96 protein-coding genes and 2 pseudogenes (1 of these 98 cut by a window edge) are annotated in these 115,343 nt (G+C 57.9%); 47 read left to right on the forward strand and 51 right to left on the reverse strand.

Translation table 11 applies throughout. The features are described 5' to 3' along the window. The 3 genes from P8A25_RS01895 to P8A25_RS01905 all read left to right on the forward strand — a co-directional run. A protein-coding gene (locus P8A25_RS01895) for a PEP-CTERM sorting domain-containing protein (RefSeq protein ID WP_215443535.1) crosses the window boundary here: on the forward strand, positions 1-232 show its 3' portion. 563 nt of this gene lie to the left of the window's left edge; 232 of the gene's 795 nt are visible here — the last part of the coding sequence; its start codon lies off the left edge, out of view; the stop codon is at positions 230-232. Positions 233-311: 79 nt separating this feature from the next. Beyond that, complete coding sequence (locus P8A25_RS01900) at positions 312-3,179, forward strand: sulfatase-like hydrolase/transferase (protein ID WP_215443537.1); 2,868 nt, start codon at positions 312-314, stop codon at positions 3,177-3,179. 25 nt (positions 3,180-3,204) lie between these two features. Continuing rightward, a complete protein-coding gene (locus tag P8A25_RS01905; protein ID WP_180971098.1) occupies positions 3,205-4,782 on the forward strand; it encodes a hypothetical protein in 1,578 nt (525 codons plus the stop codon). Positions 4,783-5,084: 302 nt separating this feature from the next. Here the strand turns inward: P8A25_RS01905 and tkt are convergent, their stop codons facing one another. Then, a complete protein-coding gene (tkt, locus tag P8A25_RS01910) occupies positions 5,085-7,088 on the reverse strand; it encodes a transketolase (protein ID WP_240454352.1) in 2,004 nt (667 codons plus the stop codon). 201 nt (positions 7,089-7,289) lie between these two features. Further along, the gene (locus tag P8A25_RS01915; protein WP_215443539.1) at positions 7,290-8,033 is read right to left on the reverse strand and encodes an acyltransferase; all 744 of its coding nucleotides are present in this window, start codon (positions 8,031-8,033) and stop codon (positions 7,290-7,292) included. Positions 8,034-8,297: 264 nt separating this feature from the next. Here P8A25_RS01915 and P8A25_RS01920 point away from each other — a divergent pair, with 264 nt between their 5' ends. The 4 genes from P8A25_RS01920 to P8A25_RS01935 all read left to right on the forward strand — a co-directional run bounded on the left by P8A25_RS01920 (position 8,298) and on the right by P8A25_RS01935 (position 12,671). Further along, positions 8,298-9,746 carry a catalase gene (locus P8A25_RS01920; protein ID WP_022397569.1) on the forward strand — a complete coding sequence of 483 codons (1,449 nt, stop codon included), beginning with the start codon at positions 8,298-8,300 and terminating at the stop codon, positions 9,744-9,746. A 168-nt stretch (positions 9,747-9,914) separates the two neighbouring features. Beyond that, positions 9,915-10,502 (forward strand): DJ-1/PfpI family protein, encoded by a 588-nt coding sequence (locus P8A25_RS01925; protein ID WP_022397568.1) that lies wholly within the window; start codon positions 9,915-9,917, stop codon positions 10,500-10,502. Between the two features lie 116 nt (positions 10,503-10,618). After that, complete coding sequence (gene proB / locus P8A25_RS01930) at positions 10,619-11,377, forward strand: glutamate 5-kinase (RefSeq protein ID WP_022397567.1); 759 nt, start codon at positions 10,619-10,621, stop codon at positions 11,375-11,377. A 10-nt stretch (positions 11,378-11,387) separates the two neighbouring features. Next, on the forward strand, positions 11,388-12,671 hold the full coding sequence (locus tag P8A25_RS01935) for a glutamate-5-semialdehyde dehydrogenase (RefSeq protein ID WP_251828056.1): 1,284 nt from the start codon (positions 11,388-11,390) through the stop codon (positions 12,669-12,671). A gap of 83 nt (positions 12,672-12,754) precedes the next feature. On the opposite strand, the gene P8A25_RS01940 is transcribed toward P8A25_RS01935, so the two are convergent. From P8A25_RS01940 to P8A25_RS01980, 9 genes are all read right to left on the reverse strand, one after another. Next, positions 12,755-18,580 carry an autotransporter domain-containing protein gene (locus P8A25_RS01940; protein ID WP_404838744.1) on the reverse strand — a complete coding sequence of 1,942 codons (5,826 nt, stop codon included), beginning with the start codon at positions 18,578-18,580 and terminating at the stop codon, positions 12,755-12,757. Between the two features lie 202 nt (positions 18,581-18,782). Next, positions 18,783-19,610, reverse strand: coding sequence for a serine O-acetyltransferase (gene cysE, locus P8A25_RS01945; protein WP_022397562.1), 828 nt, complete (start codon positions 19,608-19,610; stop codon positions 18,783-18,785). Positions 19,611-19,745: 135 nt separating this feature from the next. Next, positions 19,746-20,210 carry a DoxX family protein gene (locus tag P8A25_RS01950; RefSeq protein ID WP_022397561.1) on the reverse strand — a complete coding sequence of 155 codons (465 nt, stop codon included), beginning with the start codon at positions 20,208-20,210 and terminating at the stop codon, positions 19,746-19,748. Positions 20,211-20,336: 126 nt separating this feature from the next. After that, the gene (locus tag P8A25_RS01955) at positions 20,337-21,515 is read right to left on the reverse strand and encodes a prenyltransferase/squalene oxidase repeat-containing protein (protein ID WP_102736844.1); all 1,179 of its coding nucleotides are present in this window, start codon (positions 21,513-21,515) and stop codon (positions 20,337-20,339) included. A gap of 6 nt (positions 21,516-21,521) precedes the next feature. Continuing rightward, complete coding sequence (locus tag P8A25_RS01960; RefSeq protein ID WP_022397559.1) at positions 21,522-22,307, reverse strand: YdjY domain-containing protein; 786 nt, start codon at positions 22,305-22,307, stop codon at positions 21,522-21,524. Between the two features lie 112 nt (positions 22,308-22,419). Further along, positions 22,420-23,391 (reverse strand): KpsF/GutQ family sugar-phosphate isomerase, encoded by a 972-nt coding sequence (locus P8A25_RS01965; protein WP_215443545.1) that lies wholly within the window; start codon positions 23,389-23,391, stop codon positions 22,420-22,422. A 36-nt stretch (positions 23,392-23,427) separates the two neighbouring features. Beyond that, a complete protein-coding gene (locus tag P8A25_RS01970) occupies positions 23,428-24,207 on the reverse strand; it encodes a HesA/MoeB/ThiF family protein (RefSeq protein ID WP_022397557.1) in 780 nt (259 codons plus the stop codon). 14 nt (positions 24,208-24,221) lie between these two features. After that, on the reverse strand, positions 24,222-24,770 hold the full coding sequence (locus P8A25_RS01975; protein WP_102722689.1) for an HdeD family acid-resistance protein: 549 nt from the start codon (positions 24,768-24,770) through the stop codon (positions 24,222-24,224). 48 nt (positions 24,771-24,818) lie between these two features. Further along, positions 24,819-25,751: a hypothetical protein gene (locus P8A25_RS01980; RefSeq protein WP_215443547.1), complete on the reverse strand. Its 933-nt coding sequence runs from the start codon at positions 25,749-25,751 to the stop codon at positions 24,819-24,821. 65 nt (positions 25,752-25,816) lie between these two features. Here P8A25_RS01980 and P8A25_RS01985 point away from each other — a divergent pair, with 65 nt between their 5' ends. Beyond that, complete coding sequence (locus P8A25_RS01985) at positions 25,817-26,692, forward strand: alpha/beta hydrolase (RefSeq protein WP_102736846.1); 876 nt, start codon at positions 25,817-25,819, stop codon at positions 26,690-26,692. 121 nt (positions 26,693-26,813) lie between these two features. Here the strand turns inward: P8A25_RS01985 and P8A25_RS01990 are convergent, their stop codons facing one another. The 3 genes from P8A25_RS01990 to P8A25_RS02000 form a co-directional block, all read right to left on the reverse strand. Continuing rightward, entirely contained in the window at positions 26,814-27,155 is a 342-nt protein-coding gene (locus tag P8A25_RS01990; RefSeq protein ID WP_102729996.1) for a hypothetical protein, read from the reverse strand. Positions 27,156-27,222: 67 nt separating this feature from the next. Beyond that, positions 27,223-28,146, reverse strand: a complete 924-nt coding sequence (locus P8A25_RS01995; protein ID WP_215443549.1) for a hypothetical protein — start codon at positions 28,144-28,146, stop codon at positions 27,223-27,225. Positions 28,147-28,184: 38 nt separating this feature from the next. Then, positions 28,185-30,212: a Sip1-related alpha-galactosidase gene (locus P8A25_RS02000; RefSeq protein ID WP_215443550.1), complete on the reverse strand. Its 2,028-nt coding sequence runs from the start codon at positions 30,210-30,212 to the stop codon at positions 28,185-28,187. On the opposite strand from P8A25_RS02000, the gene P8A25_RS02005 reads away from it, so the two are divergent. Continuing rightward, a complete protein-coding gene (locus P8A25_RS02005; protein WP_215443552.1) occupies positions 30,211-30,396 on the forward strand; it encodes a hypothetical protein in 186 nt (61 codons plus the stop codon). The genes P8A25_RS02000 and P8A25_RS02005 overlap by 2 nt on opposite strands. Before the next feature lie 401 nt (positions 30,397-30,797). After that, positions 30,798-31,631: a hypothetical protein gene (locus P8A25_RS02010; RefSeq protein ID WP_215443554.1), complete on the forward strand. Its 834-nt coding sequence runs from the start codon at positions 30,798-30,800 to the stop codon at positions 31,629-31,631. A 181-nt stretch (positions 31,632-31,812) separates the two neighbouring features. Here the strand turns inward: P8A25_RS02010 and P8A25_RS02015 are convergent, their stop codons facing one another. Next, on the reverse strand, positions 31,813-32,931 hold the full coding sequence (locus P8A25_RS02015; protein WP_215443556.1) for a DUF5009 domain-containing protein: 1,119 nt from the start codon (positions 32,929-32,931) through the stop codon (positions 31,813-31,815). A 130-nt stretch (positions 32,932-33,061) separates the two neighbouring features. Between P8A25_RS02015 and P8A25_RS02020 the strand changes: the two genes are divergently transcribed. The 18 genes and pseudogenes from P8A25_RS02020 (at position 33,062) to P8A25_RS02105 (ending at position 58,853) form a co-directional block, all read left to right on the forward strand. Beyond that, positions 33,062-33,691 (forward strand): L,D-transpeptidase, encoded by a 630-nt coding sequence (locus P8A25_RS02020; protein ID WP_215443557.1) that lies wholly within the window; start codon positions 33,062-33,064, stop codon positions 33,689-33,691. Positions 33,692-33,750: 59 nt separating this feature from the next. Beyond that, positions 33,751-36,219: a penicillin-binding transpeptidase domain-containing protein gene (locus P8A25_RS02025; RefSeq protein WP_215443559.1), complete on the forward strand. Its 2,469-nt coding sequence runs from the start codon at positions 33,751-33,753 to the stop codon at positions 36,217-36,219. Positions 36,220-36,437: 218 nt separating this feature from the next. After that, positions 36,438-38,639, forward strand: a complete 2,202-nt coding sequence (locus tag P8A25_RS02030) for a hypothetical protein (protein ID WP_404838745.1) — start codon at positions 36,438-36,440, stop codon at positions 38,637-38,639. 326 nt (positions 38,640-38,965) lie between these two features. Next, complete coding sequence (gene atpB / locus P8A25_RS02035) at positions 38,966-39,904, forward strand: F0F1 ATP synthase subunit A (protein ID WP_215443563.1); 939 nt, start codon at positions 38,966-38,968, stop codon at positions 39,902-39,904. Between the two features lie 82 nt (positions 39,905-39,986). Next, entirely contained in the window at positions 39,987-40,208 is a 222-nt protein-coding gene (locus tag P8A25_RS02040; RefSeq protein WP_022397545.1) for a h+transporting two-sector ATPase C subunit, read from the forward strand. A 102-nt stretch (positions 40,209-40,310) separates the two neighbouring features. Beyond that, complete coding sequence (locus P8A25_RS02045; protein WP_022397544.1) at positions 40,311-40,838, forward strand: ATP synthase F0 subunit B; 528 nt, start codon at positions 40,311-40,313, stop codon at positions 40,836-40,838. Positions 40,839-40,846: 8 nt separating this feature from the next. Then, a complete protein-coding gene (locus P8A25_RS02050; RefSeq protein ID WP_102728746.1) occupies positions 40,847-41,254 on the forward strand; it encodes a F0F1 ATP synthase subunit delta in 408 nt (135 codons plus the stop codon). 18 nt (positions 41,255-41,272) lie between these two features. Beyond that, complete coding sequence (atpA, locus tag P8A25_RS02055) at positions 41,273-42,805, forward strand: F0F1 ATP synthase subunit alpha (protein WP_215443565.1); 1,533 nt, start codon at positions 41,273-41,275, stop codon at positions 42,803-42,805. A 21-nt stretch (positions 42,806-42,826) separates the two neighbouring features. Next, positions 42,827-43,699 carry an ATP synthase F1 subunit gamma gene (atpG, locus tag P8A25_RS02060; RefSeq protein WP_215443567.1) on the forward strand — a complete coding sequence of 291 codons (873 nt, stop codon included), beginning with the start codon at positions 42,827-42,829 and terminating at the stop codon, positions 43,697-43,699. Between the two features lie 77 nt (positions 43,700-43,776). Beyond that, the gene (gene atpD, locus P8A25_RS02065) at positions 43,777-45,195 is read left to right on the forward strand and encodes a F0F1 ATP synthase subunit beta (RefSeq protein WP_102730141.1); all 1,419 of its coding nucleotides are present in this window, start codon (positions 43,777-43,779) and stop codon (positions 45,193-45,195) included. Between the two features lie 23 nt (positions 45,196-45,218). After that, positions 45,219-45,641 (forward strand): ATP synthase F1 subunit epsilon, encoded by a 423-nt coding sequence (atpC, locus tag P8A25_RS02070; protein WP_102726670.1) that lies wholly within the window; start codon positions 45,219-45,221, stop codon positions 45,639-45,641. Next, positions 45,638-46,195: a DUF5069 domain-containing protein gene (locus tag P8A25_RS02075; protein ID WP_102722701.1), complete on the forward strand. Its 558-nt coding sequence runs from the start codon at positions 45,638-45,640 to the stop codon at positions 46,193-46,195. Before atpC ends, P8A25_RS02075 begins: the two co-directional genes overlap by 4 nt. 374 nt (positions 46,196-46,569) lie before the next feature. After that, positions 46,570-52,578: an RHS repeat-associated core domain-containing protein gene (locus P8A25_RS02080; RefSeq protein ID WP_404838746.1), complete on the forward strand. Its 6,009-nt coding sequence runs from the start codon at positions 46,570-46,572 to the stop codon at positions 52,576-52,578. 318 nt (positions 52,579-52,896) lie between these two features. Beyond that, positions 52,897-53,214, forward strand: coding sequence for a hypothetical protein (locus P8A25_RS02085; protein WP_180976150.1), 318 nt, complete (start codon positions 52,897-52,899; stop codon positions 53,212-53,214). A gap of 1,207 nt (positions 53,215-54,421) precedes the next feature. Next, a pseudogene (locus tag P8A25_RS02090) lies at positions 54,422-54,784 on the forward strand (F0F1 ATP synthase subunit beta); the annotation flags it as partial. Between the two features lie 985 nt (positions 54,785-55,769). Then, positions 55,770-56,816, forward strand: a complete 1,047-nt coding sequence (locus P8A25_RS02095; protein WP_404838747.1) for an RHS repeat domain-containing protein — start codon at positions 55,770-55,772, stop codon at positions 56,814-56,816. A 380-nt stretch (positions 56,817-57,196) separates the two neighbouring features. Further along, positions 57,197-57,454, forward strand: coding sequence for a hypothetical protein (locus P8A25_RS02100; RefSeq protein ID WP_404838748.1), 258 nt, complete (start codon positions 57,197-57,199; stop codon positions 57,452-57,454). Between the two features lie 394 nt (positions 57,455-57,848). Next, entirely contained in the window at positions 57,849-58,853 is a 1,005-nt protein-coding gene (locus P8A25_RS02105) for a hypothetical protein (RefSeq protein WP_404838749.1), read from the forward strand. 252 nt (positions 58,854-59,105) lie between these two features. Here P8A25_RS02105 and P8A25_RS02110 read toward each other — a convergent pair whose 3' ends face one another. Further along, a complete protein-coding gene (locus P8A25_RS02110; protein WP_215442420.1) occupies positions 59,106-59,636 on the reverse strand; it encodes a SprT-like domain-containing protein in 531 nt (176 codons plus the stop codon). A gap of 179 nt (positions 59,637-59,815) precedes the next feature. On the opposite strand from P8A25_RS02110, the gene P8A25_RS02115 reads away from it, so the two are divergent. The 7 genes from P8A25_RS02115 to P8A25_RS02145 all read left to right on the forward strand — a co-directional run bounded on the left by P8A25_RS02115 (position 59,816) and on the right by P8A25_RS02145 (position 66,247). Further along, positions 59,816-60,937, forward strand: coding sequence for a DUF5009 domain-containing protein (locus P8A25_RS02115; protein WP_215442421.1), 1,122 nt, complete (start codon positions 59,816-59,818; stop codon positions 60,935-60,937). A gap of 129 nt (positions 60,938-61,066) precedes the next feature. Continuing rightward, positions 61,067-62,206, forward strand: a complete 1,140-nt coding sequence (gene rffA, locus P8A25_RS02120) for a dTDP-4-amino-4,6-dideoxygalactose transaminase (protein WP_102722629.1) — start codon at positions 61,067-61,069, stop codon at positions 62,204-62,206. Next, entirely contained in the window at positions 62,203-62,703 is a 501-nt protein-coding gene (locus P8A25_RS02125; RefSeq protein WP_215442422.1) for a GNAT family N-acetyltransferase, read from the forward strand. Before rffA ends, P8A25_RS02125 begins: the two co-directional genes overlap by 4 nt. Continuing rightward, positions 62,700-63,638 carry a glycosyltransferase family 2 protein gene (locus P8A25_RS02130; RefSeq protein WP_022396446.1) on the forward strand — a complete coding sequence of 313 codons (939 nt, stop codon included), beginning with the start codon at positions 62,700-62,702 and terminating at the stop codon, positions 63,636-63,638. Before P8A25_RS02125 ends, P8A25_RS02130 begins: the two co-directional genes overlap by 4 nt. A gap of 23 nt (positions 63,639-63,661) precedes the next feature. Then, positions 63,662-64,003 (forward strand): EamA family transporter, encoded by a 342-nt coding sequence (locus tag P8A25_RS02135; protein WP_022396447.1) that lies wholly within the window; start codon positions 63,662-63,664, stop codon positions 64,001-64,003. Beyond that, on the forward strand, positions 63,996-64,340 hold the full coding sequence (locus P8A25_RS02140) for a hypothetical protein (protein WP_022396448.1): 345 nt from the start codon (positions 63,996-63,998) through the stop codon (positions 64,338-64,340). Before P8A25_RS02135 ends, P8A25_RS02140 begins: the two co-directional genes overlap by 8 nt. A gap of 128 nt (positions 64,341-64,468) precedes the next feature. Beyond that, positions 64,469-66,247 carry a hypothetical protein gene (locus P8A25_RS02145; protein WP_404838750.1) on the forward strand — a complete coding sequence of 593 codons (1,779 nt, stop codon included), beginning with the start codon at positions 64,469-64,471 and terminating at the stop codon, positions 66,245-66,247. Positions 66,248-66,328: 81 nt separating this feature from the next. Here the strand turns inward: P8A25_RS02145 and P8A25_RS02150 are convergent, their stop codons facing one another. The 6 genes and pseudogenes from P8A25_RS02150 to P8A25_RS02175 form a co-directional block, all read right to left on the reverse strand. Then, positions 66,329-67,414 (reverse strand): hypothetical protein, encoded by a 1,086-nt coding sequence (locus P8A25_RS02150; protein WP_022396450.1) that lies wholly within the window; start codon positions 67,412-67,414, stop codon positions 66,329-66,331. A 105-nt stretch (positions 67,415-67,519) separates the two neighbouring features. After that, positions 67,520-68,869 carry an adenosylmethionine--8-amino-7-oxononanoate transaminase gene (gene bioA / locus P8A25_RS02155; protein ID WP_102726659.1) on the reverse strand — a complete coding sequence of 450 codons (1,350 nt, stop codon included), beginning with the start codon at positions 68,867-68,869 and terminating at the stop codon, positions 67,520-67,522. A gap of 30 nt (positions 68,870-68,899) precedes the next feature. Then, on the reverse strand, positions 68,900-69,865 hold the full coding sequence (gene bioB, locus P8A25_RS02160) for a biotin synthase BioB (protein ID WP_102726658.1): 966 nt from the start codon (positions 69,863-69,865) through the stop codon (positions 68,900-68,902). A gap of 84 nt (positions 69,866-69,949) precedes the next feature. Further along, a complete protein-coding gene (locus P8A25_RS02165) occupies positions 69,950-70,930 on the reverse strand; it encodes a sulfatase-like hydrolase/transferase (protein ID WP_215442424.1) in 981 nt (326 codons plus the stop codon). Positions 70,931-71,009: 79 nt separating this feature from the next. After that, positions 71,010-71,372 (reverse strand): annotated as a pseudogene (locus tag P8A25_RS02170) (sulfatase-like hydrolase/transferase); the annotation flags it as partial. Further along, the gene (locus P8A25_RS02175; RefSeq protein WP_180971598.1) at positions 71,305-71,451 is read right to left on the reverse strand and encodes a hypothetical protein; all 147 of its coding nucleotides are present in this window, start codon (positions 71,449-71,451) and stop codon (positions 71,305-71,307) included. The pseudogene P8A25_RS02170 and the gene P8A25_RS02175, both read right to left, overlap by 68 nt. 804 nt (positions 71,452-72,255) lie before the next feature. Between P8A25_RS02175 and P8A25_RS02180 the strand changes: the two genes are divergently transcribed. Next, positions 72,256-74,514 (forward strand): hypothetical protein, encoded by a 2,259-nt coding sequence (locus P8A25_RS02180; RefSeq protein WP_404838751.1) that lies wholly within the window; start codon positions 72,256-72,258, stop codon positions 74,512-74,514. 44 nt (positions 74,515-74,558) lie between these two features. On the opposite strand, the gene P8A25_RS02185 is transcribed toward P8A25_RS02180, so the two are convergent. The 6 genes from P8A25_RS02185 to rplU form a co-directional block, all read right to left on the reverse strand. Continuing rightward, positions 74,559-75,815, reverse strand: a complete 1,257-nt coding sequence (locus P8A25_RS02185) for a SufD family Fe-S cluster assembly protein (RefSeq protein ID WP_215442425.1) — start codon at positions 75,813-75,815, stop codon at positions 74,559-74,561. An 8-nt stretch (positions 75,816-75,823) separates the two neighbouring features. Beyond that, positions 75,824-77,260, reverse strand: a complete 1,437-nt coding sequence (gene sufB, locus P8A25_RS02190) for a Fe-S cluster assembly protein SufB (RefSeq protein ID WP_022396457.1) — start codon at positions 77,258-77,260, stop codon at positions 75,824-75,826. 23 nt (positions 77,261-77,283) lie between these two features. Further along, positions 77,284-78,042, reverse strand: coding sequence for a Fe-S cluster assembly ATPase SufC (gene sufC, locus P8A25_RS02195; protein ID WP_022396458.1), 759 nt, complete (start codon positions 78,040-78,042; stop codon positions 77,284-77,286). A 15-nt stretch (positions 78,043-78,057) separates the two neighbouring features. Further along, complete coding sequence (locus P8A25_RS02200) at positions 78,058-78,498, reverse strand: transcriptional repressor (RefSeq protein WP_215442426.1); 441 nt, start codon at positions 78,496-78,498, stop codon at positions 78,058-78,060. A 154-nt stretch (positions 78,499-78,652) separates the two neighbouring features. Then, complete coding sequence (rpmA, locus tag P8A25_RS02205; protein ID WP_022396460.1) at positions 78,653-78,916, reverse strand: 50S ribosomal protein L27; 264 nt, start codon at positions 78,914-78,916, stop codon at positions 78,653-78,655. Between the two features lie 28 nt (positions 78,917-78,944). Further along, on the reverse strand, positions 78,945-79,262 hold the full coding sequence (rplU, locus tag P8A25_RS02210) for a 50S ribosomal protein L21 (protein WP_022396461.1): 318 nt from the start codon (positions 79,260-79,262) through the stop codon (positions 78,945-78,947). Between the two features lie 88 nt (positions 79,263-79,350). Between rplU and tsaE the strand changes: the two genes are divergently transcribed. Continuing rightward, positions 79,351-79,800 (forward strand): tRNA (adenosine(37)-N6)-threonylcarbamoyltransferase complex ATPase subunit type 1 TsaE, encoded by a 450-nt coding sequence (tsaE, locus tag P8A25_RS02215; protein ID WP_022396462.1) that lies wholly within the window; start codon positions 79,351-79,353, stop codon positions 79,798-79,800. 6 nt (positions 79,801-79,806) lie between these two features. On the opposite strand, the gene P8A25_RS02220 is transcribed toward tsaE, so the two are convergent. After that, positions 79,807-80,622, reverse strand: a complete 816-nt coding sequence (locus tag P8A25_RS02220) for an alpha/beta hydrolase (protein ID WP_022396463.1) — start codon at positions 80,620-80,622, stop codon at positions 79,807-79,809. Next, on the reverse strand, positions 80,619-81,086 hold the full coding sequence (locus tag P8A25_RS02225) for a hypothetical protein (RefSeq protein ID WP_180971046.1): 468 nt from the start codon (positions 81,084-81,086) through the stop codon (positions 80,619-80,621). The genes P8A25_RS02220 and P8A25_RS02225 overlap by 4 nt, the downstream gene beginning before the upstream one ends. A 232-nt stretch (positions 81,087-81,318) precedes the next feature. On the opposite strand from P8A25_RS02225, the gene P8A25_RS02230 reads away from it, so the two are divergent. Both P8A25_RS02230 and P8A25_RS02235 read left to right on the forward strand, forming a co-directional pair. After that, positions 81,319-83,505 (forward strand): NPCBM/NEW2 domain-containing protein, encoded by a 2,187-nt coding sequence (locus P8A25_RS02230; protein WP_180973678.1) that lies wholly within the window; start codon positions 81,319-81,321, stop codon positions 83,503-83,505. Positions 83,506-83,652: 147 nt separating this feature from the next. Then, positions 83,653-84,579, forward strand: coding sequence for a polyphosphate kinase 2 family protein (locus tag P8A25_RS02235; protein WP_022396466.1), 927 nt, complete (start codon positions 83,653-83,655; stop codon positions 84,577-84,579). A 139-nt stretch (positions 84,580-84,718) separates the two neighbouring features. Here P8A25_RS02235 and P8A25_RS02240 read toward each other — a convergent pair whose 3' ends face one another. Then, positions 84,719-85,162 carry a hypothetical protein gene (locus P8A25_RS02240; protein ID WP_146017859.1) on the reverse strand — a complete coding sequence of 148 codons (444 nt, stop codon included), beginning with the start codon at positions 85,160-85,162 and terminating at the stop codon, positions 84,719-84,721. Between the two features lie 73 nt (positions 85,163-85,235). On the opposite strand from P8A25_RS02240, the gene P8A25_RS02245 reads away from it, so the two are divergent. The 3 genes from P8A25_RS02245 to P8A25_RS02255 are packed head-to-tail and all read left to right on the forward strand — an operon-like array spanning position 85,236 to position 87,896. Next, entirely contained in the window at positions 85,236-85,997 is a 762-nt protein-coding gene (locus P8A25_RS02245) for a hypothetical protein (RefSeq protein WP_146017860.1), read from the forward strand. Between the two features lie 35 nt (positions 85,998-86,032). Further along, complete coding sequence (gene rsmD, locus P8A25_RS02250; RefSeq protein ID WP_022396469.1) at positions 86,033-86,608, forward strand: 16S rRNA (guanine(966)-N(2))-methyltransferase RsmD; 576 nt, start codon at positions 86,033-86,035, stop codon at positions 86,606-86,608. Position 86,609: 1 nt separating this feature from the next. Continuing rightward, positions 86,610-87,896 carry a 3-deoxy-D-manno-octulosonic acid transferase gene (locus P8A25_RS02255; RefSeq protein ID WP_022396470.1) on the forward strand — a complete coding sequence of 429 codons (1,287 nt, stop codon included), beginning with the start codon at positions 86,610-86,612 and terminating at the stop codon, positions 87,894-87,896. Here P8A25_RS02255 and P8A25_RS02260 read toward each other — a convergent pair. The 3 genes from P8A25_RS02260 to P8A25_RS02270 form a co-directional block, all read right to left on the reverse strand. Then, positions 87,880-88,851, reverse strand: a complete 972-nt coding sequence (locus tag P8A25_RS02260; RefSeq protein WP_102728729.1) for a retropepsin-like aspartic protease — start codon at positions 88,849-88,851, stop codon at positions 87,880-87,882. The genes P8A25_RS02255 and P8A25_RS02260 overlap by 17 nt on opposite strands. Before the next feature lie 52 nt (positions 88,852-88,903). Further along, on the reverse strand, positions 88,904-90,025 hold the full coding sequence (rsgA, locus tag P8A25_RS02265) for a ribosome small subunit-dependent GTPase A (protein ID WP_102728839.1): 1,122 nt from the start codon (positions 90,023-90,025) through the stop codon (positions 88,904-88,906). 84 nt (positions 90,026-90,109) lie between these two features. Then, positions 90,110-90,784, reverse strand: coding sequence for a phosphopantothenoylcysteine decarboxylase (locus P8A25_RS02270; RefSeq protein WP_404838752.1), 675 nt, complete (start codon positions 90,782-90,784; stop codon positions 90,110-90,112). 70 nt (positions 90,785-90,854) lie between these two features. On the opposite strand from P8A25_RS02270, the gene P8A25_RS02275 reads away from it, so the two are divergent. Both P8A25_RS02275 and P8A25_RS02280 read left to right on the forward strand, forming a co-directional pair. Beyond that, entirely contained in the window at positions 90,855-92,045 is a 1,191-nt protein-coding gene (locus P8A25_RS02275; protein ID WP_180973679.1) for a cysteine desulfurase family protein, read from the forward strand. 270 nt (positions 92,046-92,315) lie between these two features. After that, a complete protein-coding gene (locus P8A25_RS02280; RefSeq protein ID WP_102730030.1) occupies positions 92,316-92,759 on the forward strand; it encodes a GNAT family N-acetyltransferase in 444 nt (147 codons plus the stop codon). A 58-nt stretch (positions 92,760-92,817) separates the two neighbouring features. Here the strand turns inward: P8A25_RS02280 and P8A25_RS02285 are convergent, their stop codons facing one another. The 16 genes from P8A25_RS02285 to P8A25_RS02360 form a co-directional block, all read right to left on the reverse strand. Next, a complete protein-coding gene (locus tag P8A25_RS02285; RefSeq protein ID WP_102730031.1) occupies positions 92,818-93,567 on the reverse strand; it encodes a DeoR/GlpR family DNA-binding transcription regulator in 750 nt (249 codons plus the stop codon). Positions 93,568-93,782: 215 nt separating this feature from the next. Next, a complete protein-coding gene (locus tag P8A25_RS02290; RefSeq protein ID WP_180971043.1) occupies positions 93,783-95,126 on the reverse strand; it encodes a PPK2 family polyphosphate kinase in 1,344 nt (447 codons plus the stop codon). 16 nt (positions 95,127-95,142) lie between these two features. Then, positions 95,143-97,806, reverse strand: a complete 2,664-nt coding sequence (locus P8A25_RS02295) for a tetratricopeptide repeat protein (protein ID WP_215442428.1) — start codon at positions 97,804-97,806, stop codon at positions 95,143-95,145. Positions 97,807-97,813: 7 nt separating this feature from the next. After that, complete coding sequence (locus P8A25_RS02300; protein ID WP_215442429.1) at positions 97,814-98,857, reverse strand: M23 family metallopeptidase; 1,044 nt, start codon at positions 98,855-98,857, stop codon at positions 97,814-97,816. 21 nt (positions 98,858-98,878) lie between these two features. Then, complete coding sequence (locus P8A25_RS02305) at positions 98,879-99,463, reverse strand: hypothetical protein (protein WP_215442430.1); 585 nt, start codon at positions 99,461-99,463, stop codon at positions 98,879-98,881. A 64-nt stretch (positions 99,464-99,527) separates the two neighbouring features. Further along, positions 99,528-100,067 carry a flavoprotein gene (locus P8A25_RS02310; RefSeq protein ID WP_022396482.1) on the reverse strand — a complete coding sequence of 180 codons (540 nt, stop codon included), beginning with the start codon at positions 100,065-100,067 and terminating at the stop codon, positions 99,528-99,530. 13 nt (positions 100,068-100,080) lie between these two features. After that, positions 100,081-100,449, reverse strand: coding sequence for a hypothetical protein (locus P8A25_RS02315; protein WP_022396483.1), 369 nt, complete (start codon positions 100,447-100,449; stop codon positions 100,081-100,083). Positions 100,450-100,561: 112 nt separating this feature from the next. Beyond that, positions 100,562-101,371, reverse strand: coding sequence for a PDZ domain-containing protein (locus tag P8A25_RS02320; RefSeq protein WP_146019197.1), 810 nt, complete (start codon positions 101,369-101,371; stop codon positions 100,562-100,564). A 72-nt stretch (positions 101,372-101,443) separates the two neighbouring features. Beyond that, positions 101,444-101,965, reverse strand: a complete 522-nt coding sequence (locus P8A25_RS02325) for a hypothetical protein (RefSeq protein WP_102722652.1) — start codon at positions 101,963-101,965, stop codon at positions 101,444-101,446. Between the two features lie 106 nt (positions 101,966-102,071). Then, on the reverse strand, positions 102,072-102,644 hold the full coding sequence (locus P8A25_RS02330; protein ID WP_179218865.1) for an RNA polymerase sigma factor: 573 nt from the start codon (positions 102,642-102,644) through the stop codon (positions 102,072-102,074). A 60-nt stretch (positions 102,645-102,704) separates the two neighbouring features. Then, a complete protein-coding gene (locus tag P8A25_RS02335) occupies positions 102,705-104,624 on the reverse strand; it encodes an amidophosphoribosyltransferase (protein ID WP_215442431.1) in 1,920 nt (639 codons plus the stop codon). 65 nt (positions 104,625-104,689) lie between these two features. Further along, on the reverse strand, positions 104,690-105,691 hold the full coding sequence (gene purM, locus P8A25_RS02340; protein WP_022396488.1) for a phosphoribosylformylglycinamidine cyclo-ligase: 1,002 nt from the start codon (positions 105,689-105,691) through the stop codon (positions 104,690-104,692). Between the two features lie 103 nt (positions 105,692-105,794). Then, positions 105,795-106,256, reverse strand: coding sequence for a DoxX family protein (locus P8A25_RS02345; protein WP_404838753.1), 462 nt, complete (start codon positions 106,254-106,256; stop codon positions 105,795-105,797). A 235-nt stretch (positions 106,257-106,491) separates the two neighbouring features. After that, positions 106,492-107,469 carry a GDSL-type esterase/lipase family protein gene (locus tag P8A25_RS02350; protein ID WP_215442432.1) on the reverse strand — a complete coding sequence of 326 codons (978 nt, stop codon included), beginning with the start codon at positions 107,467-107,469 and terminating at the stop codon, positions 106,492-106,494. 21 nt (positions 107,470-107,490) lie between these two features. After that, a complete protein-coding gene (locus P8A25_RS02355; RefSeq protein ID WP_215442433.1) occupies positions 107,491-109,029 on the reverse strand; it encodes a sialate O-acetylesterase in 1,539 nt (512 codons plus the stop codon). 11 nt (positions 109,030-109,040) lie between these two features. Then, the gene (locus tag P8A25_RS02360; RefSeq protein ID WP_022396492.1) at positions 109,041-109,817 is read right to left on the reverse strand and encodes a VC0807 family protein; all 777 of its coding nucleotides are present in this window, start codon (positions 109,815-109,817) and stop codon (positions 109,041-109,043) included. A gap of 221 nt (positions 109,818-110,038) precedes the next feature. Between P8A25_RS02360 and P8A25_RS02365 the strand changes: the two genes are divergently transcribed. Beyond that, a complete protein-coding gene (locus P8A25_RS02365) occupies positions 110,039-111,853 on the forward strand; it encodes a DEAD/DEAH box helicase (protein WP_102722656.1) in 1,815 nt (604 codons plus the stop codon). Positions 111,854-111,922: 69 nt separating this feature from the next. Here P8A25_RS02365 and P8A25_RS02370 read toward each other — a convergent pair whose 3' ends face one another. After that, the gene (locus P8A25_RS02370; RefSeq protein ID WP_102722657.1) at positions 111,923-112,129 is read right to left on the reverse strand and encodes a hypothetical protein; all 207 of its coding nucleotides are present in this window, start codon (positions 112,127-112,129) and stop codon (positions 111,923-111,925) included. 385 nt (positions 112,130-112,514) lie between these two features. On the opposite strand from P8A25_RS02370, the gene P8A25_RS02375 reads away from it, so the two are divergent. Together P8A25_RS02375 and P8A25_RS02380 are read left to right on the forward strand one after the other, a co-directional pair. Further along, positions 112,515-114,674 (forward strand): sulfatase-like hydrolase/transferase, encoded by a 2,160-nt coding sequence (locus P8A25_RS02375; RefSeq protein ID WP_215442434.1) that lies wholly within the window; start codon positions 112,515-112,517, stop codon positions 114,672-114,674. A gap of 9 nt (positions 114,675-114,683) precedes the next feature. Next, a complete protein-coding gene (locus P8A25_RS02380) occupies positions 114,684-115,313 on the forward strand; it encodes a DUF805 domain-containing protein (protein WP_215442435.1) in 630 nt (209 codons plus the stop codon). Positions 115,314-115,343 lie beyond the last annotated feature (30 nt).

Raw genomic sequence — 115,343 nt, forward strand, 5'->3', positions numbered from 1 at the left:
CGGCGCTACGCTGAACGGCGCCACCGTCACGGGCAACACGCATACCGGAGACTGGATGCTGATTACTTACACGTTTGACGTGGCGGCGGATGGCACCCGGCTTGATATCCAGTCCCAGGGAGGTACCGGCAACATCAATGCCCTGGCGCTGACCTCCGTTCCGGAACCGGCCACGGCCAGCCTCGGCCTGCTGGGCCTGGGCGTTCTGCTGATGCGCCGCAGGCGCGCGTAACGTTTGTTCTTCATGCAGGCGCCGGCCGTTCGCGAATGGAACAGTCGGCGCCTTCCTGTTTACGGAAGAGGAAATCACCATGAGAAAGCTGAATTGGTGCGGATGGGTTCCGGCTGTGCTGGCCGCCTGCTCCCTGGCGCATGCGGAAGAAATAGGGATAGGAGTGCTGAACGGAACTGCGGCCACGGAGGCGGCGTTCCGGCAGGCGGAGCCCGGAACCCTGGCGGAGGAAGGAAAAACATGGAATTTCATCAAGCCTGCGGCGAATGCCGCTACGACCGTTTCCTCCTTGAAAACTGCGGCGGGAGTGTCCACGGAAGCCTCCTGCGCCATCAATCCGGGTTATTGCGCCAGCAACGGCATTTTTGCGTCGGGCAGGAACCGTGATTATTTGCTCATGGATTCCTGGGCCGGTATCCGGGGAACGGAAAACGTCGTGATTTCCCGGCTTCCCGATTCCATGGCGGAATACTGCCATGTGGAAATTTACGGGGATTGCAATGACTCGGACCGGGACATGCTTTATACGGTTAACGGCCTCACCGGCACCATCCAGGACCGCGGCACGTTTTCCGGCGCGTTTCAGGAAGGAGGCAACAAGCTGACGCTGAAGTATGTGCCGGTCACCGGAGGAACGATTACCATTACGGGCAACGGGGCCTCCCAAACGCGTTCCGCCATCAATGCGGTCCGCCTGACGGCTCCTTCTCCCGGCATCGTGACTTTTACGGCGACTCCTTCAGAGGTCATGGAAGATTCAACCTCCGGAGCCGTCCTGAGCTGGAAAACCTGGAAGTGCGGAGCGGTCACGCTGAGCACCAGGGACGGCCGGGATATTCCGGCCACTACGGAAGACGGCACGGGTTCCGTCACGGTAAAGCCTGACGCCACCACGACCTACATTCTCAGCGCCGCCTGTGAGGACGGAACCGTTTCCAAGGAAGAAGTGACGGTGACCGTCAGGAAGCAGGAACCGGAAATCCTTCTCTTTGAATCCGACAAAAAGAGGGTTGCTCCCGGCAGTGATGAGAAAGCCACTCTGACATGGAGCACGGTGAAAGCGGAAAGCCTCGCCCTGACCGCCAATGGCGCGGAGATTCCCATCACCAGCACGGCGGGAGCCGGCAGTGTTCAGGTGTCTCCCGCGGAGACGACGCAGTACACGCTGACGCTGACCGCGGCGGACGGCACGGAGAAGAGCAAGTCCCTGATTATTTCCGTTCTGGCGGAGAACACGCCCAACGTCCTGGTGTTCCTGGTGGACGACATGGGCTGGCAGGATACGTCCGTGCCATTTTATTACAAGGACGGCCAGCCCGTCGTTACGGAGCTGAACGCCTTTTATAAAACGCCCTCCATGGAAAGGCTGGCGGCGCAGGGGATGAAGTTCACGAATGCCTATTCGTGCCCTTTGTGTTCTCCGGGCCGCACGTCCCTGATGACGGGCAAGACCTCCGCCCGTCACCGGGTCACCAACTGGACGGCCGTGAATGCCCCCACGCTGAATGAATACAGCGGCGGTCTTCCCCACATCCGTGCTCCCCAGTGGAACATGGCAGGGATGAGCCAGCAGGAAATTCCTCTCCCCCGCGTGCTGAAGGATGCCGGCTACCGGACCATCACGGTGGGAAAGGCCCACTTCGCCCCGTCCAACCAGCTTTATTCCAATCCAGCCAACCTGGGATTTGACGTCAACATAGCCGGCTGCTCCGCCGGACAGCCCGCCTCCTACCGGGGAGAGGATCAGTTCGGCTCCGGGAACACCCATGTTCCTGACCTGGAGGAATATTACGGAACCACTGCGGCGGAAGACAGGAAGAGGAATTTCCTGACAAATGCCCTGACGCTGGAGATGAAGAAGCAGATCAAGGCCGCCGTGGATGAGAATGCGCCTTTCTTCGCGTACATGACCCATTACGCCGTCCACCAGCGGCACGACCAGCCGGACCCCAACGGGGACTACGATACTTATCCCTCGGGCACGTCCTTTGAACCGGGAGTTTCCATCGGCGGCAATCTCCGCAATTTCGGCACCCTGATCGGCGGCATGGACAAATCCCTGGGGGATCTGATGGATTACCTCAAGGAACTGGGCGTGGCCAACAGGACGCTGGTCATTTTCATGTCCGACAACGGCGGAGACGCTCCCATCCAGCAGAGCTATAGCGGAGATATTCCATGGCTTGAGAAAATCAGCGCCGTAGCTCCTCTGAGAGGGCGCAAAGGCAGCCGTTACGAAGGGGGAACGCGCATCCCGATGATCGTGGGCTGGGCGGAGGTCGATTCCTCCAGCCCCATCCAGCAGGAATATCCCATTCCGCAGAATTCCGTGAACCATGACATCGTGGCGATTTGGGACATTTATCCCACCATTCTGAATATGCTGAAGCTGAAGGTTCCGGTGGGCCATCAGGTGGACGGGGAGGACATCAGTCCCTATTTCCGGGGGGATTCTTCCTTCCACCGCACCCAGAAGATATTCCAGCATTTCCCGCACCACCATTCCTACGCCAATTTCTATTCCACCTGCCGGGAAGGAGACTGGAAGGTCATTTACAATTATATGGACCAGTACGCCCATACGGATTTGTATTCCGGCAACGGCTACAGGACCGCGGGCCGCTTCCCGTGGCAGCTTTTCAATCTGAAAGACGACATCGGAGAGAGCAATGACCTGGCCCAGGACCCGGCGCAGCAGGAACGCCTGATGCGCATGGCGCGCTCCCTGATCCGGGAACTCCGTCAGGCGGATGCGCAATATCCCGTCCTCACCAGGAACGGCCAGGCGGTGGGGACGGCCTACATCCGCATGCCTGATTTCCCGGACGTGGATTCCGACGGCGACGGCGTTCCCGACCTTGTGGAGGACGCCAACGGCAACGGCGTCATCGATCCCGGTGAAACGGACCCGGATGATGCTTCCTCCTTCGTTCCCATCCGGCAATAAACTTTTCACCAACTGGACAAGACTCATGAAGAAAACACGTTGTTTTTCCGTTCTTCCCGGTCGTCTGCGTCTTCTCAGGATTGGCCTTGGGTCCGCCGCCTTCCTCTCCGGGGCCCTTCTGCTGGCGGATGTGCTGGTCAATGCCGGCGGCGGCTCCAGCAATGCGGACAAGACGGGCAACGGCGGCGGCATATTGGATTACGGGCAGGTCACTTTTTCCGGCTCCGCCTCCTATGAAAATAACACGGTGCGCGGCTTCTCCCAGGGCGGAGCGGTTTACGCAGGTTCCGTAGTCCAGCAGGCCGCCGTTTCCTTTACCGGCAACAGGGCGGAGGGCGGCAGCGGCGGCGCGCTCTACAGCCGCGGGAACGTGCAGGTAGCGGCGGGTTCCTCCTTTTCCGGCAACGCGGCGGCCCACAACGGGGGCGCCCTGTGCCTGGATGCCAATGACGGGGAGGAGGAGCGCACCGTGAACGTGGAAGGCGGCTGTTCCTTTACCGGAAACAGCGCCGGAAACCTGGGGGGCGCCGTTTACGTTTCCGGCGGCAGCGCGGAGGCTCCCACCGTGCTCAACCTCCGGTCCACGGATTCCACCCGCCCCGTTTCCTTCAGCGGCAATTTCCGGGGGCGTTCCGCGGGAGCCTCCACGGGCGGCGTGCCCAATTCCATCACGGTCATGGGCCATGTGCGCCTGGTGATGCATGCGGACCCGGATTGCCTGGTCAGCATGGAAGACCCTCTTTATTCCTTCGCCGGGTATTCCTCCACCTCCAGCTTGAGAAAGACGGGGGAAGGAACGCTGGGCTTAGGCGGCATTTCCTTGTGCCATTTTCCGGTGAGCGTGGAAGGCGGAACGGTGCGGCTCGGCACGAACGCCGGCGTGCGCGGAATGACGCGGCTGGACGTGGCCGCAGGGGCATGCCTGTCCTTCTCTCTCCCCCGGAACCCTAGCCAGGAGGCCAAGTGGAGCGCGGAGGGGCCAGTGTCTCTGGATAGCACGGCGGAAATCCGCGTGGCTCTCCCTGTCATGGCCGGGAAGGAACAGGAACAGAGCTGGAAGCTGGTGGAAGGGACCACTCTTTCCATGGCGGCTCTTCCCTCCGTTTCCTATGACGCCGCCAGTGCGGAAGCCTGGAAGAGTGAGGGTTCTTTTTCCCTGAAACAGGAGAATACGGCGGGAAAAAGCGCCCTGGTGCTCGCTTGGACGCGTACGCCTTCCCCGTATGACCAATGGAAGAAGGACCATTTTGCCGACGGAACGCCGGAGGACCAGACTGTCCCGGACGCCTGTCCCGCGGGCGACGGCATCACCAACCTGATGAAGTATGCCGCGGGGCTGGACCCGAACAAGCCCTGCGGAAGCGTCACGAGGCTGGCGGTCAGGGAGGAAAACGGGGAATGCCGCCTGGTGCTGGAATGGCCGGTGAATACGGCGGCCACGGACGTGACGTTCAGCGTGGAAAGCACGGAAGACCTGGTTACCTGGAGGGAGGAAGCGACGGTCGAGCCATCCGGAGACCGTGCCGAATACCTTGATTCCATAGTGATTGACGGCAACGCGCCGACGCGGCGGTTCCTGAGGCTGAAGGTGTCGCGGGAATAAGGTGAAGGCTGTCCATTTTTTATCCTGAACCGCCTGGTGAGTGGATCCAGAGGATGAATGATGCCGGCCTTCCTTTCCGGGATGCCGGAGGCACAATCCCCGCGGCATGTGGAAATAGCCGGGTTTAATGGGTTGGCCAGTTCATATTCATACGGAGAAAGACGGAGCTTGCGGACAGAGGGGGTGTTGGGTGGGGTTTCATCAACCCTTTTCCGGGGGATGTTCTGGCGGGTCATGAAAAAGGGCTGTTCCGCCGGATGCGGGACAGCCCCTGAAAAGGAATGGCGGTTAAACGCCGCAGATTATTTGGAGAGCACCTTTTGGACGGCGGCAACGACGTTGTCCACGTTCATGCCGAGCTCGTCCAGAACTTGCGCTCCGGGTGCGGAGAAGCCGAAGCGGTTGATGCCCACGGCTTCGCCCTGGCAGCCCAGGTATTTCCACCAGAGGTCCGTGACGCCGGCTTCCACGGAAACCCTCTTCGCGCAGGAGGGGGGAAGCACGCTTTCCCGGTATTCGGCAGATTGCTTGTCAAAGCGGAAGAAGCTGGGCATGGAAACCACGCGGATTCCTTCTCCGGTTTTTTCCGCCGCCTTCAGGGCCAGTTCCAGTTCGGAACCGCTGGCAAGGATAATGGCCTTCAAGGTTCCCTGTTCCTTCCGGGCTACGTAGCCGCCTTTCAGCACGCCTTCCCGGCGCGTTTCCACGGGAATATTGTTCAGGGTCGCTACCTTCTGGCGGGTCAGGATGAGGGCGGTGGGGCCGTCGGCGCGCTGCATGGCGGCCATCCAGGCTCCTGCGGTTTCTTCTGGGTCCGCCGGGCGGATGACGTCCAGGTTCGGGATGACGCGGAGGCCGGAGACGGTTTCCACCGGCTGGTGGGTGGGGCCGTCTTCGCCCACGGCCACGGAATCGTGCGTCAGGATGTAGGTGACGGGCAGGCCGCTGAGGGCGGCCACGCGGATGGCGGCGCGCATGTAGTCCACAAAGACGCAGAACGTGGCGGCGCTCACGCGGAACAGGCCGTCATAGGCGATGCCGTTGCAGATGGCGGCCATGGCATGTTCACGGATGCCGAACCAGAAGTTGCGCCCTTCCGGGGTTTCCGCGGAGAAGTCCCCCGCGCCGGAAAGGTAGTTTTTATTGGAGCTGTACAGGTCCGCGCTGGTGGTCAGGAACCAGGGGTCCGCCTTGGCGATGGCGTTGATGGCGACGGCTCCGGCGGAACGCGTGGCGTCGCTGTAGTCCTGCGGGAAGGCGGGGATGGCCTTGTCCGAGTCCGCGGGATTGACGCCCCTGGCGCAGGCGCAGATGCCGGAGTCCAGTTCCGCGGCCAGTTCCGGATAAGCCCGGCGCCATTGTTCGTAGGTGGCGTTCCAGGCGTTGAAAGCTTCTTCCCGTCTGGCCTTGAGGTCCGTGAAGGCGCTGCGGACGTCTTCGGAGACGTAATAGCGTTCCCCGGCAGGAATGCCCCAGTTGGCGTGGGCTTCTTCCTGGAGCTTGGCTCCGCCTTCCCCGTGGCCCTTCGTGGTGCCTTCAATGCCGGGGATGCCTTTGCCGATTATCGTTTTGGCGATGATGAGCTGGGGCTTGCCGTTCCTGGCGTTTTTGGCGGCTTCCACCGCTTCCGCGATGGCCTTGAGGTCGTGCCCGTCGATCTGGCGCACGTCCCAGCCCAGGGCTTCATACACGGCGCGCGGGTCGGCAAGCTGGGTGCGTTCCGCGGGGGCGTCCAGCGTGATGTCGTTGGAATCGTAAATGAGAATGAGGTTGTCCAGCTTCAGGACGGCGGCCAGGGCGAGGGATTCGCGGGCCACGCCTTCCTGGAGGCAGCCGTCCCCCGTGAGGCAGAAGATGTGCTGGGTGAAGATGTCCATGCCGGGCTTGTTGAACCGAGCAGCGGCGCGCCTGGCGGAGAGAGCGAAGCCTACGGCGTTCGCAATGCCCTGTCCTAGCGGCCCCGTGGTGCATTCCACGCCTTCCGTATCCCGGAATTCCGGGTGGCCGGGCGTGATGGAGCCCTTGTGGCGGAAGCCCTTGAGGTCTTCAATGCCGATGTTGAATCCCGACAGGTGCAGCCAGCCGTAAAGGAACATGGAGCCGTGGCCGGCGGAGAGAATGAAGCGGTCACGGTTGAGCCAGCGGGGCTGCGCGGGGCAGATGTTGAGCAGATCGCCGAACAGGACGGCCCCGATTTCGGCGCACCCCAGCGGCAGGCCCAAGTGGCCGGATGCGCAGTCGTGAACGGCATCCATGGCAAGTCCCCGCGCCTGGTTGGCGGCTTTTTGGAGAAGGTCAAGATTCATGCCCGGGCAATATGAGCAGATCAGCCCCATATTGGAAGCCTAAAATGCGTCTCCGGCAACAGGGCGGAGCGGGGGAAAAGCATTGAAGATGGAAGCGCCGGGCATCTCCGGTCCGCATGCCGCGGCGCCCCCTGCGGCACATGGCCCGGCATGCGCAGGCGGTTCAGGCCATGAAGCTGCGGAGGAACGTGTTGGGCGTCCTTAGCCCATTTCTCTTTCACGGCTCCATTTGACCCCGTTTTTGATGACCTTGGCCGGGTTTCCCGCCAGAACGGTGAATTCCTCCCGGAAGGATTTGGTGACGACCGATTGCAGGCCGACAACCGTATTTGCCGGGATGATGGCATTTTTGGTGAAGGTTGCCCCCTGCCCGATCCAGCAGTGGTCGCCGATGAGGACGCCCTGCGGCTGGTCGTTGAGCAGTTCCCCCGTCTCGGCATCCATCAGGCGATGGGAGTCGTTTGCCCAGATGGTGATTCCGGAGGACAGCATGCAATCGTTGCCAATGTGGCATTTGCCGCCCACAAGCATGACCGCTAATCCTTCGATGCTCGTCGAATGGCCGATGGACAGGGCGCTTCCGGATGCAGCTGCCAGAATGCTGACATTGTTCCAGTGGCTGTGCCCGGACGACGAGGAGCCGAATTCGATTTTCGCGCCGCGGACATGTTTCCAGATGTGGATGGAGATATTGTTTAAGGAGAGCGGAGCATGGAAGATGAGCGTGTTGTGCTCTCCCTCAATGTTCAGCCGGACGGACCCCGGTATCTGGTACGGCTCGACAAGCTGTTTTTCGCCGGAAGGAAGAATGAGAAAAATGCGGTTTCCCACCGGGTTTACATAACCTTCCCCTCCCTCCTTCAAACCCAGGCGGACGCGGCGCTTCTTTCTCGTTTGCGGAGAAAGAGATAGGTTGCAATAGATTGTTGCAAGAAAACGGTTCATGAGGAAAGCCCCGATTCTTCATCGAGAAAGGCACTCTCCCGGATTCTCCATTCAGGGTCAAGCGGAAAATGGCGCAATGGCCTTGGCCCCGTTGCCTGGAGGCAGCCGCCGGGAGGGCTTGGCTTCATGGGGTACGCCATGCGCCGTTTTCCCGTCCCGCGAAGGAAGGCCGCAAGCAAGTTGTTTGCCTTTCCGGGATTTGAAAGAAACTTTGTTGACACCCTTGAAAAAATTAGTTTATAATAATTCTAACTAAAAGACGCCATGAGTGACCAAAAGAATTTAACGACCTCCGTCGGAGCGCCCGTTCCGGATAACGAAAACGTGCTCACGGCCGGCCCCCGCGGCCCCATGCTGCTCCAGGACGTCTGGTTCCTGGAAAAGCTGGCCCATTTCGACCGGGAAGTGATCCCGGAACGGCGCATGCATGCCAAGGGCTCCGGCGCCTTCGGCACGTTTACCGTGACGGGGGACATCACCCGTTACACGAAGGCTGCCATGTTTTCCGGAATTGGCAAGAAGACCGACCTGCTGGTGCGGTTTTCCACCGTGGCCGGGGAACGGGGAGCGGCGGACGCGGAGCGCGACATCCGCGGCTTTGCCATCAAGTTTTACACGGAGGAGGGAAACTGGGACCTGGTGGGCAATAATACCCCGGTTTTCTTCCTGAGGGATCCGCTCAAGTTCCCGGACCTGAACCACGCCATCAAGCGCGACCCGCGCACCAACATGAGAAGCGCGCGGAACAACTGGGATTTCTGGACTTCCCTGCCGGAGGCTTTCCACCAGGTCACCGTCGTGATGAGCGACCGCGGCATTCCTTCCTCCTACCGCCACATGCACGGGTTCGGCAGCCATGCGTTCAGCATGCTGAACGCGGACAATGAGCGGGTATGGGTGAAGTTCCACCTGAAAACCCAGCAGGGCATCAAGAACCTGACGGACGCGGAGGCGGAAGCGATTATCGCGAAGGACCGGGAGAGCCACCAGCGGGATTTGTATGAGAGCATTGAGCGGAAGGATTTCCCGCGCTGGACGATGTACATCCAGGTGATGACCCAGGAGCAGGCCAAGGCATGCCCCTTCAATCCGTTTGACCTGACCAAGGTATGGCCGCACGGGGATTACCCCCTCATGGAGGTGGGCGTGCTGGAACTCAACCGGAACCCGGACAACTATTTCGCCCAGATTGAGCAGGCGGCGTTCAACCCGGCCAACGTCGTTCCCGGCATCGGCTTTTCCCCGGACAAGATGCTCCAGGGGCGCCTGTTCTCCTACGGGGACGCCCAGCGGTACAGGCTGGGGGTGAACCATAACCAGATTCCGGTGAACGCCCCCCGCTGCCCGTTCCACAGTTACCACCGGGACGGCATGATGCGTGTGGACGACAATGCGGGAAGCACGCTGGGCTATGAGCCGAACAGTTACGGGGAGTGGCAGGAACAGCCGGAGTTCCGGGAACCGCCGCTGGAGCTGGACGGCGCGGCCTGGCACTGGGATTTCCGCGAGGATGACGACGATTATTATTCCCAGCCCCGCGCCCTGTTCCGGCTGATGAATCCGGAGCAGAGGGAGGCCCTGTACGGCAATACCGCCCGCGCCATGGGCGACGCGCCGGACTTTATCAAGCAGCGCCACATCGACCACTGCATGCAGTGCGACCCCGAATACGGGGAAGGAGTGGCCAAGGCCCTCGGCATGTTCAAGGGATAGTCAAATTTGGGTGTTCCGGGCGGAAGTTTCTCCGGAAGGGGAGGCTTCCGCCCGTTTTTTACCCGTTTGACGCAGCCAGGGGATTGATGGCCGTGAATTCCGGCAGGCAGGACACGGAATCGTGAAATATCAGGTGCGGAGGGAGGACGGATGGAGTAATGTGGCCTGGTGGATGTGAATGTGTTGCTTTTTGATGATTTTGAGACGCTGGATGCATTCGGCCCGGTGGAAGTGCTGGGCAAAGTAGAGGAATACCGGCTGCGTTATTTTTCCGAACATGGCGGAACCGTCGCAAGTGCTCAAAAGACGGTAATTGTCACTGAACCGGCCACGGAGGCGGACGGCGGCGGAATTTTAGTGGTTCCGGGAGGAAGGGGGACCCGCCGCCTGGCGGTTTTTCCGCCTTTCCTGCATTTTCTCCGGGGCATGGCGGACGATGCGGAGTATTGCCTGTCCGTCTGCACAGGGGCCGCGCTGCTGGCCGGCTGCGGCGCGCTGGACGGCAGAAGGGCGACTTCCAACAAGAAGTCTTTTGCATGGGTGAAGTCCGTCCGCGGCGCAGTCGGCTGGGAGGAACGTGCCCGGTGGGTGGCGGACGGGAAGTTTTATACTTCCTCCGGCGTTTCCGCCGGAATGGACATGGCCCTCGGGTTTGTGAGCGACCGGTTTGGCAGGTCACGGGCGGAGGGTATAGCGGAGCAGCTCGAATACGTGTGGAATGATGACTGCACCAGGGACGTGTTCGCGCGGAAATGAGGTTTTTTCATGGCTGGAATCGCTGCGCGGCCAGCGGAACCGCGGCATTGCGGGAAGAACGCGTTTTCTGCTTTCTGTGAGGAAAGAGCCTGTTATATCATGGAGGGCAGAAGTACATGAAAATCGTAGTTAAAGTAGGAACGGGCGTTCTGACCCGTGAGAACGGGACGCTGGATGGTTCTTCCATCGTGCATCTGGTCAGCGCGCTGGCGGACCTGATGCAGCAGGGCCACCAGGTGGTGCTGGTGAGCTCCGGGGCTGTGGGTTCCGGCGTGTCCGTCCTGGGGCTGCCGTCCTATCCGCAGGAGTTGTCCCTGAAGCAGGCATGCGCGGCCGTGGGGCAGACGCGGCTGATGCAGACGTATGAGAATCTTTTCAACCATTTTGACGTGGATGTGGCTCAGCTCCTGCTGACGGCAGAGGATTTGAAGCGCCGCCGCCACAACGTGCAGGCTACGGTGCTGCGCCTGTTTGAGTACGGAGGCATCATCCCGATCGTGAATGAGAACGACACCGTATCCGTGGAAGAGCTGAAGTTCGGGGATAACGACATTCTTTCCGTGCACATGGCGCGCCTGGTGGAGGCTGACGCGCTGTTTATCCTGACGAGCGTGGACGGCCTGTATCCCCCCGGAGGCAGCCGGGAAGCCATCATTCCCCGGGTGGAGGACGTGGATGCCGTGCTGGCGTTCGCAGAGGAGGACCGGGGCCGCTTTTCCATGGGCGGCATGAGCGCCAAGCTCCAGGCCATCCGGGAGGCCGTGAATGCGGGGACGGGCGTTTACATGCTGCACGGCCGCCATCCGGAACGCATCGCGCTGCTGCTGGAGGGGAAGGCGGAAGGAGCCGGAACGTATTTTGTACCGAAGGGATGAAGTTATGAAGATGGAGAATCCTCTTGAACCGGTGGGACGGGCCGCGCTGGCGGCTTCACGGGAGATGCTTGCCCTGGAGCCGCAAGAGAAGGCGCAGGCCCTGCGCCTGATGGCCGCAGGCGTTCGGAGCGCCGCGGAAAAGATTGTCCGGGAGAACGGCCTTGATATGGAAGAGGCCCGGAAGGGCGGCCGCAATGCCGCGTTTCTGGACAGGCTTCTCCTGACGCCGGAGCGCGTGGAGCACATGGCCCGCGGCATGGAGCAGGTGGCGGCCCTCCCTGATCCCGTGGGCGAATGCATCCGGGAGTGGACGCGCCCCAACGGCCTGCATATCCGCCAGGTGCGCGTTCCCCTGGGGGTCATCGGTTTTATTTACGAGAGCCGCGGCACCGTTACCTGCGATGCCGCCGCCCTGTGCCTGAAGTCCGGGAATGCCGTCATTCTGCGCGGCGGGAGCGAGTCCCTGCGGACCAACCGGGTTCTGGCGGAGGTTCTGCGCGCCGCGCTGAAGGAGTCCGCCGTCCCCGCGGACGCCGTGCAGCTTCTTGATTCCGGCAGCCGGGATGAGGTGCGGCAGTTGTGCGAGCTGGATTCTTTCCTGAACGTGGTCATTCCCAGGGGTGGAAAGGGGCTGATCCGCGCCGTGACGGAGTACGCCAGGGTTCCCGTGCTGAAGCATCTGGACGGCGTTTGCCACGTGTATGTGGACGCCGCAGCGGATTTGAAGATGGCCGTGAACGTGCTGGACGACTCCAAGACACAGCGCCCGGGCGTTTGCAATGCGGCGGAAACCCTGCTGGTGGACGCCGCCGCGGCGGAACGGTTCCTGCCGATGGCGGCGGAGCGCATGCGCCGGCGTGCCGTGGAATGCCGCGTGTGCGGGCGGAGCAGGCCGTTTTTCGGTCCGGAGGCCGTTCCTGCGGAGGAAAGGGATTGGTCTACGGAGTATGAAGACCTGATTCTCTCCGTGAAGGTGGTGGACGGCGTCCGGGATGCCGTAGAGCATATCAACCGCTACGGTTCCCATCACAGTGATTCCATCATCACGGAGGATGGAAAGGCCCGCGATTATTTCATGAGCCGGGTGGACAGCGCGTGCGTCTACCATAATTGCTCCACGCGGTTCAGCGACGGGGAGGAATTCGGCTTCGGCGCGGAGATAGGCATCGGGACGGACAAGTTTCATGCCCGCGGGCCAATGGCTCTGCGGGAGCTGACCTCCTACAAGTACGTCATTGAAGGCAGCGGGCAGATGAAGGACCCTTCCCGGATTCCGGGGGAAGACCGCGCCTGAACAGGCACGTCCGCAATCAGAAAGGGAGCACCGCAGCATGGCCGCGATGCTCCCCGCTTGTACACACCCCTGAAGAAGTCCCGTTAGAAAGTCAGCCTGTAGCCGATGCTTCCGTTGAAGCTGGTGGCGCGGCTGCGGAAGTCCGCATTGACATCCGCAAAAATGGAGCTGGTGTAACCCACCGGAATGGTGATGCCCGCGCCTGCCTGCACGCCGGTAGCTCCTTCCCTGGCTCCGTTCACGCGGAATCCTGCGCCGGGCACGCCGGCGGGCGACAGCGCCGCCGTGGTTTTCCGGTCGCCCAGGAGCTGGACAACCTGCACCCGCAGTTCACCCATGGACGCGCGGCCCGTCAGGTTGCTGGAGAGCTCTCCGCGGAGCCTCGCCCCCAGTCCCACGGTGCCGTAGGTGGAATCCATGTCGTCCACGCTCATGCCCAGGCCCCCTGATTCCGTGAAGCCGTCCATCCGGCTCTTGTACACGGAGGCGTTCACCAGGGGCTGGAACGCGGAGGTTTTGTTTTCATCCAGGTACAGGTCATACGTGCCTTCATAAAAGGCGCCGTAGCTGCTGCCGCTGGTGCTGCCGTGCATGGCGTACATGCCGGCTCCGGGGATGCCTGCGGTGCGGTCCAGGGAAGCGTCGTTCCATCCGTAGGTGAGGATGACGTTGTGCGCCCAGCGGCCCGACTGGATGCGGAAGAACAGATTGCCGTAGTAGGAGTCCAGGTCTCCGTTCGCCATGTAGGCGTCCAGGTCGCCATAGCTGGCGGAGAAGGCCGCTCCCCATACGAAGCTGTCGCTGCACGTTACGTCAAATCCGAAGGTGCCGCCCCAGGTGTTGAGCTTGTAGCCTGATTCGTCCATCCGGTCATCCAGTTTGCGGTAGCCGCCTTCCCCTTCAATCCAGGCGTTGAAGCAGGGCAGGTCATCGTTGATGTACTGCGGGGAGGCTCCCATCTGGGAGAGGCGGTTGCGCAGGTGGAGCACCTGGTCCCGGAGGGCTCCCTTCTGGGCGGAGTGCAGGGCGGTGACGCCGCTGCCCGCATAGGAGGAGAGGGCGGATTGAAGGGCGCCAGTGTCCCCCATGGCCTGGGCGGTGCCCACGGCATTGAGGAATTCCATCATGGCCGGGGTGATGCTTCCGGGGGAGGAGGTGACGGCCCACAGGCTGTCCACCGCGGCTCTCTGGTTTTCCGTGGAGGCGAAGTCCTTCAGCGGGCTGTCTCCCAGTTTGGTGAAGTGGACCTGGAACAGCTTGCCGTCGTCGGAGAGTATCTTGCTGATGTCATAGACGAGGTTGGCGAAGCCGGCATAAGTCAGGTTCACCATGTCCGCCGTCCAGGTTTCCCCGTTTGCCGTGGCCAGGCCGTTTTCCGCATAGAAGGCGTTGATGGTGAATTCCGGCAGGATGGCCCAGTCTCCCGCGGTACCCAGGCCGTAAATGTTGACGTTGATGGATGGGTCCGCCCCGTTGATGCGGATGGAGCCGTTTTCCGCCTTCACGGCGGCCCAGGCGTTGTCCGCGCTGCGGGCCAGCGTTTCCGTATTGACGGTGAGGTCCAGGGAAGCGCCGGAGTCCAGATCGGCCGCCACTCCGCCGTTGCTGCCGGTCAGCACGAGCTGGACCGCCCGCTGGTTGGGATTGCCGCCCAGGTATAGTTTGCCGTTGGAGGCGATGGAGAGCGTGTTGGCCGTGGTATTGTTCATCAGGGAGAGGTCCGCCGTGGCGTCCAGGTCGGAGGCGTCCCGGGTGTTGCTGCCGATGGAAATGTCCCTGTAGGTCATGGAGCCGTCCGCGGCCAGGTCCTTGTCTCCCAGGACGAGGTGGCCGCCCGCCCGGGTATGGCTGACGTCCACGCCGCCATTCCCGGAGGAAAGGATGATCTGCGTGCCTTCGCCCCGGTGGGTGATGGCTCCCGTGCCGGTGATATCCCCCTTGAAGGAGTAGGTTTTCCCGTCGTTGGAGGCCAGTTCCAGACGTCCGTTTGCCCCCAGGTGGAGCGCGCCGTTTTCCTGCTCCTGGTGGAGCCCTTCCAGCGCGATCGTGGAGCCGTCCTGCAGGCGCAGGCTGCCGCCCCCCAGATGGAGCAGCACGTCTTCGCCCAGATTGCTGTCCGTGCCTAGAATCAGGTTGCAATTGTCCAGTTTCAGGGTGCCGGAGCCGGTGACGCTTGCGTGGAGCGTCAGGTCTGAAAGAGTGTCTCTGGCGATGGTGAGCAGGGCGCCCCCGTTCAGGGTGATGGAGCCGGAGCCCGCCAGATCCCCGGCGGCCAGGGAGGCGGAGTTCAGCGTCAGCGCGGCATCCTGTTCCACGTTCAGGGCGCCGGAGATGATGGAACTTTCCTTCGTGTTCTGGAGCACGAGTTCTCCCTGCTGCACGTCCAGAGCGGAGGCGGTCACCCTGCCGTCAACGGTCAGCCTCTGTTCACCGTCCTTGACGAGCTGCGCCGCTCCTTCAATGGAACCCGCGTAAGCGGTGTTGCCTGGTTTGTCCGGATCTGCGGAGGTTTCATTCAGCAGCGTGATGATCACGTCGCTGTCCGTTCCCGTGTTCACGACGGCACCGGCTTCCGTGCCGGCCAGATAGCGGATGGTGGTTGTTTTGTCTTCCGGCGCAGTGGCCGCGGACAGGTCGATGTTCAGCGTTCCGTTGTTGGTGACGCTGGGGGTTGCCCCCAGGGTGCTGGCGGAGGTGACGTTTTTGGAAGCTCCCTTGTCAATGACCATGGCGTCCAGCTGGCCGAAGGAGATGATTACCTGGCCGCCTTCCGTCCGGGTAATGTCCCACGCCATGCCGTTGTATTCGCTCAGCGTGATGTGGTTGGTATCCGCGTGCAGGGCGGCGTTGGTGACGTGGAAGGCGTAGTCCCCCGGAGCGGCGAGCAGCGCCACGGCATCCGCCGTCAGCGTCAGGGTCAGGTTCCCCAGGGTCAGAGTGGAATTAGCCGCGTCATTGAACTGGATGATTCCCGTGCCGTCCGCGCCCATGTTGGCGGCGGAAAGCCTCAATTGCGTGTCGGAGCCGGACAGGTCCGCATGGCCCGTCAGGCCGGAAATGGTTCCTGTGCCGCTGCCCATGTTGATGGAGTTCAGCTTGCTTCCGTCCAGGCCGCCCAGGTTGACGTTCCCGGTGATGCCGGAGACGGAGACGCTCCCGGCGCCCAGCCCCGCCGTATTGGCGAGCGCCCCCGCGGAGATGGATATTTTCCCGGAGACGGCCTGCCCGGCCAGGTCCAGCGTTCCCCCTTCCACCCAATAGGTTCCGGTTCCGGTGTCTGCGGATTTGAGGGTCAGGTTGTGCGAGGTGCGAATCGTGCCGTTGTTGGTGATGTCCAGCGTGGCTCCCTGGTCCTGGTTGAACCGGAGGGCGGAGCCTGCATCCACGGTCAGGGAGGCGACCGTATTGCCCAGGGCCTTGTCCAGCGCAAGGTCCGAATTTCCGGTGACCTGCACCTTGTCAAAGTTCTGGAGCGTTCCGAGGAAGCCGGTAGTGTAGTGGTCGAAGACGAGCTTCTTCTCCCCGTTCACTGTTCCTCCCCCCTTGCCGTCGATGGTGCCGGCGTATTTGTCAAATTTGTGTTCGGAACCGTCTCCGGTGGTGGCGGCAATGTCCTTCAGGGTGATGGCGGTGCCTCCGTTGATGGTGCCGCTGGCCTTGTTGCCGCCGCACAGGAGCGTCCATGTCCAGTTGTCCCCGTCAGCCTTGCCCAGAATGGCGTCCGTGCCCGTGACGGTCAGGCTGGTTCCCTGGGAGATGGTGCCGTCCGTCTTGTTCCCGGCGTAGATTTCGTTCATGAACGTTCCGCCGTTGATGTAAAGGGAGGTGGAGCCGGAGATGGTTTTGTTTTCCGTGTAAAGGCCGCCGAAAATGCGGTGGGAGAATACGCCGTCATTGAACACTATGGTGATGTCCCCGTCCACGGCGGTGGCGTAGGCTCCCGCCACGGAGGTGCGGTTCGCCTCCCCGTTGGTGAAGGAGGTGTCATAGGTCCCGGTGGAGGAGGAGAATTCCAGGTAAATATCCCCGTGGACGGTGCCCCCGTTAACAGTGCCGAATACCGTGGATTTGCCAATGGCCCCTTCCGCCAGGCGCAGGTGGATGTCCCCGTACAGGTCGCCCGACGTGTGGCCTCCTATCCAGCCGTTATCGCTGCTGACGCCTTCCCCCAGCGTCACCCACAGGTCCTGGCGGCTGTCCGCGCTGCCATAGGCCCCGTTGTTGGCGTAAATGAATTTGGTGCTTCCCGTTCCCGTGATGCTGGCGATGTTGGAGTTGGTGCCGTTGCGGGCATTATACGTGGCATTGGCCCCGGCCGTAGCCACGGCGGTGGCGGCGGCGCCCGTTGTCCATTCGATCATGCCCGGCTTGAGGGCGGAGGAAGCTCCGCCGTTTGCCAGATAAAGGGCTTCCGGTCCGGTGATGCCGCTGGTGGAGGGCGCGTAGGAGAGGGAGCCGTCCAGCGCCAGATTGGACAGGATGGCGTCCAGCGTGCCGGAATAGCTGAAGGTGAGGCCGGAGGAGCTGCCCCCCGCCGCCGTCTGCGCCTCCCCGATGAGGACGTCCCCCAGCCAGATGTAGTAGCCCGCGTTCAGGCCGTGGGCGTTGTCCCCCGCCACGTAGGCCACGCGGATGGAATCCGCATTGGCGGACATGTCTTTGGAGTACAGGATGGTGCTTCCCCACTGGATGTACGCTTCATTGATGTTCAGCGTTCCGTTGCCCAGATTCAGGGAGAAGTTGTTCGTGGTGTCCCAGCCGCCCGTGGCGCCGTTGCCCAGGCGCAGGGTGAAATCCACCGTGTAGCCCTTGTCCTGCCCCTGGGAGGCTCCCCAGTTGTAAGTGAGGGTGCTGCTGCCGGATTTGTTGAAGTTGATCGTGTTGTTGGAGATGGTGACGTTATTGGCGGTAAAGCCCTTGGCCGTCAGCGTCTGCTGGGTGATGGAGGGCGTCTGGCCGAAGTTGACGCCCAGTTCGTGGGCGGCTTTCCTTTCCTGCCCGGCGGACCGGCCCGCGTACCCCATGCCCTTGGCCAGGTTGCCCGCCATCAGCAGGTCCCCCTGGGCGTTCGGGTGCAGGCCGTCCGCCGTGGGATTGTAGAACATGGAGCGCACCCCGTAGAAAGGGGTGGAGGAGGCCACGTCAATGATGCCCGCATTGATGTCAATGACTTTGACGCCGTTGGCGGCATTTTCTGCGCCCCATTCTTTCAGGGATTCGTTGTAGGTGGCTACGGCCTGGTGCGTTTCAGCCAGGTTCCCGTTGGAATGCTGCGTCCAGCAGGGGATGGTCATCACCAGAATGCTTGCGTGGCTGTTGGCGGTGCGGATGGAGGAGACGATGGAATCCATGTCGCTCAGCAGAAGGTAGGTGACCCCGTCCAGCCGCAGGTGCAGCGTACTGTTGTTGTTGTCGGAAAGGAGGTCGTTGGTGCCGGCGAGCAGGAAAAACGTGTCCGGCGTGTCGGCCCCGGTAAAGGTCTGGCCCGTGTAGGTTCCCCCCTGGGTTTTTTCCGTGCTCAGGCCCAGCCAGTTCTTGATGTTGGAGCCGTCAAACCGCCCGTAGCTGCTGCTGTTCGCCCTGCCGGCGATTTCATAGGTCCGCGCGCTGGCCGCGGAGGAATGGAGATTCTGGAAAATCCTGCCGCCGTAGGAGGTTCCCGCGGCCACTCCGCCGCTGTAGTTGCCGGTCATGATACCTTTTTCGGTATAGCTGATGCCGTTGTCTGCAAAAATTTTGTGCATGGCCCAGCGCCAGGAGCCGCTGTTGACGCCATGGGTGATGGAGTCCCCTACGTACATGACGTTGCCAAGGTTTCCGTCTGAAACAGAGGCGGAGGCCACGGTAGAGAACAGGGCGCTGCACGCAAGCAGGACGGACCTTAGAGAGAAGGGTAATCTTAAACGCATATCCTAGCAGTATGCGAATTAGGAATCCGGCCTCAACTCAAAATGTTGAAGTTTAGTGTATTATAAATTTCAATACATTGAGATTGAAATCATTGTGACACGTCTGGTCTTTTTGGAGCTTGCTTTTTCCCCTGATTTTTGCAGGGCTTGGGATTTGCCGTGTTTTTAGCAGTAACTGACGGATTCCTAATCCGTTGCAGGATTAGTCACAAAGGCACTGGTTCATGTCCAGCGCAGGGTTGTCCGGAATGGAGTCATTGACGATGACGGCGGGAACGCCCGCCACCGTGGTATGGGGAGGGACGTTTTCCAGGACGACGGAGCAGGCGGCGATTTTGGCGCAGGCGCCGATGGTGACCCTGCCCAGGATTTTGGCCCCCGCGCCGATCAGGACGCCGGATTCCACAATGGGGTGCCGGTCTCCTTCCTCCTTGCCCGTGCCGCCCAGCGTTACTTCATGCAGGATGGAGACGTTGTCGCGGATGATGGCGGTTTCCCCCACTACAAAGCTGGTGGCGTGGTCCAGCAGGATGCCGCAGCCGATGGTGGCCGCCGGGTGGATGTCCACCGCAAAGACTTCGCTGGCCAGGCTCTGGAACTGAAGGGCCATGATGGTGCGGCCGTGCTGCCACAGCCAGTGGGAGATGCGGTACGTGGTGATGGCGTGGAACCCCTTGTAGAAGAGCAGGGGTTCCAGCGGCGTGCGGCAGGCGGGGTCCCGGTCCACGATGGCGATCAGGTCGTTGGCGATCTGGCTGAGGATGTTCTGGTTTTCCGCCAGCGCCTCCCGGATGAGGGGTTCGATCAGTTCCCGCGGCATGTCCCGGCGGGAGAGCTTGCGCGCCAGCCGGGCAGAGATGGAGGTGGCCAGGGAATTGCGGGACAGGCAGACGTCGTCCAGAATGCCGCGCATGGCGGGTTCTTCCTCAGCCGCCTCGCGGGCGCATTCCACCACCCAGTCCCATACTCCGTTGATGATGCATTCGCAGTTGGTGCACTGCCGGAGTTTTGAGCGTTTCAGGCTGGTCATGGCGGAAGAAGGTGGAAAGGCAAAAGGAGCCGCCTTTCCCGAAGGGGAAGGCTGCACCCCCACAAGTACCAGAGTACGGCGGATTTGAGAACCGGAAAGTACGTCCTATGCCCAGCCGGGCATGACCTGCCTCCGTCAGCCGAAGATGACGTGCACGATGTCCATGCACCAGGCGTCCACGGACCACGGGCCGGGACCGGTCAGCAGCAGCGCCAGGGCGGAGCCGGCATAGAGCAGGTGGAATTCCACGCCTTCCCCGGCTTTTTTCCCGGACCAGTTGGCAAAGTAGCCGTTTTTAACGTGCTTGGTCATGGCGACGGCCATCATGATGATGACCGCGAGCGCAGCTATCCTGGTGAAGACGCCCAGCACCAGGCAGATGGGGGCGAAGAATTCCGTCAGCATGGCCACCTTGGCCAGGAAGGGGGGAATGCCCATTTTTTCCGTGAAGGCCTGGTACGTGCCGTCCCAGCCCGCTCCCCCGAACCAGCCCAGCACTTTCTGGGCTCCGTGCGGCCACAGGATCAGGGCCAGCGTCAGCCGAAGGACCAGCAACCCCCACGCCGCCGCAATAATGGTAATGGAATCAATGGTGTCCATGAATTTGAAATGGTTGAAGAAAAGACCCTTTTATTCCATGGGACGTTCATTTCCGGGCATGGAAAAGGCCGGAAAAGGAGGTCATTTCCTCCCTCTCCGGCCCTTGAAGTCAGGATGGCGCGTCCGTTACCGGGGAATGGAATGGTAAAGCTGTTCCAGCGCCAGCACGCAGTAGGAGGTCACCAGGACGGGGTCCGCCTCCCACCAGCGGTTGTTGGTGTTTACCCAGGAGCCGTCGCTCTTCTGGATGGAGATGAGCTTGTTGGCCAGTTCGTCACGCCAGTCCACCTTGCGGCCGTCTTCCAGCGTCAGGGTGTCTATTCCCATGGCGCTGAGAGCCTTGGACATGGCCTGGTAGTAGTAGTACAGGCCCTGAATGCCCATGCCGGGGTTTTCATCCAGGTTGTAGCTGTTTTCCAGCCATTTGAGGGCCAGCTTGACGCGGGGGTCGTTCTTGTCCACATTGGCGTAAATGAGGGATTGCATGCCCGCGTACGTCATGCTGCCGTAGGCCCTGGGCGGTTCCGCCTTGTCAAACGCGGCGCTTTTGCTGTCCCTGGCGCTGGCGACGCCCGGGCGGTACACGAAGCCGCCGAGCTGGGATTTGTCACTGGAGACCCAGGGTTCCTTGTTGACGGCTGGGTTCTGCTGGCAGCGGTTGATGAATTCCGTGGCGGCGTTCCAGTCCAGGTCCGGCTGTTCCCCGTATTTGCCGTCCTTGGCGAGCTTCTGGGAGTAGTAAATAGCTTCCAGGGCCAGGGAGGTGTTGGAAAGGTCTGCAATGGGAGGGGCCTTTTTATCCCCGTAGCCGATGCCGCCGTTGTAGGGGTTGTCCGGAGCGAAGTGGTTCTGCTGCTTGATGAGGTAGGCGCGGCCCTTGAGGATGGCGGGGGCGTATTCCTCCTTGTTGGCGGCCAGCAGGGCCATCATGCACACCGCGGTGTTGTAGGAGGACATGCCGCGGTTGAAGATGGAGCCGTCCTCCTTCTGGGATTTCAGGACGAAGTCATACCCCTTCCGGATGTATTCCGGGATGGGCTTGCCCTGGTTGGCGGGGTCGCGCATGTAGGCGGTGACCGCCAGGGCCGTCAGGGCCGGATAGGACGGCTGCGCCCAGTAGCCTTCCGGGTTCTGCTTGCTTTTCAGGTATTCGTTCCCTTTTTCAATGGCGCGCAGGATTTCCTGGCTGATGGAGGCGTATTTGGAGGCGGCCGCTTCTCCGGGAACGGCCGTCACGGTGGTCTGGCCGAAGGCGGCTGTGCCCAGCGCGGCGGCCAGCGTTAATGAAAGTGCGGATTTGAACATAATGTGCTATTGCTTGGGTTGAACCGGTTTCTGGGAGATGGTGACGGTGACGTTCGTGCCGGGGGGCAGGTTTTTCTTCGGGTTGACGATCCAGCCCGTGTCGTTGACGCCGTCATGAAAGTCGCCGATGTAGTTGATGGGGGAGGTGCGGCTCGCGAAGATGGAGATTACTTCTCCGCTCAGGCTGGCCTGGTAGGCCCCTTCGTAAAAGAAGGAGTTGGTGTAAAGCCAGTCATTGGGGTCCAGCCCCTTGCGGGTCTGGGAGTTCACGACCATGTCGGAAAAGTCGCTCTTCTGCTCCTTGCCGTTTTCCGTGTAGGTCATGGCGACCTGCACGTAGGAGTCCGCATAGTCCGCGGGCTTGGGCTCCGTGAAGGGGAGCCATTCAAAGTTTTCATCCCGCACCGGGAAGAATTTTTCAAAGCGGTGGAATTTGAGCAGCGTCATGCCCAGGCTGATGTGCAGGGGGTCCGCCTCCGTCACCAGCAGGGATTCATGCAGCTTGCCGTTGGGCATGCAGCAGATATATTCCAGAATGCCCTCCTGCATGTTGACCTGCGCCTGGAAGCTGACGGTGCGTTCCTTGTGGTTCACGATCACGTTGCCTATCTTGATGCGGTGCTCGTCCAGGGGTTCGAATTTGGGTACCGTCTTGCCGTCCGGCAGGGGGACTTCCCGGGGGGCCTCCTCCGGTGCGGGCGCATCCGGATCTCCCGCCGGGGCGGAAACGTCCTGCGCATGGGCAAAGCCCCAGGAGCAGGCAAGCAGGGTGATCGTAAATTTCAGGAACATGTTTATGGAAATTAGATTGTGAAAATGAAAGCTTCCGTTCAATGAAAAAGGCATCCGTGATTGATTTGTTACTTTTGAATCACGGATGCCTGGAAGGAATGATGGAGGGAGCCTAAACCAGTTTCAGCCTGGCAAGGTCCTGAAGGTCGACGATGCCCACGGGAGTCATTTCCGCGTTGAGCACCACCAGGTCGTCAATGTGGCGGTTGCTGACGGCCTTCACCGCCTCGGCGGCCAGGTCGTCTTCCATCACATAGATGGGGTTGCGGGTCATGAGGCCGCTGACGGGCTGCTCCCCGATGAGGGGATTGGCTCCGTACGCGCGGACGAAGTCTCCGTGGGTGAAGATGCCGGCCAGCTTGTTGTCCGCCGTCAGCAGGATGCAGGCGCCGGTGTGGGCGGTGGTCATCGCCTTCAGGCAGTCGTTCACGGAGGCGGTTTCCGGAAGGATGGCCATTTCCTTCCCCCGGCGCATGATGTCGCTCACCTTGGTGAGCAGCGCGCGGCCCAGGGAGCCGCCGGGGTGGCGTTTGGCGAAGTCCCGCGCGGTGAAGTGGCGCGCTTCCACCAGGGCCATGGCAAGGGCGTCCCCCATGACGAGCATGGCCGTGGTGCTGGAGGTGGGGGCCAGGTTCAGCGGGCAGGCTTCCCGGGAAACGCCCGTGTCCAGCACGATGTCCGAGTATTTGGCCAGGGAGGAGGCCGTATTGCCCGTCATGGAAATGATGGGCAGTTCAAAGCGTTTGATGAAAGGGAGCAGAGCCAGCAGTTCCGAGGTTTCCCCGGAGAAGGACATCGCGATGCAGACGTCGCCGTCCTGGACGATGCCCAGGTCCCCGTGCAGGGCGTTCAGGGAATCCAGCAGGACGGTGGGCGTTCCGGTGGAGTTCAGGGTGGCGACGATTTTGGCTCCGATGTTGCCGGATTTGCCTACGCCTACGATGACGATCTTGTTGCCGCGGTCCAGGGCCTGGGACATGAGTTCCACAGCCTGGTTGAAATTGTCATCCAGCCGGGACAGGACGCCGCGCAGCTCTTCAATCTCCATTTCAAAAACGGATTTGGCGCGTGTTAAATGATTCATATCTGGCGGGAATGATGCCAGATGCCCCCATGGCCGTCAATTTTTCATTGCGGCTCCGCGGTCCCCGTTTTTCCGGCACCTGCACGCGGGATTGGCTGCCAGCGGAATGGTGGTGAAGCGCATGCGCCGCGTGTCTGCGGAGAGCATGGCTCCCACCAGCGGAGAGGGGATGCCGGCCAGGTATTTCAGGGCTTCCATGGCCTGGATGCAGCCGATGATGCCCGCATGCGCGCCCAGGATGCCGGCGGCGGAGGCGGTGTCTTTCTCCTGCATGGGCGTGTCTGCCGGGAAGAGGCAGCGGTAGCACGCGGTGCCCTGGTGGGGGGCGAAGACGGCCACCTGGCCGATGAAGCCTTTCACGGCTCCGTGCACCAGCGGCAGGCGCAGGGCGCAAGCGGCGTCCGCCATGGCGAAGCGCGCCGCGTAGTTGTCCGAGGCGTCCAGGACCAGGTCGCACCCTTCCAGCAGGGAAACGGCGTTGTCCGGGGTGAGCCGCCTGTGGACCGTGTTGATGTGGACGGAAGGGTTCAGGGCGTACAGGCGCCTGGCGGCGCTGGCGGTCTTGGCCGTTCCCGCCGCATCCGTGGCATGCAGGATCTGCCGCTGGAGGTTGGAAAGGCAGACCTCGTCCGGGTCGATCAGGGTCAGCCGCCCCACGCCCGCGGCGGCAAGATAAAGGGCCGCGGGGGAGCCAAGCCCCCCGAGGCCCGTCAGGGCGACGTGCGCCCGTTTGAGTTTTTGCTGGCCCTGTTCGCCCAGTTCCGGAAGGGAAAGATGCCTTGCGTACCGTTCGGTTTCTTCCTGGGTGAGGGTCATTGCTGTCGTCGGGATTAACGGCGGGCGGAGTTGCCGCTGAAGGCGTACAGGAGCAGCGTCCATCCGGAGAAGATCAGTTCCACTGCGATCAGGGTGCCGATGAACCAGGCCGTGGATTCAGGCCAGCCGAAGATGACCATGAGGCCCAGGATCAGCGTGATGATCACGTTGAAGAGCCGCCAGCCGCTGGCGGGCAGGGAACGGGTCTGGAGCCAGATGGCCCCCTGGAAGACGGCGGCGATGACCAGGCCCCACCCGATGATGAGCGTGGTGATGGCCAGGGAAATATTGGGGTCCCGGAACAGGAACCAGCCGGCGATGCCGTACAGGATGGCCGTCACCAGGTTCCACCAGCGGGAGGACGGGACGGTGAAGACCTGGACCAGCCGGACGACGGCCAGGATCATCAGCATGATGCCGATCACCCAGATGAAGCTGGCCCCGACAATCCAGGGAGAGGCCAGGGCGATGAAGCCAAGAAATAGCTCGATGACGCCAAGGATACCCATCCACCATGAGTTGCCGGATACCGCGGAGCTGCTGACTTGAGGTTGAGTTGTCATATGGCGGTATGACCGGACCCGCGGCGGAAACGTTGAAGAATGACGATTTTATTTGCCGGCGGATGCCTGCGGCGGAGTGTTCTTCGGGTCCATGGTCTTCAGCAGCTCCGGAGTGACGTTGATCAGAACGGGGCCGCTTTTGGGGTGCGCCTGGGGGGGGACGAAGTAGGAAAAGGCCCTGGCGGGCAGTTGTCCCGGGATTTCCGGCATGATGTAAACCTCCACGAGAACGGCGCCCTTTTTGCCGTTAGGGCTGTCGGAAAACTTCAGCGTGAGGGAGTTGGTTCCGTCCCTTAGGCCGCCGGAAATGATTTCCGCCAGGCGCGTGTTGTCGAATTCATGCGGGGAAATGTTGTTTACGTTCGCCTTGACGGTGCGGCCGGGGCAGTCCACCAGAATTTTTGCGATGTATTTGGGCGGCGGGCAGACAGGCGGCACGGCGGGAATTTTTCCAAGGGGCTGGAAGCCGTCCTGCTCCATCAGGACGGTGGCGTCGCCGCGCTTGAGGCGTTCCTTGACGGCGGGCAGGCGGGTGAGGTTGAAGAAGCGCGCCTGGTCGTATTTCCATTTGCCGTTTTCATGGGTGAACAGCAGGACCAGGGCGTTGGAGTCCGTCGGTTCCTGGCCCAGCCCCAGGTCCACCTTGCCGTAGTAGGTGGCCGCGGCCGTGGGACCGTCCACCACGGAGCCCACGTACATCAGCGGGGCGAGCGCGGGCGGAGCCATGGGCTGCCGGAACAGGGAGGCGGGAAAGGAGCGTTTTTCAGAGACGGCCAGGTTGCGCACTTTCACCTGGCGGTAGGCGGAGGTGGTGGCTCTCCAGCCGTCATAGTTGCCGCGCAGCAGGTGCAGGCGCCATGTGTTGTAGGCTACGTCCAGATCGTCCCTCAGTTTGGCGTCTCCGGGCCGGGGGGCGGCGGAGGCGGGGGCGAGAAGAGCTGCGGCGCAGCAGGCCATGGTGAGAATGGAGCGGAAAGTCATTACACGATTATTTAGACATCAAACTTGCGCGGAGTGCAACACAATTGCATCATGAAGCCGTTCTTATGGAATTGTTCACGGAAGCCGATCATCTGGCGGAAGCCCGGTACAGGAAACTGTTGCGGGAACAGCCCGGCTTTGTGTGGAGGCGGTTTTCAGACGGTGAGGAGCTGATGGCCTACGTCTTTTTTCCTCCCGGCCATCGAGAGGGCGCTTCCGCGCCCTCCGTGCTGTTTTTTCACGGCGGCATGTGGGTGGGAAAGAGCCTGGGGGATTTTGTGCCATGGGCGCTTCACCTTGCCCAGCAGGGAATTGTGGGGATTATTCCCATGTTCCGTACGCGCGGCGCTTATGAGGTGGAGCCGATGGATATTCTGGAAGAGGGCCGGGAAGCCTGGGCCTGGGTGTATGAAAACGCCGCCCTGCTGGGGCTGGATCCGGCCCGCATTACCGTAGCGGGGAGCGATGCGGGAGGACTGATGGCCCTGCATGTGGCCCTCCCCGACCATCCCGCGCGCTGGTCCCTGTTCCGCAGGAAGGCTTCCCTTCCGCCCGGTCCCGCCGCCGTGGCCCTGTTCCGCGGCGTGTGCGACCTGGCGGCGCAGTCCGCCTTTAAACTGGGAGGCATGATGCCCCCTGACCAGCGGGATGCCGTCAATCCCCTGCGGCGCGTGCAGAAAGGGCTGCCTCCCCTGTTCGCGAGCCATGGCGGAAGGGACAGGCTGCTGCCGTGGCGCAACAGCGAGCGGCTGGCGGAGCTGTGGCGGAAAAAGAAAAACCGCTCCAGGTTTGAGCTTCTGGACGTGGCGGACCACACGTTTTACCATTTCAATGTAAATGCCGCCTATTTTGAGCAATTGCTCAACAGTTGGAGTTCCTTCATGGTGGAGCAGGGCATTTGGGAATATAACGAGGGAATGGACGCGGGCCTTCTCGGCTGAACATGCTGCGGAAATCCCGGAACGTTTTCCGGGTTATCCGGCCTTTTTCCGCGCGTCCTCTGTTCAGCGGCAGATGGGCCTTTCCATTTTTCGGCTGAGTAAAAACGAATGGGAAATGGCGTTATGGATGGTCTTTCATTTCCTTCATCCACTTTACCACCTTGTCTTTGTCACAACAGAAATAATGCTCTGGAGAAAGATCGTTTTCCGTCTCCATGAAGCGAGTATAGCTGTTAAAAACATTCAGCCAGTCAATACCATTTTTAAGAACCTCCGCGCCCTCTTCGTTCCGGGATGACAATTCGTCAGCAAAACGGATGGCCTCTTCATGAAATGATTCAAAGGTCTTAATGCTGTCAGACGAATAACATTCCTCTACAAGGAAGCCGTAGACCAGACATTCCGCTTTCCAACAAATCTCGGGAGATTCGGAAACATCACTATTGATAAACTTAAAAAACATTTCTTTGTTCTTATGGTTTCATATGCTGCAAGGCGTCCCGTCCCCCATGGTCCGGGGAGAGGCGGTTTTATTTCCGGCCGCCCAGCATGTTTTCCCGGATTTCCTGCATGTCCCGGCGGAACGCGGGCTGCGTCTGCGGGGTAGGCGGCTGGATATCCCATTCCTTCATCTTTTTGCGGACCTTGAGGAATGCCTCCTGCTCGCTGGCGCCGTATTTCTTGCAGACGGTGGAGAGGGTCAGTTCCGGTCCCGTGAAGCGGCCCTTGAGGAAGAAAGGCAGGTCGTGCTGCCAGGCGCGGCGGAAGTCCTCCGGGCATCCGTCCGTCCTGATGGGGGCGAACAGTTCCCTGACCTGGCTTTCCCGGATGCCCGCGGTGTTCATGCAGATGGCGGTTTCCATGTAGGCCAGCGTGAATTCCAGCATGACCCGTTCAATGGACTGCCTGGCCCGGGCCAGTTGGGCCGGGGTAAGGCCCATGACCTGGGCACGCAGGGCGGCCAGGGCTTCCAGGATGGCCTTGGGGTCACCGCAGGTGCGCGGATCCATGCGGGGGACTTGTTCATCCTCGTCGTAAAGGGGAATGGGCGGATGCACCCGGGAATTGATCTTGAACAGTTTGCCCTGGAGCCGTTCCCGGAGGTCCTTCAGGCTGACGCCGTACTTGCGCAGGACGGGCGCCGCGTAATTGCGCCCCGGCTTGTTCGTCTGCCGCAGCCATGCTTCCTGAAAATCAGCGGGGCATTGCTGAAGGCCCGCCGCCAGCATGGCGTTCCGGAAGTCCTCCGCCTTGGGCGTTTTATTGGCATAGGCGTGGGTCCATTCCATTTCCAGCATCCAGATGGCGGTGAGGCCCAGGAATTGTTCAATCGCCTGTTTGGCCTCTGCGGGTTCCGGTGCGGGAAGTCCCGCCGGAGCGGCGGCGGAGGACGGGATGTGCCAGCAGAACGGGAACAGCAGGGCGAAAGCCAGGAACGGGCGCAGCAGATGCATGGGGGGAAGGAAAGAGGGTTGGGAAGGGACGGCAGCGCTCATTCGGCTGTCACGGTAACGTCCAGCGGGCGGTCGGAAACGGGGAATTGCAATTCATAAAAACCGTTGCCCAGGTTTTTGACGGGAACGTTCCCTGCCTTCACGGGGCTTTTCCCGCGCCAGACGACGACCGGGCCGGATTCCTTCACGCGGAAGCGGAGGCTGTCCGCCCCGTATTCCGGAGCGGCGGCCAGGGCGCAGGGAGAGAGGAATTTGTCCCCCCTGCCGATGACGGCCCAGCCCCGGACGATGGGCGCCATGATGAACAGGCGGTCCTTGAAGCCCGTTAGCTTCACGTCCAGGTCCGGCTGTGCCGGGGTCAGCGCGCGGCCTCCCTCTGCGGAATAGGCGGCGATTCCCTCCGCCGGAATGGAGGCATAGGCTTCCGCCGCGTTGCCGTTCAGCAGGGCCGCCGCGTTTTTATAATCCCCCAGGGAAATTTTCCCCTGCACCGGTTCCGCCGGGGAGGGGTGTTTGAGGTTGTACAGCACCACGGCGGCGCTTTGGCCGGGCAGCGGGGCGATCACCCGGTACAGGCGGTTTTCGTTCAGCGCATCCAGAAAGACGGAATCCGGCAGGGGGACGGCAGGGGCCAGCGGCCGCAGCAGAAGGCCGTCGGACCAGACCAGGGGCATGATGTTTTCCGGATTGAGCTTGTCAGCCGGGTCTGAAAGGTAGACGGGGCCCCCGGATACGGCCTTGGAAACGGCCATGAGGCGCGCGCTGGTGGGGTCCGTGGAATGGAACATGTCATGGTCCGGCCACGCGGTCTGCCCCAACCAGAGCGTATTGGCGTAGGACTGGAGGATGTGGGACTTGCCCATGGCTTCATCCCCCAGCTTGTAGTCAATGCTGCACCGGGTGATAGCGCTGTAGCGGGTATTCTGGATGTTGACGGTGCCCTGCGCCATGCAATTCATCAGGCTGAGGCCCGTCTTCCGGCATGCCTGTTCCAGGGCTTCCGAACACTTGGTGTTGTGGCGGACCGGGTTGTCCAGGCCGTCCGCATGCTTCAGGTATTCCGCCTGCACGTCGATCTTCACGAAGTCGAACCCGGCGTCCTTGACGGATTGGAGAAAAGGGTTGTAAAACGCCCCGGCTCCTCCGGGGCCGTCACCGGGGAGGATTTTCCCCTTGGTAGTGCTGACCAGCCCGCGGGCCGTCTGGGCGTCCAGCCGGTGCTTGGGGTGGATGCCGTTCCAGAGGCCGTAATAGCAGTTCCACAGGCCCATCCATTTCAACTTGGAGCTTTTGTGCTTCATCAGGGGCTGCCAGCCCTGCGGGAATTTGTCCTGGCGGGTCTGGAAGCTGATCAACTTAAGCCCTTCCTGGGTCTGGAACCCGTCGTCCACCAGCATCCACCGGACGGGGATGGGAGAGGCCTCCAGTTGGCTGGCCGTTTCTTCAAGCAGCTTGGAGGAGATGTTCTTTTTATACTGCTCCCAACTGCACCATCCGAGGTACTTGAAGGGTTCCGGATAAACCTTCTTTTCCCGGGGAAAGGTTCTGCCCTTGATGAAGGGGAGGGAAAGGGCCTTGTTCCAGGCGGCGGAGCAGGCGCGGTAAATATCCTTGTCCACGGCGGTGACGGCCAGGACGGGCTGCGGTTTGGCGGTGGAAGTTCCCAGCGTGCCGGATTCCACAAGGAATTTGCCGTCTCCGTCAAGCTTCAGCCACGCGAGGGAATCAGGGGTGGCGACGGGCAGCACGGCCATGAAATTGCCGTCCTTGAGGTGGAACAGCGCAAACATGGCGTGGTCCCCCGGTTTGGCGGTGCTGGGGTTCGGCTTGCTGTCCAGCAGGTTGCCGGGGGCCGTTCGGCCGAACCAGGGCAGCACCCGGTTGCCGTCTCCGGGCCAGCGGCCGCGGTCCGCCGCGAACCAGCAGAAGGACTGGTAGGGAGGTACCTGAAGGGAACGCGCGTTTTTTCCCGGCAGCGGGGGAATGGTGGATATCCGGGTTTGGGCGGCAGCAGTCCAGATGCTCAGGGCCGCCAGGACAAGAGCCGGGAACGTGAATGCTTTCATGGGAATCATCATTAGGTTAAGGAAGGTGGCAGATGGACTGGCAGGAGGGCAGGAAGGGTCGCTTCCCTGCTTTTCGGAAAAAAAGCCGTTGCGCCATGATGGCAAAGCATTTTCCGGAGACGAGCAAAAAATGATGTTTCCGCCTTATTTTGCTTCTTTTTCCATGTGGAAAACGGATTGCTAATCCGGCGTCAAGCTCTGATTTTAAGGGAAAGGTGCTTATGTTGCCCGGTCGTTTTATAATGGGAGTCTGTTTCTCCGGAGAAAAGGCTTCCTCCGTTGCGTTGCCGGTACGTGGAGAGCCGCGAGCCTTTGCGGGTGTGGAAATACATATATTCCGTCGGAATATGCTGAATTTCAGAAAAGAGAAATCATTGCTGCACAGGTTGGCGTCCGGATGCCGAGGGGCTTGCGGCGCACCATGCGGCATTGGAACTATTCCGTAACGGATTAGCAATCCGATATTAGAAAAAGCAGGGTTCCAAGCCTTGGCTTCTGACCGCAGAACGCTCCCGGGTGCGGATTTGTGCAGCAGTCCGGCGATAGGTGCGGATCCATTCATATCCATATTTAACTTTTGATTTTATGAAGAAAACCTTATTCACTGCTTCCTGCGTCCTGGTTGCCTTGTCCGGCCTGGGCGCAGCGGCCACCTATCAGTGGACGGGAAACGGGGACGGATCCTCCTGGACGGACGCGGACAACTGGACGGAGGCCGGCGTGCCTCCTACTACTCTCGGCGCGGGAAACAGCATCATCATCAACAGTGACGCCTCCATCTCCACCGCCGGCGCGGGGAGCCTGAATTACAGGAATGTCGACCAGTTTGTTCTGAAAGGCACGGGCACTCTCAGCAACAACACGGGAGGGGCCTTGGTTTTAGGGAACGTGGACATGGACAAATCTTTTTCCCTGAACTCAGGCAATACGCAGCTCTGGGGCAACTTGACTATTGATTCCAGCATCAATTCAGGAGCGCTGGGAGGCGGGCTGTCCACGGGGTATGTTTGGGATTTCGGATTAAACGGACGTCTTGCGACGACCAGCCTCTGGATCAATGCGAGCGGGGGAACCATCCAGGCCGCCATTGATCCGTACACGACCACCGGAACCGTCGGGACTGCGGTGCGAGAACTTTTAGGTCAGAACGCTTCCTCCTCCTCGGGCGGCAACGGCTTTGATACGGTTGACTATGTGGTCAGGGACGCTGACGGGAATATCCTGACCCGTGCGGACGGTCCGCTGGAAGCCACGGAAGAAAATGTGGGCAAGTATTGGATCACCACCAATGGGGGAGCCTGGGCCAACGTGAAGATTCATTACATCACCGGAGCGGCTCCAGTTCCGGAACCTGCTGCGGCAGGCTTTTCCGCCGCCGGTCTTCTGCTGGCCCTGCTACGCCGCCGCCGGATGCGTTGAGTCGAGCGTTGCTGTCCGGACTGGTTTTCGGAAGCGCCTCTCCTGCACGGGAGGGGCGTTTTTGTTTATCCGGTCATGGCCACCGTTTTTAGCGGCTGTCCGGTTCTCCGGATGGGAGTATTCATAACGGGGTGTCTTCCGGAGAAAGCCAGCCTCATGGCCGGGAATTTCATCCACGCCGTTACTTGGCCGGGCTTTTGGCGAAGGATATGCGGCGCCTGTAAAAAAAGAGCAGAACCAGCCATTGCAGCAGGAGAAGAGAAACGGCGAGCAATACGGGCTGGAAAGGCGGGAAGAAGTCCGCCGCGCCGCTGAAGATGCGCTGGTTGAGTTCATGCACGTTGAGCAGGGCGTGGATGAGGTAGGCGGCCAGGGCGTTGACGCCGATGACGCGGAGGGGAAAGGCCCATTTGGCCCATTTTCCGCCGTTCCATGCGTCGACGGCCAGATGGAACAGGGACAGGAGCATCAGGGAGATTCCGGCAGCGGCCAGAACGAAGGTGCCGGTCCACATGCTTTTAATGATGGGATAGGCGCCGTCCAGCATTCGGGCGGCGGAAAAGAGGAGGATTCCCGCTCCCATCATCGCCATGCAGAGGCGGACGGAAGGCAGGCGGCTTTCCTTCAAAAATTTTCCCGCCAGCCATCCGCCCATGCACAGGGCGGAAGCGGAGGCGATGCAGAGGGGGCCTTCCGGATCAAAGACGCCTCCGTGCAGACGGCCGGGAAGCCAGTGCATGTCCACCCAGGAGTTGACGGAGCCGTCCGGCGTGAAGCTGCCGCAGGTGAATTGAAGCAGGGCGATGAGGCCCAGAAGGCCTCCCGCCGCCGCGGCAATCGCTCCCGTGCGGCGGCACAGCAGGATGCACGTGCCTGCGATGGCGCAGGAGAAGCCGATCAGGCCCAGAACGGAGGCGTAACGCATATCCTCCGTCCAGGTAAGCGTTCCGTTGACCAGGAGGCCCAGGAAGGCCAGAACGAAGGCCCGTTTCCAAAGGTGGAGAAGGCCGGAGGCCGCAGAGGCGTTTCCGCCGGTGTATTTCGCCAGGGAGAAGGACATGGAAACGCCAGAGATGAACACGAAGACGGGGAACACCAGGTCATACAGGTGCAATCCTGCCCAATGGGCATGCGACATCTGGCGCGCGGCTTCCCGGAGGAAGGCGTTTTCCGGATTTCTGGCGGCCAGGAGCAGGACCAGAGCGTCCAGCCCCAGGATGATGAGCATGTCCAGCCCGCGCAGGGCATCCAGGGAGTGCAGCCGGGGGGGACGGGCGGGAACGGAAGAGGAGGCGGTCATGGCGGCGGGGAGGAAGAACGGGAACAGGTACGGACGGAAAAGGGCGTCTTTATCAGGATTCCTCCAAACATGCCGGAACAGAGGGGAATCGTGCTTGATTTCCACGGGGGAAGAGGGTAAAGCAGGCCGCATGCCGCGCTCCCCTCTCGCCTTTCTCCTTTTCCTGTGTGTCTCCCTGCTGCTGGCTGCCTGTTCCTCCACGCCCAAGACTCCGCATGGCAAGCCGTTGATGAAGGACGGCAGGTACTCTTCTTCCTATGACGCTTTTGTAGCGGACCCCCAGTACCGCTTCACGCGCGACATCTGGTACCATGACGAGCGCATCCGGCAGGCGCAGACGCGGAACAGCAAAATCGTGATTCATTTGAAGGACCAGCGCGGCGTGCTGTGGGTCAACGGCCAACCGGCCATGAACTTTCCCGTGTGCACCGGCAGATCCACCCATGAGACGCCCCGCGGCAAATTCTCCATCATTCAGAAGGATGCGGACTACCGCTCCCGGTCCTATGGCAGCGTGTTTGATGCAAGCGGCCTGTGCGTGAATTCGGACGCCACCTCTTCTTCCCGCGTGCCGTCCGGTGGCAAATTCATCGGCGCCAAGATGCCGCTGTGGATGCGCATTCACGGCGGGATAGGGCTGCATGTGGGCACGGTGTTCCGGGACGCCAATTCCCACGGGTGCATCCGGGTGCCTGTGGAGGCATGCCGCATTTTGTTTGAAAAATGCGGCATGGGAACAACCGTAGTAGTTCAGGAATAAGCGCGAGCGTGAATAATCGTTGATTCCTTACGGTGCATCTGTCACACTCCTGCAAGCTGATGAAAATGAAGGTTCTGATACGTTCCCTGGTATTGCTGGCCGGGTTGGCCGCCTGGACGGCGGATACGGCCTGGGGCCAGTCCTCGTCACGCCATTCGTCTTCCCGCGGGGGAACGCCCGTGCGCCAGGCTGCGGCGCAGCAGCGCGGAGAGGATGACGCCGTGGAAACGGTTGACCTGGGGGATAAGAAGAGGGAATCCGGCACGGCGTCCGGTGAACGGGAAGGCGTGGCTGACGCCCCGGAAATGCCCAAGGAAACGGAGAAGGAGCAGAACGGCCTGGATTCCCTGTCCCTGATTCCCTCCCTCAAGGGGGGAAGGATGGATGCGGCGCGGGAAGCGCACACCAGCACGCGGCCTTCCGCCAGAACCATGGCCCTGCTGATTCCGGCTCCGCGCGGCCCCATTCTGGACCGCAACGGAGAGCCTCTGGCCGTGACCTCCGTGGCCTACCAACTGGCCCTGCGTTTTGAAATTTTTGAAAATCCCGATCGTTCCCGCGTGGTGGACTTCGGGCGCAACTGCCTGGAACAGGCCAAGAAAATTGCCGGAAAGGCGTGGTCCTTTTCCGATGACCAGCTCTGGAAGCACTATGAGCACCGCCGCTGGTTGCCTCTTCCCCTCACCAACGTCATCCGCGCGGAGGAAGCGGAAAAACTGAGGGACAAGGTGAAGGGGGTGCGCGGCCTCCAGTTGCTGCCCATCTACATCCGTTCCTATCCGGAAAAGGAAATCGCCGGACATATCATCGGCTATGTGGGTTCCAAGGGAAAACTGCCTACCGGCCCCATCAACCATATGGACCCGCTGTGGGAACAGGTGGAAGGCCGCGCGGGACTGGAAAAGGAATTCAACAAGGACCTGACCGGGACGCCCGGCGTATGGCGCCTGATGTTTGACGAGGACGGCAACAAGATTCTGGATGAACTTCAGATACGCCCCAAGCCCGGCGGCGCCATCGTCACCACCCTGAACCTGAAATGGCAGCGGGATGCGGAGCGCATCCTTTCCCGCGGCAAGAGGCGCGGCGCCATGGTGGTGCTGGACTGCGTAACGGGTGAAGTGCTGGTAATGGCCTCCACGCCGTCCTATGACCCGAACATGTTCATTCCGAACATATCCCAGAAGGATTACGATGCCCTGCGCAACGACCCCGCCGGACCGCTGGGCGCGCGCGCCTTTCAGGGGCGCTACCCCCCCGCCTCCACCTTCAAGGTGCTGACGGTGGCCAGCGCCCTGAAAAACAACAAGATCACGGAAAATACGCAGATCTACTGCCCGGCATCCATCACGATCGGCAACCACGTTTTCAACAACTGGAGCAAGACGCCCCTGGGGGACATCAACTGCATCCGCGCCCTGGCGATGTCCAACAACCCGTTCATGTACCAGATGGGGCTCAAGCTGGGAGCGGAAGCCCTGATGGATACGGCCCGCGCCTTCGGACTTGGCGAGCGCACCGGGCTGCCCATTCCGGACGATCCCGGCCTGGTGCCCACCAGCGACTACATGATCCGCAACTACAAGCGGGATTTCATGTCCGGAGACGCCGCCAACCTTTCCATCGGCCAGGGAACGCTGCTGGTCACGCCCCTCCAGGTGGCGCACATGATGTCCGGCGTGGCGAACGGCTACCTGCCCAGGCTCCAGCTCATCAAGCAGATTCAGGACGGCAACGCCAATGTCATTTACGCTCCCAAGCCCCAGGAGGTCCAGCGCCCCCTGCCTGCCTATGAACGTGCCCTGGCCAGCGTGCGCAAGGGCATGAGGGAGGTGATTGAAGGCGGCACGGGCGGCCGCGCCCGCCTGTCCTATTCCAGCATCGCCGGCAAATCCGGCACGGCCCAGTGGGGACCGGAACGGGAAGACAAGCGCCTGGCGTGGTTCGCCGGCTTCATGCCCTGTGACAATCCCCGCTTCGCCTATGTGGTGCTGTATGAAGGCCGCGCCCACGAACGGCTGGGCGGGGGCGCCGCCGCTGCCCCCATCGTGAAGGAATTCTTTGAGACGGAGAAGAAGGACATCAAGGCCATCATTGACCCGCCCAAGGACGACATCCCGGTAGCGGAACCGGTGGAGGAAACCCCGGAAACGGCTGCCGCCGCCCTTCGCGAACGCGGGGGATCGCCTGCCGTAGTGCCGGACAATCTGCCGCCCGGCCTGTATGATCCGGAAGGAATGGAGCCCATCAAGGTTCATGAAATCCCTGCCGATCTGGACGACTCTTCCGATGCGGAAATCAAGGCGACCCCGGTGGGCGGTTCCTCCGGGCATGCCAGGCCGTCCGCGCCTTCCTTGTCGGAGGAGCCTTCCGCCGCACCCCTCACGCCCCGACGCGGAGATTCCGACTACATTCCCGGCCTTCCCCATCAGATTCCCCGCCATCTCAACCATTCCTCTCCCGTAAGAGCTCCCGCGCCGCAGGCTCCCCTTCCGGAGGATGACATTCCCATGGCGGAACCTCTTTAGACCGGCTTTTAAGGAAGGCGGAATCGTCCGGCAATGCTTTTCAGGGCGTTCGCCGTAACAAGGTCATGCATGGCCTTTGGCCCGTTAATGCTTTTCATTGTGCTTGCGTCATTGCGTGGAAGCGCCTATATAATGCGGATGGTGCGCGTCGATGAGACTGTTGCCGTAAGGAGCGGCGCTTTTGTTGGATGGCATCATGACCCCCACGTTTAAAGATAATGAAAACGCATTATTTCTACTCCATACCCTGTTTTGCGCTGACCTGCGCTCTTGCCGCCTGCTCTGACGACAATAAATCATCTTCCGCCAAGGCCGGACAGGATGCCGCCGGCTTAACCCCGGCTTCTTCGCTTGATCCCTCCGCCCCCGTTGCTTCCGATCTGGTGGCGAAGCGTGCGGAACGGCTCGGAATCGCCGCCCTCTTTCCCATGGACATGGGTATTGTAGCCGGTGTTTACGACGTCCCCGGCATGATCAGGAGCGTTCAGAATCTGAACATGGTCAAAACCTGGGGTTCCTGCTCCGCTGGGGAAGACGCTGATGAATCCATAGCCATTCCGGGAGAGGATGCACCCAAGCCCGTCCGGAAAAAGTGCTCCGTCAACACCCCCGTCATTGACGCGATGATTGGCTTCGGCCCCGAATGGGCTCCGTGGATGGATAGCGCGCAGCCCGCTTTTACCGGCATGGGATTGCACCAAATGAAGGGAATTCTGTCCGGTTATAAGCTTTACCAGGATTTAATCAATGGTAACAAGAAAGCTAGTGACGCAGAAGTGGAAGTAATGGGCAACAGATATACTGAAATGCTCATTAAGTGGATTGATTTGGTGGATATGCGCCCCTCTCAGGCCGCGACGGCTCCCGTAATGGTAGCCGCCAAATTGACGCCGGAAGCCCTTGCCCAGGCCAAGGCTACCCTGAAGGACGCCAATCTCCCGGAAGACATGGAACTGCACGGCATTGTTTCCCTGTATGACAAGACCTACAACGGCCTGGCTTGCAAGGTAGCGGAAGTGGACTGCAAGAAACTGCGGGCGAAGCTGGAAGAAAGGCTGGAAGAGGCTAAAGCCCAGATAACCGTCTCCCAGGAAAATCTGGACCGTCTCAAGGCGGCTCTCAAGCGTCTGGACGAATCCAAGCTGTATGTGGCCGTCGCTTTCGTGGATGATACCCTCGTGGGCTTTATAACCACCAATCCTGAAAAGCAGGTCCGCCTGGCGGCTTCTCCCCAGGATTCTGTTCTGGCGCGTCCGGATTTCTCCATGGCTGACGCCCAGCTCCAGTATCCCGCCTATGGCCTGATATTTGCGGACAAGGCTTGCGCCAAGGGCCTTATTAACCTGGACATCGCCTACTACAAGGGCATGTTCTCCGGGTTGAAGGACCTGATGCAGACGGTAGGCACCGACTGGAAGATTGCCGATCTGGCTCCTTCCATGGCCGCGCTTGATTCCATGAAGGGCCGCCTCCTTGGGCTGTATGAAAAGGTGGCGCAGAATGCCACGCCCGTTTCCTACTACGCATGGCAGGACCAGGGGGTGCATGTGGAAGCCTGCACGTATCCGCTTGAATTCTACCTCCTGGACGCTCCCTCCTCCATGAACTCCGTCCGTCCCGGGGCGGATACGGTGCTGTATTCTTCCTTCCGCATCAATCCGCAGATTGTTGACATGGGCTGCACCCTGTATGAAAACATCGCGCAGATCGGCTGGGATTACGGCAATGCGTATATTTCCAACCCGAAGCATGACGTAAGCGACCAGATCCGCATGGTTGCCCCCATGCTCCAGATGGCCCGGCCCACCATTGAAGAACTTTGGAAGGCGTACAAGACCGCACTTTCCGGCCTTACGGATTCCGGCGTGTTCATCATGGACATGCAGGGCGCTCCCAGCCCCACGCTCAAGAATGTTCCGGCCCCGCGCTTCTCCGCGGCTTATGAAGTGAAGAACCGTGCCGCCTTGGGCGAAGCGTGGCAGAAAGTGTCTGACGCCGCCAAGACCATCGTTACCCTGGCCAGCCAGGGCAAGATGACGGAATTGCCCTCCCCCAAATCCTCCGTGGAAGGGGATGTCACCACCTACGATTACGAGTGCCCGCTGGGCGCCGACCTGAATCCGGTGGTGAGCGTTTCCGACACCCGCTGGGCCATCAGCATGCCGAAGGCCTTCGGCATGGAAATCATCAAGGAATCCATGAAGGCCCCGGGGCAGGTGGCTCCGCTGGAATCCCAGCTTAACCTCGTCCCGGTCCGTGACGCCCTGAAGAGCGCGGCGGAAGGCAACAAGGATATCCGGAAGGCCGTGGAAACCCTGGACGTGATCACCTCCGACGTCACGGGCGTGCATGCTACGGGGCGCAAGGCCGCGGACGGCAGGGACGTGTACCACATCCACGTTATTTCCGCTGCCAAATAACAGGGGTTTCCCATTGGATTTACAGGCTTCCGGGAAGAAATTTCCGGAAGCTTTTTTGTTGATGGCGGAAGCTTCTTGTTCCTGCCGTTCTGGAAGTTATCTCCGGGAAAATTTTTTAATGCCCGGAAGAAAAAACGGAGTTTTGCAACGGCAAGCCTGCCGCCGCCTTAAGATTATATACAAATGTATATAATTTGTGCGCGTGCCAAGTTTTGGGCTTGCCAAGGGGGAGGGGAGAGTACACAATCAAAACCGTCAAATAAAGGGAATGGCTTCCCTTTTCCCGTATTTACAGGAGTTGGCGCGATAATGGTGAAAGATAGACGATGAGCAGATTTTTCCAGTTCCTGTGGTTGGCGGCGTTGGCGGTGCCCGGCATGATGGGCGGCAGCGCGTGTGCGGCGGAGGAAGGAGCGGAGCACGGACTGGAGCAGGCCGCCCCCCACTTGTTCTCCATTCCGCTTCCAGGCGGCATTGAACTGCCGGTGTCCAACTCCATGCTGATGCTCTTTCTGGCGGTTCTGCTGATAGGGGTGGTCGTATGGTCCGCTACCCGCGCCATGCGCATTCTGCCGTCCCGGTTCCAGAATGCGGTGGAATACTTCTTTGAGACTCTGTACAACTTTGTGGAATCCCTGCTGGGGCCGCGACTGACGCGCAAGTACTTCTGGTACTTCGGAACCATCTTCACCATCATCCTGGTCAGCAACTACATGGGGCTTCTCCCCGGGGTAGGGACCATCACCTATAACGGAGTGCCGCTGTTCCGCGGGGCGAATGCGGACATGAACGTGACGATGTTCCTGGGCATCTTTTATGCGCTGATGTGGCTTTACTGGTCCATCCGGGAACAGGGCCTGAAAGGCTTCTTCATCCACTTGTTCGGGCCCAAGGGAAGACTGCCCGGCTTCATGGGATTCGTGCTGGTGCTCATCTTTATCTTCGTGGGGCTGGTGGACGTCCTGAGCATTACGATCCGTCCTATTGCGCTGGCGGCCCGTCTTTACGGCAACATTTACGCCGGGGAAACGATCATTGACACCATGGCTCACATGTTCGGACCCGTCCTCAGCGCCCTGTGCGTACTCCCGTTTCTGGCGATTGAGCTGCTGGTGGGCTTCATCCAGGCTCTGGTCTTCCTCCTCCTGACGGCGATTTTCCTCAAACTGCAAGTGGGGGACGGGGATGCCCACGGCCATGCCGCCAAGGATGAGGGAAAAGAACCATCCGTGCCGGACAGCCTGCCGTCCGGAAAGGCCTCATAAGCCGCACCGCCAACTTTCCGTTCCGGACCATGGGCAACCTGTGGGGGAACGTTCAACAAAAAACATAAACCATACCAATAACATGATTGATCCTACCGCAATGACCTCCCTGGCCGAACTGTCCGGCAACGTGGGCTTCGGCCTCGTCACCATCGGCGCCGGCCTCGGCATCGGCCTCATCGGCGCGAAAGCCGCGGAAGCCACCGGGCGCAACCCGGGAGCCTCCTCCCCCATCATGGTGATTGCCATTACGCTGGCCGCCCTGATTGAAGGCGTGGCCCTCATCTCCATCTTTGTGAAATAACCCGGAGGCCCCGTTCCCGGAGGGAGCTTCTTCCGCTCCGGGGCGGCGCAGCCGTTCCTGCCGGTCCGGAAAACTTCCGGCATGTTTCAACCCGTTCATTTTATGCTGAATCTCATAGCCGACCAGTCCTGGAATCCCTTTGCGCCCTTCGGGGTGACAAGCTGGGAACCCTTTGTTGCCAACCTGATCGCCTTCATCCTGATGGTGGTGATCCTGCGCTACCTGGCGTTCAAGCCCATCCAGAACGTTCTGGAAAAAAGGCGCCAGCGCATTGAGGAGGGAGAGGAAATGCGTGAGGAAAGCGAGCGCCAGCTGGCTTCCGTGAAGGAACAGACGCATGAAATGCTGGTGGAAGCGGGCGAAAAGGGACAGGAAAAGATAGACGCCGCCAAGGCCGCCGCCTCCCGCCTGCTGGAGGAACAGGAAACCGTGGCCTCCCAAAAGGCGGAGGAAATAGTCAGAAAGGCCCGGCAGCTTGCGGAACTGGAACAGCAGAAGGAACGCGAAGCGCTGAAAGAACAATTCGGCCAGCTGGTGGCCCTGGCTGCCGCGCAGGTCACCGGAAAAATGCTGACGGAAGAAGACCAGCGGAGAATCAACCGGGAAGCGATCGACAGCCTGGATTCCTGATACGCTTTATGAAGATCGGAAAGGACACGCTCAATGCCGCCCGCAGGCTGTTCCGGCTCTGCATGGACGGGAATACCGTGGCGGAGGACCGCGTGCGCCTGATCGCCCGGAAAATTGCGGAACGCAAACCCCGTAACTATGTCGCTCTGCTGACGGCCTTTTCCCGCATGGTGGAATACGCCGTGAAAAGCCGTACGGCCACCATTCAAAGCGCCGTACCGCTGACAGAGGAGGAACGCTCCCAAATTCAAGCCAAGCTGACGGCCAAATATGGCGACGGCCTCTACTACCACTGGGAGGTGGCGCCGGACCTGCTGGGGGGCATCCGCATCCAGGTGGGGGACGACGTGAAAGACGGTTCCGTACGCTCCAGAATCGACCGTCTGGCCGAGATGGCCCGCAATCTTTCCAATTAACCAACGAAACTTTTTTCCATGAGCAACATACTTCAAGAACTCGAAGCAGAAATTAAAAAAGCCACGGCTTCCGTCAGCCAGGAAAACGTGGGCATTATTCGTTCCGTGGGGGACGGCGTCGCCAAAATCGAAGGGCTGAGCGGCGTGATGCTCAATGAAATGATTGAGTTCCCCGGGGGCGTGATGGGCCTGGCGATGAACCTGGAAGAACATGAGGTGGGCGCCGTGATTCTGGGGGATGATTCCAATTTGAAGGAAGGGGACTTGGTCAAATGCTCCGGACGCCTTCTTTCCGTGCCCGTGGGGCGGTCCCTGCTGGGCCGCGTGGTGAACACGCTGGGAGAGCCGATTGACGGCAAGGGGCCGATTGAGGCGGAAGCGTATTATCCTGTGGAAAAAATCGCCTCCGGCATTATCTCCCGCCAGTCCGTCACTGTTCCCGTGCAGACGGGCATTCTGCCCATTGACGCCATGATTCCCATCGGCCGCGGCCAGCGCGAGCTTATCATTGGGGACCGCGCCACCGGGAAAACCGCCATTGCCATGGATACTATGATCGCCCAGGCGGACCAGAACCGCCTGGCGGAGGAAGGCAAGCTGCCGGACCACCAGCCCCTTTACAACATCTACGTGGCTATCGGCCAGAAGCGCGCCAACATCAGCCGCCTCGTGGCAAAGCTGGAAGAAACGGGCGCCATGAAATACTCCATCGTGGTGGCGGCCTCCGCCTCCGACCCTGCCGCCATGCTGTACCTGGCCCCGTATGCCGGCTGCGCGATGGGCGAATACTTCATGGACAAGGGGGAGGACGCCCTCATCGTCTACGACGACCTCTCCAAGCATGCCGTGGCCTACCGCCAGATTTCCCTGATTCTGCGCCGCCCCTCCGGTCGCGAGGCGTATCCGGGGGACGTATTCTACCTGCACAGCCGCCTGCTGGAACGCGCCGCGCGCATCAACAAGGAACACGGCGGCGGTTCCCTGACGGCCCTCCCCATCATTGAAACGCAGGCCGGGGACGTTTCCGCCTACATCCCCACAAACGTCATTTCCATCACGGACGGCCAGATATTCCTGGAAACGGACCTGTTCTACCAGGGGGTGCGCCCCGCCATCAACGTGGGCATTTCCGTCTCCCGGGTGGGTTCCTCCGCCCAGACGAAAATCATCAAAAAGCTGGCCGGCTCCATCAAGCTGGACCTGGCCCAATTCACGGAATTGCAGGCCTTCGCCCAATTCGGTTCCGACCTGGACCCCAGCACGAAGGCCAAGCTGGCCCGCGGCCAGCGCATCGTGGAACTCTTCAAGCAGAACCAGTATGAGCCCAAATCCCTGGGGCTGGAGGCCGCGGATCTGTACGCCATGCAGAAGGGATACTTTGACGATGTTCCGGTGGACAGGATCAAGGAATGCCAGAACGCGTGGGAAGCCACCATGAAGGACCAGCATCCGGACCTGCTGGAAAGCATCCTGAGGGAAAAGGATCTGACGCCGGAAATAGACGCAGGGCTTAAAGCCGCCATTGAATCCTTCAAGCTCAGTTGGAACTAACGATTACGGGAGCACTGAAACATGGGCAACCTGAGAGACATCAGACGCCGGATCAAATCCGTCAAAAACACGTCCCAGATCACCAGGGCGATGCAGATGGTGGCCTCCGCCAAGATGCGCCGCGCCCAGGACCAGGCCGTGAAGGGGCGCCCCTATGTCCGCGCCCTGGCGGAAGTGCTCTACCATCTCCAGGATGAAATAGACACCAGCAACAGCCCCCTGATGCAGACCCACGGCGGCGCGGACCTGGTGCTGCTGGTGAACACGGACCGCGGCCTCTGCGGCGGCCTGAATGCCAACCTCATCAAAATGACCCGGGAGCACGCTCCGGAAAATGCCCACTACATCACCATCGGCCGCAAGCTGAACGCCGCGCTGGCCAAATGGAATGAACGGCTGGAAGCCACCTGGAGCCTGACGGACCCGCTCTCCCTGCTGGAACTGAAGCCGGTGTTCGACTTCATTGTGCAGAAATTCAAGGCGGAGGAATACGGGCGCGTCTTCGTAGCCTTCTCCGGCTTTGTAAACACAATGGTCCAGAAGCCTATCTTCCGCCAGCTTCTCCCCATTGAACCGGAACCGTTGATGAAGATGGCGAAGGCCGGAGGCGCGGCCCTGGACGGAGAAGACGTCCATAAGCAATTCCTGCTGGAGCCGAGCCCCGCCGCATTGCTGGATACCATCCTGCCTCTTTACGTCTTCCACGGCCTGGTCCAGATCGTGCTGGAAGCCCGCGCGTCCGAGCACTCCGCCCGCATGGTCGCCATGAAGGGGGCCACGGAAAACGCCAAAAACATCATCGACGGCCTTACCTTGGATTACAACAAGGCGCGCCAGACGCAAATCACCAATGAACTGCTGGAAATCACCACGGCCATGCGCGCCATGGAATAACGTGGACTCCGCTTCTTTCACCCCTTTTTCAAACAAAACCCTCATCCCTTCCATTTCAACACCAAGTTTTTCTCATGATGAATAACACAGGCACTCTCGTTCAGATCATCGGCGCCGTGGTCGATGCGGATTTCTCCCAGGCTGAAACGCTTCCCGCCCTGCTCAATGCCCTGGAAGTGGACTATGAAGTCGACGGAAAGCGCAAGACCCTGGTGCTGGAAGTCCAGCAGCACATCGGCGACGGCTGGGTGCGCGCCGTGGCCATGAGTTCCACGGACGGCCTGCGCCGCGGCATGCCCGTGCGCGATACGGGGCACCCCATTGAGGTACCGGTGGGGCAGTGCGTTCTTGGCCGCATCTTCAATGTGCTGGGTGAAGCCGTGGACGAACGCGGCGCGCTCTCCTGCTCGGGCATGAAAAGCATTCACCGCAGCGCTCCGCCGCTGGACGAGCAATCCACCAGCACGGAAGTGCTGGAAACGGGCATCAAAGTAATCGACCTCATCTGCCCTTTCCTGAAAGGCGGCAAAATCGGCGCCTTCGGCGGAGCGGGGGTGGGCAAGACCGTGCTCATCATGGAACTCATCAACAACATTGCCAAGGCGCGCAGCGGCCTCTCCGTCTTTGCGGGGGTGGGGGAACGCACCCGTGAAGGGAACGACTTGTACAATGAAATGATAGAATCCGGCGTGATTAATCTGGAAAAGCCGGAGGAATCCAAGGTGGCCCTGGTGTACGGCCAGATGAACGAGCCTCCCGGCGCCCGTCTGCGCGTGGCCCTGTCCGCCCTGACGATGGCGGAATACTTCCGCGACGAGGAGCACAAGGACGTTCTTCTCTTCATTGACAACATTTTCCGTTTCTCCCAGGCGGGGTCGGAAGTGTCCGCCCTGCTGGGCCGCACGCCGTCCGCCGTGGGCTACCAGCCAAACCTGGCGGAGGAAATGGCGGATCTTCAGGAACGCATCACCTCCACCAAGCACGGTTCCATCACCTCCATGCAGGCCGTGTACGTTCCTGCGGACGACCTGACGGACCCGGCTCCGGCCACCACCTTCGCCCACCTGGACTCCACGGTGGTGCTGGAACGCTCTTTGGCGGCCCAGGGGCTCTTCCCTGCGGTGGAGCCGCTATCCTCCACCTCCAAGGCCCTGGCTCCGGAAATCGTGGGGAACGAGCATTACGAAGTGGCGCGCGGCGTGCAGATGGTGCTGCAGCGCTACAAGGACCTTCAGGACATGATTGCCATTCTGGGCATGGACGAGCTTTCGGAAGAAGACAAGCTCATCGTGAGCCGCGCCCGCAAAATCCAGCGCTTCCTGACCCAGCCGTTCCACGTGGCGGAAGTCTTCTCCAGCATTCCCGGCGCTTACGTGCCCGTCTCGGAAACCGTCCGTGGCTTCAAGGAAATCCTGGAAGGCAAGCTGGACATGGTTCCGGAAGACGCCTTCTTCATGCGCGGCGGCATAGATGACGTCCTCAAGGAAGCCAAATAACCCTTTTCCCGCCGTTTCAAACCATGAGCATGGAGTTCAAAGTCATTACCCCGGATGAAGTGGCGGTTGCCGCCACCGTGGAATACGTTTACCTGCCCGGCAGTCTCGGGGAGATGGGCGTGCTGGAACATCATACGGCCCTGATTACCTCCCTGGAACCGGGAGAACTCCGCTACAAGCCCATGGACGGCCCTGAGGAAAGCATGGTGGTGGGCACCGGCTTTGTGCAGGTTAATGACGACCACGTCCTGATGGTGACCGACCTCGCCCTCAACTCCTCCCAGATTGACGAAGGCAGCGTGGAACGGGCCATTCAGGAAGCGCAGGAAGTGTTGAAGGCCCGCTCGGAAATGTCCCGCGAGGAACAGGCCCGGTTTGAGGCAAACCTGACCAAGCAGATCATGATGCTGAACTTCAAGCGCAAACACAAATCCCTGGGCAGATGATGGCGGAAGACTGGAACGACACGTTTTACGACCTTTTCCGCGAGGCGGTGGGGCGTTACCATGAAGGCCACAGGAATGTGGACGGCTTCTTTACGGACCAGGAAATCATCTTCCTGTCCTCCATCGGCTGCCGCACGCGGGAACTGTTTGACTTTGTGGAACTCTATGCCCGCACGGGAGAACCTTCCCCCACCACGGTACTATTGATGGCCGCGGCGCGCAGGGACTTCTTCCTGACCATCCAGCACGGGCAGTTTTACCAGGGCAAGCCTGTCATCGGGTATGACCTGCCGGGCTTCGGGGATGAACTCAGCGGCCTTCCCTACCTTCCGCGCCTGATTGCCAAGGCGCGGGCCAAGCTGGCCGGCTCCATGGGGGATGACATCATCTACTGCTGTGAGAATGACCGCCGCTTCTTCCGGGAACACGGCAACATCCATCCCGCCGATTTCCTGCGGGTAGTATGGGCCGCGGGAGATAGTGACCCCAAGGTGTACGACTACGTGCGCCAGTGCACGCTGAGTTCCACGGCCAAGCCGGTCGATGGTGAATGATGTTTCTGCATCGTGAGGTGGGAGGAGGCTTGGTGAAGCAGAGCGTTTGTAGAACTGTCGTTCGGTTAGACGGTGCTTCCAGGGAAATCTTATAGGAGGAAAGAAAGTTCGCTGCCCGGCGGTATCTAGCGTCGTGGATAGGGATGATCAGATGTCTTGTGCTTGATTGGGACTTTAAAGCTGGTCACTGGAAAAATCTGTATTGTCGCCTTGATTAATCAAGAGAATCAGAAGAAGTATTATGTATTTTATGAAATACCTATGTTGATAATATTATCGTTTATTTGAATACCATAACGTTCGCGGCGTGTTTACACTGGTAATTCTTGTTCTCATGGTAGTTGCAACCATTGAACAAACATCATTTCATTACCATGAACAACACTTTCAACATCGGTGCCATGGACACCGTCTACCCCTTCATTCCCATGTACCCCAACGGACAGCCCCAGGGCAACTTCCTGGTCAACGGCCTCTCCGCTCCCGTCCTTATCCCCAAACGCGCTGCTTCCTCCCCCACCCGTCACGAATGGTTCGGATACCTCAAGGTCATGGCTCCCGCCACCTGTTTTCTCCACCTTCATGCCCACTCTTCCATCTCCCTTTCCATTCCCGCCAAGGATCTGGAACTCTCCACGGAGGCCGGATCTTCTGCTCCTCTCTGCCGCCAGATCCAGTTCGAACAGGGATACTACTGGTGCCATATCGTCCATCAACACCAGCCCAACCAGGGGTCGCAAGAGGAGTTCTGCATTGCCCTGATATGCGACAAGGAAGGAGAGCCCGACTTGGGCTATTACCTTTCAGAGGAGACGATGCCTCCCGGCAAGGAGGGAGAAACGGTGCTGACGCTGGTCAACCTGTACCAGGAGGTGGAAGAAGGGGACTCGTCGAGCAGTTCGGCAGGGGGAGGAGATTCGTTTGAGTTTGACCCCAAGCCCAGCAGCAGTTCGAGCTCTTCCTCCTCGAGCAGTTCGTCTTCCAGCTCCTGGCAGAGTTCTTCGGCTCCGGAGCCTCCTGATTCTTCCAGCTCGTCTTCCAGCTCTTCCTCGAGCAGTTCCAGTTCTTCGTCTTCCTCCAGCAGCTCGTCGTCGAGTTCCTCAAGCAGCTCCAGCTCGTCTTCCAGCTCTTCCTCGAGCAGTTCCAGTTCACTCTCTTCCTCCTCCAGCGAGCCGGAGGAAGGAGGATGCCCATGCCCCTGTTCCTGTGATTGCGACGAAGACATCGAACAGTCCGATTGCAGCAAGAACACCTCCCATTTCTTCGGCGGCTATCCGGAAGGAGCCGACGACTGCGAAGGCTTACTGGAAGTAGAAACCGGAGACTCAGGAGGGGGAAATAATTCCCCCGTTCCCCGCACCCTTGCCGAACCTTCCTCCCCATGTCCCATCACTCTGCGCTACAAGCATCCCCTCGAATGGACCGCCTCCTGTAATCCAGCAACCGGGCAGATCTCCGTCAAACGCCCCACGGGCAGTTCCATCTCCTTCCAGAGTTCTGACGGTCATGCCGGAGCCTCCGTCTCCGGAAGTTCGCGCAAGTTGAACTACAAGGTTCAGAAGCTGAATGCCGACATGTCTCCCTGCACCGGCGGCTCTCCCGCCTATCTGGACATGGTCCAGAGCAATGGGCGCACCCTGCGCTTCTCGGCAGCCACCGGAAAGGTCGTCTCCATGGTCTCCGCCTCCGGCGTGGAAACCACGGCTGAAGATTATTCCCGTCAGATGAAGGTGAACCGCCATCCTTCCACGGGAGCCATTGAGAGCATCTGGTCCAAGTCCCAGGGACTGCTCCAGGCGGTTGGGGAAGGCAACAGGCTCACCCTGGAATGGTACGCTCCCGGCCAGGTGAGCAAGAATGCGCGCGGCTTTGCCGGCACCGGAACTCCCTACAAGACGGTCAGCTATGAACTGAGCTCCGACCAGGGCGTGCAGGTGATGGATATCGCCGAACAGAGGGAGGGGATGCCTGTCTTCCGGACGCAGCGAAGGACGGAGGGCAACAAGGTGACGACCATCCAGGGAGAGGGGGATGAGCGCACCGTGCGAACGGTGGAGAAAAACGTGCTGCCCGGAGGCAAATGGGAAATGATTGAGAGCTTGCGCGGCATCAACGATGAAACGCCTTCTTCCTGTACCCGGACAGTCAAGAAGTACACCGAAGGGGGCTGGTTGACCATCAGCAGCACCCAGGGATACAACACACCTTTGGCCCAGACTACGCTTTACACCTACAACGACCAGTTCCGGGTGTCCCTGGAGATCAAGCCCGATGGAGGGTACACGCGCTACGAGTACGATGACCAGGGCAGAACCGTGCTTTCCGCTGCTCCCTGGGCCGGAGGAGGTGAAAAGGGGACACGCACGACTTACGCCGACCTGCGCTTTAACGACTTCAGACCCGCTACGGAAACCGAGGTGGTTATTGCCGAGGATGGAGAAGAAACCCAGCTTCTCAAGCGCACCTACACGTATGAAGACAGCCCGCAGGCCACCCGCACGACCGTGACGGAAACCGCCCTGGGTTCCGACCAGGTCCATGCGAGCATTTCGGAAACCTATGGTGAAGGAGCCGAATACCCCTACGCCCGGGGCAGGCGGAAGATGAGCCAGGGCGTCAATGGCGTCCAGACGGTCTATTCCTATGAAGCAACCGCGGAATACGGGGCCGTCCACAAGGTGACGGAGACCGTGCAGGCCAACGGAAGCATCGTTCCCGGACAAAGTACCCGGAACGTAGAGTACATCGCTGAAAACGGCGCCACCACCAGGAAAGAACAATACGTTCACACCGGAAAGGACTGGTCGCTGATTGCCTCGGAGGACTACGAGTACGACAACGAGCAAAGGCTCGTCAAGACGACGAAGGGCAACGGGCGCACCAGCACGACGGAATGGATGTGTTGTGGCCCGTTGAGGGAAACCGATGAAGACGGCATCACCACTAGCTACGGCTACAACACGGCCAAGCAGCTGGTGGAAACCATCCGCTCAGCTACTGAGACTACGCCAGAAACGATTACCTCCTACATGAAGGATGCGGCGGGAAGGACGATTGCCACACGCCGCGACATAGGAGCCATGACGACGACGGAAAGCATGGAGTATGACGATCAGGGACGGGTCGTTTCCTCTACGGACATCCTGGGACGGGTCACCAGGAAGGAATACAGCGATGACGGACTCACCACCACCGTCGCCACTCCTGCAGGGGCTACCCTGGTCACTCGAACCTACTACGACGGCACAACCACCTTACAAGGAGGAACGGGGCAAAGAGAGATGGAGACCCAGCTGGAGCTGACCGGGGAAGGCATCCTGACCACGACCTTGTCCAAGGGAGTTGTGCTGTCGCGGTCTCTGGAAAATGGCTTCGGCCAAACCATCAGGCAGGAACAGCCCAATACCAAAGAAGATTTCATTGTCACCAGTAATACATACAATGACAAGGGACAATTGATCCGATCTCAAACGGAGAACCTTGTTCCTACTATCACAGAATACAACGAACTGGGGCAGGCCATGAAGAAAACCGTCCTGCTGGACGAGTTACATCCTGATAACCCTGCTAAAAACAGAATCACTGAGCACTCCTCCTGTTACCGGTTCCGGGAAGACGGCGTCTACCAGGTGCAGGCTTCCACCACCTATAATGCCGATGGTCTTCCTCTCACCCAGACCACGGAGAATATGGTTTCCCAGCTCGACCTCCTCCTGGAAAGCAAGACCATTTCCACGGACGTCTACGGACAGCAGAGCGTCGAGTGGACGGAGTATACCGCTCCTACCAAACGCACCCGGTTCAGTCGCATTCCCACTTCCGATATCACAGCCGAGATCCTTGTCGTCGACGGGTTTATGGTAAGCCAAACGAATCATGCCGGGGTCCATTCCTCGCAAGAACGTTCTTATACCTCCACAGGAATGGTTCTAAAACAAACCGATGCCAGAGACAATGTCGCGACGATTGAAACTGACCTTGCGGGACGTCCTGTCAAAACTACCGATTCTGCAGGCAACGTGACTACCACCAGCTACTCGCCCTGCTGTGACAATCCCGCCTGTATCACCGACGCCCTGGGGGGAACAGTTTGCTATTCCTATGACATCCGCGGCAGAAAGACGGCCGAGTACGGCATCGCCATTCAGCCGGCTTGCTTCGCCTACGACGAAGCCGATCACATGGTGGCGTTGACTACCTTCCGGTCGAACGAAGGCGACATCGCCACTGATCCTTCCGGCCGCACCGAGGGGGACACCACCACGTGGCTCTGTGACGAGGCTACGGGGCTTGAACTCAAGAAGACCTATGCAGACGGGTCCTGTGTCTCCAAGACCTACGACGATCTCAACCGTCTGGAGACATTGACCAAGGCCAGAGGGATCGTCACCAGCTATATCTACGCGCCATTGACCGGAGAACTTGTTTCCATTTCTCACAGCGATCAAACTATACCCTGGCTCTATTCTTATAACCATCTAGGTCAAGTGGTCTCTCTCTCCGATGCCTCCGGCATCAGGGAATTTTCCTACGATTCCTATGGCCGCATGATCCAGGACACTTCCTTTGGAGGTGTGGAGAGCTGCATCCAGGAACAATACGATGCCTTGGGACGTTCTGAAGGCTACCGCCTGATGGTCGGAACACGCACCGTGCAGCACTCCCATCTTGACTATGACCAGCAGGGTGGCATGATTGGGATGAATCTGGAAGGTTTGGCATCTTCCTTCACGTGGGAATACGATCCAGCCAGCGGCTTCCTCAACCATCTCACCTACCCCAACGGCATGGTCCGCCAACACACCTATCATCCCACACTGAACATTGTAACCGCCATCGGTTACAGGAAGGGAGTGGACGGCGAATTGGCAGCCGGCCACGAATACGACTACGACGCCCTGGGGCGTCCCATTCAGCGACGTGATTCCTGGGATGTCGCCACTCCTGCCGCGCTAAGAGATTTTACCTACAATGGCCGCAGCGAGCTGGTCGAAGACCGGCTCAGCCGGGGAGGATGCTTCAGCTACCGATACGACAACATCGGCAACCGCAAAACCGCTCGGGAACTGGAAGAAGAAGTATCCTACGATGCCAACTGTCTTAACCAGTACGCGGACATTACCAGAAATACAGAACCATTCATTCCCACTTACGATGCCGACGGCAACCAGACCCGCATCATGACCTCAACGGGCATCTGGGAGGTGAGCTACGACGCCAACGACCGCCCCGTGATCTTCACTCAGGAAGACGGAAGAACCGTGATTACCTGCTCCTACGACTACCAGGGAAGGCGCTTCGAGAAGAAGGCCACCGTCAATGGGGCAGTATTCAGCCATTCCTGGTTCCTGTACCGGGACTATTTGCAGGTAGCCGAGCTGGATTTAAGGCATCCTGAACCCTTGCTGGTAAAGAGTTACCTGTGGGATCCAACGGAACCGACGGCAACGCGCGTCTTGATGATGACATGCTGGCAGGAAAACGGAATGAAAGTAAAAGAGCATCTCTACTTCATGCACGATGCCTTGAAGAACGTCACTTCCATCTTTGACGGTCAGCAGAAACAACAAGCACACTACGAGTATGCTCCCTTCGGAAGTCCTATCACGGAAGAAGGGGATATGGCCCGGGAGAACAAGTTCAGGTTTTCCTGCGAGTATGCAGATGACGAACTGGGGCTTGTTTACTACAATTACCGCCATTCCAACCCAGCAGACGGCAGGTGGATCAATCGGGATCCTATCTCCGAACAAGGAGGCTGGAATTTGTACTCTTATATCTATAATTCACCTACAATATCTAATGATATTATTGGATTATACACCGTCTCCTATGAAGTCAATCTAGGGATCATTGGTGCTCCATTTTATGCAAGAGTACAAGGAGAAATACAAACTGATCCCTACTTCAAAGTTTCAGGCGAATTTTATGCAGCTTGGCAGTGGACAATACCAGGCGTTAAAAAAATTGATAAACTTGCCTCCAAATATTTGCGTGTACATGTTGATGCAGGACTTAGGGTAGGAGGCAAAGCTAAAATTTCTCACGATAAATGTAAAAAATTGTCTAATATTAAAGTATGTGTATCCGTAGAAGCCTTTGCTGTTGCAGAATACAGACGCAGAGGCTATAGAAATAAATCAACGGGACAGTTTAATCGACAACGTTTTGGTGCAAATGCTTCAGGATCTGGAGATTTATGTCTTAATTTATGTAATGGTGATATTTCACTTCAGGCAAACATTTCATGGAGCGCCTATATCAATATAGGGGTCTTAGGATTCAATAAGACAATTTCCGCAGGAGGAAGCTATAGTTACCCTGAAAAAAATCTTGCAACAGCTTCTTCATTGGCTATACTAAAAAAATACTGTAACTCATGATATTAATCATTAAAAAATAAGATGATTCAAGGACTTAATTTAAATGAAAATCTCATTAATAAAATAAATTACTCGCTTTCCTTTTCGTTAAATAATGGAATCCTATCAGTACAAAGAGTATCCTACGAACCCCTGTGGAGAAAAATAGTTCTTACAGGATTGTTTTTCATTCCTTCCACCGGGTTTTTATTGACAACGTTGTATTGTATTTATGCAATCACTGTAGATACGCAGTACGCGAACAATTGCTCGGAGGCACTTCCCTTTCTGATTCTCATCACTGTTATCTGTTTTACAGCAATACCATCTATAAATACCTTGTATTCCAGCAAGAGTAGCCTGGATAGCTCTCAATACTCCTTTATTGGATTTTTTGTCTCAAAAAGAATTCAATTGGAAAATAGAAAGCCCATTCTTACTCTCGAAATATACGATTCCACAATCGGAGGACTTTTGGAAGGTAAAATCAGAATACCAAGAAAAAGAAAGTTACTACCTTGGGATATTCACGTTTTTTTGTTTCAGACAATAACATACCCATCTAAAGAAATAGCTTGTAACAATGCTTATATGATAAAAGAATATATTTCTAAAAACTCAAATTCACTATTTGCAGAAATAAAAATTGAAGACTAAATACTCCATTTTCTTTCCTCTCAAAAAATATAATAAAAATAATTGTATTTCTCATGAAAAAATAAAAATTATTTAAATATAATCTGACAATTATTTATTTCATCATCCGGCATGCTGTTTGCATGCCGGATGTTTTTTAGGACTACTAATCTCAATAACATCTGTTTTCTATTACTTATCCGTGAACACACTGCTGTCATACCTGGTCTCTGTAGCTCTATCTGCTGCACTGCGGTCTTTTACATGAGACTGGCGAAGATAGAATCCTGAAATTGTAAGACTATAACAGATCCTGTAAAAGTTAAAGGGATCCATTTGCTATATGATACAGCCCAGACATCATCTTGTCCCAAACGTTGAACAACGGCTTCGGGCAGACCGTCGTCCAGCCCCCTCCGACGACCGTAGGATTCCTCTACTACCTCAGAGATCATAACGTCGGCACGCAACACGACACTGACAACAGCAGTTCTTCTGTCTCCATGGTGCCTACGTTCTATGAATACAACGCCTTTGGTAACGTCACTAGGTAGACGCTTGCTCTGGCAGACTAACCTGCTCCGAAAAACATAATTATGTATTGTGGGAAGCCATTAAGGAAACAACTCCTACCTCTAATATCTTGACTAGATTTATAATTAAGGTAGTTTTTGAAGAAAAAAACAACCTTATACCAAATAAATAATATGGGGCAAATAAGCCCGATATCTGGACCTAGAAATATCATCAGGACGATACAAATAATAAACCACAGCATCAATATCTGTAATTTATTGTTATTAATGATATTAAAAATAATAAATAAATCCGTTAATTTTAAAAATATTAAATTATTTTTTGATTATAATATTTATAATTTTTATATCGCTGGGTTCAGACGCATGGTATAACCGAACATCATTGCTTATATTAATTTTATTATTTATTTTAAATATATTATATTTTTACGGAACTATATAGGGTAATCTTGTAAGGCCGTTTTTATCAGTCATTGAGGGAATTTGGATGGCAACAATGAAAGGCTGGCGCTGTTCATCAAGAATTCGGAAAAAGTAAAACAAAGAGAGCGATTTCCACAAGACTAAAGGAAATAATTCCGTATTTTTATAAGTATTTTATTATATGATGAAGAAAATCAAAATTTGAGTAAATATTATAGCTTGCACTCTTTCTCTTATTTTCATGATTATAGCATCTTCAATGTGCTGGTGAAGCCGTGGACGAACGCGGCGCGCTCTCCTGCTCGGGCATGAAAAGCATTCACCGCAGCGCTCCGCCGCTGGACGAGCAATCCACCAGCACGGAAGTGCTGGAAACGGGCATCAAAGTAATCGACCTCATCTGCCCTTTCCTGAAAGGCGGCAAAATCGGCGCCTTCGGCGGAGCGGGGGTGGGCAAGACCGTGCTCATCATGGAACTCATCAACAACATTGCCAAGGCGCGCAGCAGCCTCTCCATCTTTGCGGGGGTGGGGGAACGCACCCGTGAAGGGAACGACTTGTACAATGAAATGATAGAATCCGGCGTAATTAATTTGGAAAAGCCGGAGGAATCCAAGGTGGCCTCGGTCATTGATGGTTTTATAGTGAGCCAGACGAACCATGCGGGCATTCATTCCTCGCAGGAATGCTCCTATACCTCTACAGGCATGATTCTGCATCAGACGGATGCCCGGGGCAATGTCACAACGATTGAAACTGACTTAGACGGACGACCAGTCAAATCCACGGATGCAGCCGGCAACGTAACCACCACCAGCTACCTTCCCTGCTGCGATGCTGTGGCTTCCATCACCGATTCCATGGGAGGTACTACTTGCTATTCCTACGACATCCAGGGAAGAAAGATAGCCGAATACGGCACGTCCATCCAGCCCGCATGCTTCGCCTACGATGAGGCCGATCATATGGTGACCCTGACCACCTTCAGGGTGGACGAAGGGGACATCACCACTGATCCTTCCGGCCACGCCGACGGGGACACTACCACCTGGCTCTATGACGAGGCCACGGGAATGGAACTGAAGAAAACCTATGCCGATGGCTCCTGCGTTCTCAGAACCCACGACCAGTTCAACCGTCCGGAAACCGTCACCAAGGCCAGAGGCATTGTCACTAGCTATATCTACGCTCCATTGACAGGAGAACTTGTCTCCGTCTCCCACAGCGACGATACTCCGGGATGGGAGTTCTCCTGCAACCATCTCGGTCAGATGACTTTTATCCGGGACGCCTCCGGCCTCCGGGAACTTTCCCATGACAGTTACGGCAGAATGGTTCGGGACACTTCCTTTGGAACGGTGGAAAGCAGCCTTCAGGAAGACTTTGACACGTTCGGACGTTCCGCTGACTACCGCCTCATGACCGGAACCCGCACGGTGCAGCACTCCCATCTTGACTACGATCGGAAAGGTGGCATGATTGGGATGAATCTGGATGGTTTGGCCTCTTCCTTCACTTGGGAATACGATGAAACCAGCGGCTTCCTCAACCGGCTCACCTACCCCAACGGCATGGTTCGCAGCAACATCTATCTACCATCCTAAGCTCAACCTCGTGGCTTCCATTGGCTATGAGAAGCAGGGAAATGGAGGCATGGCCGCCGGCCATGAATACCAGTATGATGCCCTGACGCGTCCAGTTCAACGCTGGGACTCCTGGGACGCTGCCATTCCTGCCATGGTAAGAGATTTTATCTACAACAGCCGCAGTGAATTGACTGGAGATCAACTCAGGGAGAGAGGCAGCTACAGCTACCGGTACGACAACATCGGCAACCGCAAGACTGCACGGGAACTGGAGGAAGAAGTATCCTACAATGCCGACTGTCTTAACCAGTACACGGACATTACCAGAAATACAGAACCATTCATTCCCACTTACGATGCAAACGGTAATCAGACCAGGATCAAGACCTCGACAGGCATTTGGAAAGTGAGCTATGATGCCAATGACCGCCCTGTAATTTTTACCAGCAAAGACGGACGGACTGTCCTTACCTGCGGCTACGACTACCAGGGAAGACGCTTCAGCAAGAAGATCACTGTCAACGGCTTAACAGCCAGCCATTGCTGGTTCCTCTACCGCGGCTATTTGCAGGTGGCCCAACTGGATTTGATGAGCCCTTCTTACAGACTTGTGAAAACCTATCTGTGGGATCCGACGGAACCGATGGCCTCGCGTATCTTGATGATGACCAACTGGAAGGATAATGGTACGGGAATAAAGGAACATTTTTGCTTCATGCACGATGCTCTGAAGAACGTCACTTCCATCTTCGACTGTAAGCAGACGCGAAGGGCGCGCTATGAATATGCCCCCCTTGGAGCCCTAATCACGGCGCAGGGCGACAGGGCTCAGGAAAACAAGTTCAGGTTTTCCTGCGAGTTCATGGACGACGAGCTTGGCCTGATCTACTACAATTACCGCTACCTGAATCCTACAGACGGCAGATGGATTAACAGGGATCCTATTGATGAACAGGGGGGAGCAAATTTATATGCATTTTCAAGAAATGCTGTGATAAATAAATTAGACTTATTAGGATTAAAGCCTGCTTTGATGGATGATTATGATAATGCAACAAAATTCTTGAAAAAATAAGTATCTAAGCATATTTTAGCTGCACTAAGTAAAATTATTAAAAAAGCAAATTTTAAGATGTTAAGTGGCAGGCAAACTGTCGAGCATGGAGGAGCTTTATTTAGAAAAAAACAGCTAATTCCTATTCATATAAAGTAAGTAATCACGAAGCAGAGAGTAAAACATATCACCGCCAACCAGAAGTAGCTCCAAAAAATTATTGTGAAGTAGCAATTTGGCATTCTCACAATATCGTATTCAAACACGATGGCATAAATGAAAAAACAGGATTCGTTCTAGGCGGAAGGTTGGAAGGCGTATTTGGACCTGGTTCCCTTTCTCCAGAAGATGAACGTACTGGATATGGATTTGTATGGGCTAATGGACATAGAGTTCCTAAAATGGACAATCCTGAAAGTGTCCCTGCATATGTTATTCAAAGTACTCCGAAACTAGCTCGCAAAACTCTCAGACTAAAAACGTTGGATCAAGATATAAAAACACAATTCTCAGAAGAAGATTTCACAGCTATCTTGGTAGCGCGACAGATCGATGACCCTCAATCAAATAAAGAAGCAAATATTGTTATTTTAGATGAACACGGAAAACCTTTACTACCGAAGCCACGTCCTCCGAAACCTGGGAAGACTAGGTACTAATATCTTAATAATATATTTATGTTTAGGTTCTTTTTCGTGGGGGGATGATCACCTGCGAGAGTCTTCTGTAAACTTAGATGATATATTTGTATCTTCTACAGATTCCAGCAGCAAGAGTCTTAACGATAGTGATATACAGATTTTTTACTTGGTGAGTGATCCATGTTGGGGAAATTTGGAAAAAGATAAGAACAACTTGTTGGAATCAGAATTGCGGAAAATCTATCCTGAATCAGGCTCTCTCTCATGGCTGGAATTTCCCATATCACCGGATTTGCCCAGTAACCCATATGGCATTAAGACATGGAGGATATGTCGCCAGCAACTCCTGTATCGGCATTATTACCCGTTCACGCATTTCTGGTATGAATACCTAAGTTTAATGCCCTGCTGGATGTACAGTTTGACTGATTATATCAATGCTCCTGAACTGCAAGCCATACAACTATTGCCATGTCTTTTGAAACAGCTTTCAGATACCATGAGTCTATTTCAACATTCACCGAGAAGACTTGGAATGGAGTGGGTAGATATAGGTTCCTTGAATATGCAGGAATACGGAGGAACCCTTTCCATGATCCAATACCAAAATATGCCATGGGTTGCCTTATGTTCATATTTCACCAGCAGAACTGATTTGAAAGACAAATCATGGCGTGTGTGGTGCAGCGAGTATATTAGTCGCGTAGTCAGAAAATATCAGTATTTATATAGACTGATTTATAATACGTCTGAGTTTGCTCATCTTGGGGTATATGAGCAATTATGGATTGCCCATCAATTCAAAGCAAATAATGAATTAAAAAATAAAGATAATCATAATTATTTGGCTGATCAGTTTGATTCGAAGCGGTTATGGAATATATTATTCCCGAAAGATTATCCCGACAGCATCCGGATTTTATTTTTGGATTTCCAATATACAGCTGGGTTGTCAATTCGCGGGAAGTATATTTATTACGCCATGATCAAAAATGATAAAATGCACTTGTTCAATGATTTATTTTTTCATAAGACATTGCCGATTCCAGCAGGTTACGAGCAACTGGAACATCAATATGGGTTGCGTAAATTATCTCAACAAGAGTATTGGGAAATGGCTCTTAGTTTGGATGGTGTCACAAGAGGTCTTATCATTTCAAATGATCTGTTTTCAAAAATGAAAACCTTGTTTTCCCAATTACGTTTTCAACGGAAAAAAGAAATATCGGATTCCGAACTATTTTATATCCGAATGCCCAATGATCTGGAATGGAAAAAAAGTTCATCCATTGTGAATGATGAAAATTTGACCAAATTCCAGGATATGATCATGGATATTGCTCTTATTCTGCATTCGGAGTTTTTACATCAATTTGTGTATCCAGTTATATCGGATGAAAAGCCTGAAGTACAATAGATACTTTAAAGTAAAAGTAATGAAGAAATAATGTCTGTGGATAGAGGCGGTAAACCGCATGTGACAAGATCGGCGTTTTCTTTTACCGGCTCTCCTATCCCAACGCCATGCTTCGCAGTAATATCTACCATTCCAACTCAATCTTGTGACCGCCATCGGCAACGGTCAGGATGGAATGGTCAAACAATGGCCACATACGAATGCCGGTACAACTCCCTGATGACCCGCTGGAAGAATGCAGAAGGTGAGCTTTTATGATAATGACGTATTCTGTTTTTCGCTGGGAATCAATTCCAGTTGGCCCAGAGTGTCGGGACGTCCTTTCAGGGCCATGCGCTTGAGGTGTTTGGCGAAGGCGGGGCGGCGGTGGTATTTGCCGACGACTTCGCCCGTTGTTTTCAGGCGCAGGAGGTACTTGTACGTGGTGACGCGGATGGCGTCCGGTTTGGCGGCGGCGCAGGGGACGGCCCCTATTTCCCGGCAGATTTGTTTCCACCGCGCGCCGTGGGTGCGTTCTCCGTGGCGCGTCCAGGCCAGGGCGTGGGCTATCTCATGCAGGATGGTGTCACGGATTTCATGGGGGGCTTCCAGATTGGCGCGGACAAAGTGGACGGAGAGGGAGATGCTTTTTTCCAGCAGGCGGCATACGCCCAGCCTCCTGCGGGCGCGGTCCCAGCCGAATTTCCAGTCCGGGAGGCCCAGTTCATCCATTTTCAGCCGGGCATAAATTTCAATGTCCCGGAAGCTGTCGCGGTTGCCGGATTGGAGGTTCCCGATGGTCATGCTGCGGGGAGAGCATAGCACGGAACGCGGGGAAGGAAATACGGAGAAGGGCATCATGACGGAGTTGCCGCGGAGGGGTTGGCTTTTTTACGGAACGGCCGTTTTTCTTTGCAGGATCGCGGAAAAAGAAAGCATGCGGAAAGGTTGAAGGGAAGGGCTCCGTAATAGGGAATATCACTATGAGTTCAGCTTCCGGTACCAAGCCGCAGAGGATTGCGGCCATTGACGCCCTGCGGGGTTTTGACATGTTTTTTCTGACCGGAGGCTTGGCGCTGGTCGTGGCCGGCATCAATCTTTTTTATGACCAGAGCCCCGCATGGCTGGTGAAGCACAGCGCGCACGTGAACTGGGAGGGGTTTGCGGCCTGGGACCTGGTGATGCCCCTTTTCCTGTTCATTGTGGGGACAGCCATGCCGTTTTCCTTTTCCAAGCGCATCGGCACGGAACCCATGTGGAAGATTTACCTGAAGGTGGCCAAGCGGGTGGTGGTGCTTTTTTTGCTGGGGATGGTGGTGCAGGGGAACCTGCTGAGTTTTGAACCGTCCAAGATGGCCCTGTACTGCAATACGCTCCAGGCCATCGCCTCCGGCTACTTGATTGCGGCCATTTGCCTTCTTCATCTGTCCATCCGGTGGCAGGTAGTGGTAACAGGGCTGTTGCTGGTTGTGTACTGGCTGGTCATGAAGTTCGTTCCTTTTTCCGACCCCGTAGTGGGTTCCTGCACAGCAGGGATGCTGGAACCGGGACGGAACCTGGCACTGCTGCTGGACAAGTACCTGATGGGGGATTGGCAGGATAAGACGAATTACGCGTGGATTCTGGCCCAGTTCGGTTTTGGGGCCATGACCATGCTCGGGCTGCTGGGCGGCCAGATTCTGAAAGGGGTGCAGGGACACGGGAAGAAGCTGGCGTGGCTGCTTGGCGCAGGTGCGGGCTGCCTGATTTTGGGATATGTCTGGAGTCTGGATTTTCCGATCATCAAGCATTTGTTCACCAGCTCCATGGTATTGTGGGCGGCGGGATGGTGCTATTTCCTGCTGGCCCTGTTCTACCTGCTGACGGATGTGCTGAAGCTGAACTGGCTGACGTTCTTTTTCTCCGTGATCGGGAGCAATGCCATTTTCGTGTACATGTGGGCGGAGCTGTGCCCCCCCACGCGCAATTTCTCCCGGGTGCTGTTTACCGGGTTCAGCGAGTGTTTCGGGGATGCGGACCGGTTTGTCTTTTATTTGTGCAATTACGCCCTGATTTGGGGCGTGCTGTATTACATGTACAAAAACCGGACCTTCATCAAGGTCTAGGCTTGTTTTCAGCCCTCCGTTCATAGTAGGGTCTTCCGCGTGCGGGCGGCGCTGCCGCGTGGAGCGTTTTCCGCGGGGACCGGCATGCCCGTGCCGGGCGTTCGTCATGAGCCGGTCCTTTCTGGAGCCATGGAGATTCCTTTCAACCAACCTCACAAACACGGTCCCGAACTGGATTATATCCGGGACGCCATCCAGCGTGCCCATTTATGCGGGGACGGCTATTATACGAAGAAATGCCATGAGCTGCTCATGGAGCGCACCGGGGCCGGAAAGGCCCTGCTGGTCCATTCCGGAACCGCGGCTTTGGAAATGGCGGCCCTGCTGATCGATTGCCGCCCGGGGGACGAGATTATCATGCCTTCCTATACGTTCGTCTCCACGGCGAATGCGTTTGTTCTGCGCGGCGGCGTTCCGGTGTTCGTGGACATCAGGCCGGATACGCAGAATATTGACGAGACGCTGATTGAAGCGGCCATCACAGACCGCACCCGCGCCATCTGCGTAGTTCATTATGCGGGCGTGGCGTGCGAGATGGATGCGATTATGGAAATTGCTCGGCGGCACCATTTGTACGTGATTGAAGACGCCGCCCAGGGCGTAGGCTCCTGTTACAGGGGGCGCAGACTCGGTTCCATCGGCCATTTGGGGTGCTACAGCTTCCATGAGACCAAGAACGTCATTTCCGGAGAGGGCGGCGCCCTGCTGGTGAATGATCCGGAGCTGATGGAGCGCGCGGAGATTATCCGGGAAAAAGGAACCAACCGGGCCAAGTTTTTCCGCGGCCAGGTAGACAAGTATACCTGGGTGGACGTAGGCTCATCCTACCTGCCCGGAGAGATGACAGCCGCCTATTTGTACGCGCAGCTTGAACACGGGCAGGAGATCAACGGGGAAAGACTGAAGTGGTGGAATATGTACCACCGCGCGCTGGAACCCTTGGAAAAACAGGGCGTCCTGCGGCGTCCGTGCGTTCCGGAACACTGCGCGCACAACGCGCACATGTATTACATCCTGCTCAATTCTCTGGAGGAGCGCACCAGCCTGATTGGCAAACTGGCGGAATGCGGAATCAAGGCCGTGTTCCATTACATCCCCCTGCATTCCTCCCCCGCCGGGGTGAGGTTTGGGCGTTGTGCCGGCCCCATGCCGCATACGGACCGCACCAGTGAAACGCTGCTGAGGCTTCCCCTGTATTATGACTTGGGGGAAGAGGGCTGCCGGGAAGTGCTGCGGGCCGGGTTCGGCCTGGAAGAGTTTGAAGAATGATGAAGATTCACCTGGTCAACGTGTCCGATGTGGACGAGTCCATGCGCATGCAGCTCCGCATGTGGCGCAATTCCGACGCGGTCAGCCCTTTTTTTCTGCTGGACCGGGTGACGGAGGACCAGCACCGGGCATGGCTGGAAAGGAATATCCGCGGGGAGGACGCTATTGCCTGCGTGATTTACGCGGACCAGGTTCCGCTGGGGCTGGTGTACCTGCCCTGGTTTGACCGGAAGACGCGCCGCGGCGAGATAGGCATTTATCTTTACGACAGGGGATTCAGAGAGCTGCGTCCGGCCTCCGCCGCGTATGCCGGGATGATGGAACTGGCCGCAACAGAGCTGGAGCTGGAACGGCTGTACGCCCGGATTCTGGAGAATAACGCTGCTTCCATCCGTTTTCATGAACGCATGGGATTTTCCCATGCCCCGGAAGAGGACGGGGAGTGCGAGAAGAACGGGGAAAGAAAGCGCGTTCTGATGTATGTAAAAATGTTATGACTGATCCACAGGTTCAACTGTCCATTGTGGCTACCGTGTACTGCACGGGTGGCTATCTGGCGGAGTTCTGTTCCCGCAGTTTTGCCGCCGCGCTTGAGGCGGGTTATGACCCCTCCCGCACGGAGGTGGTGCTGGTGAATGACGGCTGCCCCAGGGGAGGGCTGGAACAGGCCCTGAAGGAACGGGAAAAGGACAGCCGGGTGCGCGTGGTGGATTTGTCCCGCAATTTCGGCCACCATCTGGCCATGTACGTGGCCTGCGAGGAAGCCCGCGGAGAGCGCGTGTTCCTGATTGACAGTGATCTGGAGGAAGCCCCCGAATGGCTGGCGGATTTTTCCCGGGAGATGGCCTCCACCGGGGCGGACGTGGTGTACGGCGTGCAGGAGAAGAGAAAGGGCGGCCTGTTTGAAGCCGTTTCCGGAGAGTTGTTTTACACGCTGTTCAACCTGCTTTCCGACCAGCAGATTACCAGGAACATGGTCACGGCGCGGCTGATGAGCGCGCGTTTCCTGCGGGAGATGTTGAAATTCCAGGACCGGGAACCCTTTTTCTTCGGCCTGTGCGTTTCCGCCGGCTTCCGGCAGGTGCCGTGCACGGTGAAGAAGGCGTCCTCTTCCCCCACCACCTACACTTTCCGCAAGAAGATGGCGCTGGCGATGAATTCCGTGGTTTCCTACAGCGCCAGGCCGCTGGTGTACATTTCCTACTTCGGACTGGGGGTCACCCTGATTGCCATGCTGTACGTCATCTGGGTGGTTGTGCGCCAGCTTTTGTACAATGTGGCGCCTCCCGGCTGGGCCTCCTCCGTGGCCTCCATCTGGCTGGTCGGCGGTCTGATTCTGATGAGCCTGGGGGTCATCGGCATTTACATTTCCAAGATTTACAAGGAGACCAAGCACAGGCCCGCCGTAGTGGTGGCGCGCCGGTATGAGTGAGTTCCTCCGCTCTTTTTTCTCTCATGATCAACTACCTTATTCTGCACCTGCTGTTCATCGTTTACGCCCTGAATACCGTTCTGGGGCGGATGGCGGCTCCCTATAGCTGGACGGACTGGCACCGGTTCGCCCTGCTGGCCGGCGTGCTGTTCCTGCTGGGCATTTATGCGGCAGGGTGGCAGGTGATGCTGAAAAAGTTCAATCTGGGCGTGGCTTATGCCAACCGTTCCGCCGTGGTCATCTGGGGAATCCTGCTGGCGTGGCTCTGCCTGGGGGAGACCCTTTCCTGGACGCTGGCGGCAGGGGCGGTGCTGATTATCAGCGGCATTATTCTTGTTTCCACGGAGGAGGACGCGCATGAATGAGGAATTCTACATCGGCCTGAACCTGTTTTCCGTTTTCCTGGCCTCCTGCACGCAGGTGATTCTGAAAAAGTCCGCCATGAACGAACGGCTGTCCGGCCTTTCCTATTTCGTGAATCCGGCCACCGTGACGGCGTATTCCATTTTCCTGGGCTGCTGCCTGCTCACGTTTTACTGCCTGTCCCATTTGCCGATGATTACAGTGAATGTGCTGGAATGCTCCGCATACGTGTACATCCTTTTCTTCGACCGGATTTTTTTCGGCAAGCCCATTACCATGCGCAAGGTGGGCGGCAACCTGATGATTATTGCGGGCATTATCATCTGCCTGAACCGCTGAGGCGGCGGCCATGGCCTTTTGGTCCTTCCGGGCTTTGCGCCGGGATAGGCTCTTGACTTTCATTTTCTCCGTTTCTAGTATGCGGGCCCGGGCAGGGAGAACAGCCCGCAAAGTCAGGGAATTTGCTTATGTTGAAACAGGTTTGGAGATGGGTATCGCTTTTTCCGCTGCTCCATCCCGTATGGTTCAACCTGCTGTTGCTGGTTTTGGCCTGGAGCATTGTGGGCGTGGCGTACCAATCCAATGACGATCTGGTGATTGCGTCCGTGCTTGACGGCTGGGGCGACCCCTCCTACGCGGACGCTCACGTCATTTTCGTCAATCCCCTGCTGACCGGGCTGCTGCTGAAAGTGGCTCCCGTTCTGGGCGGCCTGTCCGTCTGGCCCGTGTTCCTGGCGCTTGCCACGCTGTCCAGCGGAGCGGCCATTTTCACGATGCTGACGGCGCACGCCCGCAAGGCGCGCAGATATGATTTCAATACGCTGGTCCTGCTGCTGGTGTGGCTTTTAATCATGCCGGGCTTTTATGCCGCCCTGCAATTCAGCCATGCCGCCTTCCTGACGGGGTTCACCGGAGTGCTGGTATGCCTGAAGTACGGTTCCTCCTCCTGGAAGGGACTGTGCACGGGGGGATTCCTGTGCGTGCTGGGCAGTATGATCCGGCTGGACGCCGCCCTGGTGTGCGATGCCTTCTGGGGGGCCATCCTGCTGGCGGGCAGTTTGGACGGGTTTAAACCGTCCCGGGAAAAGATGCGTGCCCGCGGCCGTCTCTGGCTGGCCCTGGCCGGCGTACTGGCAGTCTCCTTCGGTCTGAATGAGTATAACAAGCACGCCCACCGGAATGTGCTGGAGGGCTGTGACGTGGCGGCGTGGAACCAGGCCCGCGCCCTCCTTTCGGACACATGCCCCATCAGGCCGGAGGGCGCCTACCAGTGCGAGGAGTACGGCGTGTTCGCCAACGATATCAAGATGGTCCGGATGTTCACCAATTGCGATATGGACGCTTTCAACACGGATTATCTGGAAAGGCTTCTGCTAGCGCGGGACGGGGGCGAGTTCTGGCCCAGGGCCTGGGTCCGCGGGGAGAAGGCCCTTCATCTGTTTTCCTGGGATTCCGTCATGGACCTTCTGCCGTGCTGGATTTTATTCGGCCTGGCCTGCCGCGTGTCTTTCCGGCGGGGGGATTCCCCGGCTCTGGTATTCTGCGTGGGCGCCCTGCTGGTGCTGATTCTGCTGTACATGTCCAGCATAGACCGCCTGTATTTCCGCGTGGTGTATCCCACGTTCCTGATTGCCGGGCTGTGCCTGCTGTGGTCGGATAAATACCGCCCCATTCGTTTCAAATGGACCGGAAAGGGCGCCCTGACAGGCGGCGTGCCCATGTTCTGCGCGTTCGCCGTTTCTTTGTCACAGGCGTGCGCCGCCGTGTGGGAGGCCAATCTGGAGTCTTTTTCCCCGGATGCCGGCCGCCTGCTGTGCGAACGGGTGGACCGTGAACCGGATTCCCTGTTCTGCGTCCAGATGTCCGGCGGCACCATTGACGACCTGGCTCCGGGACAGTCCGTTTTCCGCAAGGCATGGAGCTGTTCCCGGAAGAATGTCGTGACGCTGGGCGGCTGGAATTTTCCGTTGAAGCCCGTGCAGCGGAAGCTGAAGGAGATGGGCTGGGAGGGGCAGTCCTCCCTGAACCTGTGCAGGGATAACGTATATATTGTCTGCCTGACTCCGCAGGGGGACGTTTCCGACATGGACAGCAAGTTCATGGGGATGCTCAGCCGCCATATATGGGAGCGGCACGGCGTACGCACGGCCTGGCATCTGGATGAGAATATTGAGGGCGTGCGCATTTACCGCCTGCGCAAGACATGGTTCCAGCCCGGGAAGCAGGAACTGCCTCCGTCCCGGTGATGCGCCGCGCCGGAAAGTAAAATCCCCCGATGCACGCTGCGCACCGGGGGATGAAAGGGAAATTGGAGCTGTCGACGGTTGTTAAAAGCGCGGGCCGCCGCCGGGCATGCGCCTGTTTGTGCGCTCTTCACGGAGTTTTGCCTGTTCCGCCGGGGTAAGAAGCAGGAATTCCAGGTCGCGGATGGCGCGCTGTTTTTCAGCGGGATCCTTGATGCCGGAAATCAGGCTTTTCATTTTTTCAAGGGCGGCTACCTGGTCGCCGAGCTCAAAGCATGCCTTTTCCCGTTCCCACTGCCTTTTGACCAGGAAGCTGGCTTTTTCCACTTCCGCCGTTTTTTTGTCGCTGGCGGAATTATTTTGCAGCAGGGTCGCTTCCAGTCCGATGCGTTTGTTCCAGAGTTTCCGGAAGTTTTCCACATCCTTTTTTTCCTTGTAGGGAGCCAGCAGCACGCGGTCGAAGATGGTGTTGAGGTCCATCAGGTTGTCCGGCAGGGTATCCGAACGGTAGTCGCTGATGTTCAGGTAGGAGCGGATTACTTCACTGGCTCCGCCCACCATGGGGAGCTGTTCGCCCACATCCTTGGCGTTGGCGGCCACTTCATCCAGCATGGACAAGACGCTGGAGGAAACGTTGAGTTCGCGCTCGTTCTTCTCGGCATCCGCCTTTCTCAGGCACAGCAGCATCCATTTGCACTGGATTTGAAGGGCTTTTTTGAAGCCTGGGGCCACGTTGTTCCCCGTATTCTGCTTGCGCCAGTTGGAAAAGGCGGTGCTGGGGCTGTCCGGCTTGCTGCTGTTGCCGTTGCTGCCTCCTCTTCCTCCGGAGCCCGGCATGCGCATCATCCGGAATCCTCCCCCTCCGCCCCGATTCAGCATGCGGGACATCATGCTGGTCGGGTTCAGAAAGCGGTCTTTCATGGCGTCTACATAAAGTTTCATGGCGGCGTTTTCCGTGCTGGTGGCCGCGGTGAGGGCGGTCACAGCCTTCTGGATACGGGCGGAGCTGGTGTTCAGGTAGCCGGATTTGACTTCCTTAAGCCACTCGGTGGCTTCCTTCCTTGCGGAATCGGTAAGCATTTCCTGAGCCTGGCAGAAACCGGAGCCCAGGATGAGAAGCATCAGCGCGGAAAGCGCCGGACGTTTGCGGAGCGGGGTGAAGTGTATCATGACGGTATGAGGTTACAGGGTATTTTTACAAACCCCTCCCCTGAAGAAAAGTTGCAGCTTTTCTTCAAAAAAAGAACAGCACATATTGTTACGGAGGAAAAATGTTTACCCCAGCACCTTGCGGACGCAGGCGGAGCAGACGGCTACGGCCTCCTCCATTTCCTCCGGGGAAATGATGAGGGGCGGGTTGAAGTACAGGACGTCTCCCAGCGGCCGAAGCAGCAGACCCTGTTTAAGCGCTTCCTTGTAAATCTGGTATCCCAGCCGCCGTTCGGACGGGAAGCTCTTCTTGGTTTCCCTGTCCTCCACCAGTTCAATGGCGTTCACCAGGCCCAGGCTGCGGATTTCCCCCACGTGCGGATGGTTCCCCAGCGCATCGGCGATCATCCGGTGGAAGAGGGGGGCCTTTTCCTGCGCCCGGGAAATAATTTGTTCCTCGTCCAGAATCTTCAGCACCGCCAGGGCGGCGGAACAGCCCAGGGGGTTGCCGGAGTAGGTATGGCTGTGCATGAAGGCCTTTCCTTCCCGGTAGTCCGCATAAAAGGCATCGTAAATCTTCTGCGTGGTGATGGTGATGGACATGGGCATGTAGCCGCCCGTGAGCCCTTTGGAGACGCACATGATATCCGGGGAGATGCCGGCCTGGTCGCAGGCGAACATGCTGCCCGTGCGGCCGAAGCCAGTGGCGATTTCATCCGCAATGAGGTGCACGTTATAGGCGTCGCACAGGGCGCGCAGCTTCGCCAGGTAGGCGGGGGGATACATCCGCATGCCTGCGGAACCCTGGAGCAGGGGTTCCACCAGCAGGGCGGCGCATTCATTCCCATGGCGTGCAAAGGCCTCCTGCGCCGCGTCAATGCATTCCGCCTGGCAGCAACCGCGTTTTTTTCCCCTGGGGCAGCGGTAGCAGTCCGGAGCGGGTATGCGCACGATGTCCAGCAGCAGGGGCTTGTAGAGTTCCGAGTAAAGGTCCAGGCCGCCTGCGGAGAGGGCTCCCAGGGTTTCTCCGTGATAGCCGTCACTCAGGGACATGAAGCGCACTTTCTGGCGGTTTCCGGTCTGGTAGTGGTACTGGAAACTCATTTTCATGGCGGATTCGATGGACGCCGAACCGTTGTCGGAAAAATTGAACTTGCAGAGTCCCTGCGGGATTTTTTTCATCAGCTCCTCGCACAGGGTGATGGCCGGCTTGTGCGAGAAGTTGGCGAAGATGACGTGCTCCAGGGAATCAAGCTGGTTCTTGATGGCCTGGTTGATTTTAGGGTGGGAGTGCCCGAGCAGGTTGCACCACCAGGAGCTGACCACGTCCAGATAGCGCTTCCCGTCCACGTCGTACAGGTGGATTCCCTGCCCGCGTTCGATCACGATGGGGGGCAGCGTTTCATAGTCTTTCATCTGGGAACAGGGATGCCAGATGTATTCCAGATCTTTTTTTGACCAGTCGGAGTGATTCATGGGGAAAGGAGCGGGAAAACGGGACAGCCCTTATTTCATGCGGACTTCATAGCCCAGCTCCGCCAGCATGGCCAAGTCTTCCCGGATGGTGACGCCGGAGGTGGTGAGCATGTCCCCGGAGATGGCGGCATTCGCCCCGGACATGAAGATTTTCCTGCCGTGGTCCTTCATGGTGTTCCTGCCGGCGGCGATGCGGACGAAGCCATCCGGCATGATGAAGCGCACCAGCGCCACGATGCGGAGCTGGTCTTCCTCCCCAAGCGGGGTCATGTTCGCGTACGGCGTACCGGGGATGGGCGTCAGGAAGTTGATGGGCGCGGACTTGATGCCCAGTGCGGCGATGTCCATGTACATATCTATCCGGTCCTCCAGGGTTTCCCCCAGCCCCATGATGCCGCCGCTGCACACTTCCAGCCCGGCTTCCATGGCCCACTTGATGGTTTGCAGCTTGTCGTCGTACGTGTGCGTGGTGCAGACGTTCGGGAAGTTGCGGCGGGAGGTTTCCAGGTTGTTGTGGTAACGGGAGACGCCCGCGGCCTTCAATTGTTCGCAGTGCTTTTTGGAGATGAGGCCGTGGGAGGCGCAGAGGGAGATGCCGCAGCGTTCGGCGATGTGCCTGTAGCTGGCGCAGAGCCGGTCCACGTCCGCATCCGTCAGCCTCTTGCCGGAGGTGACGATGGAATAGCGCAGGATGCCCCGTTCGTCATTGTACCTGGCGCCCGCCAGCAGGGCTTCATCACTTAAGAGGGGGTATTCCTCCACCGCGGTGGAGTAATGGGCGGACTGGGCGCAGTACTTGCAGTTTTCCGAACATTTGCCGCTGCGTCCGTTGATGATGGTGCAGAGGTCGAAGACGTTTCCGCAGAAATGCTCCCGGATGGCGTTGGCCGCCTGGCACAGCTCCTCCAGCGGTTCCCGGCTGAGGGCTATCAGTTCTTCTCTGGTGCAGGAACCGCCCTGGAGCACCCTGGAGAGGAGGGAAGAGGTCAGACTCATGCGTGAAAGACTACCCCCGGCGCGGTTCACGTCAAGGGCAGAATGCCGGGGGTTACGTATCATGGGGAATCCTTCCCTTTTTCCTTATTTGGCCGGCTGTTCCGGGGCCTTGTAGCGCAGGGCCTGGAATCCGGGCGCGGGCTTGTATTCCTTGTCCAGGATGGCGATGGCCCTGTCAATAAGGTCACGGTTTTCCACGGCGATGTCGTTTTTCTCCGCGGGGTCTTTTACGATGTCGCACACTTCCCGGTTGCCGGGTTTTTTGCCAGGGAACAGGTTGCGGCGGATGACTTTCTTTGCGTCAAAGCGCACGGCCACTTGGCCGCCGTAGCCGCCTCCCGCCCAAACCATGGGTTTCCTGTCTTTCAGGGCGGATTTTTTACCCAGCAGGACGGAAGAGAGGTCTATTCCGAGGGGAGAGCCCGCATCCGCTCCCGCCAGGGCGCACAGCGTGGGCATCACGTCTGCATGGAAGGCCGGCTGGGAAATGGTTTTCCCCGGAGCGATTTTTCCGGGCCAGCGGATGATTCCGGGTACGCGGATGCCTCCTTCATAGAGCTGGCCTTTCAAGCCTTTCAGGTTGGCTACGGAATGGAAGAAACGGTGATCCACCCCGCCTGCGTCGTGCGTGGTGCCGTTGTCGCTGGTGAAGATGACGATGGTATCTCTTTCCAGTCCGCAGGATTTCAGCGTGTCCAGCAGGCGCCCCACATTGTAGTCCATCTGGGAAATCATGCCGGCATAGGCGGCGCGGGGACGGGGATGGGGCAGGTACCCATGGGCGCCGCGGTAGGGGCGTTTGTCCCATTCACGGGGATAGCGGTCAATCCATTCCTGGAGGGGCTGCATGGCTACGTGGGGTTCCAGCGGGGCATAGTACAGGAAAAAAGGTTTCTTTTCACGGGCCTTTTCCTTCACGAATTCCAGCATCCTGTCCGCGATGAGGTCGGAGCTGTGCTGTTCCGCGCGGTAGGTCTCCGCCAGCACCTCCCCCTTCGGTTGGGAGCCGTGCCCGATGGTGGCGGCAGTCAGGGAGGTGTTCAGAACTTCCCTGACTGCCGTCATTCCAGAGATAGGGGGGATAGTAGGTATGGCACGCTTTCTGATCCGTGTAGCCGTAGAACCTGTCTACGCCGTGCCTGTCGGGCGCGCCAGTGGAGCCGAAATCCCCAATGCCCCATTTGCCGAAAACTGCCGTGGCGTAATCTGCCTTTTTCATGGCTTCCGGCAGGGTGTAGGTTTCTGTTCTGATGGGCCAGTCCCCTTTGAGGTTGCGCCAGTTTTCGCTTGCGTCCACGCGCTTCAGGTCCCGCACGTCGCAATTGCCCGTATGCCTGCCCGTCATCAGTACATTGCGGAAGGGGGAGCAAACCGGGGCCCCGGAATAGAAGTAAACCCACCGCTGCCCTTCGGAGGCCAGCCTGTCAATGTTCGGGGTTTTAATTTTTTCTGCCCGTAGCAGCCACTTCTGCCCAGCCCAGGTCATCCGCATTAATGAGAACCACATTGGGCCGTGCCGTTTCCGCCACAGGCAGTATCAACAGGGAAAGGGCGGTGGAGAGAATAATGTTGTAAAATGTGACCATACGATAATAATAATGAAGAAATACTCTTCCTTGTTTCAAAAAATAGTTCCGCTTTCCTTGATAGATGCCGGATGAGATGTTCACATTGTGAACCTGCCAGTTTTCCTTTATTTAGGATTATTTATTTGTGCTGTTCCTCTTTATTTATATTTTTATATGGAATGGTGAATCATAAATATTTGTAATAGCAATTTATTTGTCGGATAGATCATAAACCGGCTACAAGGCTATCATATAATCCCGGCTAGGTTTTTTGATGCATTTCTCAAGATGCTTAACCGGAAATTCAGAATGTAAATAGTCCTGAGTGGATCATTTTTTAATGAAATGATACTTCCTTGAGGATGAGGGTGGATTTACAGTCTGTTATGGACTGAAAACGAAAAAAGCCCGCTTGTTCTCAGGGAAAGTGCCGCTCTTTACGGCTATTGAGACGTGACTCTGCGTCAACGTGTAACGGGCTCCATGAAAGAGGATTTGCCACAATTCTACTTCAGGCCCAGATATCGTAGAAATTTTCCGTGTTCTCGTCAAAAACTAATGAGCCCAGACAGATTTCTATTCCACGTAAAAGCCCCTGATATGTAAAGGAACGACATTGCAAGTTCTTTCCTCTTAGAGTTACAGCTTGACTCCGGATTGGAAATCCGCTAAAAAAGATGTTCCGGTGCATTGATTTAATTCCCGGGTTGAAGAAGAACGATAGATGCTGGTTAAAAAAAATCTGTGGAGAAATCCGTTCGTTAATTTGCAGGGATTCGCTTTGGGTATGTATGGGTTTATAATGTTAGATTTTTATTATAAATGAATTTTAAAAAAATAGGAAAAATTCCCTTGTGGTGGGGGATAATAATTTGGGCAGTATTTGTACTGCTTTTTTTTGCTCCTGCTGTGTTCGGAGGAAAGGTTTTAGCCCCGGTGGATTGTGTGGAATGTCTGTTCAAACCATTCGCAACTCAGCCAATGGAGGAGGTCCATAATCAATATAACGTAGATGGAGCTTCTCAATATTTACCTTATAGCTGGGCAATGCAGCAGTCCTGGCAAAGTGATGGGTATATGGGATGGAACCCTTATACCCACAATGGAACTTCACTGCCGGAAAATACCATGTTAAGCCCGGGGGATTGGCATCATTGGTTATTTGGTTTTCTTCCTTTCTGGACGGCATGGGATGTGGGAATATGGATGCAGTTTTTTATCGCGGGACTGGGGATGATCATTCTACTGAAATCGAGGGGAATTCCTGTTCCGTATGCATTGCTGGGAGCCGTGAGTTTCAGTTTTTATTCCCAGTTTATTATGTGGATATATGACCGGTGGCTTGGTGGAATGATTTGGGCGCCGTTGATTGTCTGGGCCCTGTTGGAAGGGAGAAGGAAAAACAAATTGGTGCATATTCCCTCTATTCTCTTTATTGCTCTTGGATTCAGAGGAGGCCATCTGCAAGCGTGTCTCTTTGTTTTTCTTTTGGTGTTGTGTGTATTTCTTGCGGATTGGTGGAAACGAACAAATCACTGGTCTTGGAAAGTTTTGTTGAAATCATCATCTTTTTATTTTATCTCCGGATTTTTGGCGGCGTTGCTTTCCTTGGACGTTTTTGTGGACACCTTGCCGCGTATGGAAGGCTGTAAAAGCTTGCCGTTTGTCTGGGGGCTGGAAAATCTTCCTTTTCTGGTCACATCTGTGATGCCGACGCTCTTCGGCATTCCTCAGACAATCAGTATTTCCAAAGTTATCGGCGCTGATTTATTCGATATCAAGTTTGGTGGAGGAGTAGTTTTCGTGTTGGCTGTTCTGGCATTGTTTAACCGCCAAGCACCGTTGACTGCCAAGTTTTGTTTTCTTGTCAGTTTAATTGTTTCATGCACTCCTCTTTCCACTTTTTTCTATTCACGTTCCACGGTTGTGATGGCTTTTGGAATGAGCTGGCTTGCTGGATGGCAGTTATTTGACCTTAGGCAGCATCCGGCTCTTCCTATCTGGCGCAGACTTGCATGGTGGGGAATTGGATTTTTGTGCGTATGGCTTGCTGTATCGGTGGCAGTTCAATGGTTTCATGAACCATTGCTGTTAAAATTGCATAGCTTTATTGACGGAAACATAACGACTTTTCAGCAAAAATACCGTCATTCCTGGTATTTGCTCAGGAGCGAGCATCTCCTGAACCAGTTGATGATTTGGGATTGGCGCAATGTCTCATTAATTTTACTGGTCGGCATAGGGGGCTGGGCCTGTTCCCGCCTGAATATATCCAGCCGTTATCCGAAGTGGTGGGCAGGACTCGTGGTGTTATGTACTTTTGGGGAGCAAATAGTATTTTCTTCTTCATGGATTACCTATTCCGACAAACCGGAAAGCGGTTATCTTTATAGAGAGCCGGAATGGATGTCCGAGTTTCGCGGACATGTGGGGGATGGAGCCGTTGTCATAGTCAATCCTCATAATGACTTGGATTTTCTATGTACCAATCATTTATCCACATATGGAATAAGACTGGCCTCAGGTTATGAAACGGTACAGCCCAAATATCTGAGACCTTTGTCGGATGGACATTATCATCGGAAAGATTATGCCATGGCCGGCATTTCCCATTTGTTGTGTGATGCCAGAGCCGGAAAGCCATCCCTTGATGGATGGAATCTGGTTCAGGAAACAGAAGATTTCTTCTTGCTGGAGAATCCCTTGTACCGTGGACGCTATTTTGTCCGAACCCAAGAGGAAGGAAATCATTTTTCTCCTGTTGTTCCGGATTGGAGAACAAATAACAAGATCCATGTTACTGTGCCGCCAGGAACAAAGGAATTGTCTGTTCTTGAGAGCTATTCCAAGGGATGGAGCGCCCGGAGCGGGAAGGGAGAAGAGCTTCCTTTATCCAGTACTGAGCGTTATTCTATTCTTGTTTTTGTTCCGGATTCGGAACAGCAGACAGAAATTCTCCTTCAGTACCATACGCCTTATCGTGGATGGTATTATAGCATTATGGGGGGAATTGCTCTGTTTCTGCTTGTTACAGCTTTCTTGCAGCGGCGCATTAATATCAAGACGGGAAAGATGGGATAGGGGTGCCTTCTCTCCGCTTTTTTGGTTGCATGAAATAAGAGCGGTCAGGGCAGGATGATGCTTTCTACCGCTGTACGTATGGTTTCATCACTGAATTGGTCCAGCGCATGTTTCAGAAAGCCCTGGGCGATCATCCTGCGCGCCGTCTGCTCCGGAATGCCGCGTGAAAGCAGGTAGAAGATTTCTTCCGGAGAGATGGAGGAGGTAGCGGAACCGTGCGAGCACTGCACCCTGTCCGCCAGGATTTCCAGGCCGGGAATGGAGTTTGCTTCCGCCCGGGGGCTGAGGATGAGGTTGCGGTTGCTCTGGTAGGCGCTGGTATCGTGGGCGCCTTCCGCCACCAGGATCATGCCGCTGAAAATGCTGCTGGCCTCGTCATCCAGCACATTGACGTAAAGCAGGTTGCTGGAGGCTCCGCGATAGAGGTGCTTCTGGTAGGTTCTCTGGTCCAGCTCCTTGTTTTCCTTCAGGTGGCTGGCGGAAAGCAGGCGTACGTTGGCGCTGTCTCCGTTCAGGAGGCAGACCGTCTCCTGTCTGGCCCATGCCGCGCCGGGATGGCTGACGAGGTGCTCCATTTCTGCGGAATCGTCCGCCATAATGTGGCAGAGCTCCACGGCCCGGGAACGGCTGTTGAGCTCCTGGACCAGGACGTATTTGACGGAAGAAGCGGAGGAAAGATGGTGCTGCTGGAGCGCTCCGCAGAATTGGCTGCCGTGGTCCGCGCTGACGTGGCGTTCCAGGATGTGCAGGCGGCTTCCGGTCTCCGCAATGACCAGCGTGGCGGGGAAGACGGCCACGTTGTCCCCGGAGATGAAGTGGAAGATTTCCAGGGGGCGGGAGATTTCCCGGTCCGCCATGATGACCAGACCGTTGTGCTGGAGAGCCGTGTTCAGGGCGGCCAGTTTTTCGGAACCGAGCGTTTCCGGCGCTGTTTCCAGGTGTTTCCGGGCCGCGTCCGGGTATTGGAGCACAAAGTCTTCCAGATCCATCACGGCGAGGCCTTCCGGCAGTTCTTCCGGGATGGAGACGGGGAGGCCGTTGGCGTAAACGATGCGGATGGCGTCCGGCATGGAGGCATGCTCCCTGATGATGGAGGCCAGGGCTTCCGGTGCCACGGGAGGGGCGGCTTCAAAGTTTTCCAGGGATTCGTTGCCGGGAGTTCCGAAACGCCAGGATTCCATGCGGCGGGAGGGTTCCGGAAGCTGGCCCGCCTGTTCCAGGGCCTGGCGGTGCCTGGCTTCAAACCATGCGGGAAGGAAGCCTGCGGGGAATTGTTCTTCGTTGAGCAAGTGGTTCATCATTTCCCTCCTTATCCGATGCTGTCTTCCATTTCCAGGTCAATGAGCCTGCGCAGTTCCACGGAATATTCCATGGGGAATTCCTGAACGAGGTCGTTAATGAATCCGTTGACGGCCAGGGACATGGCCGCCGCCTTCGGGATGCCCCGCTGCTGCATGTAAAAGAGCATTTCTTCAGAGACCTGGGAGACGGAAGCTTCATGCTGCACCGTGTTCCTGTCCCCCTTCACCGTGATGGCGGGGTAGGTGTCCGTGCGGCTGTTGGCCGCCAGCAGGAGGGCGTCGCATTCCGTGTTGTTCTTGCAGCCCTTGAGGCCTTTGCCCATGACCACCTGGCCCCGGTAGCTGGCGCGCCCTTCACCGATGCTGATGGATTTGGAAACGATGTTGGACGTGGTGTCGTCCGCCGCGTGGATCATTTTGGCACCCGTGTCCTGATGCTGGCCCGTATTCGCCAGGGCGATGGAGATGACTTCCCCGCGTGCACGCCTGCCCTTGAGCACCACAGCCGGGTATTTCATGGTGAGTCCGGAGCCTATGTTGCAGTCTATCCAGCGGATTTCCGCGTCTTCCATGGCCAGTCCGCGCTTGGTGACCATGTTGAAGACGTTGGAGGACCAGTTCTGCACAGTGACGTACTGGATTTTCGCTCCTTTGAGGGCCACCAGCTCCACGACGGCGGAGTGGAGGGTGGTGGTTTCAAACTGGGGGGCCGTGCACCCTTCCATGTACATGAGCTCCGCCCCTTCATCTGCAATGATGAGGGTGCGTTCAAACTGCCCGAAGTTTTCCGAATTGATGCGGAAGTACGCCTGGAGCGGGTGCTTGAGCTTCACGCCCTTGGGCACGTAAATGAAGGAACCGCCGGAAAATACCGCGCTGTTCAGGGCGGAGAATTTGTTGTCTCCCGTGGGGATGACTTTGCCGAACCAGGGGCGGAAGACGTCTTCATGGTATTTCAGGCCTTCCGTGGAGTTGACGAAGATGACGCCCTGGCTGCGGAGTTCCTCCTTCATGTTGGAGTAGGCGGACTCGGAGTCATACTGGGCTTCCACGCCCGCCAGGAACTGGCGTTCCTGTTCAGGGACGCCCAGGCGTTCAAAGGTGCGCTTTACGTCTTCCGGCACGTCGTCCCAGCTTCGCTTGGGCCGTTCGCCGTCGGAAAGATAGTAGCGGATCTGGGAGAAGTCTATTTTTTCAATGTCCGGGGACGCCCAGTGGGTGGGCATGGGCTTGCTTTCAAAGACGGCAAGCGCATTTTTGCGGAACTGGCGCACCCATTCCGGATCGTCCTTGACGTCGCAGATGTAGTCGATGGTGGCCTCCGTCAGGCCGTAGCCGGCGTTGAATTTATGGCGTTCCGGGAAGGAGAAGTTCCCCTTGCTCCGGTCGAAGTCAAACAGGTTCTGTTTGTTCCCGTCCTCTGACATGTCAGGTGTGTCGCTCATGATTGACTGCCGGATTGGCGGCGTTACGCCTTTTCCGCTCCTTCCGCCTCTTTCAGGAATTCATATCCCCTGCTTTCCAGTTCGTCCACCAGCTCTCCGCCGCCGGTACGGACAATCCGTCCGTCGGCCAGCACGTGAACCACGTCCGGCTTGATGTAATCCAGCAGGCGCTTGTAGTGGGTGATGACGAGGAAGCTGCGGAAGGGGGAGCGCATGGAGTTGACTCCTTCCGAAACGATGCGGAGGGCGTCTATGTCCAGGCCGGAGTCCGTTTCGTCCAGAATGGCGTAAAGGGGATCCAGAAGAAGCATCTGCAGCACTTCATTGCGCTTCTTTTCACCGCCGGAAAAGCCTTCGTTGACGGCGCGGGCGGTGAATTTGCGGGACATGCCGAGCTGGTCCATTTTTGCATACAGCGTCTTGTAGAAGGTAACCGCATCCAGTTCCTCCCCCTGGGGCATGCGGGCCTGCATGGCGGCGCGCAGGAAGTTGGCGTTGGACACGCCGGGAACTTCCATGGGATACTGGAACGCCAGGAAGAGGCCCGCGCGGCTGCGCTCGTCAATGCTCATGTCCAGCAGGTTCTGTCCGTCCAGCCAGACTTCCCCTTCCGTCACCTCATAGTCCGGGTGGCCGCAGAGGACTTTGGAGAGGGTGCTTTTTCCGGAACCGTTGGGTCCCATGATCGCGTGCACTTCTCCCTTGGGAATTTCAAGATTGATGCCTTTAAGTATTTCCGTGCCTTGCACTTTGGCGTGCAAATTTTTAATGACCAGACTCATGATGATGAAAGGGATTTAGCCCTGCGACGTGATGATGGAGCCCCTGAGGGTGATCTGGGCTTCTTCGATGCACACGTCGTCGGGCAGGTTGATGAATTCCTTCAGATCCACGCCCTCCTTGATGGTGATGTCGTAAATGCAGCCGGTCCGGGTGTCCTGGAAGTGCCCATGATCAACGAGATTGGGACAGAAGCGGGAAGAGCTGCGTTCAAAGTTGACCTGATTGACCAGGCCGTGATTCACCAGGGCTTCCAGGCAGTTGTAAACGGTGGCCAGGGAGATGCTGGGGAGCTTTTTGCGCACCCGCTGGTAAACTTCATTCGCGGTGGGATGGTCTCTCTGTTCCAGGAGAACCTGGTAGACTTCCTGTCGCTGCTTGGTGAGTCTCAAACCGGAAATAACCGGGAGGGTAGAGGCGGTGCGGGCGGCTTGTTTGGAATCTGTTTTGGGATTCATATCTTATTTTTCATGCTCTGCGTGGATAGTGAGGGAGGGTCAATTGTTTTGCAAGAACAATTCCTGTTATTTATTCGGGCGCGGGGAGGGGTAAAAAAGGGGCGGTCATCCCTGTGGATGGCCGCCCCTGCAGGGAGATAGAGTTATCTGTAATTTAGTTGGCAGCCTCGGAGCTTTCCGGGGCCACATTGACGCGGCGGCCTTCGCGGTCAAAGAACACGCGGCCGTCCACGAGGGAGAAAATGGTGTAGTCACGGCCCATGCCCACGCCCTTGCCGGGGTGCCACTTGGTGCCGCGCTGGCGGATGATGATGTTGCCCGCGATCACTTCCTGCCCGCCGAATTTTTTAACGCCGAGGCGCTTGCTGCGGGAGTCGCGACCGTTCTTGACAGAACCTTGACCTTTCTTGTGAGCCATAAGATTAGGATAAAATTAAGGGTTGAAATTAGGCGTTGATACCGGTGATTTCCAGCTTCGTCATGGCGCGGCGGGAACCTTTTTTCTTGTGGAAGCCCTTGCGGCGCTTGAATTTGAAGGCGATGATCTTCTTGTCGCGGAACTGGCTGACGACCTTGGCGGAGACCGTAGCTCCTGCCACCGTCGGGGTGCCGAGGGTCACGTTTCCGTCATTTTCCACCATAAGCACCTGATCGAAGCTTGCTTCAGCACCCTCTTCAAGGGTATTGATGCACTCAACGTCGATCACGTCGCCCGCCTGAACGCGGTACTGCTTGCCACCTGTTTTGAAAATTGCGTATGCCATTGCTATCACTGTTAAGGTTCACCCGCGGATGCGGGAGCCGCAATAAACCATATCACCTTCTTTTAGACAAGCAAAATTTCATGAAAAAATGAACGAATGGTATAAAATTTTTAAAAACGGCCCCGTTTTAACTCATTCTCCGGAGGAAATGAGGGAGCTGGGATGGCAAATAGGTAAAATTTTAATGCCCGGTGAAGTGTTGGGCGTGGTGGGGGAGCTGGGCGCCGGAAAGACGCACCTGACTCAAGGGATTATGGAAGGGCTGGGGAGTTCCGATGCGGCGGCCAGCCCGACGTTTTCCCTGGTGCACGAGCATGCGGACGGGCGCCTGCGGGCGTGCCATTTTGATTTTTACCGGCTGAAGGATGAGTCCGAATTGCTCGGCATAGGCTGGGACGAGTATCTGGACGGGGACGCGGTGCTCATTGTGGAATGGGCCAACCTGTTTCCGGACGCGCTGCCGGAGGGAACTTCCTGGCTGCTGCTGGAGCACGAGGGGGAATGCCTGCGCCGGGTGTCTCTGGCCCCTGTGGAATGAAGCGGTTCAGTAGCTGATGCTCCTGGAGAACGCCTTGTCAAAGCCGGGGCTGAGCCAGATGGTGTTATGCATGGCGCCGGGGAATTCCTGGTAGTTGACCGGCGTGGAGAAGCAGTCCCGGAGCCGTTTGGCGTGGTCAGGCGGGATGACTTCGTCCGATCCCGCCGCCAGGATGCTGACGGGGCAGGCTACTTTGGGCGCTGCCAGGTCCGACCGGAAGTGGTCCGGCAGGAGAAGCTTGACGGGAAGGTAGGGGAAGAGGCCGCGGGCGGTTTCCAGAAGACTGTCAAAGGGAACCAGCAGGACCAGCTTTTTCACGTTCCTGACGGAGGCTATCTGCGTGGCGACTCCGGAGCCGAGGCTTTGCCCGACCAGGATGACGTCGTCCGGCGTTCTTCCGGTTTCCTTCAGCACGGAGTCGAGAATCGCCAGGGAATCCCCCATGATGTTCTGCTCCGTGGGCGTGCCGGTGCTGAGACCGTATCCCCGGTAGTTGACCAGGAGCTTGGCATGGGGGAACCGATCCAGGTAGGGAAGCATCATGGAGATGTCCATGGCATTCCCTCCATAATACACCAGCAGGGGCTGTCCCTTCTTTTCAATAAGCCAGCCGCTGAGCTGGGCCCCGTTATGGTGGAAAGTGCGCCGGTGGGGCTCCCAGGCGGCGCGTTTTTCCAGATACACGGTTTTGTCCTTGGGCTGGGGCGGCAGGTACACCAGGGAACGGACGGAACACTGGACGCACGCCAGGGCCAGCGCTCCGGCCAGCAGGGCGCTCAGGATTTTCCATTTTCCCGGTTTCAGCATCCGCATGAGGTTCATTGTCCAGAATTTTCCGTGGTCATGGTCCCGGCCGTGCCGGTGCGGGGTAGGGCTGTCCCCCGTTCCTGGCAGCTCCAGCCGGTCAGGGAGGACGTTTTGCCTTCCGCGTCCAGGCGGCACACCCCGCTGAGGAGTATTTCCCGGGAGGAGGTCTTAAAGTGCAGGACGGCGGGTGATGTTCCCTGCCGGTACGTAACCGTTGCCGTTTCCGGAAGCGCTCCGTTGACTCCCAGGGCGCCTCTGCCGTCACCTAGGGAGTTGTATAAGAGAGTCATGCCGGAGTTTGCGCGCTGGATTTCCCGTGCTGGGGCAGGTTCCGTTTCACCATCCAGGACAATGGCCGTGCGGCTCCCGTTGGGGAACCATTCCGCCTGGACGTTATCCGTTTCAAGCGTGGCGCCGCCGCGCCCGCAGGCGCAAAGCGTCAGCAGCATGCCGGGCAGGAGGAGGAAAGCTGGTCGCATGGAAAGAGTGTCCCCGAATTTGAGGAGGAAGGCAATCTCTCTTTTCTCTCCATGGGCGGCTTTTGCAGGAATTGGAATTTTTCTGATAGAAGAAAACCGGGGAAAAGGTATAATAAAGGATATGTTTAACCGGATGTTTTCATGGAGTTTTGTGGCCGCAGCGTGCGTTGCGGGATCATTCCCGGCACTATCCCGGGGGCAGGAAGGCGCGGCGCAATCCGGGTCCGCAGCCGTGAAAGTGCCTGCCGCCAGTCTGCTGATGGCCCGCCAGGAGGTGGGGGAAACGCGGTTGGACCGGTCTTTCAAGAATGGTGAATTGAGCATCGGGGGTAAAAAATACGCTGCGGGCATCGGCACTCACGCTACATCCATGATTCCGCTCCCTGTGCCGGAGGGCAGCGGCTCAAGAGTGTGGAAGCTGGAAGGGGCCTGCGGCATTGACGACGGTACGGACGGAGACGGCAGCGTGGAATTCCGTGTAATGAGCGGTTCCGAAGTTTTATGGAGTTCCGGCGTGATGAAGAGGGGAATGCCTGCGAAAAAGTTTTCCGTTCCGGTAGCGGAAAACGGCATACGGCATCTTTACCTGGTGGCTGACCGGGTGGAAAATAATTCCTATGACCACGCAGACTGGGTGGACCTAGTCTGGAAAACGGGCGGTGAGCCGCAGAGCATGAAGGGAGCCGTGGTGAATGCCGCCAAATTCGGCATGGTTCCCGGCGTCAGGAAAGATCAGGGTCCGGCCCTGCGGGCCGCGATTTCCGCCCTGCGGAAGCAGGGAGGGGGCGTGCTGAACATCCCCAGGGGAGTCTATCATTTTTATCCGGAGGGAGCCTTGAACATGAGCTTCAATATCTCCAACCATGACCAGCCCCTGGTTCATCCGGTGTGCGTGACCCTGACTGATTTGCGGAATGTCCGCGTAGAGGGCAACGGCTCCCTGTTCCTGTTTCACGGCAAGGTGGTTCCCCTGCTGGTCATGGACAGCGAAAACATCAGCATCAACCGTCTGTCCGTGGATTATGAACGGTCCTATTGTACGGAAGCGCGTGTCTTGAATGCGGACGACAGGTCCACGGAGGTGGAAATAGACAAAAAAGCCTACCCCTATGAAATCAGGAACAACAGGTTCGTTTTCCTGGGCGAAGGCTGGGAGGAAGGAATGGGGAGCTGCATGGCCTTTGAGAAGGGGACCGGGCACATCATTGCCAATACGTCGGACATGGGCTGGAACGGCCGGGTGGAACCCCTCGGAGGGAACCGCCTCCGGCTGGACTGGAACCTCAAGCAGAAGGGAATCAAGCCGGGGGATACGCTGGTGCTGCGGAATTATAACCGCCCCCATCCGGGATGCGTGGTTTACCGGGCGCGGAAGACGGTCCTGAATGATGTGGCTCTGCACCAGAGCACGGGCATGGCTTTGCTGGTCCAGCGGTCGGAGGATTTCCACATGAAGGGTGGCGGCGTCATGGTCAGGAAAGGGACGGGGCGCGTGCACACCGCCGGGGCGGACGCCACCCATTTTTCCAACACCCGGGGCGAGATCGTGGTGGAGAAAGCCTTGTTCGAGGGAATGATGGATGACGCCATCAACGTTCATTCCACCTGCCTGGGCGTGACGGAGGTAGTGGACGGCCATACGCTGAAATGCAAGTACATGCACCGCCAGGCGGTGGGGTTTGAAGTGTTCCTGCCCGGTGAAAAAATCCGTTTTATCAACGGGCCTACGCTTGAACCGGGAAGCACCGCTACCGTAAAAACCGCCGTGAAGAAGAGTTCTACGGAACTGGTGATCACGCTGGAAGAACCGCTGCCTCCGTCCGTCAAGGCCGGGGACGCCGTGGAAAATGCGGATTTTTACCCTTCCGTAGTATTCCGCAACAACATCGTCCGCAACAACCGCGCCCGCGGTTCTCTTTTCACGACGCCTGAGAAGGTTCTGGTGGAGGGCAATTTGTTTGACCATTCCTCCGGCGCGGCCATTCTGCTGGCCGGGGACGCCCAGGGCTGGTATGAAAGCGGCGCCTGCCATGAAGTGGTGATCCGCAGGAATACCTTCATCAACAACCTGACCTCCCGCTACCAGTTCACGAACGCCATCATTTCCATTTACCCGGAAGTCAAGCAGTTGAACAAGCAGAAGGATTATTATCACCGCAATGTCCTGATAGAAAACAATGTGTTCAAGACGTTCGACGTGCCGCTGCTGTTTGCCATTTCCACGGATAACCTTAAATTCGTCAACAACAAAATCATTTACAACAATGATTTCAGGGGCTGGGGGCAGAAGCCCTTCCAGTTCAGGAGGTGCGCCAACATCCTGATTAAAAATAACAAGGTTCAGCCTCCCCGCACATGGTCCATTGAGGACTGCAAGCTGGAAAATACTCCCGCGGACCAGGTGCGCATAGAGAATTGACGTTTCCCTGCGCCATTCCGCCTTTGCTGCGGAAAGCCGGCTTTTGCGGATTTTTCATGCTGCAGGGGCCGGACGGCCGTCCGGGAGGAAGGCGGAGTTTTTTACGGTTATTTCAACGTCTTGACGCAGAACGGTGTCATTACCGGAATGATAGATATTCCTTCCCGTCTGGTCAAACGCTGCAAAAAGTTCATTGAGCCGTACCGGGTGACGGACGGCAAGGGGTTCAAGTTATCCCACTATGATCCGGGCGATCTGGGCAAGCTGGACAAGGACAGCAAGAAGGAAGCCGTGGACAAGCTGGAGAAGGGCATTGAGCTGCTGGAACAGCTTCAGGAGGTGCTTTATGCCAGCGAATCCTATGCGCTGCTGGTGGTGCTGCAGGCGATGGATAGCGCGGGCAAGGACGGCATTGTGAAGCATGTGATGGGCGGAGTCAATCCGCAGGGGTGCGTGGTCAGCAGCTTCAAGCCGCCCTCCACGCTGGAACGGAGCCATGATTTCCTGTGGCGGTGCGTGGCCCGTCTTCCCCGGCGGGGAATGATCGGCATTTTCAACCGTTCCTACTATGAAGAAGTGCTGAGCGTACGCGTGCATCCGGAATTTCTGGCGGGGGAGGGGTTTGATCCCGCCCATGCCAAGGGAGCCTTCTGGAAGGAGAGGTACAGATCCATCAATAATCTGGAACGCCATCTGCTCTCCAACAAGACGCGCATCGTGAAGATATTCCTTAACCTTTCCAGTGAGGAACAGAGAAAGCGCCTTCTGGCGCGGCTGGACACCCCGCACAAGAACTGGAAGTTTTCAGAGGGGGACATCCACGAACGCGAGTTCTGGGACCAGTACCAGAAGGCGTATGAGGAAATGATACGTCATACTTCTTCCCGGGACGCGCCTTGGTATGTGGTGCCGGCGGACAACAAGTGGTATTCCAGGCTTGTCTGCATGTGCGCCATTGTGGAGGCACTGGCGGAAATGAAACTGGAATACCCTAAGGTGTCCGGGGAATTGAAGGCGTTCTTCCCTGAATTCCGGGAGGAACTGGAACGCCCCCTGTCCGGGGACAGGGATTGAACGAAGAGTCCGGGAACGGAAGGGAAAGAAAAAAGGCCGCGGAAGAATGGCAAAAAGAAAAACGGCGCATCATGCGGAAGCTTCCCTCCGTCTGCTGCGCCGCCGCATTCCATCCCGTGCGGGCCTGCCGGTTCTTTAATCAGCGCCTGCGTTCCCAGGATTTCACCTTGCCGTTGATGAACAGCACGTAGCCGGTATCCACCGGGACGTAGGTGACGTCATTGTAATACGGGTAATAGGGACGGTAGAACCCCGGTCCCCAATAGGGGCCTCCCCAGTAGGGCCCGGCCCAGAAGGAGGGCGGCGGGGTGTAAACCGGCTGGAGGGAAGAGTAAATCCAGCGGGTGGCGGATTTTCCGTTAAGGTTGCCTTCCGCGACGGCGGAGGGGTCTCCCCAGGCCAGGAAGACGGCGGGCGGCGACATGCCTTCCGCAATCTGTCCGGCTTCCACCAGCGTTTTCTGGCTGGGCGGAAGGGAATTGAAAAGGGCTGGGTTTTTCTGGATGCGGGATGCCGGGGTGGACACGCAGGAAGCAAGGCTCAGAGCGGCGGCCAGGGTAGTGAAAAGTAACTTCCAGTTCATGATGTACATACGGATAACACTCACTTTGACTCTTGCCAAGGGTGTTTTGTTGAGTAAAATGTACGAACACGTTATGAAAGCGCTCCGCAATCTGGCTTTAACACTGATGGTCCCCGTTCTGGTTTCTTCCCTGTCCGCAGCAGAAAAGCCGGAAATAATCGATGAATATCTCCCGGTCGGCAAAATGGCGGAAGCTTCCGCCGTCAGCGTTGTGCTTGATGAAAGCCTTCAGCCATTCATGGAAAAGATTGACGGCGTTTTTGCCTCCCTGCCCGACAAGGACAAGAAGGAACTCGTCAGCCAGATCGTTCCCGGTCAGCCCGTTCCGTATGACGAACGTCTGGGCTGGACCAAGGATGAGTATGCCAAGTATCTGGAATGCTGGAAGCTGAAGCAGGTGCAGGAAGTGGCCCCCGTAGCTGTGGGCATTTTCGCCTCCGGGGAACGCGGCATCTGGACTCTGGCCGCGGTGGCCCAGCAGGGACCGCTGCCGATGAGCACCCTGAAGTATGACTCCAATACCAAATCCTGGATTTCCCCCAACGGCGCCCTGGCCCTGAAAGGGGACGTTTCCTATGACGATCTGAACGTGTACGGCGCATGGAGCGGCAAGGAATGGACCATGGAAAAGAAGACCATTCTTTCCACCCTGACGGAGACCATTATCGCGGGCAAGACCAAGGACGGCAAATATACCTATTTCGTTTACAACATGTCCGAGAAGAATCCGGATAATATTGCCATTGCCAACCAGTCCATCGTGCTGCGCATCCCCATCACCCGCATTACGGGAGACCCCCTGCTGGAAAAGGCCAAGGCCAAGGCGCGCCAGTAGGGACAACAAGACGTTCCTTTCATTCCGGTAAAAACATGCGTATCATCAGCGGAAAGGCCGGCGGCATAGCACTGTCTGTTCCCAAAGGGGAAGTGCGGCCCACGACCGACCGGGTCAGGGAGGCCCTTTTTTCCATCCTGAACCCGCTGATTGACCATGCCGACGTGCTGGATTTGTTCACCGGCTCCGGAGCCTTCGGCCTGGAAGCCCTCAGCCGCGGGGCAGGGAGCTCCCGCATGGTGGATTTTTCCCGGCTTTCCTGCGCGACGGCCAAGGCCAATCTTGCCAAAACCGGCCTGGAGGGCGGCGCCGTCATCCAGGGAGACGCCGTGCAGTTTGTGAAAAGGGAGCTGCTGGCCGGCAGGAAGTACGACATTGTTTTTGCAGATCCCCCCTACTGCAAGGGCCCGGCGGACCGGGATTTTATTGTGGAACTGGCGGAGGCCGGAATTGCCGGACTGCTGAAGGACGGCGGCGTGTTTATTGCGGAAGTGCAGGAAGGCTGGGGAACCGGCATGGAAGGCGCCGCGGAGTTTGACGGCCTGGACCTGGTGGATACCCGCCGGTACGGGAAAAATATGCTGTTGTTCTATCGATTGCCTGAGAAGTAAGATGAAAGCCTTCCTGTTCTCTTTCTGTTACAATGTCCTGTACACCCTCGGGTGGCTGGTGACGCTGCCTTCCTACCTGCTCAAGCAGAAGAGGCGCGGCGGCTTCGGCACGGGGTTGATGGAGCGCTTCGGCCTGTACCGGGTTTCCTACAACCGGGAGCCGAAGGGGGTGCTGTACGTGCATGCCGTGAGTGTGGGTGAAGTGGTGCTGGCCCTCAAATTTCTCCGAGCGTGGCTCCGGGAGCGCGGCGGTTCCGCGGTGCTGGCCACCAGCACGGCTACGGGGCATGATACGGCGGTGAATGCCCAGGTGTCCGGCGTGCGCGTAATTTATGCCCCCTTTGACCTGCTGGGCCTGCCGGGGAGGTGCTTTGACCGTTTTGAACCGGAAGCCATTGTGCTGGTAGAGGCGGAATTATGGCCGAACTTTGCCCGCGCCGCCAAGGTGCGGGGCATTCCCATGGCGATGATCAATGCCCGCATGTCCGCCAGGTCCGAGAGCCGCTACCGCGCTTTTAAATGGGTGTCACGATATTATTTTTCCACGCTGGACGCCATGGGCGTGCAGGACAAGGGGGACGTCCGGAGGTTTGAATCCGTGGGGGTGCGCCCCTCCATCATCCATGTGACGGGCAGCATCAAGTTTGACCAGCAGATGGCGGAGCGCAAGGAAACCAATGCGGAGTTTGCCGCCATTCTGGACAAGCTGAAGCGCGGCAAGCCCGTGGTGCTGGCCGCCAGCACGCATGACGGGGAGGAAGTGCTGATTGCGGAGGCCGTGCGCAAGGCGGGAGGCTTCCCCTTGATAGTTCCCCGGCATGCGGAACGCCGCCATACGGTGGTGCGTGAGTTGGAGGCCCGCGGCTGGCAGTGCGTGCTGCGGACGGATGGCGAGCTTCCGGAAACCCTGAAGGACAATGTCTGCTACATTGCGGATACGACCGGAGAATTGAGGGATTGGACCGCGCTGGCGGATGTGGCCGTGATCGGCAAGAGCTTTCTGGCGGACGGCGGCCAGAATCCGGCGGAGGCCGTTGCCTGCGGCGTGCCCGTGCTGACGGGGCCGCACATGGAGAATTTCGATGCGCTGGTCCAGCTGCTTGAGGGCGTGGACGGTATTACCCGGTGCGATGAGGAGCGTCTGGCGGACGTGCTCAAGGAGATGCTGGACAATCCGCTGCTGGCCCATGCCCAGTCCTCCCGCGCGCAGGTGGCGTTGAAAGCCCATTTCGGCGCTACGGCCCGCACCATCCGCATGATCTGCATCATGCTCAAGATTCCCGTTTAACGGCGGGAGCCTTTTGTCCGCGGGCCTCCGGCTTGGAATGGAGCGGCAGGGCGAAGACTTCCCCCTGCGGCGCGTCAATGATGATGTCAAAGTGCTGGAGGGTGTCCACGCCTATCTGGCATCTGCCGCCTGTTCCCGTCACGGCGAAGGAAAGGCCGTCCATCTGGAAGTCCGGCCCCATGCGGAGGGTGGAGGGTATGCCCAGCTTCATGACGTTGCGGTCCCCGCTGTGTCCGTTGATGTCGGAGGCCTTGGCCGTGAGCTGGTTTCCATTTGGGTCCGCGGGCCACTGTTCCAGCGGGGCCAGGGAAAGGGAAGAACCGGAATCAAGGGCCAGCAGGAAGGCGTCTCCTCCCCGGGAGCAGCGGACATAGAAAATTCCGGATGGGTGGCGTTCCACTTCCAGCGGCTTCATGTTCTGGGAGGGAAAGCGGGAGCGTTCCAGAAATTGGAGGGAAGCATCCCTGACGGACAGCAGGAACGGGGAGAAGCCCAGGTAGTTGATTCCCAGAATGCCGTCCACCCTGACCTGCATATCTTTTTGAAGGGGGGTGAGGTCCATGGCGAGGCCGAAGAAGTTTTTAATGTGAAGCCCTCCGATGGAGAAGGACTTCATGGCGAAAAGCTGGGGAACGGTGTTGACGTTGGAGCCGGGGGCGATCTGCGCGTTTTCAAGCGGCAGGCCGGGGAAATTCTTCTTGATGAATTTGATGTCAAACGTGGTGTGGGAGGCCGCCGTGTCCACAATGAGATTGCATGGAACGCCGTTAATGGTGCATTGCGCCACAAGAAGTTTGCTGTGGGCGTCTCTCGTCAGCCGGACGGGGTTCAGGTCCGTGATGGAAACGACGGGCCTGGCTTGGGCGGGGTCCGGCTGTTCCGCTGCGGAGAGAGGAAGCGCGCCCAATGCCAGAAGGGCCGCGGAAGCGCGGAAAAGGCTGCATGGGAAGAGCATCCCTTACTGGTAAGCGCGCCTCTGCGGTTTGACAAGCCAATTTGACGGAGAATCAGTCATGGCTGCGGTGGTTGGGCTTGTGGCGGCGTTCCAGTTCCACGCGGTCCTCATAATTCCGGGCCTGTACCTTCCGGTCTCTCTTCCCGGCCCGTTCCACGTTCATCTGCCTTTTTTTCTGGCGTTTGGCAAGCCGCGCGATTTCATCTTCCAGATTCAGGAAATTCAAGTACCGCTCCCTGTCCAACGTTCCTTCCTCCACGGCTTTCCTGATGGCGCAGCCGGAATCCGTGCCGTGGCTGCAATCCGCAAATTTGCATTCCTGGGCCAGCTCCGTCAAATCCGCAAAGCTTTCCCGCAGGGTATGTTCATCCGTCCACATCTGGATTTCACGGATTCCGGGATTGTCAATCAGCAGGCCGCCGTGTTTGAGGAGCACCAGTTCGCGCGCCACGGTCGTATGGCGTCCCTTGCCGGTCACCTCATTCACTTCCCCCGTCCAGAGCCATTCGTCCCCCAGCAGGGTATTGACCAGCGTGGATTTTCCCACTCCGGAGGAACCGACGATGCAGATGGTTTTTCCCCTGGAAAGGCATTTGCGGAATTCCTTGATTCCCTTGTTGTGCAGGGCGCTGATGCCGATGATGGAGCATTCCGGGGAGAGTTCCCGCAGGGCCTGCACGGCTTCGTCCACTTCCTCCCTGGAGAAAAGGTCCGTTTTATTGAGCAGGATGAGAGGGGCGGCGCCGCTGCGGCGGATGAGCGTAAAGTAGCGCTCCATGCGCCTGGGGTTGAAGTCCGTTCCCGGCTCCGTCACCACGGCTACGGTGTCCACATTGGTTCCCAGAACCTGTTCCGCGCTGCTTTTTCCCGGAGCTTTGCGGGAAAAACAGGTCTGGCGGGGGAGAATGGCGCGTATGACGGCTTCGTCTCCCGCTTCCCCCGGGTCAATCGCCACCCAGTCTCCTACGGCGGGCAGTTCCGCATCCGTGGCGGCGTCATGCCAGAGCTTGCCGCTGACGACCGCGTCCACGTCTTCCCCGCCGTCCAGCAGGGCGGTGAAGTTGATTTTCGTTTCCCGGATGAGGCGTCCCGGAACCCAGCCGGGTTTGGCGACGGCGTTGAAAGCGCGTTGAAAGTGGTCGTTCCAGCCTAAATCCTGAAGAGTGACGGGCATGAAAGGTGAAAATGCGGTTTTGGGGGAGGGTGGCGGCGTCCGTAGCCAGCCAGCATTTAATCATGCTGGAAACGCCTTTCCGGTTCAAGCACGGAACGGGTCTGCCGCCCGGCATGACGGACCTTTTTCCCGTGCGAGGCGGCACGCGCGTTCGATGATCTGAAGGGCAATCTGTGTTTTAGGCGCTTTTTCCAGCAGTTCCGTCCGGTCCGGATAAACGAGCAGGACTTCATTTTCCGAGGAATTAAAGCCGATGTCGCTGCGGGAAACGTCGTTGGCCACGATCATGTCGCACCGCTTGCGCTCCAGCTTTCCACGCGCGTAGTCTTCCACGTCATGGGTTTCCGCCGCGAAGCCCACCAGGACGCCGTTGAATCCAGATTCCGTGCGCATGGAACCCAGGATGTCCGCGGTGCGCTCCAGCTCCATAATCATGCGTTCCCCCGTTTTCTTGATCTTGCGGTCCGGGACGGAGACGGGGCGGTAGTCCGCCACGGCGGCGCTGAGGATGGCGGCATCCGCATAGGGAGCCTGGTTTTTTACGGCGTCATACATTTCCTGCGCGCTTTCCACCGGAAGGAAGTCCACACCGTGCGGAACGTCCAGGGAGGTGGGACCGGAGACGAGAAGGACGCTGTGGCCTTCGTGAACCGCCGCTTCCGCCAGGGAGTACCCCATTTTTCCGGAGGAATGGTTGGTGAGGTATCTGACGGGGTCAATCGCTTCCCTGGTGGGGCCTGCCGTAATGAGAAAACGCATGGGCGGCATTATGCGGAATCACGGGTAAAAGTGAAGAGTGATCTTGTGCAGCCGCGCATTATGTTCCGGCTTGACTCCTTCCCGCGATTGGGGGAGTTATGAAGGCGTGATTTACTGGGACAACAACGCCACCACTCCGCTGGACCCGGAGGTTTACGCGGCCATGGAGCCGTTTTTAAAGGAACGGTTTTTCAACCCGTCCGCCGGTTACGGCTGCGCCAGGAGCGTGCGCGAGGCGGTGGAGGAAGCCCGTGCGGACGTTGCCGCCCTGCTGGGCGCGTTCCCCTCGGAGATTGTGTTTACCTCCGGCGGAACGGAGGCCACCAATATGGCTTTCCGGCAGATGGCCGGGGAACGGAACGGAGGAATAGGCGTGCTTTCCACGGATCATGACGCCTCCCTGAAAACCGCCGTGGCCCTGGGCCAGGGTCGAGTCTGTCCGGTGGACCGGGAAGGCCGAGCGGTCCCGGAAGAATGGGAGGCCATGTGCGCGGCTGGGGTGTCCGGCGTTTCCTTTGCCTGGGCCAATAACGAGACGGGCGCGTTGCAGGAGGCGGCGGCTTTGTGCTCCGCCGCCCGGCGGCATGGGGCGTCCGTGCATCTGGACATGGTGCAGTGCGCCGGGAAAATCCCTGTGGACCTGCACGGGATGGAGGTGGATTACGCTTCCGTGTCCGCCCACAAGTTCCATGGTCCCAAGGGGGCGGGATGCCTGTACAGGCGCTCGGGAGCCGGCTTTTCTCCCCTGCTGTTCGGCGGAGGGCAGGAGCACGGGTTAAGGTCCGGCACGGAGAATGTGCCGGGGATCATCGGATTTGGAGCCGCGGCGCGCGCGGCATTAAGGCATTTGGAGGAGGACGCCGGAAGGCTGGCCCGGCTGCGGGATTCCTTTGAGTCCCTCCTGCGGGCACAGGTGGACGGCGTGACGGTGCATTCCGGAGGGATGGAGCGCATTCCGAATACCTCCAATCTGGCGTTTGACGGATGCACGGCGGAGGCGCTGATGCTGTTGCTGGAGCCTGCGGGGCTGCTGTGCTCGGCAGGGTCCGCCTGCCACACGCTGCAGCCCATGCCTTCCCACGTACTGACGGCCATGGGGCTGCCCGACGGGGCGGTGCGTTCCTCCCTGCGTTTTTCCCTGTCTTTCATGACGACGCAGGAGGAAGTGGAGCAGGCTGTGTCCCTGGTGGCGGCCGCCGTCCGGAAGGTGCGCGGCGTTCAGTCTTCCCGGACCGGCCCGGTGCTTGTGTATAAGCCGTAACGACGGTTTTTTCCTGGGAGGCGGATAGCGAGGAAAGGACGGTGAGTTTCTTCCCCCTCCCGCCGCTTGCTGCCCTGAATTTAGGAAGTCTCCGATGGCCCGGTCCGGGTGCGCAGGGCCTTGGAAACGTGAGGAAAAAAGGGGAGCAAGCCATGGCCGCGCCCATCCTTTTTCGCCGGGGAGCATGACTTTCTTTCTTGAGCTTTGTGGACGCTCCATGCTAATTTATATAGACTCTGAAAGGAATTACTGCGTACCTGTCATGAATGTATGAAAATAGAACATTACCAGAACAAGGATGAAACGGAGGTCCTGAATATTTGGCTGAAAGCGTCCGAACAGGCCCATGCTTTTGCAGGGGTGGGGTTCTGGTGCGGCCTGGTGGAGGATATGAGGCAGGTGTACCTGCCCAGGGCGCGTACGTGGGTATGCCGGGACGGCGGCGGCGTGGTCGGGTTTGCGTGCCTGGTGGGGGAAGGAGAGCTGGCCGCCCTGTTCGTGGCTCCGGAGCGGCAGTGCGAGGGAATAGGCACGGCGCTGCTGGACTGGGTGAAGGAGCACAGCAAGGGGATGCTGACGGTGGGCGTTTACGAGGAGAACGCCCGTGCCCGCGCGTTCTACAGGCGCGGAGGATTTGAGGAGATCGGCTCCAGGGATGACGAGCTGACAGGAAGCCGGGAGTACCGGATGGAATGGAAAAGAGAAAGTACCTGATAACAATAAAAAAGGCGGAGGCTCCAATGAACCTCCGCCCCGGTGAAGCAGATAAGCGTCAGGCAAGTTCAACCTTGACGCCGCTCTTCTCAACCTGGTCAGCCATTTCAGGAGAAAGGGCTTCATCAGTGATGAGCATGGAGATCTGTGAGGGCGCAACGGTATAGAATGCCGGGTTGTTCGCTACGCTGGTGGAAGGCATGGCGATGATCACCTTGGCATCCGGGGGAATGACGCTCTTGATGAATTCGGATTGCAGCATGTTCTTGTATCCGGCGCCATGCTTGGGGGAGTAGCAGTCCGGCGTCAGTACAACCATGTCAATGCTCAGGGAACCTGCGGCCTTGGCGGCTTCCTGTCCCACATAGACCAGGGCTTCGCGGTCGAAGCGTCCGCCCGTGCAGTAGAAGCTCAGGTTCGGAATGCCTTCAAGCCGGGTCAGCAGCGTGGGGTTGTTGGAAACCACGTGCGTATCCCTGGAATTAATGTGGTTGCAGATCTGGTAGCCCATGGTGCTGCTGTCAATGAACATGACCACGGAAGCGGGGATGTTCTGGACGGCTTTTTTTGCAATCCTTATGGAAACATCGTCTTGAGTGACAATGTCTTCATGGAGGGATTTATGGGTAAGGGCCAGAGCGCCGCCGTGGACGCGCTTGAGAAAGCCGCGTTTCTCAAGGTTAATCAAATCATTACGGACCGTTTCATCCGTGACCTTCATCTGTTTGGCCAGAGCAATGGTTCTTGCGGCTCCATGTTCGGCCAGCGTTTTCAGAATGAACTCTTTACGTTGGGATGCTAAATACATTGGGTTCTGTTTTTCTATATAGAATGTTTACACGTTCTAGGTGTTAAGTTGTTTTCTAACAATTTTTCACTGTCCCAGTCAAGCGTTAGAAATTCTAAGTTTTGATTGTTATTGTGAATAATGCAGATTTTGTAATAATGGGACAATTGAATACCGAGAAATGTACAAAAATAATTTTATGATGCACAAACTAGTTATCGGTATGACAGAGTTTATCAATCTGGAATGATAATGGACGCCGGATCGAAGTTGGGAGTGGGGAACGTGAGCTGGAGATGGCGCAGTTTTTCCACCATCAGGCGGGCGACGACGAGGTTCCTGTACCATTTCCGGTCTGCCGGAATGATGTACCAGGGAGCATCCGGAGTGGACGTTTTTTCAATGAGATCCTGATAGGCCGTCTGGAATTCGTCCCAGCGGTTCCGGTCATCCAGGTCGTCCATGCAGAACTTCCAAAGTTTGTCCGGATCCTGGAGCCTGGATTCCAGCCGTCTTTTCTGTTCCGCCTTGGAAATATTCAGGAACAGCTTGATGATGACGGTGCCTTCTTCCGCAAGCATGGATTCAAAATCCAGAACGTGCTTGTAACGTCGCTTCCAGACGGGGTCCGGGAAGATTTTTTTCACGCGGACGGCGATGATGTCCTCGTAATGGGAACGGTTGAAGATGGCGATCTGCCCCTTGGCGGGCACTTCCTTGTGCACGCGCCACAGGAAGTCGTGGTCCAGTTCTTCAATAGTGGGTTTTTTAAAGGGAACCACGTGCAGCCCCTGCGGGTCCACCCGGGAAAAGACGTGCTTGACGCATCCGTCCTTGCCGCCTGCGTCCATGGCCTGCAGAATGACGAGAACCCTGTGCTTGTGCTGGGCGAAGAGTTTTTTCTGCAGTTCCTGCAGTTCTTCCCTCAGCTTGTCGAATTCAACCAGGGATTCTTCCTTGGTTCCGGAGAAGAGAGATTTGTCATCCGGAGAGTAATCCTTTAAACGCAGTTTTTTGCCCGGAGGCACCAGGTAACGGTTCATTGTATGCGAAGTTAACGTTGAAGAAGCGGGAGAGGAGGTGGAAGAGGTTTTCATGGCGGCGGGTTTGGCCGGAAAATCCGGCCCGAAGAATTGCTGAAGGGCGTCCTTGATGACTTTCCTTTTGAATTTGGGGAACATCTCCAGCTTGAGGTCCTGGAGGGGTATCCATTTCGTTTTTGAAAATTCAGGGCTGCGGTGCAGGTCCGTCTTGGGGCGCCTGGCCTTGCAGCGCACCAGGAAGTAGGTTTGCTCCTGGCCTATCCAGCGCGTGACTTTGCGGTTGCCGGAGGGGTATTTGTACCGCAGGCCGGGGAGGCGGCTGACAATGGTGTATTCCGTGGGACGCAGGCCCACTTCCTCCCATACCTCCCGCGCGAGCGCCCGTTCAATGCTTTCATTTTTAATGACGCCTCCCTGCGGGAAGTGCCAGTACGGGTTGCGGCCGTTGTCCTTGCCCAGCAGCACGTAGCCGTCGGCGTCCATGATGACGGCTGCTGCGTTGAGTCTCCAGTTTTTGGCTGTAGATGGAGTGTCCATGACGGGAGGGGGCGGCTTAACTGGCGGTTTGAGCCGGCGTTTCCGGCTTTCCGGTTTCCGGAGCGGCATTTTCCGGTTCATCCTGCCAGATGAAGTGTTCCAGCTGGATGCGGCGCGCGTAGGCCGCCGCTTCCCTGGCTCTGGGACCGGAGGTCTGCGCCAGTTTTTTAGCCAGCGCCAGGGCGCCGTCCCAGTCCTGGAGCTGGCCCAGCAGGCGGATGGAGGCGAAACCGGCATTGTAGAACCAGTGCCAGTCCCGGCGCTTGTTGGCGGAACTGCCGCTGGGCGTATGGGCCAGGATGGAGGCGTAGTCATCCAGCGCCTTTTTCTGGTCGTTCATCCGTTCGTAGAATTGGGCCCGCTGGGTGAGGGCCTTGAATTTCCAGGCCAGGCCCAGGTTGGGGGTGTCCAGAATTTCCGTGCACAGGTTGATGGCCTTGCGGAGGGTGTCCGAATGGGTGTCTTCCTTCGTCACCCAAGCGTCCGCCTGGATGGAGAGGGCCAGCAGGCGCATGTAGCGCGGAAGGGGGGAGGAAAGGAGGTTTTCCAGAGCGGCGATGCATTGGTCCGCTTCTCCCATGCGCAGCAGGACGGAGGCTTCTTCTATCCTGGCGGGCTGCGCAAAGGGGGTGTCCCCCGCGCCCAGGGTTTTGAAGATGTTCAGGGCGGCTTTCAGCGTATTGCCGGTGTTGCTTTGCTGGGCGGCTTTTCCGGCCAGGAAGAGGGCCGCCGCCTGGAGGGGGCTGCCAGGGTATTTGGAGGGGAAGGGCTGGAGGACAAGCTGCGCTTCATGGAAATCCCCGTTCTTGTACAGGAGTTCCCCCAGCTTGAGATAGAGCATGTCCGCCTGTTTGCCTTCCGAATCCAGGGCGATGGCCTGGCGGCAGGCCTGGATGGCGCTGGGCCATTCCTGCCGGCTTTCCGCCTCCAGGATGTTCAGCCGTGCAAGCTGCATGGTCTGTTCCGGAGTCAGCTGTTCTTTTTCCAGCGGCGGAAGAACGGCCTGCACGGTTTCAAGGTCCGGCGGGTTGAGGTTCAGGGCTACTTCCGCCTGGTCCAGCCGGGCCTGGGTTTTCAGGGCCGGGTCTGTCGCCAGGGCCACGAAGGACGCCAGCAGTTCGGGAGCCTGGGGGTTCATTCTTTTGGCGGCGTAATGTGCCTGTTCAAAGAGGATGTGTTCCCGGAGCTGGGCAGAGCCGGCGGCTTCCTTGACCAGGGCGGCGGCTCCAGCGGCGTCATTGGCGTTCAGCGCAGCCAGATTTTCATTGAACAGGGCGCTTTCCGCCGTTTTTTCAGAGGCGCGCCGGGCTGCTTCCCGGAAGAGGCTCTGCGCCAGAGGGTAGTCTCCCTTGCGGAAGGCCAGGGCTCCCTGCTGGAAGACGAGGCCGGGGGACGTTCCGGGATATTTGGAGATAAGGCGTTCCGCGTCTTCCACGCGGTTTTTGTCCAGCAGAGTGGTGATGGTATTCAGGGAAAGGGTCTGGACGGGAAGGCTCTGAGGATATTTGGAGAGGCCGTCCTCCGCCATTTTGACAGCTCCCGCCAGGTCGTCCTTTGCCAGAAGCAGGCTTCCCATGGCATACATGGCTGCCGGCTGGCGGGCCGCATCCCTGGCATTCACCCAGCCGGTGAGTTTTTCCAGCGCCTGGGGATTGGTGCGGAAGATGTCCTCCTCCAGCAGGATGTTGAAGGCGTCCATCAGCAGGGAGGATTCCGATTTGCCGCCAATGAACGCCAGCAGGCGTTCTTCCGCCGTTCCGGCAGTGTGTGGGGCTTCCTCTTCCTGAGGTTGGGCGCGCGTTTCCTCTTCCGCCTGTTCCGGGTTGTTTTTCTCCCGGACGATTTCCGCCCTGGCGAGGGCCAGACGGCCCAGATCCCGGATTTTCCCCGGATAGGCCTTGTTGTCCATGACGGCGGCGAAGATTTTTATGGCCTGGTCCAGGTTCCCCTGTTTGTCGGCCAGTTTGCCTTCCACGAGTTCGGCATAAGAGAGCATGGGCAGGTCCCTGGCCGTGCCGTCGTCCATTCCCGTCTTGAATTGTTCAAGAATGGCGGCGGCCTCCGCATAGCGCCCCAGGTTCACCAGAACGTCCGCCAGAAGGACGTGCGCGGTCCGGGAGATGGCGGGGGATTCCGCCTGCCCCAGCCTGGTGAGGGCATCCAGTAAAAGCTGCCGGTCCTGAAGCTGGCGCGCGAGCTGGGCTTTCAGCTGGAAGCCGTAGAGGGAGAGCGGGTCCGTTTCAGGAATGGAGGAGAGTTTTTCCAGGGCCCTGGTAAAGGAGCCTTTATTAAAGAGGCCCGCCGCCATCCAGTATGATTTCATGGAGGAGTCCGGAAGTTGTTCCCAGGCAGTCAGTCCTTCTTCCGTTTTTCTGGCGCGGATCAGGGCTTCCGCCAGGAAGGGGCGGATGATGGCTTTCTGGGATTCCGGAAGATTTTTGGAGTTCAGGCATTCCTGAAAATGCTTGCTGGCTTCCAGGGGCAGGCGGTCTTCCAGGGCTTTCAGACCCTGCTGGTATTTTTTATTTTTCAGGAGAGCCTGCCTGTCCTGCGAGAGGGGAGCCTCTGGAGGAGGTGTTGCCGCGGCTGCAGGGGAAGTGCCCCCCATGGTGAGCAGAAAAGCCGCGCAGGACGTAAGAACGGCAAGGGAAAAACGGGGACTGAAGAAGGTGTGCATCATCGTAGGATTATGATTCAGGCCCCATGAAGATGAGCCGGATGTAGCGTTTGCCGGAGGCGGTCAGCTTCGGATCCTTGCTGGAGCCGGAAACGCGGTTGCAGGTCCTGTACAGTTGGGAGAAGGGATGGGGAACAGCCCGGATGACGGAGGGTTCCGTGCAGGGCTGGTCGGAGGGAGTCACGGAAACGGGAACTCCCGTTCCCGTAAAGCTGATTTCCCAGGACTTGGGATTGGCCGGTCCCGGTTTCAGCAGGAAGGGGTAGCGTTTGACAAGATTGGGCAGGCTTCCGGTAGATGGAGCGCGTACGACGTACTGAACGGGCAGGGAGGAGATATGGCGGGAGAGGGAGAATTCCGCGCCGTCCTTGCACTGCATGAGGGCGGGAGCCGGGTCAAAACCGGCCAGGTTCAGGCCGTTGTAGGCGCCATGGCGGTTGGGGGTACCCAGTTTCAGGCTGGAATACCAGTTTTCAAAGTCGTCCTGGAGCTTGAGGCAAAGTTCCAGATGCACATGGGCGCGTGTTTTGTTCAGGCCCACTCCGGAGTAGCCCAGTTTTCCGATGACGTTTCCGGTGCCTACCCGGTCCCCCTCCTTGCAGGAGACGGAAGCCAGATGGGCGTACAGGCTGTAAAGCGGGCCGTCCGCCAATTGGTGTTCGATGACCACATAGCGGCCGTAGTTGCTGTGGGTGGGGTTGGCGGAAGCGTGGACCACGGTGCCTCCGGCTACGGGATGCACGTCGTCCAGCGGAGTGCCGGAGGCGTCGCGCCTGAGCGGCTTGATATCGATTCCTTCATGGAATTTGATGGCTACGGGGCCTGCCTGGGTTCTGACGAGGGTCCGGGTAAAGCCGTAGGCTCCCGCCTCCCAGGGCTGGGATTTCTTCCCTTCAAAGTTCCGGTCCACGTACATGTAGAAGTCCTGCGGACGGTTGTCCAGCAGGGCCGTGTTTTCCGTGGGGAAGCGCACGACAATATCCGCCATCAGGAATGGCATGCTCCAGAAGAACAAGAGGATGCCGATCAGGGAAGGGAAGAACTTGCCGTGCATGCTCATACAAGGGGTGCTGGATCAGATCCGCCCCCGGCGGGTACTGACCACGGTGCGGTCCTTATGTTCTTCGGGCTCCTTGGCTTCCTTCTTTTCCTGGGTGGGGTCCTTGATGGGAAGAAGGGGCTTGGTGACGGAGGCCAGCTTGTTGATGGGCTCTTCCCTCTTGGGGTCCGCCGGAGGAATGAATTCCGCCATGGCGGCAAGGTCCGCCGGGGAGAAGCCGCCCATGACGGCCAGTTTGCCGGAGGTAACGGGTTTGTTGTAAAGGCGCAGAGGCTGCATGGCATGACCGTTGACGACCGGCAGTATCTGCTTGCCGAGGTTGGCGGCGGTTACTCCTTCCACCCGGCTGTCCAGGCCTTTTCTGACATTGACTACAATGCCGTAGGTATTGTCCTCTGCCGGGAAGGAGTAGTAGGATTCAATGTCCTTCTGGGAAATGAAGGGAGCCTTGCTGTAGTAATGCCCGTCCCGCTCAAAGGCGAATTTTTTGCTGTCCGTCGCTCCCGTCTCCATGTGGAAGCTGACGGGATACTTGTCCGGGCCGCAGGAGCAGAGCATGAGGGAGCCAAGGAAGAACAGGAGCATTTTCATAATGTCCATGATAAAAGATTTAGTTCTCCCTGGGCAAACCAATAAACAGGCATGGAGTAATTTTATGCCGCCGTTACGGCAGGAGGGAGAGCGTTTTTTGAACAATCAGGTCCACTGGCATCAGTTTTCCCGCTCCTTCCGCTCCGCAGGCCAGCACGCCGGATTCACAGGGCCCCAGAATGCAGTGGCCCTTTCTTTGTTTCAGGACGGCCGCATTTTGCTGCGTGGCCGTGTGTTCCCACATGTGGACGTTCATGGCCGGACAGATGAGCACCGGGGCCTGGCAGGCCAGATAGAGGGAGCTGAGCATGTCCGGGGCGAAGCCGTGGGCGAAGTTGGCCATGGTGTTGGCCGTGGCGGGGGCCACGAGCAGAAGGTCCGCCCGCTGGGCCAGTTGGATGTGCGGGGGAACCCAGTCCGCCTTTTCATCCTCAAAGGAGGAGAAGACGGGATTGCGGGAGATCGTGTGCAGGGTGAGGGCTGTAACGAATTCCAGGGCCTTGGCCGTGCAGACGCAGTGCACCTCATGCCCGCTTTTGACGAGGGCGGAAGCGATGTCCGCCGCCTTGTACGCGGCAATGGAGCCGGTGATGCCCAGAATGATGCAGGCCATGGGTGGGGAGGGGTCAGGCTTTGGAGGCTTTTTTGCCTTCGTCAATGAGTTTCCAGAAGTGTTTGGACTGGCTCAGGATTTCATCTTCCCCTGCGGTCGGGGAGATGTTGGTGCGGAACAGAAAGTCGTTCAGGCTGTTGGCGTGCAGAACGCGGTGGACGACCACCTTGCCTTCAATGACTTCAAAGTAGATGCGGTAGTCCCTGGCTACGTAGCGGTAAAGAATTTTGCCGTCCTTTTCCATCTTGCCGAAGCGGGCGTCATCAAGGGTTTGGAGGGTGGATTCAGAGACCTGGAAGTCCCCGAGCAGGTCCAGTTGTTCCAGGGTGGGGATGCTGGATACTTCCGCAGCGCTGATTTTATTGAAGACGATTTGAAGCACGCCCTTTTTTAAGTGCGCCGGCGGGTTAGTTCAAGCCTGAAACAAGGCACGGGCCGATTTTGAGAAGGACCGTTCCGAACCCCGGCATTCCCTTGGGAGCCGGGGTTCCGGATTAACGGGAGTCCTGCGTGGGGATGATGCCCCTGCTTTTTACCACCTGGGTGCCGCGAATGACTTCAACGGTCAGAGGCTTTTCCCCCGTGAGGTAATAGGTGGCATCCAGCATGTCCCCGTAGTTGTTAATGGTCGTGCCGTTGATGCTGATGAGGATGTCTCCTGTCTGGATGCCTCCCCGCGCGAGAGGGCCTCCGTTAATGAGACCTTCAATGACGGGAGTGGAGGCGTTGATATCCAGCAGGCATCCCAGGCGCACCCTCTTGGCTTCCGGATGGGCTGCCAGGAAGGAGATGGCCTGGGCGGGCAGCAGGTGGCAGGTTCCCTTGCGGGAAACTCCCAGCACGATGCCGACCAGACGGTTTTCAGCGTCATAGCACGGCTGGCCGATGGGCGGCGCAGCCAGTTTGGGGAATTGGGCGCGGACAAGACGCAGCGGGAAGCTGGTGTCTCCTATGGAGTGCTCCATGCCCACGTAAATTCCCAGGGTGGTTTCATTCCGGCTGCTGGCAAAGGCCAGCTTGTCGCCGCGCTTGAGAAGGCCGGAGGGCGTCACAACCGCCTGCCCGTCGTGTATGCGGGCAGCGTCCACCTTGAAAATCGTCAGGCCTGTGAGCTTTTCCTGGGCCCATACCTGAAGGGGAGGGGTGTCCTTGTCCCCAAGGTAGTAGGTCACACCGCCGTTTTTAAAGACCCGGTAGGGAATCAGGGAGGCGAGCATGTCTTTTCCGACCTGCGCCGCCATGGCCGTGTACGGCTCTCCTTCCGCCTGGTGGGGAATGGCTTCTACCTTAAAAGGGGCAGGCACGGCCGCCGCTTGATAAATCAAGCCTGCAACGGCTATGCCCGCCAATATCGGAGCCAGGTTCATCATGGATTGTTACATCTCGATGAGAACTCGGGATACCGGTTTTTTATCGGTATTGGAATCAGTTTTCAGCTGATTGTCGTTGGCCGATGTTTCATATGAAGGCGCTCCCGTGGTGAATTCGGGTTTTTCCGCAGGGGCGACTTCGGTTGAGGGTTGTTCAATAGTTTCCTTACTTACGGGAACCGCTTTTTCCTTCAGGAGAATCTCTTCCTTATCCTTGGTGGAGGATGCGTAAGAGTCGGAAGGATCATCCATGTTCCCGGATGCGATAATAACGCCTACCGCAGCCAATGTCACGATGGACATGGAAGCATAGACCCACTGCCAGCCACGAAAGTTCTGCAGATAGTTGTCCAGGCGTTCGAGTAACAATTTCCAAGCAGAGTGGGTAGCCGGATCGGTTTCCTTTCTAAGATGAAAATTGCGGAGGAAATCTTCTTCAAAGTTGTCATGGTAACAAGCTTCCTTACGGAAAGATGCCAGCATGGCAACCAGAGTTTCCTCGTTATGTTCTGTGGATTGTTTATCCATCGTCGTTGATGTTAAGTGTAATAAAGGTTAGGGTGTTTTAGTCCCGAATCTGGGACTATGCGTTTGACAGGGCGGAGGGAACCGATGTTCAATATTTTTTCCACCGTTAACTCAGATATTCCGCCAGCAGGCCTTGCAGCTCCTTGTGGGCATAATGCAGACGTGATCTGAGCGTTCCTTCAGAGATGCCCAGAAGGGCGGATATTTCCGTGTGGTTGAGTCCTTTTACATCATGAAGCACAACGACTTCCCTGTGCTTGGTGGATAGTTTTTTCAATGCTTCATTAATCTTGAGCTGAAGTTCGTTCAGATGGGTGCGTCGTTCAGGGTCCGCTCCGTCCGTTTCGTCAGCCATGTTCATGTCCTTTTCCGTATGGTCGCCGTACTCGTCGTCGTCCAGGCTGTAGGTCATCCTGCGGTTGCGTTTTTTCAGGAAGTTTCTGGCATGGTTGACGGCAATGGAGTGCAGCCATGTATAAAAGGCGCTTTGTCCGTTGAAGTAGCGCAAGGCCCGGTAGGCTTTGGAGAACGCTTCCTGGGCGATGTCATAGGCATCGTCGTAGTTGTCCGTCATCTGGTACAGGGTGGCATGGAGCTTGCGGCTGTGGCGAATGACAAGTTCGTCAAAAGCTCGCGAATCTCCCTCCCGCGCCCTGGCGACCAGTTCAGTGTCTTCCAAGGTCGTATATGCAATGGGTCCCGACATATTAGCAGCAGAATACCCAAAAATAGGGACCCGCTACAAGGGCAAATCGTATGCACGCCCCCCTTTACCCTCAAACCAGCGCATGTATGCCACATTAACTGTGGTATATCCGCCCGGAGTCGGGTAGTCTCCGGTGAAATACCAGTCGCCGCAGGGGCCTTCTATGGATTCATGCAGGTTTTCGATGGTCTGGAAGATGACTTCCACGGGGCACGGGGCGTCGTGCGGAGTGACCAGGCGGGTGATTTCACGGGAGATTTCAGCGTCCGTCAGGCCTTCGTAAATGGCCTTGACGCAGTTGCGCCGTTCTTCTCTGGGCTTGGTCAGTTCCTCCTTGCATGCCTTGTATACTTCTTCCAGCAACCGGGCCTGCCCGTGCTGCTTGATCAGGGAGACTGCCGCTTGGAAGGCGATGAAGTTCCCCAGTTCGGACATGTCAATGCCGTAGCAGTCCGGATACCGGATTTGCGGAGCGGTGGAGGCGATGACGATTTTCCGCGGATTGGTGCGGCCCAGGATGCGGAGGATGGACCTTCTCAGCGTGGTGCCGCGGACGATGGAGTCGTCAATGGCGACGAGCACGTCTTCCGGTCCCACGGCCCCGTAGGTGAGGTCATATACATGGGAGACAAGCTGCGCGCGGCTCTTTTCCTGCGTGATGAAGGTGCGCATCTTGATGTCCTTGTGGGCGATTTTTTCACCGCGCGGCCACCGTTTCAGGATGGCGCTGTCCAGCATGTTTTCATCCAGGGTCCCGTTTCTCAGGGCTTCCAGTAGCTGGGCGTGCACGCGCTTGCGGCGGTAGACGCGCAGGCCTTCCAGCAGGCCGTAGTAGGCGGTTTCCGCCGTGTTGGGAATGTAGGTGATGGCGGATTTGTCAAAGCGGTCTTCCAGGGAGTCCACGATCTGCGGGGTCAGCGCCGCGCCCAGGGCCTTGCGTTCCCGGTACACGATGGGGTCGTTCCCGCGGGAGAAGTATATCTTTTCAAAGGAACACGGCGTGGGTTTCAGGGGCGTGGTGAATTCCGTGATGACGTGCGTGCCGTCCGCCTTGATGGAAAGCATGTTGGCCGGCGGCAGTTCCTGCACCTGTTCGCTTTCCACTTCAAAGACGGTCATCAGCGGGACGCGTTCAGAGGCCACGGCAATGAATTCATCCGTAATCAGGTAGTGGCAGGGGCGGATGCCGTGCGGGTCCCGCAGGCAGAAGTAGTCCCCGTTGCCGATGGCGCCCATGATGGCGTAGCCGCCGTCCCACTGCCTGGCTGAGTTGTGAATGATTTCCTGGATGTTGAGCCGGGAGGAGATGGCATGGGGGATTTCCGGGCCGGGCATGCCGCTGTCCCGCAGGGCGCGGTAAAGGTCCGTATGGGCTTCATCCAGATGGTAGCCGATTTCTTCAAGGACGGTCTGCGTGTCCGTGCCGAAGACGGGATGCTGGCCGCGCTCAATCATGCGCTGGTTCAGTTCCGGCGTGTTGGTCATGTTGAAGTTGCCCAGCACCATCAGGGTGCGCGTCGGCCAGTTGGTGCGGCGCAGGTAGGGATGGCAGGAGCCTTCGTCAAAGAGGCCGGAGGTGCCGTAGCGGAGGTGCCCCATCAGGATTTCCCCGCCGTAGTCAAAGTTGTTTTTAATGTCTTCAGCGTCTTTCAGGTTGACCTGGCCGCGGCGGACTTTTTTGTTAAGCTTCTTGATTTGCCCGTTGAAGATGGTGGTGAGGGCGTCCTTGCTGGCGTCCCGGGTGCGGAACAGGTAGGGCTGGCCGAGGGGCATGTTCAGTTTCACGCAGCCGATGCCCGCTCCATCCTGGCCGCGGTTGTACTGCTTTTCCATCAGGATGAGCAGCTTGTTGAACGCCCAGAGGGTGGAGCCGTATTTATCCTGAAAATAAGAGAGAGGCTTAAGCAGACGAATGGCGGCTACGCCGCACTCGTGTTTAAGAAAATCGCTCATGGGATTGTGATGAAAAGATTGTCCTGTAAGTGTGGTGTATCCGCTGCAAGGAGATGGTGCCTTCTCTATTCGCCCTGTACCTTGACATGAATGCCGCGGCCTTCTCTCAACGTGCCGATGACCGTGCCGCCGGGGCCTGCCTTCAGCGCGGCTTCCACGTCCTCCGGCTTCACGATGGCTACCCAGCCGATGCCCATGTTAAAGGTGTTGAAGCGGTCCTGCGGGTCCACATGCTTCAGGATTTTCTGGGCTGCGGTGTTGTCCCAGCAGGGAATGGTGAGGTCCGCGCCGTAGTCGCCCAGGAAGCGTTCCAGGTTTTCCGGAAGGCCGCCCCCCGTGATGTGGGCGTATGCCTTCGGGATGACGTTGAAGCGGCGCATGTCCGCCACCACGTCATGGTACAGGCGGGTGGGCTGCAGCAGGGAACGGAGTTCCTCTTCATCAACCACGTCCGGGTTTTCCTCCAGAATGCGGCGGATGAGGCTCCAGCCGTTGGCATGGAAGCTGTCGGATTTGTAGCCGATGAATACGTCTCCGGGGCGGACGGTCTTGGGGTCGATCAGCTTGCTTTTTTCACAGCATCCGATACAGAAGCCGGAGAGTTCTACGATGGATTCCGGAACCACGCCGGGCATTTCCGCCGTTTCTCCGCCGGCCAGGATGCAGTTGCAGGATTCCAGATAGTCGCACATGCCGGCCACCAGGCGGGTGATGCGGGTACGTTCCTGTTCCAGATTGGAGATGCCCAGGTAGTCCAGGAAAAGAAGAGGGTCTCCGCCCGTGGTAAGGATGTCGTTGACGTTCATGGCCACCAGGTCCTTGCCGGCGGTTTCCACCATGTCCAGTTCGAAAAGGATTTCCGTCTTGGTGCCTACGCCGTCGCATCCGGTGACGATGACCGGTTCCTTGTAGGAGCTCAGGTCATAGGCGGCGGCAAAAAGACCGAAGGCCTGGTGCAGGGATCTCTGCTTTTGCGTTCTTTTAACGTGAGAGCTGATGTCGGATACGAAAGCGGCTGCTTCTTTGGTATCGACCCCCGATTGCTTGTAGGTTAGTTTGCCGGACATTGAACGGATGGACTGGGTGTGCCAGCATCCTAAAGGAAGGCTCCTGCCGCGGCGAGTGAAAAAAGAAGTATTTTTGCCATAGGCCGCGCAGGAGGAAGCCTTTTTATTCCACTTCTATCTTGCAGTCGCGCCAGAGCCACCAGGCATCCAGCGAGAATTTGCCCGGTCCCGTGTAGAAGAGGGTCAGGTAAATCAGCAGATAGATGGCGGCGAGCTCCTGTGCGCCCCAGCCGGAGAGGCCCAGGACGAGGAAGAGAGCCACGCACATGTTGATGATCAGGAGAAGGGAGGCCAGGCGGGTGAAGAGCCCCAGGAAGATGAGGATGGAACATCCGAATCCCGCGCCTACGCACAGCAGCAGGGACAGGAAGTTGCCGATTCCCAGCGGGTCCTGGAAAGCCGCCCAGTTTCCGCTGATGAGCATTCCCAGCTTGGGGATGCCGTGCACAAGCATCATCGCGCCTACGCCCAGGCGCAGCAATAAGACGCCGAAGTCCATGCTGGTGTTGGTGGAGAAAGAGCCCAGCAGGCAGCACGCGGATGATTTGCATTTATTCTGTTCCATGCACTGTAGACCGTTCGTGCGGCAGAAATGCTCAAATAAAATAGGATGAAATGAAATATCCGGAACCAGGAGGAAGCGGCCTGCTGCGCGGACGTTCCGTTTGAGGAGAAGCCGGGCACTTTCCGCAGTTTCCGGCCTGCCGGCAGACACTGCCGCGCGCGGGTGGAGAAGGAGATAATGTTTCTTATTGAAGAGGCTGGCAGACAGCCTCTTCAATAGGTTTTTCAAGGGATGTTCAATGCTTTTTTGCGGGAATCAGGCGGAAGGCGGAGGGGGATTTGGCGGATTTGATTTCCAGGGGCTTGGTCGGGTCCTTTTGAGTTTCCGCGCCTATGGTGATGATAAGCCTGTCTTTGGGGTGGATGACGGTAGCGTTTTCAAAGACGAGCGTATTGGAGCCGTCCGTCAGCTTCCAGCCGTCCAGCAGGATGCCGGAGTCTCCGGAATTGTTGATAATCACGTTGCCGGTGCCAGGTTCCAGCTTGGGGGCGGGCTGCTTGAGCTTCATGCTTTTTGCCAGCTTGGCGAAGGTGATTTCAGCAATGCGCCGCGCGCCCGGCTCCGTGGGGTGCAGGCCGTCCACATACCATTCCGGATGATCGGAAAGGGGGTGCAGCGCGTCAAAAAGGCCGACCTTGTGCTTGCGCGCCACGGTGGCGATCAGTTTTTCCGCTTCCGGACGGTTGGCCGCGGAGCCGTTGTCCGAGCCTGCGTATTTGCGCACATCCGGGTAGCAGTTGCCGGGGAACGCCTTTTTGTTGAGCGGGCCGCGGTAGTCCGGACCCAGCAGGCCCCAGGCGAAGAATCTGGCCTTGGGATTGGCGGATTTCCAGGCATTGAACAGGTCGTCATAACCCTTGGCGAACAGCTTGGGGTCCCACCAGCGGCCCGTATCGTTGATGCCCAGGTTGCAGATGTAAACGTCCGCCTTGAATTCCAGGGATTGCTTGTGTTCCTTGGTGCTGCCGTACCAGCGGCCCACTTGGCCCGGATAGTCGCCCGCCGTTTTTCCGGGGTTGCCGAATCCCCGGACGTCAAAGTCCGGGCCCATCAGCGTGCCGAGCACCTGCGGATACCGGGCATCTCCGGGTTTGAGGCCGGAGCCGAAGGTGATGCTGTCCCCCACGCAGGCTACTTTGGTGGGGACGGCCTGTGCCGCGGTGCCCAGGGAAAGGGCCGCGGCCAGGGAAGCGAAGAGAAGATGAAGGTTCATGGTATGGTGGAGTGAGAAGGGTTATTTTTTAGGAGTGGGCGCATCCGTGCGGAAGGGGCGGGCGGGGAGCTGGTCGCCGTTGACCAGGTTGGGGGTCACGAAGCGGTTCCAGCAGTACCGTGCGTGTTTGGGGGATTTGACCTCCGGGGAGGTGAGGCGGATGACAGCGGTGCTGCCTTTCCTGTTCGTGATTTCCGCCGTGGCGGGATGGTAAGCGCCGTCCGCCCCGGCAATTTCAAACTGGGCCGGTTCCTTGCCGTCCGTCGTGGCCAGGTCTTTGGCGTGTTCCAGTTGGATCAGAAGGGCGCTGCCGGAGGGTTTGAAGGCTTTGAAGGAGGGGCCTTCACAGGGAACCTTTTTGCCGTAAACCTTGTTGAGTGCCGTGTTCCCCGCGCGTTCTCCCACGGGACGCTTGAAGGGGGGGTGGACATCGGCGTTGGTGGAACCCAGGTCAATGGTGTTGACGCTGTAGACCTGCGGGACGGTTTTGGCTACCGTGTCCTGCATTTCCCGGAATTCCGGCCAGCCGGCACGGATTTTTGACGGATCGTTGATGCGGGGGAGCTGAATCATGACGAAGGGCATTTCCGGATTGCGGAAGGCTTTCCTCCAGGAGGAGATCATGGTTTTCAGCAGCATGCCGTTCTGTTCGTTGTCAATGATTTCAGCGTCGGATTCGCCCTGGTACCAGATGACGCCCGTGATGGGAAGGGCTGTCATCCACGCGATGCCGGATTCATAAAGGAATGCCGGTTTGTAGGGATGGTCCGGAGACCCCTGGTCCAGACGCGGGGAGATGTTTTTTCTGGCGCGTCCCCTTACCCAGTCGGAGATGAGGGGGGAGTCCAGCCAGTGGTTGCCGCGCAGGGTGCGGAAGCTGCTGTTGGCATTGATGACCTGCCGGGGAATCCACGCCGCTATTTCCGAGCCGCCCAGGGAGGAATGGATGATGCCTACCGGAATGCCGAGCCCTTCACGGAGTTTTTTGCCGAAGTAGTAGCCGACGGCCGCCATCGGGCCCGAGGCGGCGGGGGAACTGACGGCCCACTGCCCCTTATAGAATTTGTCCGTAGTGACGGCGTCAAAATCCTTGTCGGAATAGGGGGCGTTGTTCGTGTGGGCCTGTGGAACGTTGTTGAACAGGCGGAGCTGCTCGTCCGCGGAGGCGGCTATGTCTTCCTTGGCCGTGGAGGTCTGGTTCAGGCGGAACAGCATGTTGGACTGCCCGGAGGCCAGCCACACTTCTCCCACCAGCACGTCGTCCAGCTTGGAAGAGTCTCCGTTCTGGGTGGCCGTCAGCGTTTGTCCCTCTGCGCTGGGTTTCATGGGGGGCAGGGTGACGCTCCATTTTCCCTTGGAATCCGCCTTTGTTTTCAGGGAGGAGCTTCCGAAGGTGACGGTCACTTCCTTGTTGGGATCAGCCGTGCCGGAGACGGGCACGTTTTTCCCGTGGGGAAGGACCATGTGGGAACCGAATACCCGGTCGAATTGGGGAGCGGCCGCCCAAGCCGCATTCAGGGCGATGGCGGCAGCCAGGATGCATGGAGTATGGAGATGCATGATTTAACAGGTTATTTGAGAAGGAGTTCGTCCCGTGTGAGGCCGGTCAGCCGTCCGAGCCGTTTGATCAGGCGCGTCATGATGAAGACGAGGGCGACCAGGATGGGCACCCCGATGATCAGGAAGCCCCACCAGGTGATGCTGCCGATGGCCACGTTGTAGGCCACCTGCTGTTCCGCCTCAGGCTGGCGCATGACGGAGGACATGAAAGAGAGGCTCAGGAAGAAGTTGCCGATGGAGGAGGCAACCAGCGTGCCCGCCAGAATCCAGGACGAGTTTGCCAGCAGGCGCTGGTAGGTCTGTTCCTCGCCGTTGGCGGCCACCGCCTGTTCTATCCTGCGCACGTCAAACAGCTCCGGCGTGTAAATGAACATGTTGAGAAGGGGGGAGCCGGTGGAGCGGGAGACGACGACCGCCGCCGCCAGGATGAGGGGAATCAGGGCCTCCTTTCCGGCAAACAGCCAGGGAGTGGCGCTGTGGATGCGCCCCTCCGGCCCGATGACGAAGATGCTGATGACGCCCGTCAGCAGCACGCCGGCCATGCCTACGCCGGACATCAGGTCAAATTTCCTGGTGACGACCAGGGAACGGATTCCATAGACCAGGGGAAGGGAAAGGGCGAAAACGAGCGCCCATACCGGGCCGATGTGCCAGAAGCTTTCCCCCGCCGGACGTTCCAGGGGATTGGCGGGGCCCGCGCTGCAGTAGTCCAGAATCAATACCGGGAGCAGGATGTTGATGAAAATTCCCAGCAGGGAGGAACGTGAGTTGTTTTGCGTTTTATCCATGAATTCGGAGGCAGGTACTTGTATCATACGCAGATGCGTCCCCGCAAGTTGCAACCCCGTGTGTGAATGTAAAGACCAGAAGCGGGGGGAGGCGGTTTTTTCCTCCGCAGGCGGCCCCGCGGAAATCGTGGCATCTGACGGCATCTTCCGTTCTTTTGGCTGGACACAGGTGTGAATAATGTTCAGCTTCTCCCGTGACTCTGACAGATCATTTTTCCCCCATGACTCAAACATCTTCTTTTTCGACGCTTGGCATTTCGCCGGAGATTCTGGAAGCCATTGAAGTGCTCGGCTTCGATACTCCTTCCGCCATTCAGGAGCAGGCGATTCCCGCTGCGATCGGAGGGTCCGATATCGTGGGGCTGTCCCATACGGGTTCCGGAAAGACGCTTGCCTTTGCCATTCCGGCCCTGGAGTGCATTGATCCCGAGGAGCGGAATGTCCAGGTGCTGGCCCTTTGCCCCACGCGGGAACTGGCCGTCCAGATTTGCCGGGAGGTGGACAAGCTGGCCCTGTTCATGGACGGCGTTTCCGCCGTTCCCATTTATGGCGGTTCCTCCTTCCGCCCGCAATTGGACGCCCTGCGGCGCGGGGTCCAGTTCGTGGTGGGAACGCCCGGCCGCGTCATGGACCTGATGGAGTCCGGTGCGCTGAAGCTGGACAATCTCCGCATGCTGATTCTGGATGAAGCGGACGAGATGCTGGACATGGGCTTTCTGGAAGATATTGAACGTATTGCGGAGTTCATGCCGGAAACGAAGCAGACCCTGTTTTTCTCCGCCACCATGTCTCCGGAAATCAACCGGCTGGTGAACCGGTTCATGAAGGACCCCGTCCAGATCACCATTGAGCGGCCCACGCTGACGGTGCCCACCATTGAACAGTCTTATTATGAGGTGGTATTTTCTTCCCGGATTGAGGTGCTCAGCCGCTTGCTGGACACAGGGAAGATCAAGATGGGGCTGGTTTTTGCCAATACCAAGAAAGTGGTGGACGACATCGTGGACGGCCTGACGGCCCGGGGTTATCCCGTGGACCGCCTCCACGGGGACATGCCCCAGATCATGCGGGAGCGCGTGATGGATTCCTTCCGCAAGGGGAGCCTGCGTCTGCTGGTGGCTACGGATATTGCCGCCCGCGGCCTGGATGTGGACGATGTGGATGCCGTGGTGAATTTTGAACTGCCGCGTGATCCGGAGGATTACGTGCACCGCATCGGCCGCACGGCGCGCGCCGGGCGCAAGGGGAAGGCCATCACTTTTATGGGGCGCCGTGATTTTTCCCTGATGAGCCGCATTGAACGCTTCATCGGCGTCAAGCTGACTCCGGAACCCGTGCTGACCGCCGTTCAGGTGGACCAGCTCCGGACGGAATCCTTGGTGGATGACATTCTGGAACGCCTCAAGCCGGATGCCGTTCTGCCGGAGGAATTGAAGGAAGTGGAAGCCGCTCCGGAAGCCATGGCCGCCGCCCTGTTTGATTTGCTCCGGGAGCGCACGCACCGGGAAGTACAGCCCATTCCGGAGGACAAGCCCGCCCGCAGGACGCGCCATGTATCCCAGCCCGGAGAAGAGGCGGAGAGCCCGCAAAAGGGAGATTCCTGGCAGCACAAGGGGGATACGGTCACACTGTTCATGAACGGCGGCAAGATGATCGGCCTGCGGCCCAAGGACATCGCCGGATTGTTTTACAATACGGTGGAAATGGAGAAGGGCGCCGTGGGCGATATCCGGATTTTCCCCAAGCATTCCCTGATTGAGGTGGACGCTTCCGTAGCTCCCCAGCTCCTGGACGCCCTGGCTACGGCCACCGTCTGCGGGTATGAGGTCAACGTCCGCGAGGACAAGGGCACGCCGGAATATTCCGACGGGCCGCGTCCGCCCCGCCGCAGCGGAGGTTTCCGCGGCGGCTACCGCGGAGACCGGGACCGGAGCGACCGCGGCGGATTCAGGGGAAACCGCGGAGGCTTCCGCAGTGACCGTGGTGAACGCTGGGGCGACCGCCCCCGCAGGGACGACAGGAAGAAGCGGTTCTGACGCTTCCGCGGTTCCGGACACGTTACTTGCGTCCTTCCGGAAACGGTTTTTTCCACGGGAGCGGCTGCTTTACTGGAGTTTCAGTTCCATGGGCACGGGGTCCGGATTCAGGAGGATGCCTTTCCGGTAGGCGGTCCCCGCCTCCTCGGCGCCGTTTTTGTACTGCTTCCACAGCCTATGCAGCGTATCCCGGTTGCCTGGGATGCGCAGGAAATCGGTGTGGGCCTTGTTGGCGTGTTTGCTCCATGGAGCCATGCCCCTGGCGGATTTCAGCATTTCCAGTCCGGCAGACAGTTCCTTTTTTTAAATGGCGCCCTGCCATGCAGATTTGGAAGATCTGCCGTTCCGGCACGCCGTATGCCTCCGGATTCCAGGCGCCCCCCTGTAAACGATGAACAGGTCCTTATTCTCTTTTTCGGCTTGTGCGGCGGCTTTTTCCAGGTCAGCCATTCACACGTCCAGCCCGCAGAGCGTACCGGAGGGAAGCAGAAGGGCGGATGCAATCAATAGAGTATGGGGCAGTTTCATAGTTTTTTCACTATAGGCCTGATACAGCAATCATCAATTCCCTTTCCGTTTAATTATCTTGAGAGATGGGAGAATTCATGTAAGATCGCGCTCTGTTTTAACGTTTCCCCTAGAGTCTATTTTCATCTGAATCATGAAGCTGGTATCTTTCCTATCCGTTCTTCTGACTGCCCTGGTTCCGTGCATGAGCGCTTCCGGGCAGGCTGCGAAGCCCGCAGCCCGGGCCGTCAAGAATTCAAAACCCAATGTTATTTTTATTCTGGTAGACGATATGGGCTGGGGCGATCTGGATTCCAACTGGAGCCAGCAGAAGCTGAACGGGCGGACGGTGGACAGGAAGAACGAGTTCAAGACCCCGGCTTTGTCCGCGCTGGCCCGGGAGGGGATTCAACTGCGCCGGCATTATTCCGCCGCTCCGGTCTGCGCTCCGGCGCGCGCCTCCCTGCTGCTGGGGGTGCACCAGGGGAATTCCCGCGTGGTGAGGAACAACCGCTTTGACCATCCCATTGAAGATTCCCATACGCTGGGCACCGTGATGCGTGACGCCGGTTATGATACCGCCGCCATCGGCAAGTGGGGCGTGGGCGGCGGCGGCGAAAGCCATGGTCCGGTGACGGGCGGTCCCCACCAGCGCGGCTTCAATTATTTTTACGGCATCCTGGACCATCTGGCCGGGCATTTCCATTATCCTTCCGAATCCCGCGACATTTTCGAGTACAACGGTTACGCCTCCAATCCCGAATGGAAGAATATCAAGGACAAGGTTCCCCAGACCGCCTATTCCACGGATTTGTTTGCCGCCCGCGCCAAGCAATGGATTGTGGACCAGCGCAAGTCCGCCCGCAAGACCGGCAAGCCGTTTTTCCTGTACCTGGCTTTTCCGGCCCCTCACGGCAACCTGGTGGTTCCCGGAACGCCCTATCCTTCCGGCGGCGGTTTGAAAGGCGGCCTGCAGTGGGTGAAGAAGAACGGCACGGAATCCGTAAATACGGCTTTTGACGCCAAGGCGGAAAAAGACAAGGACACGTACATTTATCCGGACAATGCCCGCTTCCCGAATGAGGTGGCCAAACGGCATTCCACGATGATCCGCCGCGTGGATGATGCCGTGGCGGATTTGATTCATCTGCTGAAGGATTTGAAGATCGACAACGATACGATGATTGTCTTTACCTCCGACAATGGCCCCCACAATGAAGGCGGCGCCGACCCCAAGCACAGGCATGGGGCGCAGAATCCGCAGTTTTTCAAGAGTTACGGCATGATGGACGGCATCAAGCGCGACTGCTGGGAAGGCGGAATGCGCGTTCCCACGCTGGTACGCTGGCCCGCCCGCATTCCCAAGGGCCAGATCAGCCTCCAGCCCGGACAGTTCCATGACTGGCTGGCTACGCTGGCGGATGCCGCCGGAGTGCCGGTTCCCGCCCGCAGCGACGGCGTTTCCCTGCTGCCGACGCTGACAGGCCATGCGGACCAGCAGAAGCCCGGCATTATTTATTCCGAATATAACGTCGGCGGCAAGACGCCCGGCTACAAGGATTTCCTGGGCGAACACAAGGGAGCGGAACGGGGCCAGCAGCAGATCGTCTTTGTGGACGGCCTGAAAGGCCTGCGCATGGGGGTGAAGGACGCGGACAAGGATTTCATGATTTTCGATACCCTGAATGATCCGCAGGAAAGCAAGGATCTTGCTTCCTCCAAGCCGGAGCTTCAGGCCCGCATGAAGGCCGCTGCCCTGTCCAATCGGCGTGCCTCCCTTCCTTCCAAGACGGTGTTTGATACGGCGCTGGTCCCGGCAGTGGAGACAAAAGGGGCTGCCTCCCCCGGCTTGAAGTGGTCCCTCTATGAAGGGGAGTTCCCCTGGGTTCCGGATTTCCGTCAGCTCAAGAAGCAGGCTGCCGCGCATGGCGTGGCCCCGTCTCCGTCCGTCAAGATGAACGGTCCCCGGAAGCGCGGGGTGGAATTGACGGGGTTTGTGAAGGTGCCCGCTGACGGGGAGTATACGTTTTACCTGTCCACGGACGCGAACAAGGGGAGCAAGGCCTTTGTCCGCCTGCACGGCATGGAGTTGATTGACGCGGATAAGACTTACGAACCGGGAGCCGAAGTTTCCTCCGATTTGGGCGACCGAAAGAATCCCGTTTATTTAAAGGCCGGGTTGCATCCCATCCGCATCGGCTATGTGGGCAATGCCGGTCCCGCCTCCAAGCTGGTCTTGAAGTGGGAAGGCCCCGGCTTGTCCAAGCAGGAGATTCCCGCGTCCGCGTTCAGCCATGACGGCGGGGCCGAATAAGAACCTCCGATGAGCGACCTTTACGAGTACCAGGCGATTGACGGTTCCTCCAAGGGACCCATCTCCCTGGTGCTTCTGATTCAAGCCCGCAACCATGGGCGGCTGTCCAACCGTACCCTGGTGAGGAAGCTTCCCGACGGGGGCTGGCAGCCGCTGTCTTCCTTCATTCCCTCCATGACCGTCATGGATGCCGATATGGAGGAATCAGCCATGCCGGAGCCCGAAACCGGGGGAGAGCCCGCCCTTCCCGCCTGGACGCGGAAGAAGTATTGGACGCGCATCATTAAGGGATGGTGCAGTTTTGAAGGACGCGCCGGAAAACAGGAGATGCGCGAGGTTTATTCCACCATGGGCATCGCGTGGCTGGTCGTGGCAGGGGTTCCGTCCATCATGAAAAGCGGTTTTTTTTCCGTGTCCCCCCTGTTGGAGCTGCTTTTTCCCCTGGCTTATGTGGTGCTTCCCGTGTTGTTTCTCCCCCTGGCGGCTACGATGGTGCGGCGCCTGCATGATGTGGGGAAAAGCGGCCTTTTCCTGATATGGCTGGCCGTGCCCGTAGTGGGCTGGCTGCTGTTGCTGTATTTGTGTTATGGGGAGAGCCTGCCGGGAGAGAACAAGTACGGTGATCCGCCCTGGAGTTGAAGAATGAAGCCGGAAGCTGGACGCATTGAA

Source organism: Akkermansia sp. BCRC 18949, assembly GCF_045011645.1.
In the GTDB taxonomy this organism is placed as follows: domain Bacteria; phylum Verrucomicrobiota; class Verrucomicrobiia; order Verrucomicrobiales; family Akkermansiaceae; genus Akkermansia; species Akkermansia massiliensis.

Coding starts and splice junctions, on each gene's coding strand:
- P8A25_RS02335 (WP_215442431.1), bottom strand. CDS start 104,624: ATGAGCGATTTTCTTAAACACGAGTGCGGCGTAGCCGCCATTCGTCTG.
- P8A25_RS02285 (WP_102730031.1), bottom strand. CDS start 93,567: ATGTATTTAGCATCCCAACGTAAAGAGTTCATTCTGAAAACGCTGGCC.
- rsgA (WP_102728839.1), bottom strand. CDS start 90,025: ATGCCCGTCACTCTTCAGGATTTAGGCTGGAACGACCACTTTCAACGC.
- P8A25_RS02220 (WP_022396463.1), bottom strand. CDS start 80,622: ATGAACCTCATGCGGATGCTGAAACCGGGAAAATGGAAAATCCTGAGC.
- P8A25_RS02045 (WP_022397544.1), top strand. CDS start 40,311: ATGCTGAATCTCATAGCCGACCAGTCCTGGAATCCCTTTGCGCCCTTC.
- P8A25_RS02050 (WP_102728746.1), top strand. CDS start 40,847: ATGAAGATCGGAAAGGACACGCTCAATGCCGCCCGCAGGCTGTTCCGG.
- P8A25_RS02325 (WP_102722652.1), bottom strand. CDS start 101,965: ATGGATAAACAATCCACAGAACATAACGAGGAAACTCTGGTTGCCATG.
- P8A25_RS02000 (WP_215443550.1), bottom strand. CDS start 30,212: ATGAAAGCATTCACGTTCCCGGCTCTTGTCCTGGCGGCCCTGAGCATC.
- P8A25_RS01940 (WP_404838744.1), bottom strand. CDS start 18,580: ATGCGTTTAAGATTACCCTTCTCTCTAAGGTCCGTCCTGCTTGCGTGC.
- proB (WP_022397567.1), top strand. CDS start 10,619: ATGAAAATCGTAGTTAAAGTAGGAACGGGCGTTCTGACCCGTGAGAAC.
- P8A25_RS02260 (WP_102728729.1), bottom strand. CDS start 88,851: ATGCTCTTCCCATGCAGCCTTTTCCGCGCTTCCGCGGCCCTTCTGGCA.
- atpC (WP_102726670.1), top strand. CDS start 45,219: ATGAGCATGGAGTTCAAAGTCATTACCCCGGATGAAGTGGCGGTTGCC.
- P8A25_RS02040 (WP_022397545.1), top strand. CDS start 39,987: ATGATTGATCCTACCGCAATGACCTCCCTGGCCGAACTGTCCGGCAAC.
- rplU (WP_022396461.1), bottom strand. CDS start 79,262: ATGGCATACGCAATTTTCAAAACAGGTGGCAAGCAGTACCGCGTTCAG.
- rffA (WP_102722629.1), top strand. CDS start 61,067: ATGGAGATTCCTTTCAACCAACCTCACAAACACGGTCCCGAACTGGAT.
- P8A25_RS01975 (WP_102722689.1), bottom strand. CDS start 24,770: ATGACAACTCAACCTCAAGTCAGCAGCTCCGCGGTATCCGGCAACTCA.
- bioA (WP_102726659.1), bottom strand. CDS start 68,869: ATGAATCACTCCGACTGGTCAAAAAAAGATCTGGAATACATCTGGCAT.
- tkt (WP_240454352.1), bottom strand. CDS start 7,088: ATGAATCTTGACCTTCTCCAAAAAGCCGCCAACCAGGCGCGGGGACTT.
- P8A25_RS02015 (WP_215443556.1), bottom strand. CDS start 32,931: ATGACCGCCTCCTCTTCCGTTCCCGCCCGTCCCCCCCGGCTGCACTCC.
- P8A25_RS02280 (WP_102730030.1), top strand. CDS start 92,316: ATGAAAATAGAACATTACCAGAACAAGGATGAAACGGAGGTCCTGAAT.
- P8A25_RS02145 (WP_404838750.1), top strand. CDS start 64,469: ATGTTGAAACAGGTTTGGAGATGGGTATCGCTTTTTCCGCTGCTCCAT.
- P8A25_RS02245 (WP_146017860.1), top strand. CDS start 85,236: ATGAAAGCGCTCCGCAATCTGGCTTTAACACTGATGGTCCCCGTTCTG.
- rpmA (WP_022396460.1), bottom strand. CDS start 78,916: ATGGCTCACAAGAAAGGTCAAGGTTCTGTCAAGAACGGTCGCGACTCC.
- P8A25_RS02200 (WP_215442426.1), bottom strand. CDS start 78,498: ATGAATCCCAAAACAGATTCCAAACAAGCCGCCCGCACCGCCTCTACC.
- P8A25_RS02025 (WP_215443559.1), top strand. CDS start 33,751: ATGAAAATGAAGGTTCTGATACGTTCCCTGGTATTGCTGGCCGGGTTG.
- P8A25_RS02300 (WP_215442429.1), bottom strand. CDS start 98,857: ATGCACGGCAAGTTCTTCCCTTCCCTGATCGGCATCCTCTTGTTCTTC.
- P8A25_RS02255 (WP_022396470.1), top strand. CDS start 86,610: ATGAAAGCCTTCCTGTTCTCTTTCTGTTACAATGTCCTGTACACCCTC.
- P8A25_RS02005 (WP_215443552.1), top strand. CDS start 30,211: ATGGGAATCATCATTAGGTTAAGGAAGGTGGCAGATGGACTGGCAGGA.
- cysE (WP_022397562.1), bottom strand. CDS start 19,610: ATGACCAGCCTGAAACGCTCAAAACTCCGGCAGTGCACCAACTGCGAA.
- sufC (WP_022396458.1), bottom strand. CDS start 78,042: ATGAGTCTGGTCATTAAAAATTTGCACGCCAAAGTGCAAGGCACGGAA.
- P8A25_RS01990 (WP_102729996.1), bottom strand. CDS start 27,155: ATGTTTTTTAAGTTTATCAATAGTGATGTTTCCGAATCTCCCGAGATT.
- P8A25_RS01980 (WP_215443547.1), bottom strand. CDS start 25,751: ATGACTTTCCGCTCCATTCTCACCATGGCCTGCTGCGCCGCAGCTCTT.
- P8A25_RS01935 (WP_251828056.1), top strand. CDS start 11,388: ATGGAGAATCCTCTTGAACCGGTGGGACGGGCCGCGCTGGCGGCTTCA.
- P8A25_RS02355 (WP_215442433.1), bottom strand. CDS start 109,029: ATGCATCTCCATACTCCATGCATCCTGGCTGCCGCCATCGCCCTGAAT.
- P8A25_RS02165 (WP_215442424.1), bottom strand. CDS start 70,930: ATGACGGCAGTCAGGGAAGTTCTGAACACCTCCCTGACTGCCGCCACC.
- sufB (WP_022396457.1), bottom strand. CDS start 77,260: ATGAGCGACACACCTGACATGTCAGAGGACGGGAACAAACAGAACCTG.
- P8A25_RS01950 (WP_022397561.1), bottom strand. CDS start 20,210: ATGGACACCATTGATTCCATTACCATTATTGCGGCGGCGTGGGGGTTG.
- P8A25_RS02115 (WP_215442421.1), top strand. CDS start 59,816: ATGAGTTCAGCTTCCGGTACCAAGCCGCAGAGGATTGCGGCCATTGAC.
- P8A25_RS01970 (WP_022397557.1), bottom strand. CDS start 24,207: ATGACCCTCACCCAGGAAGAAACCGAACGGTACGCAAGGCATCTTTCC.
- rsmD (WP_022396469.1), top strand. CDS start 86,033: ATGCGTATCATCAGCGGAAAGGCCGGCGGCATAGCACTGTCTGTTCCC.
- P8A25_RS02360 (WP_022396492.1), bottom strand. CDS start 109,817: ATGGATAAAACGCAAAACAACTCACGTTCCTCCCTGCTGGGAATTTTC.
- atpG (WP_215443567.1), top strand. CDS start 42,827: ATGGGCAACCTGAGAGACATCAGACGCCGGATCAAATCCGTCAAAAAC.
- P8A25_RS02185 (WP_215442425.1), bottom strand. CDS start 75,815: ATGATGAACCACTTGCTCAACGAAGAACAATTCCCCGCAGGCTTCCTT.
- P8A25_RS02010 (WP_215443554.1), top strand. CDS start 30,798: ATGAAGAAAACCTTATTCACTGCTTCCTGCGTCCTGGTTGCCTTGTCC.
- P8A25_RS02130 (WP_022396446.1), top strand. CDS start 62,700: ATGACTGATCCACAGGTTCAACTGTCCATTGTGGCTACCGTGTACTGC.
- P8A25_RS02350 (WP_215442432.1), bottom strand. CDS start 107,469: ATGAACCTTCATCTTCTCTTCGCTTCCCTGGCCGCGGCCCTTTCCCTG.
- P8A25_RS02290 (WP_180971043.1), bottom strand. CDS start 95,126: ATGGACACTCCATCTACAGCCAAAAACTGGAGACTCAACGCAGCAGCC.
- P8A25_RS02375 (WP_215442434.1), top strand. CDS start 112,515: ATGAAGCTGGTATCTTTCCTATCCGTTCTTCTGACTGCCCTGGTTCCG.
- P8A25_RS01900 (WP_215443537.1), top strand. CDS start 312: ATGAGAAAGCTGAATTGGTGCGGATGGGTTCCGGCTGTGCTGGCCGCC.
- P8A25_RS02295 (WP_215442428.1), bottom strand. CDS start 97,806: ATGATGCACACCTTCTTCAGTCCCCGTTTTTCCCTTGCCGTTCTTACG.
- atpA (WP_215443565.1), top strand. CDS start 41,273: ATGAGCAACATACTTCAAGAACTCGAAGCAGAAATTAAAAAAGCCACG.
- P8A25_RS01960 (WP_022397559.1), bottom strand. CDS start 22,307: ATGTTCCTGAAATTTACGATCACCCTGCTTGCCTGCTCCTGGGGCTTT.
- P8A25_RS02225 (WP_180971046.1), bottom strand. CDS start 81,086: ATGCGACCAGCTTTCCTCCTCCTGCCCGGCATGCTGCTGACGCTTTGC.
- P8A25_RS02075 (WP_102722701.1), top strand. CDS start 45,638: ATGATGGCGGAAGACTGGAACGACACGTTTTACGACCTTTTCCGCGAG.
- P8A25_RS02150 (WP_022396450.1), bottom strand. CDS start 67,414: ATGATACACTTCACCCCGCTCCGCAAACGTCCGGCGCTTTCCGCGCTG.
- P8A25_RS01995 (WP_215443549.1), bottom strand. CDS start 28,146: ATGCATCTGCTGCGCCCGTTCCTGGCTTTCGCCCTGCTGTTCCCGTTC.
- P8A25_RS02370 (WP_102722657.1), bottom strand. CDS start 112,129: ATGCTGAAATCCGCCAGGGGCATGGCTCCATGGAGCAAACACGCCAAC.
- atpB (WP_215443563.1), top strand. CDS start 38,966: ATGAGCAGATTTTTCCAGTTCCTGTGGTTGGCGGCGTTGGCGGTGCCC.
- P8A25_RS02235 (WP_022396466.1), top strand. CDS start 83,653: ATGATAGATATTCCTTCCCGTCTGGTCAAACGCTGCAAAAAGTTCATT.
- atpD (WP_102730141.1), top strand. CDS start 43,777: ATGAATAACACAGGCACTCTCGTTCAGATCATCGGCGCCGTGGTCGAT.
- P8A25_RS01915 (WP_215443539.1), bottom strand. CDS start 8,033: ATGAACCGTTTTCTTGCAACAATCTATTGCAACCTATCTCTTTCTCCG.
- P8A25_RS02080 (WP_404838746.1), top strand. CDS start 46,570: ATGAACAACACTTTCAACATCGGTGCCATGGACACCGTCTACCCCTTC.
- P8A25_RS02020 (WP_215443557.1), top strand. CDS start 33,062: ATGCCGCGCTCCCCTCTCGCCTTTCTCCTTTTCCTGTGTGTCTCCCTG.
- P8A25_RS02240 (WP_146017859.1), bottom strand. CDS start 85,162: ATGAACTGGAAGTTACTTTTCACTACCCTGGCCGCCGCTCTGAGCCTT.
- purM (WP_022396488.1), bottom strand. CDS start 105,691: ATGTCCGGCAAACTAACCTACAAGCAATCGGGGGTCGATACCAAAGAA.
- P8A25_RS02270 (WP_404838752.1), bottom strand. CDS start 90,784: ATGCGTTTTCTCATTACGGCAGGCCCCACCAGGGAAGCGATTGACCCC.
- bioB (WP_102726658.1), bottom strand. CDS start 69,865: ATGAGTCTGACCTCTTCCCTCCTCTCCAGGGTGCTCCAGGGCGGTTCC.
- P8A25_RS02135 (WP_022396447.1), top strand. CDS start 63,662: ATGATCAACTACCTTATTCTGCACCTGCTGTTCATCGTTTACGCCCTG.
- P8A25_RS02125 (WP_215442422.1), top strand. CDS start 62,203: ATGATGAAGATTCACCTGGTCAACGTGTCCGATGTGGACGAGTCCATG.
- P8A25_RS02140 (WP_022396448.1), top strand. CDS start 63,996: ATGAATGAGGAATTCTACATCGGCCTGAACCTGTTTTCCGTTTTCCTG.
- P8A25_RS02030 (WP_404838745.1), top strand. CDS start 36,438: ATGAAAACGCATTATTTCTACTCCATACCCTGTTTTGCGCTGACCTGC.
- P8A25_RS02365 (WP_102722656.1), top strand. CDS start 110,039: ATGACTCAAACATCTTCTTTTTCGACGCTTGGCATTTCGCCGGAGATT.
- P8A25_RS02175 (WP_180971598.1), bottom strand. CDS start 71,451: ATGGTCACATTTTACAACATTATTCTCTCCACCGCCCTTTCCCTGTTG.
- P8A25_RS02110 (WP_215442420.1), bottom strand. CDS start 59,636: ATGACCATCGGGAACCTCCAATCCGGCAACCGCGACAGCTTCCGGGAC.
- P8A25_RS02180 (WP_404838751.1), top strand. CDS start 72,256: ATGAATTTTAAAAAAATAGGAAAAATTCCCTTGTGGTGGGGGATAATA.
- P8A25_RS02100 (WP_404838748.1), top strand. CDS start 57,197: ATGGACAATCCTGAAAGTGTCCCTGCATATGTTATTCAAAGTACTCCG.
- P8A25_RS01920 (WP_022397569.1), top strand. CDS start 8,298: ATGAGTGACCAAAAGAATTTAACGACCTCCGTCGGAGCGCCCGTTCCG.
- P8A25_RS01985 (WP_102736846.1), top strand. CDS start 25,817: ATGGAATTGTTCACGGAAGCCGATCATCTGGCGGAAGCCCGGTACAGG.
- P8A25_RS02305 (WP_215442430.1), bottom strand. CDS start 99,463: ATGGACATTATGAAAATGCTCCTGTTCTTCCTTGGCTCCCTCATGCTC.
- P8A25_RS01905 (WP_180971098.1), top strand. CDS start 3,205: ATGAAGAAAACACGTTGTTTTTCCGTTCTTCCCGGTCGTCTGCGTCTT.
- P8A25_RS02345 (WP_404838753.1), bottom strand. CDS start 106,256: ATGGAACAGAATAAATGCAAATCATCCGCGTGCTGCCTGCTGGGCTCT.
- P8A25_RS02105 (WP_404838749.1), top strand. CDS start 57,849: ATGTACAGTTTGACTGATTATATCAATGCTCCTGAACTGCAAGCCATA.
- P8A25_RS01965 (WP_215443545.1), bottom strand. CDS start 23,391: ATGAATCATTTAACACGCGCCAAATCCGTTTTTGAAATGGAGATTGAA.
- P8A25_RS02380 (WP_215442435.1), top strand. CDS start 114,684: ATGAGCGACCTTTACGAGTACCAGGCGATTGACGGTTCCTCCAAGGGA.
- P8A25_RS02310 (WP_022396482.1), bottom strand. CDS start 100,067: ATGGCCTGCATCATTCTGGGCATCACCGGCTCCATTGCCGCGTACAAG.
- P8A25_RS01955 (WP_102736844.1), bottom strand. CDS start 21,515: ATGTTCAAATCCGCACTTTCATTAACGCTGGCCGCCGCGCTGGGCACA.
- tsaE (WP_022396462.1), top strand. CDS start 79,351: ATGAACGAATGGTATAAAATTTTTAAAAACGGCCCCGTTTTAACTCAT.